At 73.1% G+C, this 100593-nt stretch carries 85 protein-coding genes, 5 tRNA genes and 1 pseudogene (1 of these 91 cut by a window edge); 43 read left to right on the top strand and 48 right to left on the bottom strand.

From position 1 onward, the window contains the following. Positions 1-400: 400 nt before the first annotated feature. The 5 genes from PUR61_RS40830 to PUR61_RS40810 all read left to right on the top strand — a co-directional run bounded on the left by PUR61_RS40830 (position 401) and on the right by PUR61_RS40810 (position 6339). A complete protein-coding gene (locus PUR61_RS40830; protein ID WP_329884986.1) occupies positions 401-1714 on the top strand; it encodes a helix-turn-helix domain-containing protein in 1314 nt (437 codons plus the stop codon). A 368-nt stretch (positions 1715-2082) separates the two neighbouring features. Then, positions 2083-2823, top strand: coding sequence for a hypothetical protein (locus PUR61_RS40825; RefSeq protein WP_329884985.1), 741 nt, complete (start codon positions 2083-2085; stop codon positions 2821-2823). Between the two features lie 2 nt (positions 2824-2825). Then, positions 2826-4136: a UDP-N-acetylglucosamine 1-carboxyvinyltransferase gene (locus PUR61_RS40820; protein ID WP_329884984.1), complete on the top strand. Its 1311-nt coding sequence runs from the start codon at positions 2826-2828 to the stop codon at positions 4134-4136. Then, positions 4133-5176, top strand: coding sequence for a serine hydrolase domain-containing protein (locus PUR61_RS40815; protein WP_329884983.1), 1044 nt, complete (start codon positions 4133-4135; stop codon positions 5174-5176). The genes PUR61_RS40820 and PUR61_RS40815 overlap by 4 nt, the downstream gene beginning before the upstream one ends. Before the next feature lie 8 nt (positions 5177-5184). Then, positions 5185-6339 (top strand): UDP-N-acetylmuramate dehydrogenase, encoded by a 1155-nt coding sequence (locus tag PUR61_RS40810; RefSeq protein WP_329884982.1) that lies wholly within the window; start codon positions 5185-5187, stop codon positions 6337-6339. Here the strand turns inward: PUR61_RS40810 and PUR61_RS45665 are convergent. The 8 genes from PUR61_RS45665 to PUR61_RS40775 form a co-directional block, all read right to left on the bottom strand. Further along, a complete protein-coding gene (locus tag PUR61_RS45665; RefSeq protein ID WP_443035327.1) occupies positions 6267-6863 on the bottom strand; it encodes an endonuclease domain-containing protein in 597 nt (198 codons plus the stop codon). The genes PUR61_RS40810 and PUR61_RS45665 overlap by 73 nt on opposite strands. 516 nt (positions 6864-7379) lie before the next feature. Further along, positions 7380-8495, bottom strand: a complete 1116-nt coding sequence (locus PUR61_RS40805) for a hypothetical protein (protein ID WP_329884981.1) — start codon at positions 8493-8495, stop codon at positions 7380-7382. Then, positions 8492-8800 (bottom strand): helix-turn-helix domain-containing protein, encoded by a 309-nt coding sequence (locus PUR61_RS40800; RefSeq protein ID WP_329884980.1) that lies wholly within the window; start codon positions 8798-8800, stop codon positions 8492-8494. Before PUR61_RS40800 ends, PUR61_RS40805 begins: the two co-directional genes overlap by 4 nt. After that, positions 8797-9543, bottom strand: coding sequence for a hypothetical protein (locus PUR61_RS40795; RefSeq protein WP_329884979.1), 747 nt, complete (start codon positions 9541-9543; stop codon positions 8797-8799). Before PUR61_RS40795 ends, PUR61_RS40800 begins: the two co-directional genes overlap by 4 nt. After that, positions 9534-9830, bottom strand: coding sequence for a hypothetical protein (locus PUR61_RS40790; protein WP_329884978.1), 297 nt, complete (start codon positions 9828-9830; stop codon positions 9534-9536). Before PUR61_RS40790 ends, PUR61_RS40795 begins: the two co-directional genes overlap by 10 nt. Then, positions 9827-10615, bottom strand: coding sequence for a hypothetical protein (locus PUR61_RS40785; protein WP_329884977.1), 789 nt, complete (start codon positions 10613-10615; stop codon positions 9827-9829). Before PUR61_RS40785 ends, PUR61_RS40790 begins: the two co-directional genes overlap by 4 nt. Positions 10616-10730: 115 nt before the next feature. Further along, a complete protein-coding gene (locus PUR61_RS40780) occupies positions 10731-11465 on the bottom strand; it encodes a Crp/Fnr family transcriptional regulator (protein ID WP_329884976.1) in 735 nt (244 codons plus the stop codon). 268 nt (positions 11466-11733) lie between these two features. Further along, on the bottom strand, positions 11734-11988 hold the full coding sequence (locus PUR61_RS40775; protein ID WP_329884975.1) for a hypothetical protein: 255 nt from the start codon (positions 11986-11988) through the stop codon (positions 11734-11736). Between the two features lie 137 nt (positions 11989-12125). On the opposite strand from PUR61_RS40775, the gene PUR61_RS40770 reads away from it, so the two are divergent. Further along, the gene (locus PUR61_RS40770; RefSeq protein WP_329884974.1) at positions 12126-12251 is read left to right on the top strand and encodes a hypothetical protein; all 126 of its coding nucleotides are present in this window, start codon (positions 12126-12128) and stop codon (positions 12249-12251) included. Between the two features lie 354 nt (positions 12252-12605). Here the strand turns inward: PUR61_RS40770 and PUR61_RS40765 are convergent, their stop codons facing one another. Together PUR61_RS40765 and PUR61_RS40760 are read right to left on the bottom strand one after the other, a co-directional pair. Continuing rightward, positions 12606-12884 carry a type II toxin-antitoxin system RelE family toxin gene (locus PUR61_RS40765; protein ID WP_329884973.1) on the bottom strand — a complete coding sequence of 93 codons (279 nt, stop codon included), beginning with the start codon at positions 12882-12884 and terminating at the stop codon, positions 12606-12608. 5 nt (positions 12885-12889) lie between these two features. Continuing rightward, positions 12890-13171 (bottom strand): type II toxin-antitoxin system Phd/YefM family antitoxin, encoded by a 282-nt coding sequence (locus tag PUR61_RS40760; RefSeq protein WP_329884972.1) that lies wholly within the window; start codon positions 13169-13171, stop codon positions 12890-12892. A gap of 755 nt (positions 13172-13926) precedes the next feature. Between PUR61_RS40760 and PUR61_RS40755 the strand changes: the two genes are divergently transcribed. Next, positions 13927-16038 (top strand): MMPL family transporter, encoded by a 2112-nt coding sequence (locus PUR61_RS40755; protein WP_329884971.1) that lies wholly within the window; start codon positions 13927-13929, stop codon positions 16036-16038. Positions 16039-16278: 240 nt separating this feature from the next. Here the strand turns inward: PUR61_RS40755 and PUR61_RS40750 are convergent, their stop codons facing one another. Together PUR61_RS40750 and sigJ are read right to left on the bottom strand one after the other, a co-directional pair. Continuing rightward, the gene (locus PUR61_RS40750) at positions 16279-17118 is read right to left on the bottom strand and encodes an NmrA family NAD(P)-binding protein (RefSeq protein WP_329884970.1); all 840 of its coding nucleotides are present in this window, start codon (positions 17116-17118) and stop codon (positions 16279-16281) included. 253 nt (positions 17119-17371) lie between these two features. Next, positions 17372-18334 carry an RNA polymerase sigma factor SigJ gene (gene sigJ / locus PUR61_RS40745; RefSeq protein ID WP_329884969.1) on the bottom strand — a complete coding sequence of 321 codons (963 nt, stop codon included), beginning with the start codon at positions 18332-18334 and terminating at the stop codon, positions 17372-17374. Positions 18335-18499: 165 nt separating this feature from the next. Between sigJ and PUR61_RS40740 the strand changes: the two genes are divergently transcribed. Beyond that, complete coding sequence (locus tag PUR61_RS40740; protein ID WP_329884968.1) at positions 18500-18907, top strand: hypothetical protein; 408 nt, start codon at positions 18500-18502, stop codon at positions 18905-18907. A gap of 105 nt (positions 18908-19012) precedes the next feature. Here PUR61_RS40740 and PUR61_RS40735 read toward each other — a convergent pair whose 3' ends face one another. The 3 genes from PUR61_RS40735 to PUR61_RS40725 form a co-directional block, all read right to left on the bottom strand. Continuing rightward, positions 19013-19477 carry a MarR family winged helix-turn-helix transcriptional regulator gene (locus PUR61_RS40735; protein ID WP_380355984.1) on the bottom strand — a complete coding sequence of 155 codons (465 nt, stop codon included), beginning with the start codon at positions 19475-19477 and terminating at the stop codon, positions 19013-19015. A 256-nt stretch (positions 19478-19733) separates the two neighbouring features. Continuing rightward, the gene (gene dacB / locus PUR61_RS40730; RefSeq protein ID WP_329884967.1) at positions 19734-21338 is read right to left on the bottom strand and encodes a D-alanyl-D-alanine carboxypeptidase/D-alanyl-D-alanine endopeptidase; all 1605 of its coding nucleotides are present in this window, start codon (positions 21336-21338) and stop codon (positions 19734-19736) included. A gap of 227 nt (positions 21339-21565) precedes the next feature. Next, the gene (locus PUR61_RS40725) at positions 21566-23809 is read right to left on the bottom strand and encodes a BTAD domain-containing putative transcriptional regulator (RefSeq protein WP_329884966.1); all 2244 of its coding nucleotides are present in this window, start codon (positions 23807-23809) and stop codon (positions 21566-21568) included. Positions 23810-23994: 185 nt separating this feature from the next. Here PUR61_RS40725 and PUR61_RS40720 point away from each other — a divergent pair, with 185 nt between their 5' ends. Continuing rightward, positions 23995-24912, top strand: coding sequence for an alpha/beta fold hydrolase (locus tag PUR61_RS40720; RefSeq protein WP_329884965.1), 918 nt, complete (start codon positions 23995-23997; stop codon positions 24910-24912). Positions 24913-25039: 127 nt separating this feature from the next. On the opposite strand, the gene PUR61_RS40715 is transcribed toward PUR61_RS40720, so the two are convergent. Further along, entirely contained in the window at positions 25040-25876 is an 837-nt protein-coding gene (locus PUR61_RS40715; RefSeq protein WP_443035323.1) for an isocitrate lyase/PEP mutase family protein, read from the bottom strand. Next, positions 25873-26982: a hypothetical protein gene (locus PUR61_RS40710; RefSeq protein WP_329884964.1), complete on the bottom strand. Its 1110-nt coding sequence runs from the start codon at positions 26980-26982 to the stop codon at positions 25873-25875. Before PUR61_RS40710 ends, PUR61_RS40715 begins: the two co-directional genes overlap by 4 nt. A 65-nt stretch (positions 26983-27047) precedes the next feature. On the opposite strand from PUR61_RS40710, the gene PUR61_RS40705 reads away from it, so the two are divergent. Next, positions 27048-27869 (top strand): ArsR/SmtB family transcription factor, encoded by an 822-nt coding sequence (locus PUR61_RS40705; RefSeq protein ID WP_329884963.1) that lies wholly within the window; start codon positions 27048-27050, stop codon positions 27867-27869. On the opposite strand, the gene PUR61_RS40700 is transcribed toward PUR61_RS40705, so the two are convergent. The 8 genes from PUR61_RS40700 to PUR61_RS40665 all read right to left on the bottom strand — a co-directional run bounded on the left by PUR61_RS40700 (position 27832) and on the right by PUR61_RS40665 (position 38715). After that, positions 27832-28326: a DinB family protein gene (locus PUR61_RS40700; protein ID WP_329884962.1), complete on the bottom strand. Its 495-nt coding sequence runs from the start codon at positions 28324-28326 to the stop codon at positions 27832-27834. The two genes, PUR61_RS40705 and PUR61_RS40700, sit on opposite strands and share 38 nt — an antisense overlap. Continuing rightward, the gene (locus PUR61_RS40695) at positions 28323-29129 is read right to left on the bottom strand and encodes a VOC family protein (RefSeq protein ID WP_329884961.1); all 807 of its coding nucleotides are present in this window, start codon (positions 29127-29129) and stop codon (positions 28323-28325) included. Before PUR61_RS40695 ends, PUR61_RS40700 begins: the two co-directional genes overlap by 4 nt. 170 nt (positions 29130-29299) lie before the next feature. Next, the gene (locus PUR61_RS40690; RefSeq protein WP_329884960.1) at positions 29300-31975 is read right to left on the bottom strand and encodes a terpene synthase family protein; all 2676 of its coding nucleotides are present in this window, start codon (positions 31973-31975) and stop codon (positions 29300-29302) included. Positions 31976-32164: 189 nt separating this feature from the next. After that, positions 32165-33499 (bottom strand): hypothetical protein, encoded by a 1335-nt coding sequence (locus PUR61_RS40685; protein ID WP_329884959.1) that lies wholly within the window; start codon positions 33497-33499, stop codon positions 32165-32167. Beyond that, the gene (locus PUR61_RS40680) at positions 33496-35454 is read right to left on the bottom strand and encodes a hypothetical protein (RefSeq protein WP_329884958.1); all 1959 of its coding nucleotides are present in this window, start codon (positions 35452-35454) and stop codon (positions 33496-33498) included. The genes PUR61_RS40685 and PUR61_RS40680 overlap by 4 nt, the downstream gene beginning before the upstream one ends. Next, positions 35451-36254, bottom strand: coding sequence for a toll/interleukin-1 receptor domain-containing protein (locus PUR61_RS40675; RefSeq protein WP_329884957.1), 804 nt, complete (start codon positions 36252-36254; stop codon positions 35451-35453). Before PUR61_RS40675 ends, PUR61_RS40680 begins: the two co-directional genes overlap by 4 nt. Before the next feature lie 92 nt (positions 36255-36346). Next, the gene (locus PUR61_RS40670) at positions 36347-37687 is read right to left on the bottom strand and encodes a helix-turn-helix domain-containing protein (protein WP_329884956.1); all 1341 of its coding nucleotides are present in this window, start codon (positions 37685-37687) and stop codon (positions 36347-36349) included. A gap of 287 nt (positions 37688-37974) precedes the next feature. Continuing rightward, a complete protein-coding gene (locus PUR61_RS40665; RefSeq protein WP_329884955.1) occupies positions 37975-38715 on the bottom strand; it encodes an NAD(P)-dependent oxidoreductase in 741 nt (246 codons plus the stop codon). Between the two features lie 73 nt (positions 38716-38788). Between PUR61_RS40665 and PUR61_RS40660 the strand changes: the two genes are divergently transcribed. From PUR61_RS40660 to PUR61_RS40650, 3 genes are all read left to right on the top strand, one after another. Next, the gene (locus tag PUR61_RS40660; protein ID WP_329884954.1) at positions 38789-39532 is read left to right on the top strand and encodes a TetR/AcrR family transcriptional regulator; all 744 of its coding nucleotides are present in this window, start codon (positions 38789-38791) and stop codon (positions 39530-39532) included. Between the two features lie 231 nt (positions 39533-39763). Then, the gene (locus tag PUR61_RS40655; RefSeq protein ID WP_329884953.1) at positions 39764-39946 is read left to right on the top strand and encodes a hypothetical protein; all 183 of its coding nucleotides are present in this window, start codon (positions 39764-39766) and stop codon (positions 39944-39946) included. 189 nt (positions 39947-40135) lie between these two features. Continuing rightward, positions 40136-40750, top strand: a complete 615-nt coding sequence (locus PUR61_RS40650; RefSeq protein WP_329884952.1) for an HhH-GPD-type base excision DNA repair protein — start codon at positions 40136-40138, stop codon at positions 40748-40750. Positions 40751-40855: 105 nt separating this feature from the next. On the opposite strand, the gene PUR61_RS40645 is transcribed toward PUR61_RS40650, so the two are convergent. After that, positions 40856-41194 carry a DoxX family protein gene (locus PUR61_RS40645; RefSeq protein ID WP_329884951.1) on the bottom strand — a complete coding sequence of 113 codons (339 nt, stop codon included), beginning with the start codon at positions 41192-41194 and terminating at the stop codon, positions 40856-40858. Between the two features lie 246 nt (positions 41195-41440). Beyond that, positions 41441-42883, bottom strand: a complete 1443-nt coding sequence (locus PUR61_RS40640) for an MFS transporter (RefSeq protein ID WP_329885015.1) — start codon at positions 42881-42883, stop codon at positions 41441-41443. 153 nt (positions 42884-43036) lie between these two features. On the opposite strand from PUR61_RS40640, the gene PUR61_RS40635 reads away from it, so the two are divergent. Continuing rightward, a complete protein-coding gene (locus PUR61_RS40635) occupies positions 43037-44005 on the top strand; it encodes a helix-turn-helix transcriptional regulator (RefSeq protein ID WP_329884950.1) in 969 nt (322 codons plus the stop codon). Positions 44006-44145: 140 nt separating this feature from the next. Here the strand turns inward: PUR61_RS40635 and PUR61_RS40630 are convergent, their stop codons facing one another. Beyond that, positions 44146-44664, bottom strand: coding sequence for a YbhB/YbcL family Raf kinase inhibitor-like protein (locus PUR61_RS40630; RefSeq protein ID WP_329884949.1), 519 nt, complete (start codon positions 44662-44664; stop codon positions 44146-44148). Between the two features lie 115 nt (positions 44665-44779). Here PUR61_RS40630 and PUR61_RS40625 point away from each other — a divergent pair, with 115 nt between their 5' ends. Further along, a complete protein-coding gene (locus PUR61_RS40625) occupies positions 44780-45445 on the top strand; it encodes a rhomboid family intramembrane serine protease (protein WP_329884948.1) in 666 nt (221 codons plus the stop codon). A gap of 90 nt (positions 45446-45535) precedes the next feature. Further along, positions 45536-46699, top strand: a complete 1164-nt coding sequence (locus PUR61_RS40620; protein ID WP_329884947.1) for a hypothetical protein — start codon at positions 45536-45538, stop codon at positions 46697-46699. A gap of 61 nt (positions 46700-46760) precedes the next feature. Here PUR61_RS40620 and PUR61_RS40615 read toward each other — a convergent pair whose 3' ends face one another. Next, entirely contained in the window at positions 46761-48443 is a 1683-nt protein-coding gene (locus tag PUR61_RS40615; protein ID WP_329884946.1) for a helicase HerA-like domain-containing protein, read from the bottom strand. A 147-nt stretch (positions 48444-48590) separates the two neighbouring features. Here PUR61_RS40615 and PUR61_RS40610 point away from each other — a divergent pair, with 147 nt between their 5' ends. Then, positions 48591-48887: a type II toxin-antitoxin system VapB family antitoxin gene (locus PUR61_RS40610; RefSeq protein ID WP_030061387.1), complete on the top strand. Its 297-nt coding sequence runs from the start codon at positions 48591-48593 to the stop codon at positions 48885-48887. 300 nt (positions 48888-49187) lie between these two features. Next, positions 49188-49859: a LytR C-terminal domain-containing protein gene (locus PUR61_RS40605; protein ID WP_329885014.1), complete on the top strand. Its 672-nt coding sequence runs from the start codon at positions 49188-49190 to the stop codon at positions 49857-49859. A gap of 92 nt (positions 49860-49951) precedes the next feature. On the opposite strand, the gene upp is transcribed toward PUR61_RS40605, so the two are convergent. Further along, positions 49952-50587, bottom strand: coding sequence for a uracil phosphoribosyltransferase (upp, locus tag PUR61_RS40600; RefSeq protein WP_329884945.1), 636 nt, complete (start codon positions 50585-50587; stop codon positions 49952-49954). A 184-nt stretch (positions 50588-50771) separates the two neighbouring features. Between upp and PUR61_RS40595 the strand changes: the two genes are divergently transcribed. From PUR61_RS40595 to PUR61_RS40560, 8 genes are all read left to right on the top strand, one after another. Then, positions 50772-51008 (top strand): hypothetical protein, encoded by a 237-nt coding sequence (locus PUR61_RS40595; protein WP_329884944.1) that lies wholly within the window; start codon positions 50772-50774, stop codon positions 51006-51008. 243 nt (positions 51009-51251) lie between these two features. Further along, positions 51252-51800 (top strand): tRNA adenosine deaminase-associated protein, encoded by a 549-nt coding sequence (locus PUR61_RS40590; protein WP_329884943.1) that lies wholly within the window; start codon positions 51252-51254, stop codon positions 51798-51800. Between the two features lie 57 nt (positions 51801-51857). Further along, positions 51858-52367, top strand: coding sequence for a tRNA adenosine(34) deaminase TadA (tadA, locus tag PUR61_RS40585; protein ID WP_329884942.1), 510 nt, complete (start codon positions 51858-51860; stop codon positions 52365-52367). A 150-nt stretch (positions 52368-52517) separates the two neighbouring features. Continuing rightward, positions 52518-52607: transfer RNA gene (locus PUR61_RS40580), tRNA-Ser, on the top strand. 460 nt (positions 52608-53067) lie between these two features. Beyond that, the gene (locus PUR61_RS40575) at positions 53068-53232 is read left to right on the top strand and encodes a hypothetical protein (protein WP_329884941.1); all 165 of its coding nucleotides are present in this window, start codon (positions 53068-53070) and stop codon (positions 53230-53232) included. Positions 53233-53294: 62 nt separating this feature from the next. Beyond that, the gene (locus PUR61_RS40570) at positions 53295-53588 is read left to right on the top strand and encodes a Dabb family protein (protein ID WP_329884940.1); all 294 of its coding nucleotides are present in this window, start codon (positions 53295-53297) and stop codon (positions 53586-53588) included. A gap of 293 nt (positions 53589-53881) precedes the next feature. Further along, the gene (locus tag PUR61_RS40565) at positions 53882-54751 is read left to right on the top strand and encodes an RNA polymerase sigma factor SigF (RefSeq protein ID WP_329884939.1); all 870 of its coding nucleotides are present in this window, start codon (positions 53882-53884) and stop codon (positions 54749-54751) included. A 191-nt stretch (positions 54752-54942) separates the two neighbouring features. Further along, a complete protein-coding gene (locus PUR61_RS40560; RefSeq protein WP_329884938.1) occupies positions 54943-55920 on the top strand; it encodes an RNA polymerase sigma factor SigF in 978 nt (325 codons plus the stop codon). A 130-nt stretch (positions 55921-56050) separates the two neighbouring features. Here PUR61_RS40560 and PUR61_RS40555 read toward each other — a convergent pair whose 3' ends face one another. Further along, entirely contained in the window at positions 56051-56959 is a 909-nt protein-coding gene (locus PUR61_RS40555) for a tyrosine-protein phosphatase (RefSeq protein ID WP_329884937.1), read from the bottom strand. A gap of 415 nt (positions 56960-57374) precedes the next feature. Between PUR61_RS40555 and PUR61_RS40550 the strand changes: the two genes are divergently transcribed. From PUR61_RS40550 to PUR61_RS40515, 8 genes and pseudogenes are all read left to right on the top strand, one after another. Then, the gene (locus PUR61_RS40550) at positions 57375-59762 is read left to right on the top strand and encodes a hypothetical protein (RefSeq protein WP_329884936.1); all 2388 of its coding nucleotides are present in this window, start codon (positions 57375-57377) and stop codon (positions 59760-59762) included. A gap of 104 nt (positions 59763-59866) precedes the next feature. Further along, on the top strand, positions 59867-61372 hold the full coding sequence (pelF, locus tag PUR61_RS40545; protein WP_329884935.1) for a GT4 family glycosyltransferase PelF: 1506 nt from the start codon (positions 59867-59869) through the stop codon (positions 61370-61372). A gap of 73 nt (positions 61373-61445) precedes the next feature. Next, positions 61446-62978, top strand: a complete 1533-nt coding sequence (locus PUR61_RS40540; RefSeq protein ID WP_329884934.1) for a hypothetical protein — start codon at positions 61446-61448, stop codon at positions 62976-62978. Positions 62979-63064: 86 nt separating this feature from the next. Beyond that, positions 63065-64057 (top strand): SDR family NAD(P)-dependent oxidoreductase, encoded by a 993-nt coding sequence (locus PUR61_RS40535; RefSeq protein ID WP_329884933.1) that lies wholly within the window; start codon positions 63065-63067, stop codon positions 64055-64057. 70 nt (positions 64058-64127) lie between these two features. Beyond that, a pseudogene (locus tag PUR61_RS40530) lies at positions 64128-64835 on the top strand (nucleotidyltransferase family protein); the annotation flags it as partial. A gap of 134 nt (positions 64836-64969) precedes the next feature. After that, complete coding sequence (locus tag PUR61_RS40525; protein WP_329884932.1) at positions 64970-65875, top strand: NAD-dependent epimerase/dehydratase family protein; 906 nt, start codon at positions 64970-64972, stop codon at positions 65873-65875. Then, a complete protein-coding gene (locus PUR61_RS40520; protein ID WP_329884931.1) occupies positions 65872-66573 on the top strand; it encodes a spherulation-specific family 4 protein in 702 nt (233 codons plus the stop codon). Before PUR61_RS40525 ends, PUR61_RS40520 begins: the two co-directional genes overlap by 4 nt. Before the next feature lie 168 nt (positions 66574-66741). After that, complete coding sequence (locus PUR61_RS40515; protein WP_329884930.1) at positions 66742-67860, top strand: endo alpha-1,4 polygalactosaminidase; 1119 nt, start codon at positions 66742-66744, stop codon at positions 67858-67860. Positions 67861-67902: 42 nt separating this feature from the next. Here PUR61_RS40515 and PUR61_RS40510 read toward each other — a convergent pair whose 3' ends face one another. Continuing rightward, a complete protein-coding gene (locus tag PUR61_RS40510; RefSeq protein ID WP_329884929.1) occupies positions 67903-68097 on the bottom strand; it encodes a hypothetical protein in 195 nt (64 codons plus the stop codon). Positions 68098-68304: 207 nt separating this feature from the next. On the opposite strand from PUR61_RS40510, the gene PUR61_RS40505 reads away from it, so the two are divergent. Then, positions 68305-69270 (top strand): aldo/keto reductase, encoded by a 966-nt coding sequence (locus PUR61_RS40505; RefSeq protein WP_329884928.1) that lies wholly within the window; start codon positions 68305-68307, stop codon positions 69268-69270. Positions 69271-69363: 93 nt separating this feature from the next. On the opposite strand, the gene PUR61_RS40500 is transcribed toward PUR61_RS40505, so the two are convergent. The 3 genes from PUR61_RS40500 to PUR61_RS40490 form a co-directional block, all read right to left on the bottom strand. Beyond that, positions 69364-70497, bottom strand: a complete 1134-nt coding sequence (locus tag PUR61_RS40500) for a C40 family peptidase (RefSeq protein WP_329884927.1) — start codon at positions 70495-70497, stop codon at positions 69364-69366. Beyond that, on the bottom strand, positions 70494-71768 hold the full coding sequence (locus tag PUR61_RS40495; protein WP_329884926.1) for an SPFH domain-containing protein: 1275 nt from the start codon (positions 71766-71768) through the stop codon (positions 70494-70496). Before PUR61_RS40495 ends, PUR61_RS40500 begins: the two co-directional genes overlap by 4 nt. A 185-nt stretch (positions 71769-71953) precedes the next feature. Continuing rightward, positions 71954-75430 carry an Ig-like domain-containing protein gene (locus PUR61_RS40490; RefSeq protein WP_329884925.1) on the bottom strand — a complete coding sequence of 1159 codons (3477 nt, stop codon included), beginning with the start codon at positions 75428-75430 and terminating at the stop codon, positions 71954-71956. 320 nt (positions 75431-75750) lie between these two features. Between PUR61_RS40490 and PUR61_RS40485 the strand changes: the two genes are divergently transcribed. Then, positions 75751-76167, top strand: a complete 417-nt coding sequence (locus PUR61_RS40485; protein ID WP_329884924.1) for a globin domain-containing protein — start codon at positions 75751-75753, stop codon at positions 76165-76167. Between the two features lie 11 nt (positions 76168-76178). Next, on the top strand, positions 76179-77387 hold the full coding sequence (locus tag PUR61_RS40480) for a globin domain-containing protein (RefSeq protein WP_329884923.1): 1209 nt from the start codon (positions 76179-76181) through the stop codon (positions 77385-77387). Between the two features lie 70 nt (positions 77388-77457). Here PUR61_RS40480 and PUR61_RS40475 read toward each other — a convergent pair. From PUR61_RS40475 to PUR61_RS40465, 3 genes are all read right to left on the bottom strand, one after another. Further along, positions 77458-77533, bottom strand: a tRNA-Arg gene (locus tag PUR61_RS40475). 31 nt (positions 77534-77564) lie between these two features. Then, positions 77565-77640 (bottom strand) — tRNA-Arg (locus tag PUR61_RS40470). A 237-nt stretch (positions 77641-77877) separates the two neighbouring features. Beyond that, a tRNA-Ser gene (locus PUR61_RS40465) sits at positions 77878-77971 on the bottom strand. A gap of 179 nt (positions 77972-78150) precedes the next feature. On the opposite strand from PUR61_RS40465, the gene PUR61_RS40460 reads away from it, so the two are divergent. Beyond that, the gene (locus tag PUR61_RS40460; RefSeq protein WP_329884922.1) at positions 78151-81987 is read left to right on the top strand and encodes a response regulator; all 3837 of its coding nucleotides are present in this window, start codon (positions 78151-78153) and stop codon (positions 81985-81987) included. A 121-nt stretch (positions 81988-82108) separates the two neighbouring features. On the opposite strand, the gene PUR61_RS40455 is transcribed toward PUR61_RS40460, so the two are convergent. After that, positions 82109-83770, bottom strand: coding sequence for a long-chain fatty acid--CoA ligase (locus PUR61_RS40455; RefSeq protein ID WP_329884921.1), 1662 nt, complete (start codon positions 83768-83770; stop codon positions 82109-82111). Positions 83771-84379: 609 nt separating this feature from the next. Further along, a complete protein-coding gene (locus PUR61_RS40450; protein ID WP_329884920.1) occupies positions 84380-85258 on the bottom strand; it encodes a DUF1906 domain-containing protein in 879 nt (292 codons plus the stop codon). A gap of 152 nt (positions 85259-85410) precedes the next feature. Between PUR61_RS40450 and PUR61_RS40445 the strand changes: the two genes are divergently transcribed. Further along, positions 85411-86484, top strand: coding sequence for an EamA family transporter (locus PUR61_RS40445; protein ID WP_329884919.1), 1074 nt, complete (start codon positions 85411-85413; stop codon positions 86482-86484). 191 nt (positions 86485-86675) lie between these two features. Here the strand turns inward: PUR61_RS40445 and PUR61_RS40440 are convergent, their stop codons facing one another. The 8 genes from PUR61_RS40440 to PUR61_RS40405 form a co-directional block, all read right to left on the bottom strand. Continuing rightward, the gene (locus PUR61_RS40440; RefSeq protein WP_329884918.1) at positions 86676-87518 is read right to left on the bottom strand and encodes a pyridoxine/pyridoxamine 5'-phosphate oxidase; all 843 of its coding nucleotides are present in this window, start codon (positions 87516-87518) and stop codon (positions 86676-86678) included. Positions 87519-87935: 417 nt separating this feature from the next. Next, positions 87936-88265, bottom strand: a complete 330-nt coding sequence (locus PUR61_RS40435) for a hypothetical protein (protein WP_329884917.1) — start codon at positions 88263-88265, stop codon at positions 87936-87938. Positions 88266-88684: 419 nt separating this feature from the next. After that, complete coding sequence (locus tag PUR61_RS40430; protein ID WP_329884916.1) at positions 88685-90049, bottom strand: FAD-binding oxidoreductase; 1365 nt, start codon at positions 90047-90049, stop codon at positions 88685-88687. A gap of 283 nt (positions 90050-90332) precedes the next feature. Beyond that, the gene (locus PUR61_RS40425; RefSeq protein ID WP_329884915.1) at positions 90333-91787 is read right to left on the bottom strand and encodes an MFS transporter; all 1455 of its coding nucleotides are present in this window, start codon (positions 91785-91787) and stop codon (positions 90333-90335) included. A 58-nt stretch (positions 91788-91845) separates the two neighbouring features. Further along, positions 91846-92676, bottom strand: a complete 831-nt coding sequence (locus PUR61_RS40420; RefSeq protein ID WP_329884914.1) for a MerR family transcriptional regulator — start codon at positions 92674-92676, stop codon at positions 91846-91848. Between the two features lie 139 nt (positions 92677-92815). Next, positions 92816-93931: a peptidoglycan-binding protein gene (locus PUR61_RS40415; RefSeq protein WP_329884913.1), complete on the bottom strand. Its 1116-nt coding sequence runs from the start codon at positions 93929-93931 to the stop codon at positions 92816-92818. A gap of 221 nt (positions 93932-94152) precedes the next feature. Further along, positions 94153-94240: transfer RNA gene (locus PUR61_RS40410), tRNA-Ser, on the bottom strand. Between the two features lie 64 nt (positions 94241-94304). Next, positions 94305-96032 (bottom strand): trypsin-like peptidase domain-containing protein, encoded by a 1728-nt coding sequence (locus PUR61_RS40405; RefSeq protein WP_329884912.1) that lies wholly within the window; start codon positions 96030-96032, stop codon positions 94305-94307. 610 nt (positions 96033-96642) lie between these two features. Here PUR61_RS40405 and PUR61_RS40400 point away from each other — a divergent pair. From PUR61_RS40400 to PUR61_RS40385, 4 genes are all read left to right on the top strand, one after another. Next, positions 96643-97995 (top strand): purine-cytosine permease family protein, encoded by a 1353-nt coding sequence (locus PUR61_RS40400; RefSeq protein ID WP_329884911.1) that lies wholly within the window; start codon positions 96643-96645, stop codon positions 97993-97995. 166 nt (positions 97996-98161) lie between these two features. Next, the gene (locus tag PUR61_RS40395) at positions 98162-98986 is read left to right on the top strand and encodes a glycerophosphodiester phosphodiesterase family protein (protein ID WP_329884910.1); all 825 of its coding nucleotides are present in this window, start codon (positions 98162-98164) and stop codon (positions 98984-98986) included. Positions 98987-99314: 328 nt separating this feature from the next. Further along, positions 99315-99944, top strand: a complete 630-nt coding sequence (locus PUR61_RS40390; RefSeq protein ID WP_329884909.1) for an ATP-binding protein — start codon at positions 99315-99317, stop codon at positions 99942-99944. A gap of 192 nt (positions 99945-100136) precedes the next feature. After that, positions 100137-100593: the 5' portion of a DUF5926 family protein gene (locus PUR61_RS40385; protein WP_329884908.1), read on the top strand. 530 nt of this gene lie beyond the right edge of the window; only the first 457 of its 987 coding nucleotides appear in the window; the start codon lies at positions 100137-100139; its stop codon lies off the right edge, out of view.

The following is a 100593-nucleotide window of genomic DNA, read 5'->3' as shown; positions in this document are numbered from 1 at the left end:
GCCACCACCGTCACGTTCCCCACCACATCCACCCGCGCAAGGAAACGCTCCCTCAACCCCGAAAGATCATCGCGTCCAACGGCCACGGTCCTCGCAACTCCCACCGATCGCGGGTGTTGCGAGGACCGCTAGAACCCAAGCAGCGGTCGGGGCCTTCGGCGTTCACCGTAGGGTTGGCAGACCTGGTGGCGGCGACCTGGTATCAGGACAGCCCGAACCGGCATGCCGAAGGTTCCGGGAAGTGTCGCCCAGCCGGGACAGGTTCACCCGTCGCAACCGACCACCGCACGAATGAGACGGACAGATTCGCCCCCGAGCACGGCTTCCGCTGCGCAGCGCCCCCGCAGCTGGGTACCGTAGCGGTCTGTAGCCGGTCGGGTACGATCCGCGGGAGTCTGCGGTGGGGGACAGCAGGACGTTCGGCGCGTTCATCTCGCTCCGGCGGTCGGTGCTGGGGTGGACCCAGCTCCGCCTGGCCACTGAGGTCGGCCGCAGTGAGGACTGGATGTCCCTGGTCGAGCGGGACATGCAGCAGGTCAAGGACTTGACGCTCCTCCAGCGCTTCGCCGAGGTGCTGGGTGTCGACCTCGCGGAGCTGATCACGTTGCCGCAACCGGCCGCCGAGCGCGCGAGACCCCGTCCGCGAAAGCCTGCCTCCGCTACGCTGACGAGCACTTCCGCTGCCGAGGAGGACGATGTGCGACGCCGCCCGTTCCTGACCCTGGCGGCTGCCGCCCTCTTCGCCCCGGCCGCCGGCCAGCAGGCCGCGCACGCCGAGGAGAAGGCCTCGCTGGCCGATCTGGAGGACCTTCTCCTGTACGGGGCCGGCCGGATTCCGTCTCCCCGCCGTGAGCCGTCCCAGGCGACGGTCGCCGCTTCGCTGGTGACGTCGCGCCGGGAGTTCAAGGCGGCCCAGTACGACGCCCTGGCCCGCGCCCTGCCCGGTCGGATCGCCGCCGCCGAAATGATCGGCTCGGCGGAGGAACGGGCCCGCAACGTCGCCCGGCTCTATAACATCGCCGTCCGGCTGTGCATCAAAGTCGGTACCAACAACCTGGTGGCCATCACCGCGGACCGCGCGCTGACCGCAGCCCGGTTGGGCGGAGACCCGCTGATCACCGCAGAGGCCCAGCGCATGGTCTCCAGTTCCTGGCGTCGCCAGGGCAGCCTGGCTCGCGCCACCGACATCGTGGTGGTCGCCGCCGAAGACCTCCTCGCCGATGCTTCCGTCCCCGAGACCGCCCGGCTGGCCACCCGCGGAGACCTGTACGCCACCGCCGCCTACACCGCCGCGAAGTCCGGCGACCGCTCCTACGCGCACGCCCTGATCCGGGAGGCCGCCGACAGCGCCGCCGCAGCGAGCCGGTCCTCCGGCCTGCTGGACGGCGTCCAGGGCGTCGCCCTGCACGAGCTGTCGGTGCACTACGAGCTCGGCGACGCCGGGCGAGCGATCGAAATGGCTGCCACCATCGACCCCGCCGCGCTGCCGACCGCTGAGCGGCAGGCCCGCTTCTTCACCGACGTGGCCCGCGCGTTCGACCAGTGGGGCAAGCCCGAGCAGTGCTACCGGGCCCTGCTCGCCGCCGAGGAGGCCGCTCCGCAAGAGGTCCGCAGGGGCGCTGTGCGCGACCTCGTCACCGGCCTGCTGCGGCACGACCGCAAGCTTCCCGGCGTTCGGAACTTCGCCGCCCGCGCGGGCGTGCAGATCATCTGACCCGTAGCCGGACTACGGCCCGTAGCCCGGCTACGGATCCGGCATCCCGCCCGGCAGTTCACTGGGGAACGTCCACCCCTCCCCCTGCTGCCGAAGGCCCTCCCATACCAACGCACAGCACCGCCACGCCCTCCGAAGGACCCCGGCACGCCGCACCGGAGAGACCGCCTCGGCACCTTCCTGACCGCCTCCTGGACCGCCCTGCACCTGCCCGTGCTCGTGCTGCTCGGCCTCGCGGTCGACCATCAGGCCGAGGCCCGCCCCCAGGCAGCGGCCACCACCCTGGACCTGCCCATCTCGTAGGGCCAGAGGTCGTCACCACGCCCCCCGCACGTCTTCCCCTCCCTCGCCCGAGAGGAGAACCAGCCATGCACCGGCTGACCGACGCGCCCCGGATCGACACCGACCTGGAGCGCATCGACTACCGCACCACGCCCGCGTACTACATCGACACCGAACAGGTCACCGACCCGGTGGTCCTGCACCTGCTGAACTGCTGCCCGACCGTGTTCGGCCTCAAGAAGGCCATGGTCGACCTGCTGGCGGGACACCTCGGCATCGCACTCCCGGAGCCCGCCGGGACCGTCGAGCCCGGCGCGACGGTCCGGGGCAACGTGGTCGTGGCGGCCGGGGCCGTCATCGCCGAGGGCGCGTTCGTCACCGGTCCCGCCCTGGTCTGCCCCGGCGCAGTCATCGAGGCCGGCGCCCGCGTGCGCGACAACACGGTCATCGGCCCCGGCTGCCGGATCGGGTTCGGCGCCGAGGTCACCCGCTCGCTGCTGACCGGCGGGGTCTTCATGAAGCACACCAGCTTCGTCGGCGACTCCGTGCTCGGCCTGGGCGTCAACATCGGCGCGTTCGTGTCCACCACCGGCCTGCGGGTGACCTCCGGCCCGGTCACCGAGCCGGCCACCGAGGAGGTGTGCGCCCACCTCGACGGCCGCCGAATCGCCACCGGCCAGACCAAGTTCGGCGCCGTGGTCGGTGACGGCGTGATCGTCCCTGCGGGCACGGTCCTGCAGCCCGCCACGCTGATCGGCGCGCACACCCTGCTCTACCCCAAGACCCAGGTCGGGGGCTTCTTCCCCGCCGGAAGCCAGGGAAGGTAGCCATGCCAACCACCGACACCTCCGCGACGACCGACGAACGCACCGTGTACATCACTGGCGGCCGACCCCTGACCGGCACGGCCACGGTGCAGGGCAGCAAGAACATCGCCCTGCACCTGTACGCCGCCGCGATACTGGCCGACGGCCCGCTGACCCTCGTCGGCACCCCCGAGATCCTCGACACCGGCGTGGTCGCCGACATCCTGCACCGCACCGGCACGCGCACCACCGTGGTCGGCACCGAGTTCACCACCCACCCGGCCGACTCCTACTTCCCAGTCGTCCCGGACGACCTCGGCAGGCGCATCCGCACCACCGCCGTGATGGCCGGTGCTCTGCTGGCCCGCGCCGGGAAGGTCACCCTCCCGCTGCCCGGCGGCGACGCATTTTGCGCTCGGTACATCGACCGGCACTTGGCCGCGATGGCGGCTGCCGGGGCCGAAGTGGAGTTGGACCGGGGCCGGGTACGGGCCCGCTTCACCGGCAAGCGGCTGCCGTTCGTCACCGACGCCGAGACCCGTGCCTGGGGCCCGAGCCTCGGGGCAACGGTCACCGCGATGCTCCTGGCCGCCCGCACCCCCGGCACCTCGACGATCCTCAACCCCAGTGTCGAACCCGAGGTTACTCACACCGCCGCCCTGCTCTCGCAGGCCGGCGTCGGCATCGAGTGGCGAGGCAGGAACGCCCTGAACATCACCGGCACCGAACGCATCCAGGGCGGGGTGTTCACTGTTCCGCCCGACCGGCTGGAGGCCGCGACGCTGGCCCTGGCCGCCGCCATCACCGGTGGCACCGTGCACCTGGACGATTTCCCCGCCGCCGCCTTCCCCGACGGCCTAGTGTCGGTGTTCGCCGACGCCGGCATCCGGCTCGACCCGGTGGACGGCGGGACCACCGTCAGCACCCCGGCCGGACCGCGGCCGGTGCAGACGGCCACCGGCCCGCACCCCGGCTTCCCGACCGACGTACAGCCCCAGCTGACCGCCTTCCTCACCCAGGCCGAGGGTGCCTCCCGGATCGAGGAGCGGGTCTACACCCAGCGCGACACCCACCTGCCCGCCCTCAACGCGTTCGGCGCCACCGTCAACGCGACCGGCTCGGTGATCACCGTCCGGGGCCGGTCCCCGCTCGCCGCCGCCGACGTGGCCGGCGAGGACATCCGTGCGGCGACCGCCCTCGTGATCGCCGCCCTGGCGGCCCAGGGCACCTCTACGATCCGAGGGATGTACCACCTGCGGCGCGGATACGGCAGCCTGCTGCCGAAGTTGGCCGCGCTCGGTGCCGACCTGACGATCAACCAGGAGCAGTCGTGACCCTCACCGTGCCGTGGAGCCCGAACGCACTCGTCGACCTGCGCGAGTGCCTGGAGCTGCTGACCGCCGACGGGACTGTTCCCGGCGGCGTCATCGCCCACGGCACGTTCGACGCCGAGCCCGGATTCCTGGCCTCCGGCATCGTCGCCCCCGAGTGCGGCGATGCCCGGCCAGGGCCGGACACGGTGTACGACGTGGCGTCCCTGACGAAGGTGCTCGCCACCTGGCCGCTGGTCGGCACCTCCATCAACGAGTCCTTCACCCTGGACACCCCGGTCCGCGAGCTGCTGCCCGACGTCCCGGCCGAGGCACCCGGCGGCCGAGTCACGGCCCGCCAGATCCTCTCCCACACCTCCGGCCTGCGCGCCGACACCCGCCTCGACCGGTACCGGGGCCGCACCGAGCCACTGGCCGAACTGATCTGTGGCGAAGACCTGATCACCGAACCCGGAGCCGGCCACCGCTATATCAACCGCGGCTTCATCCTCCTCGGACTGGCCCTCGCCCACACCCGGGGCCACCGCCTGGACGAGCTGGCAGCCGACCTGTGGCAGAGCCTCGGAATGACCGCCACCGCCTACGGGCCGCTCACCCGCTCCGCGCGGGTCGCGCCGACCGAGCAGCGGCTGCCGGGCGGCCCCCGCCTCTGGGGCTTGCCGCACGACGACAACGCCGCCCTGCTCGGCGGAGTCGCCGGCCACGCCGGGGTGTTCACCACCCCGGCTGACCTCTCCGCCTTCGCCGCCGCGCTGCTGTCCTCGCACGCGAACGGCGGGGACCTGGGCCGCTGGCTGGCCGACAGCCTCCAGCCGCTCGCCGGGATCGAACCCGGCCTCCACCGGGGCCTGGCCTGGATCCTCGCCGACGGCGGCCGGGTGGCCTACCACCACGGCTTCACCGGCACGAGCCTCTACCTCGCCCCGGCCACCGGACGTTACCTGGCCATCTGCACCAACGCCGTCTACCACCACCAGGACAACCGCACCCGCCTCGCGCCGCTGCGGGCCCTGGCACTCAAGGCGATCACCGACGAACCGTAGGAGGCTCCGTGCCCCACCTCACGCTCGCTTCCCTCACCACCCTGCGGCTCGGCGGCCCGGTCGGCGAGCCGCTCTACGTCTCCGACCACGACGACTGGCAGGAGCTGGTGCACACCGTCGGCCGCCGGGAGGAGTACAGCCCCCTCACCCTGGGCCACGGCAGCAACGTCGTCGCGTCCGACACCGGGCACCCGGGCACCGTCGCCGTCATGAACACCCGGGGCATCACCGCGAAGCGGCATGACGACAACACTGTCCTGGTATCCGTGCTGGCCGGCCACCCGCTCACCGACCTCACCGCCTGGGCCGCCGCCGAACACCTGTCCGGGATCGAGTGCCTGGCCGGCATACCCGGCACCGTCGGTGCCGCCCCGGTCCAGAACGCCGGTGCCTACGGCCAGCAGGTCGGCGACACCCTGGACCACCTGACCGCCTGGGACTGGGACATGGGCCGACTGCGGACCCTGCCCGCCCAGGCGTGCCGACTCCGCCACCGCGACAGCCGCTTCAAGCACGACCCAGGCCGCTGGACCATCCTCACCGTCACCTTCCGCCTGACCCACTCCCCGGCCGCACCCATCTCCTACCAGCCGCTCGCCGAGGAACTCGGCGTCCAGCCCGGAGCCAGGCCGCCGGTCAGCGAGGTCACCGCCGCCGTCCTCGCCAACCGGCACCGCCGCGGCCTCCTCCTCGACCCCCACGGCCCCGACGCACGCCAAGCCGGCTCCGTGTTCCTCAACCCGCTCGTCACCGCCGCCCAGGCCGCCCGCTGGTCGGCGGCGGACTGCCCCGTCCACACCGACAGCGACGGCCAGCTGCGGGCCAGCGCCGGATGGCTCCTCGAACACGTCGGCTACCGACCTGGCAAGAAGATCGCCGACGGCGTCCGATGCTCGGAACGCCGCACCCTCACCCTCACCGCCCACAACAGTGCAACCGCCATCGGCTTCGTCCAGGCCCTCACCGACCTCGTCCGGCAGGTCGAGCGAGCCACCAGCATTACGCTCCACCCCGAGCCAGTACGGGTCGGCACCTGGCCCAAGGGCCCACCTTATGTTCTGCATCGCCACACGCTTCGGGACACCGAGGATCAGCACCACCGTGGCCGCCGCCTCCCGAGCCCGAGGCTCAGGTGGCAAGACCTACGGTCTGAAGCTACGTGAGCGCCGCCGCCCGCCCGCAGGCATATCCACGCCTGCAGATTCAGGGACTCATGCGTGGTCTGCAGGGGCTGATTAGAGCGCCACCCCGCGAGAGAACCATCGCGAGACCGTACGCCTTCAAGATCGCCGTAGAACAGCACTTCCGCCTCTGGTCTGCGAGCTGGAGGATCGGCCAGGTAGACGTTGACGTGATCCAAGGTTTGCAGCTCGACAGGGAGAGACTCGTACCAGGTCAGGCCGCGGACATTGCAGCTCGCGCACAGTAGCCCTCGTACACATCGCCCGCACGAAGACCGCCCGGAGCAGCAGTTGTGATCATGATCGATGTGCCACCAGGACGGACCTTCCGTCGAAGGGTCACCACCCAGGCTGTGGCACAGCGGGCAAGTGTCATCCTGCGCTCTGAGGATCGCATTGATGCTCGCAAGCGTCAGCTTGTGTCGGCGTGCCTGCCGGATTGCGTTGCGGCACCGCGGGCACGTCTTTCCCCTGGAGCCAGCATCGATTCGCCATAACGTATCCATGCACACTACGCAGGGAGCGCCCAGGGTTTCGACCCATGCGTAGAACTCTTCGTCCGTTTCCCAGTCCACAGCCGCAGGCTAGAGGGCGTCACCGACAACCAACGGAGCGTAACGCTCATCGTCCCATCTGCCGGTTACGGGTGTTCCATCCGCGACCGCCACACCTTCGCCGACCAAGCGCAGGAACAGCAAGCGCCATGTTCTGGTCTCAGTTCTGGTCTCATTCACCGCCGTCCGGCCAAGTTCAAGCGCCGTCCGACGGTTCACTCCGCCACAGATCGGGACATGTGCGAGCCCCAGCGGACGCCGTTCGGGAGAATTGGAAAACGTGTTGGGTTCACCCCCTCACGAGTTCGAATCTCGCATCCTCTGTCTCTGCCAGCCATGGCAGCTCGAAGGCCCCGACCGGGAACCGGTCGGGGCCTTCTGCGCTTCGGTGGCGGTGCTCGCAGAGACCGTGCACTCCTGATCAGCAGGTTGGCCACGGTGGAGCAGGTGGGGCCGCCCACCGTGTGGTCAAATGAGCGCGCGGGCCCTGCGCTCCCAGTCCGCGATCCGGGTCATGACGCCGCTGACCTGCTTGACCGCGGCCGAGATGTCCCGGCCGGGCGGGCGCAGTGCCCGGCTCATCTTCGCCATCCATCGCATTCCGACCTCGACCTCGCCGAGCACACCGACCACCTCTTGGGTGGACTCGGCGGTGCTGACCATCTGCTTTAGGAACCCGGTCGGCGAACCGGCGCGCTGCTCGGGCGGCATCGCCGCGATGACGTCGAACGCCGTCTGGACCGCCGCGTCCATCTCCACCATCTGCCCGGTGAAACGGGTGCACGCCTCCCGGAGACCAGAGGCCGGCTCGGCCAGCGCTGCCCCCAACTCGGTCATCGCTGGCAGCCACGCACTCATCGGCGTCCCAGGCTGGGAGACCCGCTCCATCACGGGACCGATCTGCAGGACGACTTCGCCGATCGCCGTCATGAACCCGGTGATCGCCTCCGTGGTCTCGCCCATAGCCTCCATCTGCTCCTCCACCCGGGCGAACCGGTCGAACAGCCCAGGGGCCTCCGGATCGTCCCGCTCCGCCTCGACCACGGCTGGCAGCGCCAGTGCTGGTGGCAGCCCGAACAGGATCCGGGCTGGGGTCAACGGCTCGAACCCGTTGTGTAGGGCACCCTCCAGCGCGCTCTCCAGGTCGCGCCGAGCCCTGACCAGCCCGCTCCGGCTGCGCTTGAACTTGATCGTCCGAATCAGCGACAGGTTGAACGGCAGCTGACCATGCTCGCCGATGTGGATGACGGGTTTGCCGGTCAGGTGCCGAATCCCGAGCTCGTAGGCAACATTGGCGTTGCCTCCGGTGAGATCGGCGATCACGATGTCGTCCTGCAGCACGTGGCGGCAGATCTGCTCGGCGATCTCACCCGTGTCGGCGATCCCGTCCGCCCGGACCGGCACGATGCCGTGCTTGGCGCAGGCAGGCAGGATCACGTTCTCATAGATCTCCAGGTTCTCCTCGAAGGCCCGGAGTTCCGGACTCCCGTCCGGAGCATGCTCGTTGCCGATGGGCGCGACGACGAAGCAGGTCGTCATCGAGGCCTCCTCGGGCTCCGCACCGGCGACGGTCACGATGCTCATACGTAGTCCTCCATTTCGAACTCCGATGCACGATCGCGCTGTTGCGCAAAGTCGACGCCAACCCTCAGATCGGCTGGATAGACAGGGCGCTCCTCGATCCCGAGTGCCCGGAGTAGATTGGCGGTGGGTATCCGGTATTGCCGCCCGAGACGCAGGACCAGGCAGGGGAAGCCACCGTGGCGAATGAGCTTGTAGGCGGTGGCAGGACAGAGCCCAAGTGCCCGGGCGGCGGTGCGCACGTCGATGGTCAGAGGCAGGTCGAACGCTTCGCCGAACGACAGCCGGGTACGGGAGCGCGGGGTCATCGCTGTCCTCCGGCCGGACGCAGCGACAGGGTGCCGATCCGGCTGCCCTCGCTTGGGCGCCGCGCCCGGTGCACGATCTCTCCGAGGCCCAAGTGGCTTGCCAGTTCGCCCAGCCTGAAGCTCTCCAACCGCTCCGGTGTGACGCTGAACCGCACAGTCGCCGACAAGCCGTCGGACCGGGCGGGCGGCGACACACACAGCTCCCAACCGTCCCGCCAGCTGCTGACCGGCGACTCCGCTGGCGACTCCACGGAGAGGTGGGAGGCGGCCAGCGCCGCGATATCCGCCACCGGCCGCTCCCGAATGCTGGCCCGGGCAAACGCCCAGACCCGACCGACGGCGGGGCGCAGCAGTGCGCGGCCGGCGTCCTGAACCTGCGGTTCCACCTCCGCAAGCGTCACCAACAGGGCGAGCAGCGCCTCGGATTCGAGATCCCGCCGGTCGATCGACCAGCGGATCGCGATCCGGTAGAGGGTGCACCGCATCGCGGGCAGGGCCAGCCAGATCGCCAGCAACCGGTCGGGCCCGGCCGCGCTGGTGTCACGCTGAGCCGCGCCGACGGCCTCGCGCCAGATCTCCTCGCGGAGCCGCAGGTCCACTGACCTGCCGTACAGCGACCACCGGGCCGCCAAGGCGGAAAGCCGGGCTGGGCCGTCGACGGTGGTGACCGGGAAGGGCAGCTCGGCGGGCCGGAACCGATGCTCCAGCACGTCAAACACCCGGGTGTAGGGGATCAGTCCCATGCAGTACCTCCCGACTCGTCGGTGTCATCACGCAGGTCATCCACGATGCGCGAGCAGACCCGAACGATCCGGTGCAAATCCTCGCGCAACGTCTCGTAGGGGACCGGCGAGAAGCCGGAAGTGTGCCGCGCGCCCGCAGCGGCACACTGGTGGTCGCAGGGGGCCGCGTAGTAGTGGACGTCGCGGGCCCGGCCCTGGACGGAGAGGCCCAAGGTGCCGTGCTGGTGGTTGCCGCCCGCCGTGATCCCACAGGACGTGAAGTTTCCGGCGGAAAAATCGTCGCTCACCGGCTCGCCCCGCCGGGTGCAGCCCCGTAGACGGACCCGTGGATCACGCCCTGGACAGCGGTGCCGTGGACACCGTGCTGCACAAAGCTCGACTGCTCCCGCTCCGCGGCTCGCTCCGGGGGGCGTGGTCCGTCCTGCGGCGCGAGCGGCCAGGATTCCCGCACGACCTCCGGCTCCGTACCGGGCAACTGGACCCAGCCGTACCCGGCGAACCCGTTCTGCCGCACGTGGATACGGCGGTACTGCTCCGGGTCAAGTCCGTGGGGCCGCGAGCGCACCACGTCCTGGTAGAGACGGTCGGAGATCACGACGACCAGGCTCGCCGACCCGGCGGCCGCCAGGGCCTGCTTCACCTCGGGTGCGTTGAGGTAGCGGGCCACCGCGACCGGGGCGGGGCCGGAGAAGCCCAGGGCCGCCGTGGCAGCCACGCCGGTATCGATGGCCAGCCGAAGCCGCAGCCGCCCGGCGGGCCGGCGGGTGGCGTTGTAGCCGCCGAGTTCGGCCGCTAGGTGCGTGACGTACCTACCCAGCACCACCGGCTCGGGAGTGCCGGGCGGGAGCACCGCGAACTCCATGTCGCCCTGCGGCTGGCTGGACCACCTGCCGTGGTCCAGACCGCTGCGTTCGGCTGCCACCCGCAACACCCGGGCGAGTCGGGCCTGTACGACCCGCTGGTCCGGGGTGTCGAAACGGCTGTACTGCTCGATGTCTGCCGCCAGGCAGAGGCGGCGGATGACTTCCGGCTGGGGATTGTCCCAGGGCCGGACGATCGGGTGCGACGTCATGTGAACCATCACCTGCTCGATGAGGCCGGACAGTTGGTCGTGCTGGACGCCAACTGTGCGGCCGGCGGACCGGCATCTCCGAGCGAGCCGCAGAAGTGCGGGTTCTCGGGTCCTGTCAGCGACCGATCGGCGGCAGGCATCCGATCTCCCGGAGGCGGTCCAGCTTTTTCACCGCTTTCTGGCGGTAACCAGTCGTGATGATCCCCTCGTCACGGAAACCCTCCAACGCCTTCTCCACCGCCCTTTGCTTCGACCCGATGAACGCCGCGAGTTCGGCCTGCGTAAGGTCGATGCAGATCAGGGTGTGCGAGCCGGCGGGTCGGCCGTAGTCCTCGGCAAGTTTGGCGAGAACCCGGGCCAGCCGTACTCGAACCGGGAACTCACCGAAATCGATACGCCAGGAATTCGCGGTGCGAAGGCGACGGTTGCCAAGCCGCACGATTTGAGTGGCGGCCTCGGGACGCTTGTCGAGGAAGCTCCGCATCGCCCGGCCTTGGACGACATGTGCATCGATGTCGTCGCACGCCGTCACCGTGGCCGACCTGGGCACGTCGTCGAACACAGCCATCTCCCCGACCACGTCTCCGCCGACCCGGATGGCGATCAGGGCTTCACGCCCGTTGGCGAGCTTGCCGGTGACCTTCACGCAGCCGCTCTTCAGAAGCACCAGGTAGTCGCCCAGTGAACCTTCCACCAGGATCTTCTCCCCCGGCGGATACTGCTGCGGGGAGCCGATGCTCAGCAGTTCCTCCCGGACCGGCACCGACAGGCTGCCGAGAAAGCCGGCGGGCCGCCGCCCGCCGATGTCATACGAGCCGCGCTGTACTGCCTTCTGGACCGATCGTTCCATACCCCACCTCGTGGTCGAACCCGAGTCTTCCCGGTCAGGAAATCAGGCCCGGATTCGAACAGAAAAGAGCGCGCGAGGAGAATCTGATGCGGTACGTGGTGCACGGGGCGCGCATCGAATCCCTCGCACGCAATATGCCGGAGTCGCGGGACGGGCGCGAGCCCCGGTGAACAGATTTCAGGAGAATTGGAAAGCACGTTTGAGGCAATACCTCGTGAGTTCGAATTTCGCATCCTCCGCCTTCGGTTGTTCCGCGGAACCCCTTCTGTCAGGCCGGGCGGCGGCGGATTCGGCAGAGGGCGAAGGCGGCGAATAGGGTCGTAAGGGCGGCGACGAGGGTGGCCTCCAGGAGTTGGAAGGTCAAGTAGCGACCTGCGGGCTGTTCAGCGATCTCGACATGGGTGTTGCCCTTGGCGAGGCAGATGGGCAGTTCGGAGAGCGAGGTGTGATCCACGCGGTCCTGGAACCAGGGGGTGCGGCCGACCTCCTTGCCGGAGGAGCCGAGGATCGCGCCGGTCTCCACGCCCAAGGGCCTTCAGGGATGCGCAAGCTTCCGATGCCGCCGTAGGCGGCGATTTTGGTTCGGCGGGTGACCAGTTCGGCGGCGAGGGGGGTGGAGGTGAATCACACCAATCAGGAGATCGCCGCCCCCTCCTCATCATGCTGAGCACCGCCAAGAGCCACCTGGCGACCGTCCGGAACAAAGTCGGTGTCCGCAACCGCGTCGAGGGCGCAGCCTGGGCCGAGGAGAGCCATCTCATGGACTCCGTCTGGGGCGGCTACTGAGGCCATCCCGTGGTCTCAGTTCTGGTCTCGTTCAGCCCCGTCCGGCCGGGTTCGGCTGCGATCCAGCGGTTCGCTCCGTCGCAGATCAGGACGTGTGTGAACCCCGGCGAACATGCTTCGGGAGAATTGGAAAGCGTGTTGGGGGCAACCCCTCACGAGTCCGAATCTCGTGCCCTCCGCCTCTGCCGGCCATGGCAGCACGAAGGCCCCGACCGCCCAGCGGTCCGGGCCTTCGGCGTTCACAGGCTCATCTGCAGTCTCAACGGCCAACTCTCATGCCTTGGAGCGGAGGAGGCGCCACTGGCAGTGGCGCCCCACCGGCCCGAGCGTCGTGGATGATCGGAGCCACAGCACCTACAGGCCGCGGTACACGTCGCGGCGGTTTCCGGCAGCCATCACCCACACGATCAGCTGGCCGTCCTCGATCGTGTACACGACGCGGTAGTCGCCGACCCTGAGACGCCACCGCGAGCTGTGCCCCTGAAGGGCCTTGATGTCGAAGGCCGTTGTGTCGCCCTCGTCCAACCCCTTCTGGAGCTCGGTCAGGCGGTAGAGGATCCGCAGAGCATCGGGGCGCGGGATCTTGAGCATGTCCCGTTGCGCGTGCGGGGTGAACCGCGTCACGTAGCCCATGGAGATCAGGCGTGGTGGGCACGGAGCAGGGCGGCCATCTCTTCGAGCGAGACCGAACCTTCGGTGCCTTCGGATTCCGCCTCGTCGGCCAACTGGTTCAGCCAGGACTCCTCGGCCTGCTCAGCCAACCGGCTCAGCCGCCGGTACTCAAGGATGTCGATCACGACGGCTTCCTGCTTGCCGCGCCGAGTAATGATCGTCGGGGTCTCGTCCCGACGGGCCCGGTCGAGGACGTCCGCCAAGTGACTGCGAACCTCGGCCATGGATGCGATCACCGGTTCACTCATGTCACAAATGTAGCAGATGTACATATGCCCCTCCGAGGCTTCTGTCCACCCGCCTCCGAGCTCCGCCGTCCGAGCCCGTTTGGACATGGGGCGCCCACTGCCCTGGCTGCAGCTCTGGTTGCGTTCACCCCCCGAACAGCCGGACAAACATTGGGAAAGCGTGTTGGGGGCAACCCCTCACGAGTTCGAATCTCGTGTCCTCCGCCTCTGCCGGCCATGGCAGCACGAAGGCCCGGACCGCCCAACGGTCGGGGCCTTCGGCGTTCTCCTGTTGCAGCTTTGGTTTGCACTCGCCTCCGTACAGCACCGCCCGGAGTCTCTTGGTCGGCGCCGCACCGCCGCCCCGCCGCGCGGATCGCGGCGGTGGGTCGGCGGTGCCCTCGGTGGGCCGGGCGCGTAGTGCGCGACAAGTGGGGCGAGGCGCCGACCTCACACTCCGGTGCGCTGTTTCGTCGAAGTTCTGACAGCGAAAGCGGACGAAGAGAAGACCCGGGGGCGCCGCGGCCATGATCACCTCATCCGAGCCGGGGCTCGCCCCGTCCACGGCCGGGACAAGGTCGCCCGTCTGCTCGCGGCTCTCGCCCCGACTCCGGCCGAGGCCTCACCATCACCCGACGCAGGGCCGACGGCGACCCGTCGGCGCCGGCCGGTCCTCGTCCTCGGCCTCGCTCCGGACGGCAGCCAGGTGTGCCGAACCTGCACCGTCGCCGAGCCCGACAAGCTCTCCCACGCCAACTGAACACTGAGGAATCAACGTGATACGAAGAATGGCGTCCCTGCCCGGTGGAAGGGTGGGGAAGTGGGTCGTCCTCGCACTCTGGGCGGTCGTCCTGGTGCCGGCCCTGATGCTGGCCGGCCGGCTCGGCGACGTCGAGAAGAACGACAACTCGGCCTGGCTGCCCGGTAACGCGGAGTCCACCAAGGTCGTCGAGCGGGCCGAGAGCTTCCAACTCGGCGACACACTGCCCGCGATTGTGATCTACGATCGGCCCGAGGGCATCACCCCTGCTGACATGGCCAAGGCCGAAGCCGACGCCGAAGCCTTCAAGGGCATCGACAACGTCGTGGGTCAGCCGCACGGGCCGTTGAAGGCCCAGGACGGCAAAGCCGTCCAGACCGTGGTCCAGCTCCACAAGGACCAGAAGGGCTGGGAGGGGATCGGCGAGATCGTTGCCGCGATGAACAAGGTCGGCGGGGAGAACGCCGACGGTCTCGGCTTCCACGTCACCGGGCCGGCCGGTTACGCGTCCGACTCGATCGAGGCGTTCAGTGGGGGAGGCGCCCTGACGACGATCACCGCACTGGTGGTGGTCGTGATCCTGCTGCTCACCTACCGGAGCCCGTTGCTTCCGGTGTTGCCGCTGCTGACCGTGGGCGTCGCCCTGGTCACCTCGGAAGCGGTGATCTACCTGTTGGCGAAGGATGCCGGACTCGTCGTCAACAAGCAGACCAGCTTCATCCTCACCGTGCTGGTGTTCGGCGCCGCGACCGACTACGCGCTCCTGCTCATCTCGCGGTACCGGGAGGAGTTGCTGCGGCACGAGGACCGGCACGAGGCGATGGCCGAGGCCCTGTACCGCTCCAGTCCCGCGATCGTCGCCAGCGCCGCGACCGTCGCGGTCAGCCTGATGCTGCTGATGCTGGCCACTCTCAACTCCACCCAGGGGCTCGGACCGGCCTGTGCTGTCGGCGTGCTCGTCGGACTGGTCGCCATGGTCACCCTGATGCCGGCCCTGCTGGTCGTCTGCGGCCGCTGGATCTTCTGGCCGGTGAAGCCGTCGCACGGGTCGGCCGAGGCGGCCGGGGAAGGCATCTGGACCCGGGTCGGCACCGCTGTCTCCCGCCGGCCGCGGATCGTGTGGATCGGCACCACGCTCGCCCTCGCCGTCATGGCGATCGGGGCGTTCGGGCTCAAGGCCGACGGGCTCTCCAACAAGGACCAGTTCACCAACACACCACAGATGGCGGTCGGCGAGGAGATTCGGTCCGGGCACTTCCCGGCCGGGTCGGGCGACCCCGTCCTCGTCGTGGCCAAGGCCGCCTCGGCGGAGCGGGTGAGGACCACGCTGTCCGGCGTACCGGGAGTCGGCGACGTCTCGACGCCCATGGTCAAGGGCGGCGAGGCCGTCCTGCTGGCGGAACTCAAGGACGATCCCAGCAGTACGACCGCGATGCGCACTGTGGAGCAGGCAAGAATCGCGGTCCACAAGATCGAGGATGCGGATGCCCATGTCGGCGGCAGCACGGCGATCATGCTCGACACGCAGGAGGCGGCCGCTCGCGACTCCAAGGTGATCATCCCCATCGTCCTGGTGGTGGTGCTCCTCATCCTCGCGCTGCTGCTGCGGGCGATCGTCGCGCCGCTGTTGCTCATGGCCACGGTGGTGCTGTCGTTCGGAGCGGCCCTCGGCGTGAGCAGCCTGCTGTTCAACCACGTGTTCCACTTCGCCGGCGCGGAAGCCTCCTTCCCGCTGCTGACGTTCGTGTTCCTGGTCGCCCTGGGCATCGACTACAACATCTTCCTGGTCACCCGGGTGCGCGAAGTGGCGCTGCTGCACGGCACCCGGCGCGGCGCGCTGACGGGTCTGTCCACCACCGGGGGTGTGATCACCTCAGCGGGTCTGGTGCTGGCCGGCACCTTCGCGGCGATGGCCTCGCTGCCGCTGGTGTTCGCGGCCGAGCTCGGGTTCGCGGTGGCGTTCGGCGTGCTGCTGGACACCATGATCGTCCGCTCGGTGCTGGTCACCGCGCTGACCCTGGACGTGGGTCGATGGATGTGGTGGCCGGGCAAGCTGTTCAGGCACCATGACGACCCCCGGCCGCGGGCGGACAAGGCCGACTTCGAACCCGCACTCGTGGGCAGGTGACGGCCGACTCGCGGAGCTGATCGCGTCGCCGCAGCCGGGCGGCACGCCCGCCTTTTCGCCGACTGGCCCGCGCGATTCACCGGCTGGGCAGCCCGAAGGCCCCGACCGCCCAGCGGTCGGGGCCTTCGGGCTGCCGCGGGCCGGGCGGAGACGGTCCGGCGGCGATCCGGTGCGCCCGGTGTTCCTCCCGCTCCCGCGCGCCCACGGCCGATTCCACGACCTCGGGCGGAGCGGCGGGGGTCAGCGGAAGTCCGCCAGGTGATCCGCGACCCACTGCGCGTACGGGCGTGCCGGGTGGCCGGTCAGCTTCTCGACGGTGTCGCCCACCGGTGCCGGCCCGCCCACCGTGTTCGCCATCAAGTCCAGGAGGGCACCTGCGAAGTCGGCGTCCATGAACCGGCCGAGTTGCTGCCGGACCACGTGATCCGCCACCTCCTCGAAGCGGAGCTCACGGCCCAGGGCCCGGCCGAGCACCTCGACCTGCTCGGTCTGGGTGAGCGACTGCGGCCCGGTCAGTTCGTGGACCCGGCCGTGGTGTTCGACGGCGCCGAGCACGGCGGCGGCTGCCTCGGCGACGTCGCGCTCGTGCACCACCGAGGCGGCGGCCGCGGCGTGCGGTCCGCGGACGGTGTCCCCGCCCTGCACCTGCGTCGCCCAGGCCAGCGAGTTGATCGCCGGGAAGAACAACCGCAGGAACGTCCAGTCGACGCCCGTCGCCCTGATCTCCTGCTCCACCTTCGCGTGGTAGGCGGCGATCACATCGGGCTGCGGGTCCGCGCCGTCGACGACGGCCCCCGAGGACAGGAACACGATCTGTCGCACCCCTGCCTGCCGCACCTGGTCCAGCAGCGGCCGTGCATCCGCACCGTAGGGAAGCACCAGGAACAGCTCGGTGACGCCGTCCAACGCAGGCCCCAACGTCTCCGGCCGGGCCAGGTCGCCCCCCACCACCTCCACGCCCTCGGGCAGTCCCGCCCGTTCAGGGGTGCGCGACAGGGCCCGGACCTGCCGCCCGGCGCCCGCCAGCGCCTCCACCGTCTGCCGCCCGAAGTGCGCGGTCGCGCCGATCACAAGAATCATGACGGATCCCTCCGAATCACCGTTCCGATCAGTTCCTTCCCGACAGACGGTAGAGAGCATCTAGGACGGATTCCGTCCTAGGAAGAGCCCGTCGGGCGGACCGCGGAGTAACCGGCGGGCAGGGGCGCCCGGGCATGGCGGCCCGGGGACGAACGGGGCCCGCGCGCCGTGCGGGCTCACCGGGGCCGGCGAGCCGATCGGCGCGCGCGAGGAGCAGCGGATCCAGACCGAGCCCGGACCGAGCCCGCACGGGTCAGCCGTCGGTCCTGTCGCCGTTCCGGTGCCAGGGGCGGAGCTTCTCCGGGTTGCGGACCGCCCAGATGCGGGTGACGCGGCCGTCGGCGAGGCCGAACGCCGCCACGGTCACGGTGACGCCGCCGAACTGGGCGACCAGGCCGGGGCTGCCGTTGACCGTCCGTTCCAGGAGCGTCAGCCCGGGGGCCCTGTCGGCGATGTGGATCAGGTACTGGGCGATGCGCTCGCTGCCCTCGACCGGGCGGAGGGCGGCGCCGACCAGCCCGCCGCCGTCGGCGACCATCGTGGCGTCGGGGTCGAGGAGGTCGACGAGGGACTTGATGTCCCTGGCCTCCCACGCCTCCTTGAAGCTCCGCACGAGCCCGGCCTGACCGGCCGCCGGGACGGCCGTGGCCCCTGCGGCGCGCACACGCCGGCGGGCCGAGGAGGCCAGCTGACGGCAGGCCGCCGGCGTCCGGCCGACGATCTCGGCGACCTCCGCGAACGAGTACCGGAACACGTCGTGCAGGACGAACGCCACGCGTTCGGCCGGCGTCATCGTCTCCAGTACGACGAGGAATGCCATGCTGACCGACTCGTCCAGCGTCACCCGGTCGGCCGGGTCGGCCGGCTCGGTCCCGCCACCGCCCACCGGCCCGCCGATCCACTCCGCGCGGTCGGGCAGCGGCTCGGGGACCCACTCACCGACGTAGCGCTCGCGCCGGACCCGCGCCGAGCCCAGCAGGTCGAGGCAGATGCGGCCGGCCACCGTCGTCAGCCAGGCACCGGGCGACTCGACGGCCTCCTGGCTCCGGCGCGGCATCGCGTACCAGCGGGCGTACGTCTCCTGCACGGCGTCCTCGGCCTCGGCCAGCGAACCGAGCAGCCGGTAGGCGACGTTGGTCAGGTGCCGCCGCTCGCCGACGATCTCGCGCAGGCCCGGCTCGGACCCGTCATGCCCTGGCTCGGACGGAGTGCTCATGGCCGGGGCCGCTCCCTGGTTCTTCTCGTCCGCCTCCGCAGCCGTCACGTCGACGAACCCCCGGGCCGGACATCGACGCTCCACCTCACATTTCGCGGGCCCACGTCGTCGGACTACCGAGACAGTACCGATCAACCGCCGCGAGGCGGAAGAGGGGACCGCACCATGGCCACACCGATGACGGCAGGACACCGCAGCTTCACGTTCGCGCAGGTCGCGATCGCCCTGCAGACCCTGGCCATCCTCTTCCAGGCGGTCACCGCCGGGCTGCTCCTGACCTCCCACAGCGGCGAGGTCCTGCACAGCGTCGGAGCGCGCGTGATGTACGGCGCGTCGATGTTGTACCTGCTCGCCGCGATCCTCGCGTGGCGGCCGGGCGGCGGATCGCCCCGCCCCGTCCTGTACGCGTCCGGCTTCCTGGTGCTCGCCTCGGTCCAGGTCGTGCTGGGCGTCGCGCACGTCCCGTCGTTCCACGTCCCCCTGGGCGTGCTGATGTTCGGTCTGAGCCTGCTGGTGCTGGGGCAGACGCTGTCCGCCCGCCGGTCGGAGCACTCCGGCACCCGGTGGTCGTGACCGATCGCGCGAACCCCGTCGCCGGGTGGACGCCGCCCCCGCTCTTCGGGCCGGGGCCTGACCCGGACTCGGACCCGGACTCGGGGCCGGGGCCCGGGGCCCGGGTCAGACGTCGGCGGGACCGGTGCGGAGGTGGTCAGCGGCCTCCCGGTAGGCGTCGGCGGCGCGGGCGAAGTAGTCGAAGAGGACGTCGAGCTGCTCCGGCGCGTACCCGGCGAGGATCTCGCCGACCCGCTCCCGGGCCGGGGCCATCACCCGGTCGAGATCGGCGGGCCCGCCGACCGGTTCGACGATGACCTTGCGCCGGTCGCCGGGATCGGCCGCCCGGCGCACGTAGCCCGCCTGCTCCAGCCGGTCGACGAGGCGGGTGGTCGGACCGGTGGTCAGCCCGGTGCGGGTGGCCAGTTCGCCGGGGGTCATCGCCCCGGACAGCTGGAGGATGTTCAGCGCGTACAGGTCGGTCGCGCCGAGCTCGCAGGCCTTGGCACTCGCGTGGCCGTGGAGCAGCACGGCGCTCAGGTACCGGCGGTAGACCTCGCTCGCGTCGGGCCGCATGGCGGGCGTGGACACGGGCTCCCCCTCTCCGTACTCCCTTCCCCGGGGAGGAGGGAGATGTCTCGTCTCTGCGGTGGCTGCGGGACGGCGGTCCGGTCGGAACCCCGTCGGGCCGCGCGTCGGGTCCCAGTCCTACACGCCCGGTGGCCGGTCGCGAAAACGCCCGAAGGCCCCGGCCGCGCACGGGGGCGGAGCGGCGAGGGCCTTCGGAGCCGGAGGGAGCACCGGAGCAAACGGAGCTGACAGAGCTGACGGAGCGAGCGGGGTGGGGTCAGGAGCGGGCTTCGGCCTGCTCCTGGAGGAGGCCGGAGATGAGCGAGAGGTCGCCGATCATCTCGATGACGCCCTCGATGTCCGGCGTGGAAGCCCCGTTGACGGCCAGGTAGTAGGTGTGGAGGCGGCCGTGGCCCGCGTCGAGGTACCCGCCCAGGGTCTGGGCGCCGACGGCGATGCGGTTGTTGACGGCGTCGAAGCCCGCGACGGTGCCGGGCTTGGACCAGACCTTGCCCTTCCCCGGGCAGGTGGGACAGCCCTCGCAGACGGACGCGAGGCTGCCGTCGACGCCGAGGATCGGGAGGGCCTCACGGAACCGGGTCGCCTCGGGGGTGCCCTGCCAGTAGTGGAGGATCTGGTTCTCGACGCGCGGGGTGACCCGGTCGACGGGGTTGCCGCCGCGCCCGTCGAGGAGCTGGACCTGGGTGGGGTCGATGCCGGCCTGGCGGAGGAAGGCGGTGAGCACGGGGAACCCGTCCTCGCACTGGTGGCTGCCCGCCGTCACGGCCATCAGGCAGATGCCGAGGTTGGCGCCGAGGTTGTGGCTGACCTTCAGGATCAGCCGGGTGTACTCGGCGAAGACCGGGGAGACGTAGGCGGCGACGCGCTGGGTACCGTCGTAGGAGTCCGGCAGCGTGCCGGACGGGTTCGGCCCGGTCGGCGGGGCGGTGACGGTGACACCCGCCCGGGCGAGCGCCTCGATCAGGGCGGTACGACCGAAGGACGCCGGGTCCTGCACGTTCGAGATCCGGAGCGTCGGGGGCGCGTCGGCGGCGATCGTCCCGGAGAGGGTGATGCGGGTGCCGTCGGGTGAGGCGGAGACGGTGAGCTCGGTCGGGCCGCCCACCGCGACCGTCTGCACCGTCGACTCGACCTGGTACGGCGCGACCTGCGGGCGCCAGCTGAGCTGAGCGGCCTGGCCGGGGGCGGTCGGGGTGGTGAGCAGGTCGATGACGTTGTCGTTGATGATCAACGGGGTGGGGCTCGGGTCCAGGTCGGGGAAGGAGGTGAAGAGGCGGGAGTCGACGGCGACGTCCCCGTGGACCTCGGTGATGCCGGCCTGCCGCACCTGCCCGGCGATCTCGTCGAGGCCCGCGAGCGGGTTCTCGGGGGTGAGGGTCGCACCGGGGACATCGTTCGCGTAGGTGTGGTCGATCGGGGTGAAGGAGACGGAGCCGTCGGGCGCGGTCCGGCCGCCCATCGTGAGGTCGCCCTGGGCGACCAGGACGAGCGAGCCGTTCAGGACCTCCCCGTCCCGGCTGCCGACGGCCTGCACGGGCGTGGTGAAGCGGTGCTCGCCGCCGAGGGCGTGCCAGGCGCCGGACACGCTGACCAGCTTGGCCGTCGAACCGGGGATGAAGAACTGGTCCGGGTAGATCGAGTGGATGACCTCACCGGTCGTGTCGTCGATCTCCAGCAGGCCCCACTGGGCGTGCTGGTAGGCCGGTTTGGCCATGATCGCCCGGATGTCGGGGCTGAGGGAGCCGAGGATGCCGTCTTCGGGCGCCCCGGACGCGGGCGCGGCCGTGCCGAGGGTCACGGCGGCGAGGAGGACGGCCAGGGCGCCCGCCCGGATGCGTCTCTGACTGACGGTCGAACTCATGGATCCACCTGTCCCGGGCCGTGCTTCGGCGCCGATCCGACGGTTGCGCAGGTCCCGGGCAGGGATACCTCGCAGGAGTCCGTGATCGAACCTTCCGCGGCGCAGTTCACTCGCTCGACCGTCAACCGGAACGGCGGCCGAGGGCGGGCACAGGGGCGAGGCGGAGGCGGACGGAGGCAGGCGCACCCGGCGGGCGGAGGCGGACGACGCGGGCCCCGGACCGGCCGTCAGCCGGCGTGACCCAGCGCCCGGGCGACGGCCGCGAGGTGGCCGGCGACCGGGCCGAAGGAGAGCAACCCCGATGCTGCGCCCGCGAGTTCGCCGACGGCGGGGAGCAGGCGGGCATGGGCGCGGCGGAGCGCCGGGCGGTCGTGGAGCAGGCGGGCGGCGGCGGCCTCCAGGCAGCAGCAGACCTCGTAGAGGGGATCGGCCGGGGGCTCGGGGAGGGCGTGCAGGGCGGCGCGGGCCTCGGTGTCCCGGCCTGCGGCGGCGAGCACGAGCGGTTCGGCCCACGGGCGGTACGGACCCCAGTCCCGGTCCGGTCCGACGGCGCGTGCCCAGTCCGGGTCGCGGTCCGCACCGCGGTCCGTACCGCGGTCCGTACCGCGGTCCGCGTCGCCGTCCATGGCCCTGTTCTCGGAGCCGCCCTCGGCCCCGCTCTCGATCTCGTCCGGCCGCCGGGCCTCGGCCCGGGCTCGTTCGGCGGCGGGCAGCGACAACAGCGCAAGCGCGCGGAGTCCCGGGGCCATGCCGGGCATCCCGGCCGCGTCGAGCCGGTCGGCCACGGCCCGGTAGGCGGCCTCGGCCCGTCCACGCCCGACGGGGGCCCTCCCGACGGGGGCCGGGTGGTCCTCGGCGGCCAGCCGCAGCGCGCGGTACCCGTCGGTGAACACCCCCACCGACGGAAGCTCGTGCCGCTCGGCGAGCCGGTCCGCAGCGGCGGCGTGCCCGTCGGCGGTCGGCCAGTCCGCGAACGCGCTGCGGGACTGCATCCGGATCAGGTGGCCGAGCACCTCGTACGTGGTCAGACCGTGGCGGGCGGCCAGCGCGACCAGTTCCGCCCCGATCGCATCCCGCCGCCCGGCGAGGCCGGCTCCGGCGAAGGACTGCATGAACACACCGTTGAGGGCGAAGGCGAGCAGCGCCGGGTCGTCCAGCCGCCGGGCGATCGTCTCCGCCTCGTGCGCCGCCCGCAGCGCACGGGCCGACCGGGCACCGCGCGTCTCGACGGCGACCGTCGCCAGCAACCGGCAGCGCGCCGGATCGTGGACGCCGCCGTCCGGAAGGGCGGCGAGGGTGCGTTCGGCGGCGGCGACCAGCCGGGCCGCGAGCGCCGGATCGTCGCTGCGCGGCCAGATCGCGGGGACGTCGAAGGCCCCGAGCACCCGGGCGGTGAGCTCGGGATCGCCGAACTCCTCCGCCGCCTCGACCGCGGCCCACCGGTGCTGTCGGGCAGCCGCCAGGCCGTCGGGGCCGGTGACCGCCAGGCTGCGGAGCAGGCCGACGGTGGACTCCAGCCGGGCCCGGGCCCCGGCGGCCACGCTCCGGTCGTACGCCGCGGCGGCGGACGTCCAGAGCCGGGCGGTGGCGTCGACGGGCCCGCCGTCCACGGCACCGAGGCCCGGGCCGGGGCCCCGGCCCCGGTCGCGGTCGCGGTCGCGGTCGCCGTCGAGGGCGGGCGACTGCGCGAGGATGTCCGCCTCCAGGACACGCAGCCGCGGGGCCGGGTCCAGTCCCAGCTGCTCGACCAGCGTCGTCCGGGCCCGGCGCAGCACGGCGAGCGCCTCGCCCTGGCGGCCCTGCCGGTAGAGCGCGAGCGCCAGCAGCCGCCAGGCGTCCTCGCGCCAGGGGTGGTCGACGAGGTGCGCGTCGAGGTCGGGGACGGCGTCGGCGGCCCGGCCGAGCGCCAGCCTCGCCTCGGCCCGCCGTTCCACGGCCAGCAGTCGCAGCTCGGCGAGGCGGGCCCGCTCCGCGCGGGCCCAGTCCTCCTCGACGTACTCGGTGTAGGCGGGGCCGCGCCAGAGAGCGAGCGCCTCGTCCAACCGCAGCAGGGCCGCCTCCGCGCCCTCACCCCATGCCGTTCCTTCCCCGTGCACCGCGTCGGCGACCGCGGCCTCGAAGCGCCAGGCGTCGACCTCGTCCGGTCCGGCGCGCAGCGCGTAGCCCCGCCCCTCCGTGACCAGCAGCCTCGCCGGGGAACGCGGCGGACGATCCGGTTCCAGGACGCGGCGCAGCGCGGAGACGAAGGTCTGTACGGCCCCGACGGCGCCCGGCGGCGGCTCCGTCCAGAGGTCCTCGACCAGACGGGTGACGGGAACGACCCGCCGGCGGGCCACGATCAGCCGCGCCAGCACCGCCCGGTGCCGCGGCCCTTTCAGTGCGAGCACCCCGCCGGCCCGCTCGGCCACCACCGGCCCGAGGACCCCGAACACGGTCCCCGTCCGCCCCGCTTCTCCGGACACCCTCGTCACCCCGCCACCGTACGGCGTCCGCCGCACCGGCCCGGTACGGCGACCCCGGCGATCCCGGCGACCCCGGCGCTCCTGGCGACCCCTCCGGCCGCACCGACACCGGCCGCTGACGCTGACCGGATGCTGATTCGCGTCGGCGAGGCTCGTGGTGCAGCGAAGAACCACCCACCGAGAAAGGCCGCCCCGTGCCCCTCCCCACCCCCCGACCGACCCCCGTCCCCGCGCCCTCCCCCGCCGTCCCCGGCTTCGAGTACCTGCGCGTCCCCGTCGCGGACGGCGTGGCGCTCCACACCGCCGTCGCCGGCAGCGGAAGCCCGGTCGTCCTCCTGCACGGCTTCCCGCAGACCCACCTGATGTGGCGGCACGTGGCCGCGGACCTCGCCGCCGACCACACCGTCATCTGTCCCGACCTGCGCGGCTACGGCGCCAGCGACAAGCCCACCGACCCCGGGGGCACCGCGTACAGCAAGCGCACCATGGCCGCCGACGTCGTAGCCCTCGCCCGGGCGCTGGGTCACGACCGCTTCGCGCTGGCCGGGCACGACCGCGGCGCGCTGGTCGCGGTCCGGGCCGGGCTGGACCACCCGGACACCGTCACCCACCTCGCCGCGCTGGACGTGCTCCCGACCCTCGACACGTGGGAGGTCATGCACGGCACCACCGCCGCCGTCGGGTTCCACCTCTACCTGATGGCTCAGCCGCCGGGACTGCCCGAAACCATGATCGGCGCGAGCGCGGACGCCTTCTTCGGCCACTTCCTCGACCTCTGGGCACGCGACCCGGAGGCCCTGCCGGACGAGGTCCGCGCCGCCTACCTGTCCGCCTGCCGCGCCGCCGTCCCGTCGATCGTCGCCGACTACCGCGCCTCGGCCGGTACGGACGTCGACCACGACCGCGCCGACCGAGAGGCCGGCCGACGGCTGCGTATGCCGGTCACCGTCCTCCAGCAGGACTGGGGCGCCGCCCTGGGCTTCGACGCCGCCGCCCGCTGGCGCGCCTGGGCTCCCGACCTGCACCACGCGACCGTCCCCTACGGCCACTTCATGGCCGAGGAGGCCCCGGCCGAGGTGGCGTCCGCCCTCCGCGCCCTCCTCACCCGCTGACCCTCCGCACCCGCTGACCCTCCGCACCTGCCGGCCTCCGATTCCCCGTCCCGCCGCCTCCCGCAGGACGACGGCGGGACGCCGGGGTGCGACGGGACGCCGGGCGGCGGAGCACCGGCGTCGGCGGTCAGCGGGGCGGCGGCCCGGCCGGGGGGACCGGTCCGGGCCGGTCGTGGTGGAGGGCCTGCACCGCGGCGTAGCCGGGCGTCCCGGTGCCGGGATCCGGGGCAGGGGCGCCGGCACGGATCGCGACGGCGGTGGCCGTGGCGGCGGCCAGGGCAGTGCGGTAGAGGAGCGAGCCGAGGCTGACGCGGGAGACGCCGAGGGCGGCGAGATCGGGGACGGTCGGTCCGGTCGGGCTGTAGAGGATGTTCAACGGGACGTCGAGGGTGGCGCAGAGTTCCGCGATGGCCGCCGGATCGGCGAGGCCCGGGACGAACACCCCGTCCGCGCCGGCCTGCCGGTAGGCGGCGAGCCGGCGGTCGGTCTCCCGGCCGGCGTCCGGCACGGCGAGCCAGTGGGTGTCGGTACGGGCGTTGACGAAGAGACCGGGAGCGGCGGACCTGACGGCGGCGATCTTGGCGGCGTGCAGGGCGGCGGGGGTGAGCGTGCCGTCCGCACGACCGTCCTCCAGGTTGATGCCGACGGCCCCGGCATCGGCCAACTCGGCTGCGAGGGAGCCGACTTCTCCGGGGTCGTCGCTGAATCCGTTCTCCACGTCGACGGAGAGCAGGTAACGGCCGGTGCGGCCGAGGCGGCGCGCCAGCCGGAGGGTCTCCGCGCGGGTGGCGGCGACGCCGTCGGGCAGCCCGGCGGCTGCGGCGACGCCCAGGCTGGTGGTGCCGACGGCGGAGAAGCCCTGCTCGGCCAGGAGGGCGGCGGAGGCGTGGTCCCAGGCGTTGGGGAGCAGCAACGGCTCGCCCGCCCGGTGGTGCAGGGCGGCGAACGGGGTGGGCGCGCTCATCGGGCGGTCCTCTCGTGCGGGCGGAGGTCGCCGCCCGGGGCGGGGGCGTCGGGGCCGGGGACGAGCCCGTCGGGGTCGGGGTCGGGGGCGTCGGGCGAGGATCCGGCCGGGTCCGCGGCGCCGTGCAGGATGCCGGACGCGATCGCCAGGGCGTGGATGCGGCCGGGGCAGAGCCGGGGCGGAGCGCCGAAGGTCAGCGGGGGCAGTCCGGGGCGGCCCGCCTGGGCGGCGGCGACGTCGAGCACCACCTGGGCCCCGGCGGGGACCGGCACCCCGCCGACCTCGGTGTCCCGAACGGCGTGGCGGCGCATCGTCCGGACGGGCGGGTCGTGGCGCAGCGCCGCGTCGATCGGGTCGGCGCCGCTGCCGACGGCCCGGCGGGCGTGGTCGACGAGGGTTGCGGTGGCGTCGAAGGACTGGACGAGCAGGCCGATCCGGTTGGCGGCCCGTTCCTCGGCCGCGCGGACGGCAGCCGCGCCGTGCTCCGCCGGACGGCGCTCCGCCTCCGCCCCCGCCCCGCCGCGCCCCACCGGCTCCTCGTCGGGCAGCATCCGGGGCAGCAGCCAGGCCACGGCGGCGTCGGCCTCCGGGTCGTCCGGCCGCTCGACGAAGTAGACGCGCGCCACCGCGGCGACCGCCCGCCCGACCGCGTCCGGCTCGGCCAGGCCCAACGCCTGCGCAAGGACCCGCACCGCCCGCAGACCGGCATCCGGCTCGGAGCCGGCGGCGGCCGACGCCCGCAGCGCGTCCGGGTCGAGGCGGGCCAGGTCGGCCTCGACGCCTGCCCGGCGCACGGCGTGCCGCTCGCCCGCGCCGAACCGCGCCACCGTGGCGCGCAGCCAGGCCGCGCCGCCGACCGGCCCGGGGGCGGCAGGCACCGGCACGAGGGCGGGATCGGCGAGCGCGGCCGTGACGTGCTCGTACCGGTCGAACCGGACCGGTACGGGCGCGTCGGCGCCCCTGGCCGCACCGGTCACCGGCTCGGGGTCGGGCTCGGGGTCGGGCTCGGGGACCGCATCCGGGCCCAGGGCAGGAACGGACGCACGAACGGGAGCCGGAACGGGAGCGGACGAGGAGGAGGCGACACGAACGACCGGAGTACGCATGGCCCTCACGCTAGGGACGGAACACTTCGGTGTCCGCCGAAGCGTCCACGCGGCACCATGGAGCCATGTCGCTCGCCCAGCTCGCCGGACTGCTCGCCGACCCGACCCGCGCCGCGTTCTGCACCGCTCTGCTCGACGGCCGGGCCTGGACCGCCGGCGAGCTGGCCCGGTACGCGGGCGTGGCCCCGTCCACGGCGAGTGAGCACCTGTCCCGTCTGATCGCCGGCGGCCTGCTGGCCGAGGAGCGGCAGGGCCGGCACCGGTACGTCCGGCTGGCCGGCCCGGCGGTGGCCACACTGATCGAGGACCTGTCGTCGTTCTCGCCCGCGACCCCGGCGTCCGGCGTCACGCTGGCCGCCACCCCGCCGGCCCCGACCCCGCTGTCCGCGACCGGGAGGTCCGCGCCCCCGCGGTCCGCCCCCGGGCCGCGTTCCCTGCGCGAATCCACCCGGATGAGAGCCGAGGCCCGCGCCCGGACCTGCTACGACCACCTCGCGGGCCGGCTCGGCGTGGCGGTCTGCGACGCCGTCCTGGCGCGCGGGCTGGTCGCCGAGGACTCCGGTCCGGCCCTCACCGAGCGGGGGCGGGCGTGGTTGGCCGAGCTGGGTGTGGAGCTGCCGGCCCGGTCCGGGCGCGGGGGCGGGCGCCCGGTGGTCCGCAGCTGCCTGGACTGGACGGAGCGGCGCGGGCACCTGGGCGGCGCGTTCGGGGCGGCACTGTGCCGGACGGCGCTGGACCGGGCCTGGGTGGAGCGCATCGGCTCCGGACGGGCGCTGCGGGTGACGGCGGAGGGCGACCGGGCGCTGCGCGAGCTGCTCGGGGTGGAGTTCGAGGCGCGGGAGGACCCGCTCAGCCCATCGTCTTCGCGCCGTCCAGCGACTCCCTGATGATGTCGGCGTGCCCGGCGTGCTGCGCGGTCTCGGCGATGACGTGCAGCAGCACCCGCCGGGCCGACCAGGAGGCACCCGGTTCGAACCACGGCGCCTGGGGCAGCGGGTGGGTCAGGTCGAGGTCGGGGAGGGTCGCGACCAGTTCGTCGGTCTCGGCCGCCACCCGCTCGTACGCGGCGAGCAGTCCGGCCAGGGTCTCGCCGTCGGTCATCAGGAACTGCCCTGCCCAGTCGACCGGTTCGTCCTCCATCGCGGCCGCGCCGCCGACCGCGAACCGCAGCCAGCGGGACTCCACCCCGGAGACGTGCTTGATCAGGCCGCCCAGGCACAGCTCGCTGGCCGTCGTGCGGCGGGCGGCCTGCTCGTCGGTGAGGTCGCGGACGGTGTAGCGCAGGAAGCCCCGGTGCTTGTCCAGGGTCTGGAGCAGGTCCGCACGCTCGGAGTTGCCGCTCATTCGGCCACCATCCCGGGCATGTCGCCGACGGTCGCGCCGAGGGCGATCACGCCGAACGCCGCGCCTCCGGGGTCGCCGACCGCCGCGAACCTGCCGAACGGGCTGTCCATCGGGCCGAAGTAGAGCTGCCCGCCGTGCAGGGTGATCTTGGCGACGGTCGCGTCGCAGTCCTCCACCGCGAAGTAGACGCTCACGTAGTTCGGCGCCTCGGGCGGCAGGTCGTCCGGACCGGCCTTCATCCGGCCGAGCACCGGGGCCCCGCCGATCTCGAAGACCTTGTAGTCGACCTCTTCGACGTCCATCCGCTTGACCGTGTAGGGGAAGACGGCGGGGAAGAACGCGTCGGCCCGGCCGGGCTCGCGGGTGACGACCTCGGCCCAGGTGTAGGCACCGGGGACCCCCTGCACCTCGAACCCCTCGTGGGTGCCGGCCTGCCAGACGCCGAAGACGACGCCTCCCGGGTCCTTGGCGATCACCATCGAACCGAACTCGCCGACCTGCATCGGGCCCATCAGGACCTCGCCGCCGTTGCCGCGGATCTTCTCCGCGGTGGCGGCGGCGTCCGGCGAGGCGAGGTAGAGGCACCACGCCGACTTGATCGATTCGATCGGCTGGCCGGGCATGGGCGGGACGATCGCGGCGACGGCCTTGCCGTCCACGTAGGCCTGCGTGTAGTTGCCGTACTCGGACGAGGACTCGCCGAAGGTCCAGCCCAGTACTTCTCCGTAGAAGACCTTCGCGCCCTCCAGGTCGGTGAACATCGCGTCGGCCCAACAGGGCGTTCCCTCGGGTTGCACGGTCATGGCCCAGCCCTCTCCGTGTGGCATTTCGTCCCGATTTGCCACACTAGCCAGTCCCCCGGGCGCCCGCGCGTCCACCCGGCCACGACCACCCGCGAGGCCCGCCCCGCCCGGGGCGCGACGGCGGTCCGCCGGGACACTCCCCGGCGGACCGCCGCGCACCGTCGTGACCGCTACCCGACCTGCGACACACCCGCGACCGGAACCGGCTGCGCACCCAGCGTGCCGAACCCGGTCGGCCCGGCCGGCACCGCACCCGGACGCGGCGCCGACTCCGCGGCGCCGCCGACCGCCCCCGCCTCCGCACGCACCACCGACGCCGACACCGCCGCCGCCGCCGGGCGGACCGCGGACGTCCCCAGCCCGGTCGGGACGAACCACGCGAACCCGGCCCGGGCGGGCTCCGGCACCACATCACCGTCGGCCGCACCCGCCGTCACCGCCGTACCCGGCGCCGCGACACCCGAGGCCGCGGCATCCGGAGCCACCGACGCCACGTCTCCCGCCCCCACTTCGTCCGGGACCGGGCCTGCCTCGCTCCCGAAGTGCCGCAGCAGGTCCTCCTCCCGGTACCGGCGGCAGTCCCGGTGCCAGATCAAAATTCCGGCCAGCCAGTTCTCCAACTCGCCGACGTACCCGTCGAGCATCGCCCGCGCGGCGGGATCCAGCGCGAAGTCGTCGTACAGCACAGGGAATTCGTTCGCCGCCACGTGCTGGAACTGGGCCAGCCGCGAGTGCATCAGATCGTCGACGATCCGGACCGCCGCCGGGTAGTCGCAGTTGAAGAAGTTCTGCACCACCAGCACCATGTTGTGCACCTCGCCCTCGAACTGCACCTCCTTCTGGTACGAGTGGAGGTCGTTCATCATGCAGGCGTAGTCGGCAGCCGCCTTCTCCAGCGAACCCATCGGGCCGCTCTCGTAGACGGCGGGAGGGACGATCTGTCCGTGGGCCAGCCGGCAGAGGCTCATGGTGAGGTCGGACCCGAAGGTGGCCCGACGCATCTCCAGGTAGTCGACCGGGTCCGGGATCCGGTTCTGTGCCTGGTTGTTGAGCTCCCAGATCCAGCTCAGCGTCATCTCCTCGACGGCCTCGCGGAGCCGCCGCCGGGCCTCGACGGTCATCGGCCGGGCGGTCCGCGCCCAGGCGTCGGCCAGCCCGCGCTCCAGGGCGTTCCCCGGCACCGGGGCGGGCCCGCCGTCGACCGGCATGAAGTCCGAGAGTCGGGCGTTGACCGCCTTGGCGCCGGCGAGGTCCCGGGTCTGGCCGAACACCGCCGGGAAGTAGTCGTCCGCGTACGTGCCCCAGGTCAACCAGGCCGAGGTGAGGTCGAGTTGAGCGGCGCTGGCGTCCGGGTGGATGCCGGCCGAGCAGAGCGGGAAGTCGTAGTCGGCGAGCTTCTCGGCGGTCCAGATGTGCGAGGCGGGGACGCCCGGTTGGGGCTCCAGCATGCCCATCCGGCGACCCCACTCGACCGTGTTGAGCCGTGCCGCGTCCAGGTACGGGCTCAGCTCGACGGTGAACGGCAGCCTGAACTCGGGGAGCCGGGAGGGTCCGACCTCCTGGAACGGCACGTGGGTGTGCGAGCGCGCCCGCCGCACGCCGGGCTCGGCGTCGCCGTGCGAACCGCCGATCAGCCCCGTCCCCGGAGACTCCAGCGAGGCCGGCGACAGGCCCGCGATCACGGCGGCACCGGGCCCGGCGGCGGCGGCGCGCGAAGCCGGCCCGGACCGGCTCAACGACCCCAGCTCGTCGGCGAGGTCACGCAGCGCGCCGGAGCGCAGAACGTCCAGCGCCGAGGTCCCGACGCCGCCGATCGCGAACGGGTCCCACCAGGTGGCCTTGCCCGCGGCCGCGCCGCCGCCGTTCATGTACCGGCTGGACCGCATGTGCCACTCGTGCCCGCCGGACTGCCAGTCCTGCAGACCCTTGACGTAGGCCAGCACCTTGGCGCAGCCTGCCGGGTCGAGCCCGGAGTCGGCGAACAGCTGCGGGAGTTCGGTGAACACGGTGTTCTCGAACTGCTGGAGCCGTGAGGTGAGGAGGTCGTTGACGGCCTCGGCGGCCTCCTGCGTGGTGCAGTCCAGGAACCTCTCCAGCACCAGCACGCCGTTGCTGAGTTCGCCCTCGTCCTCGACCTCCCGTTGGTACGAGAAGAGGTCGTTGCGCAGGTGGACCCCGTCCGAGAAGGCGTCCATCAGCACCCGCAGCGGACGCGAACCGGACACCTCCGCCGGTACCTCGGCGTGGGCCGCGTACTCGATCAGCCCGGCCGACCAGGGCGCGCCACCGACCTTGCGGCGCATCTCGATGTACTCGACCGGGTTGCTGACCCGGCCGGCGTTGATGTTGGCCAGCTCCCAGAGGGACTCGTTGAGGAGGTTCCGGGTGCTCTCCGCGAACCGGACCCGCCAGTCCTCGCCCATCGACGGCACGGTGCGACGCCAGAGGTCGGCCAGGCCGGCCTCGACCGGGTTGGTCGGCTCGGGCAGCGGGACACCCGGGTCGGCCGGCATGAAGAGCGGCAGCCGGTCCAGGTACGCCTTGCCGCCCTTCCGGTCGTTGGTGCGCTTGTAGATCTCCAGGAAGTGGTCGTCGAAGAAGAACACCCAGACGTACCAGTCCGTGACCAGTGACAACGCCTCGGCGGAGGCATCGGGGTGGGTGTAGGCGCAGAGCAGTCCGTAGTCGTGGGCGTCCAGGTCGACCTGGGTCCAGATGCCCGATCCCTCCAGCATGCCCATCTCCCGGGCCCACTCGCGGGAGTGGACCCGGGCCTGTTCGAGATGGGGGCTGAGACGCGCCGGGTGCGGCACGTAGAAGGACGGCAGTTCGAACGGCTGTGTCACCGGGCGAGCCTTTCTGGACGCGTCGACGGGGCCGACCGGCACGACGAAACGGAGCTCCGTTGCACGGCACCGCCACCCGGTCGGCTCAGCATTACCCGTCACCGACGATCTCGACCGACGAACAGGAACAGTCATATGAGATAACCCGACCGGTTCGAACACCCGCCCAAAAACCACCCCCACACTGGATCACCTGTACGACTGATCGGCCCCACCCCAGTCATGTGCCACCGGCCCCGACGCCCCCGGTCCCGCTTCCCAGACGGCGGTCACCAAGTCCTCGCCGTCCTCACCGTCCTCACCGTCGTCGTCCTCGCCGTCGTCGCCGTCGGCCTCGACAGGACGGATCCGCCCCGGGGCGAAGCCCGCCGCCGAGTCCGGTGCCGGATCCGGCGCCGCCGGGCCGGGCCCGCCGAGACTCTCCAGGATCAACGCCGCCGCCTCCGGCCGGCCCACCGCCTCGGCCAACCGGGCCACCCGGTGCGTGAAGACGAGGCGTTCGGCCTCGTCGGCCAAGGCGACGTCGTTCATCAACTCGCTCAACGGCCCGATCACCGACGGCCCCCGCCCCGGCCCGCCCGGGCCCGCAGGCCCGGACGGCGACACACCTCCGCCGCTCTCCTCCGGCCCCTCACCACGCCCGTCACCGGTCCGGGGGGCGACATCGTCCAGGAACGGGATCGCCTGCGACCCCGGCCGAGGCACCAGATGCTCGTACAGCGCCTCGACGGCCTGGTCGTTGGCCGCCGCCGCCAGCTGAGCCAGCGGCCCGATCATGTCGACCGCTCCGCGGACCTCCTCGTCGTGCCGGGCCAGCCACCACACCACCGCGCTGCCCGGTGAACTGAGCACGTCCTCCCCGAGGTACGCCCGCTTGCTCCGCTCGTACCGCCGCTCGTGCTCCCAGACCTCCTCGGCCTTCCGGACCTCCGCGAGCTTCCCCAGCCGGTCCCGGTCCGCTTCGGACAGACCCAACCCGACCCGTCCGGCCATCGCCACCACCAACCCCGAGGTGTCGGGGCTCTGCGTGCCGAGCACGCCGTCCAGCCGGTGGCGGACGAGGTCCAGCCGACCGGGGTGCTCCCGTTCGGTCACGGCCCGCGCGCGAGCCAGGACCGTCTCGATCGCCAGGCTTCCCGGCGCGGCGTGCACCAGCCCACCCCCGTTCGGCACCGGACGCCACCAGACCGTGGCCGAGAAGACGAAGTCGTAGTCCGGCACGGCGCTCGGCAGCGCCACACCCACCACCGAGGTCTCCTGGTAGGGCAGTTCGGCGGGAGCCGCCGTGGCCGGCGGCGGCACCGCCGCCGACACGTCCGAGGGAACGTACGGTGGGACGTACGGCGGGACACCCACTGACGGCCGGACCCGCGTCGCCGTCGTCAGCAGCACCGGCAGCGCGATCCCGACGGCCAGCGCCACCCAGAGCCAGACGGGCCACCCGGCCCACGACCCGAGGGCGACGGGCACCACCGCAGCCGCGACGACGAGCGCCGCTGTCCGACCCTTTTCCATGGAGTTCACCGGGTCCTCTCCCCACTCTGCCGCGCCCGCACGGAACCCACCGGCTCGATGCCCTGCGCGATATCGATCTTCTGCCACAGCCGCGACGCCATCTCCGCCCGCTGAATCCGGACCTCCGCCGGCTGCACGGCGGCGGTCCAGGCGTAGGCCCCCAGGTAGAGCCGGCCGAGCAGTTCGGCCCGGCCCTCTGCAACGCCCACCAAGGTGTCCAGCAGACGTTCGTCCTCCCCCGGTGGTGCCACTACGGCCGCCGCCAGCCACTGCTCCACTCCGGCACGCGACCGCGAGGACAGGTCAGACCCCACCACCCCGCGCAGACAGCGGGCCTCCACGTCGGGCTCGGTGCCGAACTCCATCGGCGTGATCAACCTCAGGAACAGTTCCGCGTCCGGCCCGCCGTCCCGGCCCGCCTCCAGCTGATCGGCCACCCGCGCCAGCAGCTTCCGGTAGAGCCGCCGGTCACGCCGGACCAGTGCGAACAGCGTGTCCCGGGCCTCGGTGACGCCGCTGCCGACGGTTCCCCTCGCAAGATGGTGCAGCCGGACCAGCGCCTGGTCCGGGTGAGTCCGGGCGAGCACCTCGGCGCAGACCCGGGCGAGCACCCGGACCGCGCTCGGCTGCAGCCCGCCCTTGGTCGACTGGTCGTAGAGCCACCCGCGGAACCCGGCGCCGTACCGTTCGTCCTCCAGCCCCAGCCGGATGACGACGTACGCCTCCTCGCCGTGCCGGGGATCGTCGGCCCACGTTCCGGCCAGCCGCTGGAGCAACGCCCACTCCCCCGTGCGCAGGCTCTGTTCCGTGAAGCGGCCGACCAGCCTGGTCCGATCGTCGACGTTCGGCATGGCCACCGGCTTCTCGACCGTCCCGGCCACCCACGTGCCGAACTGCTCTCGCAGGCCCGGAAAGTACGTCCAGAAGTGAGCTCGCACCGCGCCGTCGTAGGCCAGCGCCGTGAACCGGATCCGGCCGTCGACGACCTTCAACGGCAACTTGCCGAGCCGCTCGGCGAGATCCGCGCGCTCCAGCGGGGGCCTGCCGTCCGGAGTGTGCTCGACCATCGCGAGCAGCCGGTCGGTGTGGTGGAACACCGCATCCGCGGGCGCGCCCTCCAGCATCGCCGCCGACAGCAGCAGTGCCCGCTGTGCACCCGAGTCGAGCGCCGCCACCTGGACGGCCACGTCGTCGCTGCGGTCGCTCAGGGCGGAGAGCGTGTCCCGGAGCCACCCACGAATGCCCCGGCCGTGGCGGTCGGCCGACCGGGCCTGCCCCACCAGGACGGTCAGTCTCCGCATGTCCCGCATGGCAAGGCCACCGAGCCGCCCGGGCGGCGTCTCCGCCCGGAGGTCATCGAGGTCGAACGGTACGGCCGCACTGACCAGATGCCGGCGGAGCACCGCCTGCTCCCTCGGCCTGCCGATCTCCAGCAGCAGCGGGTGGAGTGCGGAGTCCACCAGGGCCTCGTCGGTCGAGGGCAGCACGGCGACCATCCTGGCCCCGGCCTCCGCGATCTTGCCCCGCCACCGGAGCAGGAATCCGGCCGCACGCGCGTACTCCGCCTCGGCCAGCCCGGACAGGTTCAGCAACAGCCGCTCGCCCGGTTCCGGGTCGGGAAGCCGCTCCCGGTCGCCCGGGAGCGACGACTCCCGGAACAACCTGTCGTCGCCGCCGACCCGGTGCAGGGCCATGAGCCCGGCCGTCCGGCGTCCGTCCCCCGGCGAACCGGCCAACAGCACGGTGGCACCGGCCGACCCGAGCCTCTCGACCACCGCCCCGTAGCCGGGCGGCGGCACGAAGCACTCGGCGAGGTTCAGCCGCTGATCCAGCGCCACCTGCCAAGGCTCGGCCGTTGTCCTGCGCTCCCGATAGACGTCGGCACCGATGAAGATGTTCCCCGAGCCGCTGTGAACCGGTCCGTTCGCCGTCTCGAACCGGACGTCTCCTCCTTCCTCGCTCACCGCCCGCGGTCCTCGCGGTCGCCGTCACGACCGCCGAACCGCTGCTGTGCCGTGCCCCGCTCGATGTAGTTGCCGCCGTCGCCGTTGAACGTGACACGGCTGCCGTGCCGGATCTCGTTGTTCTGATCACCGCTGCCCGTGTGCAAGGGACCGTTGGCAGTGTTGATGAACGTCCCGGAGTTGCTGACGTTGCTCACTCCGCCGTCCTGCAGGTGGTGGTACTCCCGGGCCCGGACGACACCGCCGTCCGACCCGCCGGGCCCGTTGCCGGTCCCGATGCCGGTACCGGCGCCCGCCTCCCCGTCGGTCCGCGAGATCTGGCGCTCCGCCTCGGCCAGTTGGGGCAGCGCCTCGGCCAGATCGTCGCCGATCCGGGCGAGGTCGGCCTCCGCGTTGCGGGTGTCCAGTCGGAGGTACTGGCAATCGGCCAACTCGGCCAGTTCGGGCGGGAGATCCCGCCGATTGAGCCGGGTGGCCCGACCGATCAGCACGGGCACGACCAAGGCTCCGCTCTCGAATGCCTCGACGATCTCCCGACGGGTCCAGTCCTCCGGGTCGTCCAGCGCGCGGAGGCCGTCGGCACTCCGGGCGTCGGCCCAGCGGTCACCGATGACGGCGACCAGCACGCTGCTGCGCCGGACGGCGGTGAGCAGTTCCTGCGGGAAGCGCCGGCCGGCCTTGATCGACTTGCTGGCGCGAAACACCCGCTCGCTGCCGAACCGCCGGGACAGTTCGCGCTCGATCAGGGCGGCGCCGGTGTCCTCGTCGATGGTGCGGTAGTTCACGAAGATGTCGGGCATGACGGATCACCTCTCCGGTGAGTGAGGGTTCGGTTCCGGCCGATGAGGCACGGAGGACGGCGGACAGCGGCCCTGTCCGAGGCGCGGCAGCCCTACGGCTGTCGCGGGTGGAGCGCCCCGGCGAGCGCGGGTTGCAGGTCGAGCACAGCCCGGTTGGCACGGAACCGGGTCAGCTCACGAGCCAGTCGAGCCACGTCGGTGGTGATCGTCGCCGACCTCAGCACCGTGACACTCGGGAGCAGTTCGGCCGCCAGCGCGCAGGCGTGCTCGACTTCCCCCGCAGCCGCGTGCGCGAGGGACCGCCGCAGGCCGTACCGGGCGCGACTGCGGACGGCGTGCGGGGGAATCCGCGGGCATTCGCGGTCGAGTACCTCGGCGGCCTGTGCGGGATGACCGAGGTCGTGGAGACACCACCCGGTGACCATCGCTGCCGGATCGGCCAGATTGCCGGTGCCGAGCACGGGCTCACCCGTGCCGTCGTCGGCCGCCGCCCGTGCCAGCAACTCGCGTGCGCGGTCGAGGCTCCGGAAGCTGGCAGTGCGGTCGCCGGCCAAGGCGTGACCCTGGGCCTCACGTTGGGCGGCGAGGCCGCGGATACGCGGCGGCAGGCGGCCGTCCTGGGCGGCGGCGACGAGTTCGACGGTCTGGGACGCGTCGCCCGCGTAGAACGTGACAAGGGCCCTTCGAACGAGCGCGTACGAGGCGAGATGGCGGTCACCGCCGGCCTCGGCCAGCTCTACCGCACGGGCCGTCCACCAGAGCGCCGACTGGTTGTCGCCGGACTCCTGAGCCATCCAGCCCGCGTACTCCGCGTACCGGGCAGCCAGTGTCAGCAGTTCCGTCCGCTCCGCCGTGGCGGCCTGGACCGCGAGTTCACGCAGCGTGTGGGTCTGGACCGTGAGCATGGGCAGCAGCAGCACGGGATCGACGCTCTGGCCGAGCAGTCGCATCTGGTCGAACTGCGCCCGGAAGATCCCGACCGGTGCCAGGTCCGTCGGCGCTCCGGCCGGCGTCGCCCCGGCCGCGACCGCGCTGTCGTCCGGTCTCGGCGCGCCGATTCCGGCCACGCCGAGCCCCAGCACCGACGTCGCCCCGGCCGCGAGCAGTTGGCGCCGCCCGAGGCCCCCGGGCCAGCGGACGCCGTCCCGGTCGACTCGGAGCAGAAGGGACTCGTCACCGCTCGGGCCGCCGTCCACCCCCGTCTCGCGCCCGGAGGCCGTGCCGGACGGCGCCAGTACCTCCAACTCGCCACCGGCGCCGAGGCAGGCGTCGCAGCGGCGGGCCAGGTCGGGCGGCGGAACCTTGCGCCCGCATTCGATCTTGCTGAGGTGGCCCTTGCTGTAGTTGAGCAACTCGGCGAGCCGAGTGAGCGTCAGTCCGGCGGCGAGCCGCCGCCTCCGTAACTCTGGCCCGAACTCAATGGATGCGTTCATGCCAACCCCCATTCAGAAAGCGTCCGACCGGCGACTCCACCTTGGTCCGGAAGCGGCCCCATCCCCTGCCTCCGCATGAATATTGGCACGCGAAGGCAGGGGCGAGCAGGGGTTGGCGGTGTTTCCCGTTTCCTCTTTCCGAAGCGCCCACCATTGCCGATTCGACGATTATCCGGCCTGCCGACAAAGGGAATTGACGACAAGTCACTTCATGCGACCGGCCCATGCGGGGCGCCGGCCATCCGCCCCCGCCCCGGTCGAGGGTTCGGTGGGCGGGGGGCTCGGGGTCAGTAGCCGATCGTGAAGCGCCGCTGGACGAAGCGGGGCAGTTCGGCCTCGTCGACGAGGGCGACCGCGGCGTCCTCCGCGGAGATGCGACTGCGCCCGTCGGCGTCGAGGACGGGCTGGTCGCCACCGATCCGGAACCGGCCGGTGCGCTCGCCGGGGGCGATGGACTCCGCCGGACTGAAGTACGTCCAGAGCCGGTTGGAGGTGCGCAGGACGTTCAGCGCGTCCCGGTGGCCGCGCACCGCGGCGGCGTACTCCCGGGGCAGGCCGACCCCGTCGAGGGTGTCATACAGGAGTTCGTCCGAGTCGGCCCGGACGAGGCCCGGCTCGGCCTCCAGACTGCCGGCGCCGCCGATCACGATGAGCCGGGTGCGGGGGTGGGACTCCAGCGCCTTCAGCAGCGCCCGGGCGGCGGTGGCGTAGACGGTGGGATCGGCGATCGACCGGCGCAGGGTGTCGGCCATGTCCTGGGCGGCGTTGCCGGGCTGGTAGCCGCTGATCAGCACGTCCAACCCGGGCAGGACGGCCGCGATGCTGCCGGCGTCGAGGACGTCGACGCTCCTCCAGTCGATATTCTCCCGCCCCTCGCGGATCCGGGCGGCGTCCCTGCTGAACGCGGCCACCCGGTGCCCGCGCGCGAGGGCTTCGGTGACGACGCGGCTGCCGATGCTCCCGGCCGCTCCGATGACTCCGATGTGCATGGCTCTCCCCTGTTCCGGCACGTCCGACATGATTGCCATACGGCGTTGCAAAACTATACGGCGTGAAGTTTTGATACGGCAATCAGAATCGAGGCACTGTACAGTGACCGGCGTGGAGAGCGCGACGACGAGAAGCACCCGGGGACGCCGCGAACGACTGCGGGCCGAGACGACGGCGGAGATCAAGGACGTCGCGCTGGCCCTGATGGCCTCGGGCGGACCGGACGCCATCACCTTGCGGGCCATCGCCCGGGAGATGGGCATGACCGCCAACGCCATCTACGGCTACTTCGCCACCCGCGACGACCTCGTCACCGCACTGATCGACGACGTCTACACCGCACTGGCCGATGCCGTCGACGCCGCATGGGCCGCCACGCCCGCCGATCCACCGGCCACCCGGATCCGCGCCTGGGCGCGCGCCTTCCGGGACTGGGCACTGGACAATCCGGAGGGCTTCCGGCTCATCTACGGCGACCCCGTGCCCGGCTACCGCGCCCCCGAGGGCGGCGCCGCACCAGACGCGGCGCACCGCGTCTGCACCGGGCTCGCCGGCCTGGCCGACGCCGCCTGGCCGCACGCCGGCCCGCGCCACGCGGACCACGCGGACCACGGGCCGGAGTCGCCCGGCTTCGACTGGTCCGACTTCGACCCCGGCCTCCTGGCCAAGGTCCGCCCGGCGTATCCCGACCTGCCGCCGGCCGGCGTGGCACTCGCCCTTCGCATCTGGGGTTCCCTGCACGGCACGGTCTCCCTGGAGGTCTACGGGCACCTGCGCCGGCAGACCGTCAGCCCCGGAAAGCTCTTCGACCAGGAACTCGGCGCGCTCGTAAGCTCCTTGGGCCTGAACGGCTGAACGAGCGAACGGCTGAACGAGCGAACCGCTGAACGGGCGACTGGCTGACTGGCCTACGAGTCGACCGACCGGCGCCGCCGACCGGCACCGGAGGGGAGAGTGACGGGTGACCGATCACCCGGGCGGCGCCGGCGCTCCGCCCACCGGAGCCCGAACCGCACCCTGGGGGTACCCGTCGTGCAGTACACCGAGATCGAGCAGAAGTTCTGACTCCCCTGCCCTCCCGAGGAGTTGAAGGAGCTCCTCCTCGCCCGCGGCGCCACCCCCGGCCGTCCGAGCCGCCAGGTCGACACGTACTACAACGCCCCGCACCGGGACTTCCTCGACAACCGGGCGGTCTCCGAATGGCTCCGCATCCCCCTGGGTCCCCGCGTCCACCTCGGCTACCCCCACCTGGCCCTCGGCCTGGCGTGAACGACGCCGCGCGGCGGCCCCCCACCGGGGCGCCGCTGCCCCGCTCATCGACACCGAAACAATTCCGCTGACGAACCATCCCCTTGCGCCAAGCAATCCATCCCTTCTGGCGTGTTGACGCCGTCGCCTCCTCCCCCGTCCAGCAGACTGGGCGGCGACCCGAGTCCATGCTCCGAGGAGGTCATCCCCATGAACGTCACCGTGCGGCTGGCGCAACAGCCCGAGGCCGACGAACTGCTCGGGCGGAGCCCGCTCGCCGCGCTCGTCGGAATGCTGCTGGACCAGCAGGTGCCCATGGAGTGGGCGTTCGCCGGGCCGCTCACCATCGCACAGCGGCTCGGACACAAGGACCTCGACGCGCAGGAGATCGCCGCGTACAACCCGGAGGCGTTCGTCGCGCTGCTCTCCGACAAGCCGGCCGTGCACCGCTACCCGGCGGCGATGGCCAAACGGGTGCAGCAGCTCTGCCAGTTCCTGGTGGCCCAGTACGACGGGGACGCCGCCGCCCTCTGGCGGAGCGCCACGACCGGAAAGGAACTGCTCAGCCGGCTCAACGCCCTTCCCGGGTTCGGGAAGCAGAAGTCGCAGATCTTCCTGGCCCTCCTCGGCAAGCAGTACGGCGTGCAGCCGGACGGCTGGCGCGAGGCGGCGGGGACGTACGGCGAGGAGGGCGCCTTCCACTCGGTCGCCGACATCACCGGCCCGGAGTCCCTGGAGCAGGTCCGCGCCCACAAGCAGGAGGTGAAGCGGGTCGCCAAGGAGGCCAAGGTGGCGGCCGACGCGAAGGCCAAGGTCCGGGCCTGAACACCCGTACGTACCGGTAGTTCTGAACGTCCGTCACTACCGGTGCCCGGCACTCCGATGCGAGTGCCGGGCACCGGCAGTGACGGACTTCCTCCGCCGCACCGCTCAGATCAGCAGCAGTGAGGCCGCCGCCGGCGCCATGTAGACGAGCGGGAAGGCGACGTGGGCGTAGGAGCGGGCGCGGACCACCGTGATGACGGCGCCGCCGAAGTAGAGCACCAGGCCGATTGCCGCCAGCACCCCGACGACCGGTGCGAACAGGCCGACCAGCAGCCCCAGCGCCCCGGCGGCCTTGGCCGCGCCGAGCCAGTTCCACCACGAGCGCGGCACGCCGTACTCGGTCAGCGGTTCCACCACGAAGGCGGCGCGGGCGAAGACCGATCCGCCCGAGAAGCCCGCCATGACGGCGGCGAGGACGGTGGCGACGATGAAGGCGGTGGACATCGGAGGGCTCCTCGTGCGGTGGGTGTTCGTTGCGTTCTCGCTTCCCTGACCCGCAGCACCGCGCGTGTGTGACAGCCGCGCCCAAGAACTTTTCCGGGGCCCCACCGTCGCGCCCCACCGTCGCGCCCCACCCGCCGATCCGGCCGACCCGCCCCGGACGGAACGCACCACCGACGGGCGCACCGGCGGACATGCCGACGGACCCCGGCCGCACCGCGCGACCGGGGTCCGCCCTCCTGCCGGCGCTCAGACCAGCACCGGCTCCCGGGCCACCGGAACCGCACCCCCACCCGCACCGGTGTCCGCACCGGCATCCCCACCCGACGCCTTTCGCGCCGGCAGCGCGAACATCAGCAGAAACGCCACCACCAGCACGCCCAGCACCCACCACATCGCGTGGACGAACGCCGCCCCGAACGCGTCCCCGACCGAGGGGGCCGCAGCGGGCATCGCCCCGAAGAACGCCACCGAGACCAGTCCGAGCCCCAGGGCCAGCCCGACCTGATTCACCGTGTTGATCAGCCCGGACGCCGACCCGGCGTGCTCGCGGGGCACCTCCGCCAGGACCGCGTCCGTGATCGGCGCGACGATCAGGCCCATCCCCGCGCCCATCACCACCAGCGGCAGGGCCATCTGCCAGGGCGTGACCTCCGTGCCGTACCGCTCGGCCTCACCGATGTAGAGCAGCACGCCGGCCGCCATCACCAGCGCCCCCGCCTGGAGCACCTTCCGCCCGAACCGCGGCACCAGCTGCTGCACCGAGATCCCGGCCGCGGTCGACACGGCGAGCGAGAACGGGATGCCCGTCGCGCCGGCCTTCAGCGGGCTCCAGCCGAGCCCCAGCTGCATGTAGAGCGTCCAGACCAGGAAGAAGATCCCGGAGACCACCCCGAAGGTCAGCTGCACGCCGATCCCGGCGGCGAAGCTCTTGACCCGGAACAGCGACAGCTCCACCAGCGGGGAGCCGTCCCGCCGCGCCTTCACCCGCTCGTAGGCGACGAACAGGGCGAACACCGGCAGGCTGCCGGCCATCGTCAGGTACCCCCAGAGCGGCCAGCCGGCCTCCCGGCCGTGGGTCAGCGGGTAGATCAGCATCAGCAGTCCGGCGCTGGCCAGCGCCACACCGACCAGGTCGAGCTTCAGGGCCCGTTCGGCCTTCGACTCGCCGATGAAGGCCCGGCCGAGCAGCAGTCCGGCCACGCCGACCGGCAGGTTGATCAGGAAGATCGGCCGCCAGCCCAGCCCGAACAGGTCCCACTCCGTCAGCACCGCACCGATCATCGGACCGGTGACCGCGCCCAGCCCGATCACCGCGCCGTACAGGCCGAACACCTTGCCGCGTTCCTCCGCCGGGAAGGTCGCATGAACGATCGACAGCACCTGCGGCACCATCAGCGCCGCCGTCCCGCCTTGCAGGATCCTCATCGCGACCAGCATCTCGGCCCCGCCGGCCAGGCCGCACAGTGCCGAGGCAAGCGTGAACCCACCCATCCCGATCAGGAACAGCCGCTTCCGACCGTAGATGTCACCAAGTCGACCGCCGGTGATCAGGCCGATCGCGAAGGCCAGCGCGTATCCGCCGGTCACCCACTGCACGGCGGAGAACGACGCTCCCGTCGACTCCTGGATGCTCGGGATCGCGATGTTCACGATCGTGACGTCCACCAGGTCCATGAACGAGGCCGTCATCACGATCGCCAACGCGATCCACCTCCGCCGGTCCGCCGCCCGGTCCGAAACCGTTCCCACTGCCTGCTCCTCGTCGCCGTTCCTCCACACGTCGACGACATTAGGAGGCATCTAGGCCAGATCCTGTCCTGGACTTCCGGCACCCTGGATGCCATGACCGACACTCCGGCACGACTCCTGAGCCTGCTCTCCCTCCTCCAGACCCCCCGTGAGTGGCCCGGCAGCGAACTGGCCGGGCGCCTCGACGTCAGCCCCCGCACCATCCGCCGCGACATCGACCGGCTCCGGGAGCTCGGCTACCCGGTCGAGGCCACCATGGGCCCGATCGGCGGCTACCGGCTGGTCGCCGGCACCGCGATGCCGCCGCTACTGCTGGACGACGAGGAGGCGGTGGCCATCGCCGTCGGTCTGCGGGCGGCGGCCGGACACGCCGTGGTCGGCATCGAGGAGGCCTCGGTCCGCGCCCTCGGCAAGCTGCTCCAGGTGCTGCCGTCGCGCCTGCGCCACCGGGTCGCCGCCCTCGACAAGGCCACCCTCCCGTTGCTCAGCGGCGACGGGCCGACCGTCGACCCCGAGGACCTCACCGTGCTCGCCAACGCCGTCGCCAACCGCGAACGCCTCCGCTTCGGCTACCGGGCGGGCGACGGCGCCGAGACCCGGCGCCAGGTGGAGCCGGACCGGCTGGTCTCGGCCGGCCGCCGCTGGTACCTGGTCGGCTTCGACCTCGACCGCGACGACTGGCGGATCTTCCGGGTCGACCGGCTCGCCGACCCCTTCGCCACCGGCGCCCGGTTCACCCCGCGTCCGCTCCCCGCCGAGGACGCGGCCGCCTACGTGGCGGAGAAGCTGCGCCGCCTCGCCCCGGTCTACACCCTGGACGCCACCCTGCACGTGCCCGCCGCCGAGGTCGAACGCTGGCTGAGCCACAACGGCGACTCCGAGGTCGAGGCCGTCGACGACCGGACCTGCCGGCTGCGTTCCCGCGCCGACTCCCTGGAGTGGCTGGCGATGCGCCTGCTGATGCTGGGCTGCGAGTTCGAGGTGCACGAGCCCCCCGAGATGCACGCCCACCTCCGCGCCCTCGCCGGCCGGGCCGCCCGCGCGGCCGACGCCGGCCACTGACCCCGAACCCACCCGGGCCCCGGGCACCGACGCACCCGGAGCCGCCGGAACGCGGAACGCCGCCGCCCGCAGACGAGCGGACGGCGGCGACAGCGCAGCAACAGCAACAGCAGGGAGAACAGGACGGAACGGAAGACCGCTCAGATCCCGTACTCGGCGGTGAGCACCGCGCGGGCCAGGGTGTGGAAGGTGATGTTGAAGCCGATCTGGGCCGGCGGGAGGTCGGCGGCGACGTCCAGGGCGTCCACGTCCAGCGCGTGCACCGCGAAGGCGTAGCGGTGGGCCGGGCCGGGCGGCGGGGCGGCACCGTCGTACTTGTTGCCGGGGAAGTCGTTGCGGCCGTGGAAGGAGTTCCCGCCCGGCAGGTCGGCGTCCGAGGAGCCGGCGCCGCGCGGCAGGCCGGTCGTGTCGGCGGGCAGGCCGAGGGCCAGCCAGTGCCACCAGCCGGAGCCGGTCGGCGCGTCCGGGTCGTAGCAGGTGACGGCGATCGACCGGGTGCCCTCGGGCAGGCCGGACCACGCCAGCTGCGGCGAGAGGTTGCCCCCGGCGTGGATGAACTCCTCGGCCAGCGTGCCGCCTTCGGTGATGTCCTCGCTGGTCAGCTCGAAGGACGGGACCTGCGGAAGGAACTCGTACGGGAGCGGGGGACGAACACTCATGGGGCGGGTCACCTCTCGACGAGCCGGGAACGGCCCCGACCGGGGCGCGGGTTGATCGACGCGATTCACCTTAGTGGGGTGACCGCGGCGGTGGCCCGGCCCTACAGTCGGAGTCATGGCCCCGCGATTCGCCCGTCTGCTCCGCGACTCCCGCCTCGCACTGTTCACGATGCTCGGCGTACTGGCCGTCATCTGGGCCGTCCAGGTGGCGAACTGGCTCGACGACTACCGGCTCTCCTACGAGTACGGCATGAGCTCCGGACGGCTGGACGAGCTGCCGGACATGTTCACCATGCCGCTGCTGCACTTCGGCTGGGACCACATCCAGGCGAACTCCTGGCCGCTGTTCGCCTTCGGCTTCCTCTCCGCGTACCGGGGGGTCAAGCGGTTCCTGCTCGCGACGCTGCTGATCGTGGTCGCCGGCGGGCTCACCGTCTGGCTCTTCGAGCGCCCGGACGCCGTGACGGCCGGGGCCAGCGGCCTGGTCTACGGGTACTTCGGCTACGTGGTGCTGCGCGGGATCTTCGACCGCAACCTGGTGGACACCGCCATCGGCGTGGTCGTCGGCGCGCTGTACTCGTACCTCCTGCTGGGTGTCCTGCCGAGCGCCCAGGGAGTCAGCTGGCTCGGCCACCTCGGCGGGCTGATCGGCGGGCTCGCCGGCGCCTGGCTGCTGCGCGACCGGGCCCCGAAGGCGGCTGCCGCCCCCACGCCCGCACCCGCCGGACCCGCCGGACCCGGCTCCGCCCTGCTCAGGGAACTCGACGACCTGGGCATCTAGCCGTACCGGCCGGTCACGTCAGGTATAGACCATTCCCCTCACTGCGGTTAGCGTGAGCAGGCACCTTGCCCCCTGCTCCGGAGCCGCACCGTGGAGTCGTCCGTCCTCGCCTTCGCCACCGACCTGATCGACGAGGGGGCCGACACCTTCTTCGGCAACCTCACCGACCGGGCCGGGGTCGGCGGCGTCACCCTCGCGTCGGTCTACCACGAGGCCCGCGACGTCTTCCCGCACAACCCGCGCCGGGTGATCCGCTACCTGGAGCCGGGCGCCGCCTACTTCCGCCCCGACCCGGCCCTCTGGTCCGGACGGCGGCTGCGGCCCGTCGCGTCCACCGCGATCGGCGACCGCGACCCGTTCGCCGAGGCCGCCGCCGAGGCCGGCCGCCGGGGCATGAAGCTCCACGCCTGGACGGTCTTCTGCCACAACGACCGGCTCGGCTTCGAGCACCCGGACTGCGCCCCGGCCAACGCCTTCGGCGACCGGCACCTCACCGAGCTCTGTCCGGCCAATCCGGAGGTCCGCGAGTACGCCGTCTCCCTGGTCGCCGAGCTGGCCCGGTACGGCGTGGACGCGATCCGGGCCGAGTCGCTGCACTTCCACGGCCTGCGCCACGGTTACCACCACGAGCGTTACTTCGAGGAGCTGGGCCCGGCCGCCGAGGCGCTGCTCGGCCTCTGCTTCTGCGACCACTGCCGCGCTGCCGCCGTCCGCGCGGGCGTACCGGCGGACGAGGTGGCCGGGGCGGTCCGGACCGAGCTGCGCCGCCGGCTGGCCGACGACGCGGCCGCCGCCGAGCCCGCGGCGCTGGACGAGCTGGCCGGTGGCGCCGTCGCCGCCTACGTGGACGCCTCCGCCGCGACCGTGACCTCGCTGGCCGCCGAGGTCGCCGGGGCGGCGGAGCAGCACGGCATGCGGCTGAGCTTCATGGACGGCGGCGGTCCGGGCACCGGCTGGCTCTCCGGCATCGACCTGCCGGGCCTGGCCGGGGCCGCGCACCAGATCGAGACGCTCGGCTACGCGCGCACCCCGGAGGCGGTCCGCGAGAAGATCGCCGCCTTCGCCCTGCACGGAGTGCGCCCGCAGGACATGGCGGTGATCCTGCGGCCGATGGCCTCGGACTGCGACGGCCCGGCGAATCTCGCGGCCAAGATCGCCGTCCTCCGCGACCTGGGGGTGCCGGAGGTCGAGTTCTACAACTACGGCCTGATGCGGCTCTCCTCGCTCGACCGGATCGGCGCCGCGCTCGCCTGATCTTCCCCTCCCCCTCCCCTTCCTCCCTCCGGCTCCCGGAGAGGCCACTGCCGCGGTCGGCTCACCTCCGCCGCCGGGACGTCCCGAACAGGCTCCGTGAGATCTCCCGCCCGAGCTGCGTCCCGGCGGACCGGGCGAAGGACTTGAGCGCCGGGTTGCTCAGCAACGACCCGAGCAGCCCGCCGCTCTCCTTCTCTCCCGGCGCACGGCCCCGCGTCGTACCGCCCCGCACCGCACCGCCGTCCGACGGCCCGGTGCGTGACTCCTCCCGGTCGGGTTCCCCCGGCGGCGCCGGTTCCGCCTCCGGCCGGGCCGCCCGCGCCGCCAGCTTCTCGTACGCCGACTCCCGGTCGACGGCGTCCCGGTACTTCGCCACGATCGCCGACCCGTCCACCACCGCCTGCAGTGCCGCCGGCTCGATCGGGCCCATCAGCGACTGGGGCGCCCGCAGCCTGGTCGCCGCGACCGGCGTCGGCGCGCCCTTCTCGGAGAGCACCGTGACCACCGCCTCCCCCGTACCGAGCGAGGTCAGCACCTCCCCCAGGTCGTACGCGGGCGACTTCGGGAAGGTCGAGACGGTCGCCCGGAGCGCCTTCGCGTCGTCCGGCGTGAAGGCGCGCAGCGCGTGCTGCACCCGGTTGCCCAGCTGCGCCAGCACGTCGGCCGGGACGTCCTTCGGCGTCTGGGTGACGAAGAAGATCCCGACCCCCTTCGACCGGATCAGCCGGACGGTCTGGGTGATCGCCTCCAGGAAGGCCTTGGACGCGCCCCTGAACAACAGGTGCGCCTCGTCGAAGAAGAAGACCAGCTTGGGCCGGTCGAGGTCGCCCACCTCGGGCAGCTCCTGGTAGAGGTCGGCCAGCAGCCACATCAGGAAGGTGGAGAACAGCCGGGGCCGGTCCTGCACCGCCGGCAGTTCCAGCACCGACACCATGCCCCGGCCTCCTCCGCCCTCCGGGCCGGAGCCGCCCCCGTCCACGGTCCGCAGCAGCTCGGCGGTGTCGAACTCCGGTTCGCCGAAGAACGCGCCGGCGCCCTCGTTCTCCAGCGTGGTCAGCGAACGCAGGATCACCCCGGCGGTGGCGGCGGAGAGACCGCCGATGCCCTTCAGCTCCTCCTTGCCCTCGGGCGAGGCGAGGAAGGTGATCACCGCGGTGAGGTCCTTGAGGTCGTACAGCTCCAGGCCGTTCCGGTCGGCGTAGTGGAAGACCAGCCCGAGCGAGGACTCCTGGGTCTCGTTCAGGTCCAGCACCTTGGAGAGCAGCAGCGGGCCGAAGCTGGTCACCGTCGCCCGGATCGGGATGCCGGCGCCCAGGCCGCCGAGTGCGTAGAACTCGGCCGGACAGCCCCGGGCCCGCCAGTCCTGCCCGACCTCGGCGGCCCGGGCGGCGGTCCGCTCGCCGGGCGTGCCGGGGGCGGCCACGCCGGAGACGTCGCCCTTGACGTCGGCCAGGAAGACCGGCACTCCCTGGGCGGAGAGCTGTTCGGCGATCAGCTGGAGGGTCTTGGTCTTGCCGGTGCCGGTGGCGCCCGCCACCAGCCCGTGCCGGTTGAGCACCCCGAGCGGCACCCGCACCTGGGCGGCCGGGTAGGCGGTGCCGTCCAGCAGCACCGCACCCAGGTCGAGGGCCGGGCCGGTGAAGGCGTAGCCGTCGGCGATCTCCCGGACGGCGGCCGGGACGACGTCTCCGGGGGACACGCCGGAGGAGGAAAGAGAAGGGGACGGCGGCTCGGCAGCGGACATCGGGCACACTCCTGGGCAGAACTACAGATAGACCTTCGCGACATTTCCCATGAAACAGCCCCAATCCGCCGCCCGCAGCTCGCACCCGAGCGCGTGGCGGCGCCGCGGCTGCTGCGCCATCCGCCGCCCAAACGGTAGGCTTTCCGTGTGATCTTCAAGCGCATCGGCAATGGGCGGCCGTACCCGGATCACGGCCGTACCAGCACCCGCCAGTGGGCGGACGTCGCCCCGCGCCCGGTGCGACTCGACCAGTTGGTGACCACCAAGGGCCAGCTGGATCTGGAAACCCTCCTGGCGGAGGACTCCACCTTCTACGGGGACCTCTTCGCGCACGTCGTGAAGTGGCACGGGGACCTGTACCTGGAGGACGGGCTGCACCGCGCGGTCCGCGCCGCGCTGCAGCAGCGCCAGGTGCTGCACGCCCGTGTCCTCGAAATGGAATGACGGACCGGCCACCGGCGGAGAAGTCGACGGGGTCGACCGGAACGCCGGCGGAGATGTCGGGGCAGCCGGCCCCTCACGCGACGTCGGACCGCCCTCCGGTCACCACCCGGAGGGCGGTCCGTTCGCACCCGGATACCCCCTTTCGGGTGCCGGGATACTCCAGATGATGATCGTTTAGTACCTTCGCAGCCGTACGGCACTAATCTGCTGACTACGGCCGCGGCCCCGTTCCGACACCGCGCCCCGGCCGGCCCGTCACCCGATCCCCGCCCCGGCACGAGGGGGAGACAAACCGTGAGCATGTTGACTCCCCAAGGCCTGAAGGGGAAGCAGTACCGCATCACCGGCAACGCCTATCCGCGGCTTGGCCGACCACCGAAGAAGAGCCGCAAGGTGTTCGCCCTGATCGGCGCGCTGCTCGCGCTGGCGCTGATCGGTCTCGGCGGCGTCCAGCTCTGGGACATCTTCAGCGGCAAGGGCAAGCACGCCTCGGCCCAGGCCTGCGCCTCCCCCTCCGGCAAACCGCTGGCCGCTCCCACCCCGGACGGCGCGGCGACCGCCCCGGGAGCGCCCGGCGCCCCCGTCGACCCGCAGGCGATCCCGCAGCCGGCGTCGGTCACCGTGAACGTCTACAACGCCACCGCCAAGGCGGGGCTGGCCGCGCGGACCGCCGAGGAGCTGAAGAAGCGCGGCTTCACCATCGGCAAGGTCGGCAACGCGCCCGCCGAACTGGACAAGAAGGTGCCCGGTACCGCCCAGGTGGTCGCCGGCCCGGCCGGCGCCGGGGCGTCCACCCTGGTCGGCTCGGTGATCGCCGGTGCCACCAGCACGGCCGACGCCCGCACCGACGGCACCGTGGACTTCGTGATCGGCGACAGCTACAACGCGCTGCTCGACGAGACCCAGGCCGCCGCCGCGCTGGCCCTGGCCACCAAGCCCACGCCGGCTCCGAGCACCACCGGCAGCTGCTGAACCACCGACAGCCGGCGGTCCGCCCGCCCGGTCGACCGACGAGAGCCCCCCGGCACCGCGCCGGGGGGCTCTCGTCGCACGTACGGGGCTGCTCAGCCGGCCGTGCCGTACAGCCGGTCGCCGGCGTCGCCGAGGCCCGGAACGATGTAGCCGTTCTCGTTCAGCCGCTCGTCGACGGCGGCGGTGACGACGGTGACCGGCAGGCCGGCCAGCTCCTTCTCCATCACCGCGACGCCCTCGGGCGCGGCCAGCAGCACCACGGCGGTGACGTCGGTGGCGCCGCGCTCGATCAGCATCCGGATCGCCGCGACCAGCGTGCCGCCGGTGGCCAGCATCGGGTCGAGCACGTAGACCTGGCGGCCGGAGAGGTCGTCCGGCATCCGGGTCGCGTAGGTGGAGGCCTCCAGGGTCTCCTCGTTGCGCACCATGCCGAGGAAGCCGACCTCGGCCGTCGGCAGCAGCCGGGTCATCCCGTCCAGCATCCCGAGGCCGGCCCGGAGGATCGGCACCACCAGCGGGCGGGGGTAGGACAGCCGGGTGCCGGTGGTGACCGCCACCGGGGTGGTGATCTCCACCTCGTCGGTGCGGACGTCCCGGGTGGCCTCGTACGCGAGGAGGGTCACCAGCTCGTCGGTCAGGCGACGGAAGGTCGGCGAGTCGGTGCGCTCGTCGCGCAGGGTGGAGAGCTTGTGGGCGACCAGGGGGTGGTCGACGACGTGGGTCCGCATGCATCGAGGTTAGCCCGCGCCCGGACGCCCGTACGACACGCCGTGCCAGACCCGGGCGCGCCGCCCCCCGTCCGCCCCCCGTCCGCCTCCTGCCGGACAGTGACACGCCGTGACGCACCGCGAACGTCCGGACGGATGCGCTTCCTGTGGTATCAACCGGGCCGATCTGGGAAGGTCAGGTCTTATGACGAGCAACCCGAACACCGGGGACGGCTCGGCGGACGAGGCCGCGACCTCGTCGGACGGCCGTTTCGGCCCGCCCCCGGACCGCCCGGAGACCGAGGCGGAACGCCGCAAACGGCGTGCCGTCTTCCTTCGCGAGCTCACCGAGGCGCGCGAACTGCGCGAGCGGGTCCAGCCACGCCGGACCAAGGAACGCCGCATGCGCGAAGCAATGCGGATGCGAACCTTCCGGATCTGACAAGCCCTCCACGGCTTCTCCACATGCCTCTTCCCGCCCCGTCCCCCGTTCGCCGTCCGGCAGCCAACCCTTCCGACACGACCTGCAAAGACGCGCTGCCGAACACCCCCCGCAGAGCCGGGCTTTCTGTCACGATTCCGATGGGACGGTCCGAACGGCGGACCGCCTCTGGCGCGGGGGCGGCCAGTTCCGCGTTGCCCGAGAGCGCCGACAGCCGAGACCGAGATCTTGGGAGTGTCCCTGGTGGCGTACTTCGCTGCACTGCTTGCTCGCACCGACGACGGGTGGGATGTGAGCGAGACGGAACTCGACAACGTCGAAACCCTCGCCGATCTGGCAGACCTGGCCCGCGAGGCGACCCAGGACGACGACAGCGTCCTGGTCTTCATCGAACAGGAGGACGCCTGGTTCGCCGTCGTCCGGGTGGACGGCGAGGAGGATCCCCGCATCTTCGTGTCGGACGGCGCCGCCGCCGCCCGGAGCTCCTACGGGTCCGTCCTCACCGACGAGCTGGTCGACCAGGCCGGCGAGAGCGAGTTCGGCGACCTCGACAACCTGGTCGCCGAACTGGAGGAGGGCGGCGAGGCCGGGGAGCAGGACGACGACGAGGAGTCCGGCGACCGCGGCAGCGTCCCGGTCGGCCCGCTCGGGGACGCCCACCTGCTCACCGAGTTCGGCCTCGCCCCGGACCGGCTGCTCGCCCTCAGCGGCGAGGGCGCGGTGCCGGGCGACGCCCTGGAGGAGATCGCCGAGGCGCTCGGCTGCGGCGAGGTCCTGGAGGCGGTCCGGTAACGGTCCGTGTCCGCCGTCCGGACGGCCGGATGCCCGCCATGCCCGACACTGGATGCCATGCAGTCCGCCCGCCCGATCCCGCCGCTGCCCGCCCCCGTCCGCCCCGACCCGGTCCGTGACCGCTGGGCGGCGCCGATGCGCCTCGCCATCGCCGAGGCCGCGCTGGCGCCGGCCACCGGAGACGTCCCGGTCGGGGCGCTCGTCCTCGGTCCGGACGGCGAGGTCCTCGGCCGCGGCCACAACGAGCGCGAGGCCGTCGGCGACCCGACCGCCCACGCCGAGGTGGTCGCCATCCGCCAGGCCGCCGGGAAGATCGGGGAGTGGCGCCTCGGCGGCTGCACCCTGGTCGTCACCCTGGAGCCGTGCACCATGTGCGCGGGGGCGATCGTGCTCTCCAGGATCGACCGCGTGGTCTACGGCGCCCTCGACGAGAAGGCCGGCGCGGCCGGCTCCCTCTTCGACGTGATGCGCGACCGCCGGCTCAACCACCGCCCCGAGGTGGTCCCGGGCGTCCTCGCCGACGAGTGCGGCGAGCAGCTCCGCGCCTTCTTCGACGGCCACCGCTGACACCACCGCTGACACCACCGCGGACACCGCCGTCGGCACCACCGCCCGGCGCACCGCCGAAGGCCCCCACGCACCGCGCCGCGGACCGCCGCAGGCCCTTCCCCGACAAAGATTTCGTGACGGTGCCACCCGTCCGGTAGAGTTCCCCTCGGTAGCGTGTCCGAGCGGCCAAAGGAGCACGCCTCGAAAGCGTGTGTGGGGGCAACTTCACCGTGGGTTCGAATCCCACCGCTACCGCCAGAAAGCCCGAGGGCCCGTCCGGAAGTCCGGACGGGCCCTCGGCGTTTCCGCGCACCCTCATACACGGAAATGGGCTCCGCACTCGGGGGCCGATGACCACCAACGCCCGGTCGAGTACGGAGCCTGGAAGGGGGGAGCGGCTCGGGGGGACTGACCGCTCCCCCGACGGAGTCCCACAACCGGGGTCGCGTCGGGGGGGAAGTCGCGACACCCGGTCCCACAGCGGGGAGCTCCGGATCCACGCACCGGGGATTCCTGCCAGATCCTCGGTACGTTCCCCATCCTGCCGTCCGATCCGCGAGCGGGCACCCGGAGAAAGGCCCCTGTCACGGGGACCTTCGTCCCACCGGGTGAACGCGTCGCACACCTGATGGGCCGTCCGGGTGGATAAGCTGCCCAGTGCAGAGGACCGCTCGGGGACCGGATGGCGGCGGCCCACGGCAAGGAGGAAGGTCACCGGATGGCACAGGCGAAGAAGATCGGAATGGTCCTCCTACTCGTCTTCGTGCTCTACACGATCATCACCTCGCCGGCCCGCGCCGCCGAGCTGGTCCAGCTCGGCTTCGAAGGCATCTCGAACGCCGCCAAGGCCGTCGGCACCTTCATGACCGGGCTGGTGAAGTAGCCCGGACCCCACCGGCTACGGTGGGCCCTGACTCTCACCCCCCGTCCGCGAGGAGCGGCATCGTGATCCGGCACCTGGTCCTGTTCAAGCTCAACGAAGGCGTCAGCAAGGACGACGGGCGCGCGCTCGCCGGCGCCAAGGCCTTCGAGGAGCTCGGCCCGGTCGTTCCCGAGCTCCGCGAGTGGGAGTGCGGCTGGAACACCACCGAGCGCGACATCGCCCACGACTACGCGATCAACAGCCTCGTCGAGGACCGCGAGGCCCTGCAGGCGTACCTCACCCACCCGGCCCACCAGGCCGCGGCCGGCCAGTGGCGCGAGTTCGCCACCTGGGTGATCGCCGACATCGAGGTCTGAGCCCGGAGGACCGTCCCGACGCGCCCCCGGCGCGTCCCCCGGACGGCCGCGGCGCCCCGCCCGGAACCCGGACGGGGCGCCTTGCTCTGTCCCGGAACGATCCGCCGCCGTGCCACCGGAGGGCCCGGTGGATCCTCCGGCGCGGCACCAACACACCTCCACGCGGTGCTTGCCCGACGTGCGCCCGCCTTGTGATGCTATGACCGGTTTTGCCGGACATCGCTAGGTGGTGCACGAAACCCGACGACACCCGGTCCACAGGTCTCACCGTTGTCGACTTTGGGAGGGGTGACGTGTCCGTGCGGACACCAGGGAGCGCGCCGGACGACGAGGTGCTGGCCACCGTGATCAGCCCGGCCGGCGAACTCCGCCCGGACGGCCTGCGCGGCCCCGGAGGCCGTCCGACGGTGGACGTCCGGACCCTGACCCGGGTGCTCTTCGAGCGGCTCGCCGAGCTGCCCCCGGACGCCCCCGAGCGGGAACGGGTCCGGGCGGCACTGATCGAGGTCAACATCCCGCTGGTCCGGTACGCCGCCACGCGGTTCCGCAGCCGCAGCGAACCGATGGAGGACGTCGTCCAGGTCGGCACGATCGGCCTGATCAACGCCATCGACCGGTTCGACCCCACCCGGGGCGTGCAGTTCCCGACCTACGCACTGCCGACCATCCTCGGCGAGATCAAGCGCTACTTCCGGGACAACGTCCGCACCATGCACGTCCCGCGCCGGCTCCAGGAGCTCTGGGTCCAGGTCAGCGGAGCGATGGAGGAGCTGACGGTCACGCACGGCCGGGCCCCCAAGGTCCCCGAGATCGCCGCCAGCCTGCGCATCCCCGAGGAGGACGTCCGCGCCTGCCTGGACGCCGGCCGGGCGTACAACGCGGCGTCACTGGAGGCCGCGCAGGAGCACGAGGGCGGGCTGGCCCTCCTCGACCGGCTCGGCTACGAGGACTCCGCGCTGGCCGAGGTGGAGCACCGGGACATGGTCCGTCACCTCCTGGTGCAGCTGCCGGAGCGGGAACGACGGATCGTCATGCTGCGGTTCTTCGCCAACCTGACGCAGTCCCAGATCAGCACCGAGCTGGGCATGTCCCAGATGCACGTCTCCCGGCTGCTCTCCCGGATCCTGGCCAGGCTTCGGACCGGCAACTCCTGGGAAGACTGACCGTCACAATCCCCGACAAAACAGGACGGCGCTCCGCGCGACGGCGGGATCGCTCCGCGTTACCGGCGCGTGACGTCTTGCGACCCCCTGGTTTGCCGGAGACCGTGTTCCGGTATGGAGGGGGAAGGCATCGCTCGGGAACCGCCGGGCGACGGCACCCGTTCAACTGTCAGTCACAAGGGGGTGGGTGCATGTCCGGAGAGCTGGGCACTGCGGAGATCCACGCTGGTCAGGCCGAAGGAGCGACGTTCGCCGTCGACCGGATCCCGTTCCGGCGGGGCCCGGCCGCGCCACCCGGCGCCGAAGCGGGAGCACCCCCCGGGGCGGGCCCGGAGGCAGCCGGGCCGAGCACTGCGGAGGCGGGCCCCGAACCGGTACCGGAGGCCACCCCGGCGCCGTCCGGCGCCGGGCTGGACACCCGGACGCTCTCCCGCTCGCTGTTCCTGCGACTGGCCGCCCTGGCCCCCGGCAGCGCCGAACACACGTACGTCCGCGACACGCTGATCGAGCTGAACCTGCCGCTGGTCCGGTACGCCTCGGCCCGGTTCCGCAGCCGCAACGAGCCGATGGAGGACATCGTCCAGGTCGGCACGATCGGCCTGATCAAGGCGATCGACCGGTTCGACCCGGAGCGCGGGGTCGAGTTCCCGACCTTCGCGATGCCGACGGTGGTCGGGGAGATCAAGCGCTTCTTCCGGGACACCAGCTGGTCGGTCCGGGTGCCCCGGCGTCTCCAGGAGCTGCGCCTGGCACTCACCAAGGCCGGCGACGAGCTCTCCCAGCGACTGGACCGCTCCCCCACCGTCGCCGAGCTGGCCGTCTGCCTCGGCGTCAGCGAGGAGGACGTGGTCGAGGGCCTGGCGGTCGGCAACGCGTACACCGCCAGCTCGCTGGACTCCAGCCCGGGAGAGGAGGACGGCGACGGACCGCTGGCCGAGCGGCTCGGCTACGAGGACCTCGCGCTGGAGGGCGTGGAGTACCGGGAGTCGCTCAAGCCGCTGCTGGCGAAGCTGCCGCCGCGCGAGCGCCGGATCATCATGCTGCGGTTCTTCGGCAACCTCACCCAGTCGCAGATCGGCGACGAGATCGGCATCTCCCAGATGCACGTCTCCCGGCTGCTGACCAAGACCCTCACCCAGCTGCGCGAGGGCCTGATCAGCGAGGGGTGACTCCGCCGTCCCGACCGGGTGCGTGCCCGACGGCTCCCGCCGGACGCGCACCCGGCGCCGGGGCACCCGCGGATCGCCGGTCAGGCCGAACACCCGGCGGATCGCCGGGCGGGCCGGGGCCGGGCGGGCCCTACGGCTCCAGCAGGTTGGCGCGCAGACCGGCCAGCACCTCGTCGTCCAGACCGAGGCCGTCCGTCCAGAACGCCTCGAAACCGGACCATCCGGACTCGACCTCCTCGAACGCCGCCTCCAGGTAGCAGCGCTCGGCCCGGAAGACCGGCAGCAGCAGCTCCGGCTCGTGCATCAGCCCCCGGGCGCGGAAGCTCTCCACGATCGAGGCCACGATCGCGGCCGACCGCTCGTTGGTGAGCAGGTAGTCGGCGAACACGGTCTCCCGATCGACGCCGAGCGCGGTGAGCAGCACGGCCGCCGTCCAGCCGGTGCGGTCCTTTCCGGCCGAACAGTGGAAGAGCAGCGGCGCACCGCCCGGCGCGGCCAGCAGGCGCAGGACGGCCGAGAATCGTTCGCGGGCGATCCGGTCGGTGACGAACCACCGGTAGAGGCCCGTCATCATCGCGCCGGCCCGGCCGTCACCGAGCAGGGCGCGCTGCTTCTCCGGGCTACGGTCACCGAGCGCTTCCCGCAGTGCCGCGAAAATATCGAAGTCCGCCGCGAAAACGGGCAGGTGATGAAGGGTCACGCCGTCGGGCGCGGCGCGTTCCACGGTGATCGCGGTGGCGGAGTGCTCGGCGTCGGCGATCACCGCGACCGGCAGGCCGGGCACCCGGTCGGGGCCCGCCTCGCGCACTTCCTCCAGGCTGCGCAGGTCGACGACCTGCCGCAGGCCCAGCGCGGCCAGCAGGGCGAGGTCCTCGTCGGTGAGCCGGTTGAGCCCGTCGCTGCGCAGTACGGCACCGGGGCGGAGGAGCCGCCCGCCGGCCGTCCGATAGCCACCGAGGTCGCGGGCATTGACGGCACCGAACAGACCCAGGCTGCGGGCGGCCGGGAAAACGGCGGTCTCGGTCTGCTGTTCGGTCACGCGGCGGCCTCCATTGGATATTCGGACGGTGACGTGGCACAACCCTGCGCGATATTGCATGAACCTGCCCATCGAAACGGCAGGGTGTGCGAGAGTGTGAGGCGCGACGCCGCCAGTGTAGGGTCCACCTCGCCCGCCCGGACCACACGGTGGGTGAGCAGCGGTAACGCTCAGGCTTCGGGTTTTAATTTTTAATTGATTATTTGCGCAGCCGGTGCCGTTCCGGCCACAATCAGCGCTTTCATGGCCCGACCATGAACGTTGGTAACAGATTCGCTGCACTCCTGCCCATTTGGTCCCACCTGGAACGGACTCTCCACCAGGATGGGCGCCGGGCAGCATGCTGCCTGCGAACAGCGACAGGGCAGGCGAGTGCCGAGCAGCGGAGCGCCCTGCCCAGGGGAGGAAAGACAACATGGGTCGAGCGACCCGAAGAGTTGCCGCCTGCGCGGCAGCCGTTCTGCTGGCCGGTGGCCTGCAGTCGTCCCTCGCACACGGTGCCACCACCACGCCCCGGATCGACCTCACGGTCCTGGTCATCAGTGACGGCGGACCGGCGACGGCGGCGATCGCCGCCGAGCTCAAGAGCCAGGGCACCCCGTACAAGATCGTCGACCTGAACGACGCCAACCGCCCGGTGATCGACGCCGCCTTCCTCAGCGACACGCTGAACGGGCAGCCGCGCGGCAAGTACCAGGGCATCGTGCTGCCCAACGACAACCCGTTCGCGGCCGGCTCCGCCGAGATGACCGCGATCGCCACGTACGAGGCGGCGTTCAACGTCCGCCAGGTCGACGCCTACACCTACGCCCGGCCCGAGGTCGGCCTGAACTGGGCCGTCAACCCGGGCTACATGGGCACGCTGGACGGCTTCCAGGGGCAGGTCTCCACGGCCGGCCTGACGGGGCCGTTCGGGTACCTCAAGGGTTCCGTCCCGTTCGAGGACAACGACCCGAGCGTCTCCGAGAGCTACGGCTACCTGGCCACCCCGCTGGCCACACTGCCGGCCGGATCGAGCTTCACCCCGCTGGTCGAGGTGCCGATCCCCGGCAGCACCGCCAAGGGCTCGCTGGTCGGCGAGTACAGCCACGACGGCCGCAAGGAGCTGGTCGTCACCTTCGTCTACAACCAGTACCAGCAGCAGTACCGCCTGCTGGCCCGCGGCATAGTCGACTGGATAACCCAGGGTGTCCACCTCGGGTACGACCGCAACTACTTCGCTGCCCACGTCGACGACGTCTTCCTCGCCGACGACCGCTGGGACACCGTCCTCAAGTGCACCCCCGGTGACGTCACCTGCCCGCCCGGCACCCCCGAGACGGCCAACCCGATCCGGATGTCGGTCGCCGACGCGCAGTTCGCGAAGCAGTGGCAGACCACCAACAACTTCACCATGGACATGGTGTTCAACGGCGGTGGCAGCGAGGACTGGAAGGTCGACCACGAGACCACCACCGACCCGGTGGTGGACCAGATGATCGCCGACCAGACCAGCTACCGCTGGGTCAATCACACCTACACCCACCCGTACCTGGGCTGCCTCCAGGACGTCTCGGTGGTCCCGTGGAAGTGCTCCAAGGACGGCGCGGGCAACACCGTCTGGATCGACCAGGCGACCATCAGCTCGCAGATCAAGAACAACCTCGACTGGGCCACCGCCCGGGGCCTCACGCTGGACAAGACGGAGCTCGTCACCGGCGAGCACTCCGGCCTGCTGACCGCCCCGCAGGAGACCAGCGACAACCCGTTCCTGGCTCCCGCGCTGGCCGCCAACGGGGTCAAGTGGACCGCCAGCGACGCGTCCCGCGAGCCCGCCCAGCGGGCCGTCGGCTCGTCCACGCTGACCGTGCCGCGCTACCCGATGAACGTCTTCTACAACGCCGCCACGGCGAAGGAGCAGACGGACGAGTACAACTGGATCTACACCAGCGCGGCCAACGGTGGCAGCGGCGTCTGCGAGAACAACGCCAACTCCACCTGCCTGCCGACGCCGCTGGACGTGAACACCGGCTACCTCTCGTACATCGTTCCGCTGGAGGCCCGGATCGACCTCGGCCACGTGCTGAGCAACGACCCGCGGCCGCACTTCATCCACCAGTCGAACCTGGCCGAGGACCGGATCGTCTACCCGGTGCTGGAGCGGATCCTCTCGACCTACCGGTCGCTGCACGCCGACAACACCCCGATCGTGAACCTGGCGCAGAAGGACCTCGGCGTCGAGTTCCAGCGCCGCGCGGCCTGGAACACGGCGCTCTCCTCCGGCCAGGTCACCGCCTACCGGACCGGCGACACCGTCACGGTGAACGCCCCGGCCGGCGTCCAGGTCCAGGCCACCATGCCGACCGGCACCGTCCAGCAGCTCGCCATCGGCAGCACCGCGTTCGGCACCGCCTACGCCGGTTCGCTCTCCGGCTGGGTCAAGCCCGGCCAGCTGCAGAGCGGCATCCAGCTGAAGCTGCCCGCCGCGGGCACCCCGGCCGCCCCGGCCGGCACCAGCCCGAGCGTCGCCGCCAAGTCGGTCACCGCCCCGGCGCCGAGCGACACCAAGGTCGTGCCGCAGGGCACGGCGGACGCCGTCCCGGCCGGCCCGGGCGACACCGACCGCACCGACGCGCCGACCCTGGTCCCCGGAAGCGGGGCCCCGGTGGCCGGCAAGGGCGCGGTCACTGGTACCACTGCTGGTAGCACGACCGGTACCGCCGGGAAGGCCGCCGGCAAGGGCACCACCCCGCAGCACGGCAAGGCCTCCGGGGGGAAGGCCGAACCCGCCAAGAAGACCGCCGGCAAGACCGGCACCCGCTAAACGGTGACCCGGTGGCGGGCCGGTCCTCCCGGCCCGCCACCGGAACCACCCGACCCGGCCACCACGGCCGGGTGCTTGACGCAAGAACAGGAGGGGGGACAGAGATGCGCGTCACCCTGCTCACCGAGGGGACGTACCCGCACCAGCACGGTGGTGTCAGCGTCTGGTGCGACCAGCTCGTCCAGGGCATGCCGGACGTCGACTTCGACATCATCGCCGTCACCGGAACCGGCCACGAACCACTGGCCTGGGAACTGCCCGCCAACGTGCGGTCCGTCACCACCGCGCCGCTCTGGGCACCGGCCGCGGACGGCCGGGCACCGCGCGGCAAGGAGATGCGGCGCTTCCTCAACGCCTACGAGCGCTTCCTGCACTCCATCCTGGACCCGGTCTACACCACCCACTTCGGCACCGAGCTGTACGGCTTCGCCGACCTCGCCCGGCGCGGGCTCCTCAGCCCGGCGCTGCGCAGCGAGCGGGCCCTGCGCACCCTCCAGCACGTCTGGACCCGCGACTACCTCTCCACCGCCGTCTCCCGACCCACCCTGCACGACGCGCTGAACGCCACCGACCTGCTGGAGCACGCCCTCCGGCCGCTCTCGGTCGACCCGCCCCGCGACGGTGTGGCGCACGCAGCCAGCGGCGGCCTCGCCACCCTGCCCGGCCTGATCGCCTCCCAGCAGTACGGCGTACCGTTTCTCCTCACCGAGCACGGCATCTACCTGCGCGAGCGCTACCTCGGCTACCGCACCGGCCCGTACCGCTGGCCGGTCAAGGCCCTGCTGCTCGGCTTCTACCGGATGCTCGCCGAGGAGAGCTACCGGCGGGCCGCGCTGGTCACCCCCGGCAACCGGTACAACCGGCGCTGGGAGGAGCGCGGCGGCACGCCCTCCGCGCACATCCGGACCGTCTACAACGGTGTCGACCCGGCGGCCTTCCCGCCCGCCGGACCCGAGCCGGAGACCCCCACCCTCAGCTGGGCCGGCCGGGTCGACCCGATCAAGGACCTGGAGACGCTGATCCGGGCCTTCGCGATCGTCCAGCAGGAGATCCCCGAGGCACGGCTGCGGTTGTTCGGCGGCACGCCCAAGGGCGGCGAGGCGTACCGCGACGGATGCATAGCCCTGGCCGCCGAGCTCGGCGTCGCCGACTCGGTGGCCTTCGAGGGCCGCGTCGCGGACATCACCGACGCGTACGCCGCAGGGAACGTGGTGATGCTCTCCTCGATCAGCGAGGGCTTCCCGTTCACCCTGATCGAGGCCATGTCCTGCGGCCGCTCCACCGTCTCGACCGACGTCGGCGGTGTGCGCGAGGCGGTCGGCGACACCGGCCTGGTCGTTCCGCCGCGCGAGCCCGAGCCGATGGCGGCCGCCGCGATCGAGCTGCTGCGCGACCCGGAGCGCCGGGCCCGGCTCGGTGAGCAGGCCCGGCTGCGGGTGATCGAGCAGTTCACGCTCCGCCAGAACATCGACGGCTTCCGCGGCATCTACACCGAGCTGCTGGGCACCTCCCGCTGGCTGCCGGAAGGCGTGGTCGCCGTCACGGACGGCCCGCCGGACCCGGACTGGGAGCAGCCGTCCGAGCACGAGCGCAGCGAGGTCACGGCATGAGCGAGCGCAGCGAGCGAATCATCAGCAGGTGCGCGTGCCGCGAAGCGGCCGCCGAGCGCAGCGAGGTGGGCGCATGAGCGGTCCCCTCCGTCTCGTCCCCGACGAGGCCGGACCCGACTGGGCCGAGCAGACCGTGCAGCTGCGCACCCTCCCGCCGCGGGGGCGGCGCCGCCCGGTCCTGCCCGAGCAGCGCCCCGAACCGGCCGAGGACCCGCTCGACCTCTCCCCCGACCCGCTGGACGAGCTCGCCGAGCGGCTGCGCGACGTCTGCGCGGACGCCGTCCACCCGTACGAGATCGCGGCCTTCCTGGAGTCCGACGGCCTCTCCGACGAGCAGGCGGCCCTGCTGTACGGCCGCCCCGACTCCTTCACCGTCGCCGCGGAGCTGTTCGAGAAGGTCGAGCGCCGCTACCCCGGCCCGAGCGCCGAGTTCGCCAACCCCTGGCGGGCCGACCCCTGGCGCTGCGTGGTCCGGGGCCTGGTGTTCGCCCTGCCCGGCCTCGGCTACCTGCTCGGCGCCAACCTGTTCGCCGCCGACCGGATGCGGTTCGGGCTGCCCTCGGGCATGCTCGCGCTCTCCGTCGCCACCCTGGCCAGCTGGGCCTGGAACCAGGCACTGGCGCACCGCTCGTACGCCTGGCTCGGCCGGGGCCGGCGCCGGTCCGCCGCCGCCTGCCTCGCGATCGGGGCACCGCTGGGTGCGGTGGCCTCCGCCACCGCCGGGTACGTGGTCGGCGGGCCGCTGGGCGCGCTCTGCTTCGCCGCCGGGCAGTCCGGCTACCTGGCGGCGGCCACCGTGCTGCTGGTGCTCGGCCGGGAGAAGTTCCTGCTGCTCGCGCTGGCACCGTCCGCGCTCGGCGCCGGCGTGGTGCTCGCCGTCGACGTGCCGCAGGTGGTCCGCACCGCGGTGCTGCTGGCCTCCCTCGGCCTGGCCATCGGCCTGGCCGCACGGGAGCTGGTGCGCTGTCGTCGCAGCGAGCCGGAGCCGGTGCCGCTGCGGCTGCCGCTCGTCAAGGAGGTGCCGCACCTGCTGTTCGGCCTGGCGGTCGGCACCCTGACCATGATCGCCGGCCTCGGCGTCACCGTGCACGAGGCGGTGCGCACCGGAGCCGCCGAGGGCGCCTCGGCCAGCCCGACGGGGCCGGCCATGATCGCCCTGACGCTCAGTCTCGGCCTCGCCGAGTGGCTGCTCTTCCGGTACCGGGCGATGGCGGTGGCCGCGCTGCGGACCAGCCACACGCCGATCGAGTTCGTCCGCCGCACCGGCGGCGTGCTGCTCGGATGCCTGTTCATCTACCTCACCACCGTGGCCGCCCTCGACGCCGCCGCCACCGTGCTCTGGCCCGGCGCCCCGGCGCTGGGCGTCCCGGAGCTCGGCGCGCTGCTGCTGCTGGGCGGCTCGCTCTGGCTGGCGCTGCTGCTGAACGCCTTCGGGCTCAGCTGGAGCACCGCCCTCATCTGTCTGGCCGCCGCGGGTGCCGAGTGCGCCGGGCTGCTGACCGGTGTGGACCCGACCCTCCTGCAGCTGATCGGCTGCGGGGCCTCGGCCGCGCTCCTCACCGCCATCGCCGGGCCCGTGCTCGGCCGCACCACCAAACACCGCTGAACCACCACCGGCCGGGTCACCACCGTTCACACACCCGGCCCGGTCCCAGAAAGCCAGTCCCCAGAGAGAAGAAAGCGAATCACCGTATGAGCAGCGTCGCCATCACCGGAGCCGAGGGCTTCATCGGCTCCCACCTCGTCGAGGCCCTGGTGGCCGACGGCCACCACGTCCGCGCGATGGTCCAGTACAACTCCTTCTCGTCGTTCGGCTGGCTGGAGACCCTCTCCAAGGAGGTGCTGGACTCGGTCGAGATCGTCCTCGGCGACGTCCGCGACCCGGGGTCGGTCAACGGCCTGGTCAAGGGCACCGAGGCGGTCTACCACCTGGCCGCCCTGATCGCGATCCCGTACTCCTACCAGGCACCGCACTCGTACATCGAGACCAACGTGACCGGCACCCTCAACGTGCTGGAGGCGGTGCGTCACCTGGACATCCCCCGCCTGGTGCACACCTCCACCAGCGAGACCTACGGCACCGCGCAGACCGTGCCGATCAGCGAGGACCACCCGATCAACACGCAGTCCCCGTACGCCGCCTCCAAGGCCGGCGGGGACCGGCTGGCCGACAGCTACCACGCGAGCTTCGAGACGCCGGTCGTCACGCTGCGCCCGTTCAACACCTTCGGCCCGCGCCAGTCGATGCGCGCCGTCATCTCGACCGTGATCGCCCAGCTGGCCGCCGGCGAGACCGAGATCACCCTCGGCGACCTGCGTCCGACCCGCGACTTCATGTTCGTCAAGGACACCGCGCTGGCCTTCCGCACGGTCGGCACCGCCCCCGCCGAGACCGTGGTCGGCCGGACCTTCAACGCCGGCACCGGCGGCGAGATCTCGGTCGGCGACCTGGTGATCCTGGTCGGCAAGCTGATGGGCGTCGACGTCACGGTGAAGGAGGACGAGCAGCGCATCCGTCCGGCCAACTCCGAGGTCATGCGCCTGGTGGCCGACGCCACCCGGCTGCGCACCGCCACCGGCTGGGCTCCGCAGTACTCCCTCGAAGAGGGCCTGGAGCAGACCATCGAGTTCTTCCGCGACCCGGCCAACCTGGCCCGCTACAAGACCGACATCTACAACGTCTGACCCAGCCCGCCTTCCGTCCGCTCCCGGCATCGAAGGCCCCTGTCGCACCGACTTCCGTGGGGGAAACACCATGCACGCAGTGATCCTGGCCGGCGGTAAGGGCGTCCGCCTCCGCCCGTACACCACCGCCCTTCCCAAGCCGCTCGTCCCGATCGGCGACCAGCACGCGATCCTGGAGATCGTGATGCGTCAGCTCGCCGCCGCGGGCTTCAAGACCGTCACCCTGGCCATCGGCCACCTCGGCCACATCATCCGCGCCTACGTCGGCAACGGCTCCCAGTGGGGCCTGCGGGTCGGCTACGCCGTCGAGGACAGCCCGCTCGGCACCCTCGGCCCGCTGCTCACCCTGCAGGACCGGCTGCCCGAGCACTTCCTGGTGATGAACGGCGACGTCCTCACCGACCTGGACTTCGCCGGTGTGCTCAAGCACCACGAGGCGTCCGGGTCGCCGCTGACCATCGCCACCTACGCCCGCCAGGTGAGGATCGACTTCGGCGTCCTGACCACCGAGTCCGGCTCGATCACCGGCTTCCAGGAGAAGCCGACCATCGACTACCGGGTCTCGATGGGCGTGTACGGCGTCTCGCGCTCGGCGCTGGCCACGTACACCCCGGGCCTGCCCCTCGGCTTCGACGAACTGGTCCTGGACCTGCTCGCCGCCAAGACGCCGCCGGCCGCCTACGAGTTCGACGGCTACTGGCTCGACATCGGCCGCCCGGACGACTACGACCGGGCCAACGCCGAGTTCGCGCTCAACCGGTCGCTGCTGCTCCCGGGCGAGGCCGCGGAGGGCCTGTACGCCGTGCCGAGCGAGCAGGAGCTGCCGATCCCGGCCGCCCGTACCGCACCGGACGTCGCCGACCAGCCCGCCGCGGTGGGCCAGGCCGGTTCAGAGAACGACGGACGGGCCGCGTGAGAATCCTTCTGCTCGGTGCCGACGGCTTTCTCGGCCGGCACGCCGCCGTCGTCCTGCGGTCCCTGCCCGGGGCCACCGTGCTGACCGCCGGACGGCGGCCCGACCACGACCTGCGCCTCGACCTGGCAGCCGCCGGGTCGGGCCCGCTCGGCGAGGAGCTGGCCGCGCTCGCCCCCGACGCGGTGGTCAACTTCGCCGGTGCGGTGGCCGGCAGCGCCGTCAAGCTCGCCGAGGTCAACGCCCGCGGCCCGGCCGTGCTCTGCGAGGCGCTCGAACAGGGTGCCCCGAAGGCCCGGCTGGTGCACATCGGCTCGGCCGGCGAGTACGGCGTCTGCCCGCCCGGCAGCTCGCTCGACGAGGACGCCGACGCCCGCCCGGTCGGCGTCTACGGCGCCACCAAGCTGGCCGGCTCCCTCGCGGTGGCCGGCTCGCCGCTGGACGCCGTGGTGCTGCGGGTGTTCAACCCGGTCGGCCCGGGTGCCCCGGCGGGCTCGCTGCCCGGGCGGCTCGCCGCCGAACTGCGCCGGGCCTCCCCGGACGGCGCCGAGGGCGTGGTGAAGGTCGGGGACCTCTCGGCCCACCGCGACTTCGTCGACGCCCGGGACATCGCCCGCGCGGTCGGCCTGGCCGTCACCGCGCAGGGCCCGCTGCCCAGGGTGCTCAACCTCGCCTCCGGAACGGCCAGGCCGGTCCGGGCGATCGCCGACGGCCTGGTCACGGCGGCCGGATTCACCGGCCGGATCGACGAGAGCGGCGCCGGTTCCGAGCGGTCCGCGGCCGTCTCCTGGCAGCAGGCCGACGTGTCGGCCGCCGCCCGGACGCTCGGCTGGCGGCCGGAGACGGGGCTCGACGAGACGCTGCGCGACCTCTGGCTCTCCACCGAACCGCTGGTCGCCGCATGACCGGCGCAAGCCACCACGACGGCCGCCTGCTGGTGCCGCTGTACGTCCACCCCGCGGTGGACCCGGCGGCCTGGCAGGCGGTCGCCGCCGCCGACCCGAAGCGGATCGCCGCCGTCGTGCTCAACCTCGCCGACGGCCCCGGCGATCCGGACCACGTCTTCACCGACGCCGCCGAGCAGCTCCGTGCCGCCGGTCTGCCGCTGCTCGGCTACGCCGACACCGACTACGGTCGGCGGTCGCACGCCGCCGTGGTGAACGACGTCCTGACCTACCGCCAGCGGCACGGCATCACCGGCGTCTACCTCGACCAGGTGTCCACCCAGCCGGGTGCCCTGCCGCACTACCGCCGCCTCGCCACCGCGGCCCGGGCCGCCGGGTGCTCCACGGTGGTGTTCGGACACGGCGACCACCCCGACCCGGGGTACGCCGAGGTGGGGCTCGCCGACCTGCTGGTCACCTTCGAAGGGGACTGGACGGCCTACCAGTCGCTCACCCTGCCGCTCTGGACCGGCCGGCACGCCGCCGCCCGGTTCTGCCACCTGGTCTACGACGTGCCCGCCGAGCGGGCCCGCGAGGCCACCGCGCTGATCGCCGCCCGCCGGGCCGGCGCGGGCTGCGCGGTCCCGGGCGCCGGGGACAACCCCTGGAGCACTCTGCCGCACGACCTGACCGCCCCCGACCTGGCGTCGCCGGCGTGACGGTCCCGGCCGCGCACGGCCGACCCGGCACCACCGGACCGGCCGCCCGACCGACCACCGGACCGGCAGTCAGCGGATCGCCGACTGCCGCCCGGCCCGCACACCCACCGATCGCCACCGACCCGCCCGTTGCCGAACGGACCTGACCAGACCCGGAGTTCGAGCACCGTGACCCGTCGTACCCGGCCACTCCTGGCCGCCCTCGCCCTCGCCACGGCCCTGCTGGCGACCTCGTGCAGCAGCTCCGGCCCGGATGACGAGGACACCTCCTCGGCCGACGCCACCGGCGCCCAGCCCCCGGCGGCCACCGCCGACCCGGTCCCGGGCACCCCGACCGCCCCGGACAGCTCGTCGTCGGCCCCCGCCGCCACGGCGGCCACCACCCCGCCCGCGCCCGGGACCGCCACCACCGCACCGGGCACCCCGACCGGCACCACCCCGGGCACGCCGGGCACCCCGACGGGCAAGCCCGGCACCACACCGGGCACCGCACCGGGGACGCCGCCCGGCCCGGGTACGGGCACCGGAACCGGCACGGGTACGGGCGGCACCGGCGGCACCGGCACGCCGAACGGCACCTCGAACGGCACCCGTTGGCAGCCCACCCCCGGCCTCGCCTGGCAGTGGCAGCTCGGCGGCGGCGTCGACCAGTCCGTCGACGTCCCCGTCTACGACATCGACGGCTTCGAGACCGACGCCTCGGTGGTCGCCGCACTGCACGCCAAGGGCCGCAAGGTGATCTGCTACATCAACGCCGGTTCCTGGGAGGACTTCCGCCCCGACGCCGCCGCCTTCACCAAGGCCCTGCAGGGCGCCGGCAACGGGTGGAAGGGCGAGAAGTGGTTCGACATCCGCAAGCTCGACCAGCTGAAGCCGCTGATGGCGGCCCGCTTCGACATGTGCAAGCAGAAGGGCTTCGACGCCGTCGAACCCGACACCATCGAGGCGTACAACCAGAACAGCGGATTCCCGCTGACCGCCGAGGACCAGCTCCGCTACAACCGCATGCTGGCCTCGCTCGCCCACGAGCGCGGCCTCGCGATCGGTCTGAAGAACGACCTGGATCAGATCCCCGCCCTGCTGGCCGACTTCGACTTCGCCGTGAACGAGGAGTGCGCCGAGTTCGACGAGTGCGCCCGCCTCTCCCCCTTCATCCAGGCGGGCAAGGCGGTGTTCCACGTCGAGTACAAGCTCGGCACCGACCGGTTCTGCGCCCAGTCCAAGTCGCTGGGTCTCAGCTCGATGCAGAAGAAGCTCGAACTGGACGCCTGGCGGAAGCCCTGCTGAGGCAGGAGGGCCGCCGAGCCGCCAGGCGTTCCGGCGCGAGGGTTACTTGACAGCCAGCCAGATGACGGCGCCCACAACGACCAGGGCAACGACGGCGACCAGCGCGATCACACCGGTGCGGTTGCTGTTGGTGCTGTAGGTGTTGACGGATCCCGGCGCCTGGGGTGCCGGGGTCTCGTCGACGAAGGCCCGGAACATCTGGGTGCTGCCGGCGGGGTCGTAGTCGTTGTCAGCCATGGCACGGACTCTAACGAATCCCGGCACCGCGCCGACACCCCGGTGCACCCTCCCCGGCTCACGCCGGGAGGGGCACCGGGCCGGCCCCGGCCCCCGACCGGCCCGTACCGGACTCCCGCCGAACCCAGCGCTACGGGCGTGCGAAAAGCCTGTGAAGTCTGCCCGGACCGCGGAATTCCGGCCCGGCCGATCCGGTTGACTCGGATCATGACCGGAATCCACAGTGACGCCCCCCGTTATGTGCAGCTCGGCACGTCCGACCTCTCGGTGTTCCCGATCTCCCTCGGCGGCAACGTCTTCGGCTGGACCGCCGACGAGGCGCAGTCCTTCGCCGTCCTCGACGTCTACGCGGCGGCCGGCGGCAACTTCGTCGACACCGCCGACACCTACTCCTCCTGGGTGCCCGGCAACGCCGGCGGCGAGTCGGAGACGATCCTCGGCAACTGGCTGCGCAAGCGGGGCAACCGTGACTCCGTGGTCATCGCCACCAAGGTCGGTCTCCACCCCGAGGCCCGCGGCCTGAGCGCGGCCAACATCAAGGCGTCCGCCGAGGGTTCGCTGCGCCGCCTCGGCGTCGACCACATCGACCTCTACTACACCCACCAGGACGACCACACCCCGGTCGAGGAGTTCGTCACCGCGCTGGACGAGCTGGTGCGCGAGGGCAAGGTGCGCGCCGTCGCCGCCTCGAACATCGGCGCCGAGCGGCTGGCCGAGGCGCTCACCTTCGCCGAGGGCGAGGGCCTGGCCGCGTACGTCGCCGTCCAGCCGCACTACAACCTGGTCTCGCGCGGCACCTTCGAGGGCCCGCTGGCCGACCTGGTCGCCGAGCGCGGCCTGGCCACCGTGCCGTACTACGCGCTCGCCTCGGGCTTCCTCACCGGCAAGTACCGCCCGGGCGGCGAGGGTGTGGACAGCGCCCGCGCCGAGGGCGCCAGCCGCTACCTGGCCGACCCGCGCGGACCCAAGGTGCTGGAGGCGCTGGACACGGTCGCCGCGGAGCAGGACGCCGAGCTCGCCTCCGTCGCCCTGGCCTGGCTCGCCGCCCGCCCCACCGTCGCCGCCCCGATCGTCAGCGCCCGCACCGTCGAGCAGCTCCCGCCGCTGCTGGCCGCCGCCTCACTGGAGCTCACCCCGGCGCAGACCGCCCTGCTGGACGCCGCCTCCGCCTGAGCGCCGCGCTCTCCCGGCAGCACGGAGGCCGTGGACGGACCCGCGCGGGGGCGGCGGGTCCGTCCACAGCCTGTGGACAACGAGGAGGGATTTCTAGGCCCCGGGTCGCCCGAAGTGGGTCGGGTAGAAGCCGCTGGTGATCGTCGACACCCGGACCGGCTTGCCCGGCCTCGGTGCCTCGGCGAACTTGCCGCCGCCCAGGTAGATCCCCACGTGGTGGATGCCCGAGGCCCGGCCGCTGTCCGACCAGAACAGCAGGTCACCGCGGCGCAGCTGCCCCGCCGTGATCGGCGTGGTCGCCGCGTACTGGTCGTCGGCCACCCGCGGCAGGCTGATGCCCGCCCGCCGGTAGGCCTGCTGCACCAGCCCCGAGCAGTCGTACCCGGACGGCCCGTTGCCGCCCCAGACGTACGGCTTGCCGAGCTGGGCGAGCGCGTAGTCGATCGCCGTCTCCAGGCGCCCCGAGGCCGGACCGGCGTCCTGGACGGGCCGGGTGACCGGCGGCGCGGACGCCTGCGCCTGACTACCACCGGACTGGCCGGTGCGGCTCAGGTAGACGTCGTAGTGGCTCGTGTACCGCCACTCGCCACTGCCGTTCTTGAACCAGTACTTCGAGCCGTCCCAGCCCTGCCGCGTCCCGGAGGAGCCGGCTGCGGAACCGTTGGAGACGACCGCCTTGCCACCGGCACCGGAGGCCGGGCCGGAACCGGACCCCGCCCCGGTCCGGGCCGCCCCGGTCTGCACCGCCCCGGTCTGCGCCGCCCCTCCGGAGCCGCCCGTCTGGCGGGTGCGGCTGAGGTAGACGTCGTAGTGGCTCGTGTACCGCCACTCGCCGCCGCTGCCCTTGAACCAGTACTTCGAGCCGTCCCAGCCCTGCTGGCCGGGCGCCGCCTGTGCGGACCCGGCACCGGCGGTCAGTCCGACCACCCCGGCACCGGCCAGCACGCTGGTCGCCAGGCAGGTGCTCCGGACCGCGCGGTGTATTCGCCCGCCACCGGACGGCCCCGCCGGTCGGACGGTGCGCCGCGCGGCCGCGCAGTCGGGACAGGAGCAGGCCGCGATCGAGGTGGTGCTGCCGAGTCCCTCCTCGAAACCGATCAGCGCCGTGTCCGGGTCGAACGCGAACTCGGCCGCGCCCGCGAACTCCTGCCCGGGCGCGAACTCCTGGCCTGGCTCGAACGAGGAGTCGAACGCGAGTCCGGTGTCCGGGCCGGTGGCTATCCTCATGCCGGTCGTCCTTCCTTTCGCCCGGCCCGGGCGGCCGGGGACGGTACCGAGGCGGCCACTCCGGCCGGGGCGACGAAGGCGACCAGCAGTTGCTCCATCAGCGCGCTGCGGGCGGCCTCGTCCAGCTCGTGCGCGGTGGCCCGCTCCAGCCGGCGGACGGCGAGTGCCGCCGCCTCCACCGCGTCGTCCACCAGCACCGTGCGCAGGCCCGCGTCCAGATCGGCCAGCCTCCGGCGGCGCATCGACTCGGCCACCTCGGGCGCGTAGTCCAGCGCCAGCGGCTGCGCCGAGTAGACCTCCAGCCCGGCCGGGGCGACCTCGGCGGCCAGCGCCCGGGTCAGCTCGTCGGCGAACCACTGGCCGTCGCGCAGCGCGGGCCCGGGGCCCGCGTTGCTGTCGCACGGCAGGATGGAGGCGGTCCGGGTGAGCACCGCCTGGACCTGCTCCCGCAGGTAGCTCTCGTGGTCCTCGATCGACAGCATCGCGCGGGCGGTGTCCTTCACCCGCCAGACGATCAGCAGCCGGACGACGATCGGGGTGCCGGTGCGGTCGACCACCTTGACCGGCTCGCTGCGCCAGTGCCGCAGCCGGACGTCCACCCGGCGGCGGCGCAGCAACGGGTTGACCCAGACCAGGCCGGTGCGGCGGACGGTGCCCCGGTAGCGGCCCCAGCGGGTGAGCACCCGGGTCTCGCCGCCCGCGTTGACCAGCAGTCCGGCGAGCGCGAGGACCACCAGCAGTCCGGCGGCGGTGACGGCGGACACCGAACGGGCGGTCACCTCGGCCGTGCCGGCGGCCCGGACGGCCGCGGTGCGCAGGTCGGGCAGCGTGCCCCAGTGCGGGATGACGCCGTCGCGCAGGAGCACCAGCAGGACGGCCGCCGTACCGGCCAGGAGCCCGAAGAGGGCGACCCAGCCGGGCAACGCGGCGGCGCTGTGCTCGCGCAGCGCCTGGTCGGCGCGCGGGGGCCGGCGCGCGGTGGCGGTGGTGAGCGCGCTCACCGGGACCGTCTCCGTCTCCGGCGGGCCGCCCGGTCCCGCCGGTTCGGCGGCCTCCAGCGGATCGCGCAGGTCGACCGGGGCGCCGACCGGTCCGGGGACCACCGCCAGCGGGGTGGTGGCCGGACCGTTGTCGGCCGGCCTGGCGGGCTTGGGCGGCTTCGGTGCCCTGACCAGCGGGCTGGAGCCGGAGGCGGAACGTTCCGCCAGCACCGGCGGAAGCGTCTTGGGCGGGTTGTCGGGTCGCTGCGAAGAATCGCGGGTGACGTCCATGCACGGATCCTCAGGTTCAGTGTGTCGCGCAACGGGCGGCCCGGATCTGACGGGCAGTGCCAGAGTCAGGCTAAGTTCATACGTCATCAAATGCGACATTTGAGCTAGTGCGTGTCGACATTTACTGACGAATCATCTAAAGCCGGACCTGACGCGCAGGCACATGAGCGGATGGTGTGAGCGGTTCAGCGGCGCCGGGTACCCGAACCCCGGACGAGCACCCGGCGAGTGATCAGTCCGATGCCGGTGAGCACCAGCAGGACGCCGGCGAGCGCACCGCGCCAGCCGTCCGACCGGTGCCGGTCGGACGCCACGGGCGACCCACCTGCCTCGGCCGACGGCTGCTGCTCCGGCGCGGGCGGCGCGGGCGGCGCGGCCAGTGCGCGGCCGGCCTCGGCGGTGGTGTCGGCCCCGGTGGCCGCCTGCCCGGCGGACCGTGCCACCGCAGCCCCGGCGGCCGGAGCCGACGCGGTGGCAGGTGCGGACGGGGTGTCGGCGGGCGCCGGGATGACGTCCGGGATCGGGGACGACGGCGAGGACGGGCCCGGGGACGGGGCCTGCGACGCGACCTGCGACGGGGACGGGAGCGGAGAGGAGAGCGAGGACGGCGACGGGGACGGGACCTGCGACAGGGACAGGGACGGGGACGGGGACAGGCCGGCGGACGGCGAGGTCGGGGAGGTCGGAGAGGCCGGAGAGGAGGACGGGCGGGGCGCGGTCGGGGACGGACCGGCGGTCGGGCTCGTCCTCGCCGTTCCGGTGGCACCGGCGGCCGTCGGCGGCACCGCCGTCGCGGGGGCCGTCGGGGACGGCGTCACCGGCCTGACGGCCACACCGGTGACCGGCGGCACGACGATCGGCAGCAGGCCCGGCGGGACGGGGTCGAAGACGAGGTCCGGGACGGGTTCGGGCGAGGCCGCCGACGGGGCAGCCGGAGGCGATCCGGCCGGCCCCGACGGGGCGGGGGCCGAAGGCGAAGGAACACCCGGGGACGCGACCGCCGAAGCGGACCCGACGGGAGTGGAGGGGGCAGCGGGAGCGGAGGGGGACGGAACGGCGACCGAGGGCGAGGCCGCGGCCGACCGGGAAGCGCTCGGCGTGCCGGACGCGGGAGTCCCGACGGTCGGCACGGCCGCCGACGCGGTACCCGAGGCCGTGGACACCACGGGCGTCGGTGACACCGGTGCGGCCACCGCCGTGGACGCGGCGGCCGAGGGCACGACGGCCGGGACCGCCGCCGACGGCGAGGCCGAGGCCGATGTCTCCGCGCCGGGGGAGACGGCCGGGACGGCCGGGACGGCCGGGACCTGCGGGGGAACCGTTGTCGGCCCGCCGGCGGGCACCGCCGTCGACCCGACGGTGGGCGCGACGGTTGGCGTGGCGGTCGCCGCGCCGGTCGGCGCAGCGGTCGGTGCGACCGTCGCCGTCGGTGTCGCCGTCGGGACGGGCACCGTCGGCGGCTGTACGGCCGCCGCCTCCACCCGCACCGCCACCGCGTCGCCCGCCGTCCCGTTCCCCGCCCGGTCGGTCGCCGTGACGACCAGCCACTGGTCCCCGTCCGGCAGGTCGCGGTTGGCCGTGCAGATCCAGCTGCCGTCGATGGCGGCCGTGGCCCCGCAGGCGACGATCCGCTCCGTCGAGGCCTCGCTGCCCGCACGCGCGGTGACGATCACCCGTGCCTCGGGCTCCGCCTTCCCGGCGAGCCGGGGGCGGGCGGTCCGGAGGGTCTCCCCGGTGGAGGGCTCGGTGAGCACCGGGCGGTCCGGCGAGACGGTGTCGACGACCAGCGTGACGGCCTTCCCGGCGGTCCGGTTCCCGGCGAGGTCGGCGGCGGCCGGGGTGAGCCGGTGCCGCCCGTCGGCGAGGTTCTCCACCGGCAGGCAGGACCAGCCGCCGTCGGAGCGGACGGCCGTGCTGCACAGGTCGGCCGCGTCGGCGGCGTGCCCGTCGGCCGGCTGGTCGGTGATCGTCACGGTGCTGCCCGGCTCGCCGGTGCCGGTCAGTTGGAGTCCCGGGTCGTTGGTGAACTCGGGAAGGGAGAGGAGAGGGACGGCGGGCGGCGCGGACCTCACGGTGATCCGGACCGGCTCGCCCCGCAGCACCAGGCCGCCGCCGGTGGTCTCCACCGGGGTGAGGCTGTGCGCGCCGCCGGACAGGGCCGTGTCCGGGCGGCAGGACCAGCCGCCGCCGCGGGCCACCTTCGTCCGGCAGATCACCGTGTCGCCCTCGCGGATCTCCACCGTGGCGCCGGCCACCGCGCCGTCGCCGGAGATCCGGGGGCGGGTCTCGGTGACCGCCGTGCCGTCGACCGGTTCGGCGATCTCCGGGCGGGAGGCCCCGACGGTCAGCCGGATCCGCTGGTCGGCGACCTGCCCGGAGTCGGCGAACCCGCCGGGCTCGACGAGCTGGGTGGCGTCCCGGCCGATCCGCAGCCGGGCCCAGGTCTCCCCGGACGCGGCCTTGCCGGGGACGGTCCACTCCAGGGTGACGCTGCGCTCCCCGGCGGCGGCCTCGGCCTGCACGCGCTCGACCGGGTCGAACCGCCCGTTGCGGTCGAAGTCGATCCAGCCCGCCAGGGTGGCGGGGGCGTCCCCGACCGCGACCGGGACGGCGAGCCGGTAGTACCGGCCGATCGCCGCTTCGGCCGGGTAGCTGACCGCCGGGTCGGCGCCCTGGTACTCGCCCCGCCCGGGCTGGAGTTGGGGCGGCGGCGGGCTGGACCGGACGCTGCGGTCCTCCTCGCCGCGGCCGGTGCGGACCTGCGACTCGCCGGCCGGGGCCGTCGGCTCCCCCGTCGGCTCCCCCGCGCGGCCCGCGTCGGGCCGTCGGAACAGCCGGGCCGGCTGCCGGTCGGCGCGGGCCGCCTGGGCGGCGTCGCCGCCGAGGTAGAGGTCGGAGAGCAGGTGGGAGGCGTTGCCGTAGCCCTGCGGGGCGGTGCCGACGCCCTCGTCCAGGGTGACGGTGGACGCCAGGGTGAGCGGGAGGGGTGCGGTGGTGGAACCGGCCCGGGCGGTGGTGCGCTGTTCGACCCGGAAGACCGCCGAGGTGAAGGTGCCGGCCAGCTCCAGGCTGCCCTCCGCGGCGGACCCGGCCGTGCCGTCCGACGTGCCGTCCGCACCGGCGGGGGCCAGGACGTTGCCGTCGGCCGTCCAGCCGGGCCAGTCCGTGCGGTTGACCAGGGTGGGCCCGCCGGGCGAGCCGCCGGTGAGGGTCAGCCGGGCCGCGGTACTGGTGGAGCCGGATTTCCCGGTGGCGACGACGGCGAGTCCGCTGACGTGCAGCCGGGGATTGCGGACGGCCCGGGAGAATGTCAGCCGGAGCGTCCCGACGGTTCTCCAGGAACCGTCCGTCTGCGGACGGTTCTCGGAGATCCGGAAGGTCTGGGCGGGATCTCCGGGCCGAACTCCGTCCGTGTAGAGCGCGGCGGACCGGCCGCCGCCGGCGCGGTCCGCCAATTCCCCGGGCTCGGCGATCACGGCCGCCCCGGGGGAGGCCGCGAAATCGAGGTGGACGGAGAGTCCGGAGGGCAGCACCGCGCGCTGTTCCCCCGACCAGGTACCGGGGGACTGCTGGGCGGCCGAGGGCGGTGGGTTCCAGCCGATCAGCAGCCCGGCGGCGAGGACCGCTGCGGTGCCGGCCACGGCCGGGAACTGTCGGCTCATCCGGCTCTCCTTCGGTATCGGCTGCCGGCATCGCCGGGTTCACCGGGATCTCCGGGCAGTCTGGACACAAGATCTGACAAAACGGAATCACGATCCTGGGCCGGTCATACTGCGACACCTGCGCTATTGGCCGCATGACACCCGATTGGCGGCCCTCCGACCGGCAGGACGGGATGTACCCGAAAGGGCTGCATTTCATCCATTAGGCGGCGTATCGCGGGGAATCCCGGCGAATCCGACCCGTTCCCACGGACCAGTATCTGACCATTCATCAGACAACTCTGTTCGAATTACCGGCCCGCTCAGTAGAGTCGGGGCCCGTGACCATCAACCCCGTTCTCATCACGAGCAGTTTCGCGGTCGTCGAACCGCACGGCGCCGTCGTCGCCGAGTACTTCTACCAGCACCTGTTCGAGCACCACCCCGGGGTCCGGGGCCTGTTCGCCGAGCACATCGACGAGCAGCGGGACCGGCTCTGGGCGGCGCTCGGCACGGTGGTCTCCCATCTGGAGGAGACCGACACGCTGGTCGGCGTCCTCCGCGACCTCGGTGCCCGGCACGCCCGGTACGGGGCGCTCGTCGAGCACTTCCCCGCCGTCGGCGCCAGCCTGCTCGCCACGCTGGCGCACTTCGCCGGCGAGGCGTGGACCGAGGAGACCGAGGCGTCCTGGACCGCGGTCTACGGCGTGATCAGCGACACCATGGGCCAGGCGCTCACCACCGCGCAGCACTCCTAGGGCGCGCCGCGGTGCCCTTCGACCCCGCGGTCATCCGCGCCAGCTTCGCCGTCGTCGAGCGCCGTGCCGACCACATGGCCAAGTACTTCTACGCCCACCTGTTCGCCCGCAACCCCGGGGTGCGGGCGTTCTTCCCCGCCCGGATGACCGAGCAGCGGGACCGGTTCTTCTCCGCACTCACCCAGATCGTCCTGCGCATGGAGAACCCCGAGCAGCTCACCGGGTACCTGCGGGCGCTCGGGCGCGACCACCGCAAGTTCCAGGCCGCGCCCGAGCACTACCCCGCCGTCGGGGCCAGTCTGATCGCCGCCCTGCGGCACTTCTCCGGACACTCCTGGACGCCCGAGATCGAGAAGGCCTGGACCGAGGCCTACACCGTGATCGCCCGGACGATGACCGGGGCGGCCGCCGGGGTCCGGCCCGAGGTCCCCGCGTGGTGGGAGGCCGAGGTGGCCACCCGCCGGCGGGCCGCAGCCGACATCGTCGTCCTCACCCTGATGCCGATGCGCCCGTACCCCTTCGTCCCCGGCCAGTACCTCACGCTCAGCAGTCCCCGGGTGCCGAAGGTCTGGCGCCCCTACTCGATCGCCAACGCGCCGCGCTCCGACGGCACCCTGGACGTGCACGTCCGCCGGGTGCCCGGCGGGCTGCTCAGCACCGCACTCGTCGACGACGCCGCCCCCGGCGAACTGCTGCGGCTCGGCCCCCCGCTCGGCGACGCCGTGCTCGACCCGCACTCACGCCGCCCGCTGCTGGCGGTGGCCGCCGGCACCGGTTGGGGACAGACCCGGGCGCTGCTGGAGCAACTCGCCGCCGGCCCCGCCGACCGCGACGTCACCGTGGTGCTGGCCGCCCGTTCGCAGGCCGAGCAGTACGACCTGCCGGCGGTGGAACGGCTGCTCGCCCGGTGCGCCCGGCTGCGGGTGCTGCCGACCGCCCCGGCACGGGGGGAGGGGCGCGACGACGCCGACGCCGACGCCCCGGTCCGCGACGCACTCGCCCGGTACGGCCACTGGTCCGGCTGGGACGTCCACCTCAGCGGCCCGCCGGGCCTCGCCCCCTCGCTGACCGCGCTCCTCACCGAACTGGGCGCCGATCCCGCGCTGATCCGGCACGACCCGGCACCGGTGACCTTCAACCGGGCCCGACCGCTGACCTCCTCGGAGTGGTTCCTGGATCAGCGGGACGTCCCCTGGATCAACCGGACCGACCTGGGGTGAGCGCCCCTGCCGACCGCCCGGCCCGCCGTGAACGGGAGAAGCCCCCGGCCTGGGGCCGGGGGCTTCTCTCTGGTGCGCTCAGCAGGATTCGAACCTGCAACCTCTTGATCCGTAGTCAAGTGCTCTATCCGTTGAGCTATGAGCGCAAGTGCCGGGCGGGCCCGGTCTTGCGGGGTTTGGTGCGCTCAGCAGGATTCGAACCTGCAACCTCTTGATCCGTAGTCAAGTGCTCTATCCGTTGAGCTATGAGCGCTCGCCCTGGTGAACGTGCCAGCGGGGCGGTGCGGGGACAACATTACATGACCTGCGACGCGGGGCGAAATCGATTGATCCGGGCGCCGTAGCGGGGCACCGGGCACCGGGGTACGGGCACGTCGGGGCCCTCCCCCGAGCGCGGCCGGGGGCCGGACGGGTCCGGACGGACCGGACCGACCCGGACCGGGAGACGCGAAGAGCCCCGCCGACGGAATCGTCGGCGGGGCTCTTCGTCTGGCGGAGGCTGAGGGATTTGAACCCTCGATCAGGAATAACCCCGAAACCGCATTAGCAGTGCGGCGCCATAGACCGGACTAGGCGAAGCCTCCTCCACATGGACCAAGCCCGCGTGCGCGGACCCGTTCCCTGTGCCTGTGATGATGCCACAACCCGGGGGCCCGGCACCAACCGCCGACCACGTTACTAGGCGGGTCGTCCCCGCCGCAAAGAAGAATGAGATACTGCCTTCTCCGGAGAGAGCTGCCCTGAGCCGAGGAGACCTGTCGACGTGAGCAGCAGGCCGATCCGAGGCGCTGCTCGCCTCGCCGCCATACTCGACGCCCTGCCCGACGCACTGCTCCTGGTGAACAGCAACGGCACGGTCGTCGACGCCAACAACGCCGCCGTGCACGCGCTCCAGACGCCCGGCACGTCGTTGGTGGGGATGGGAGTGCTGGACCTCCTGCCCGAGTTCGACCCGAGCCGGATCCCCGGCTCGATGCGCCCGGCCGCCCGCGAGGACGACGCACTCGACCGGCCGGTCCGGATGACCGCGCGGCGCACCGACGGAAGCACCTTCCCCGTCGAGGTCTCCGGCAACGACTTCGCCGACGACGGCACCGGCGACAGCCGCGGCTACGCGCTCTCCCCGCTCGCGCCCTACGACCCCTACCGCGAGGGCTCGCGCTCCTCCGACCTGCTCCTGCTGCTGGTCCGCGACCTCTCCAGCCGGCTCGGCGTCGAGGCGGAGCTGCGCCGCCAGCACAAGCAGACCGAGATGATCCTGCGGGCCGCCGCCGAGGGCGTGCTCGGAGTCGACCTCGAAGGCCGTTGCGTCCTGGTCAACCCGGCCGCCGCGCACATCCTGGAGTACCGGGCCAGCGAGCTGGGCGGGCGCGAACTGCACCCGCTGATCCAGCACTCCCGGGCCGACGGCACCCCGCTGGCGCTGGAGGAGTCCGCGCTGCTGGACACCCTGACCTCCGGCCGCAAGCACCGGGTGCGCGGCACCGTGCTCTGGCGCAAGGACGGCCGGCCGGTCACCGTCGACCTCACCACCGCCCCCGTCCGGGACGGCGACCAGCTGGTCGGCGCGGTGATGACCTTCACCGACCGCAGCCGCGAACTCGCCCTGGTCGCGCGCAACGAACACCTCACCGCCGTCCTGGAGAGCGAACTGGGCGGCGCGCTGACCGCGCTGCACCGCCGGATCGACACGCTCGCCGCCGACCCTGCGGGCCAGCTCTGGCCGGAGGCGAACTGGACCCTGCGCCGACTGGCCGACGAGTGCCGCCGATTCGGCAAACTGATCGACGGTGTGCTCGCCCACCAGCGCTCCGAGGCCGGCGAGTGGTCCACGGGCGCCGGCGCCGCGGGCAACGGCCCGCCGGGCTTCGACGGCCCGGGCTCGTCCACCGAGGGCAAGCCGGACGACAAGGCGGGGAAGAAGGCCGCCGAGCGCGTCCCGGTCGCCCTGGACAAGGTGGTCCGCCGGGCGGTCGAGCACGCCGGCGAACTGGTCGGTGCCGGCCGGGTGCGGTTCTCCGTGCACGCCGCCGCCGTCGAGGTGATCGCCGACGAGCAGCGGCTCGCCCAGGCCCTGGCCCACCTGGTCGCCGACGTCAGCGGCGTCGGCCTCTCGCTGGACGCCGAACCCGCCCTCCCCTCCCCCGGCCTGACCGCGCCCGGACTCAACCCGGCCAGCGGGACCGCGCTGCCCGCCGGCGGCGGGGACGCGCCGATGGTCGTGCTCGCGGCCGCCCAGCGCGGCGAGGTCGCCCGGGTGGAGATCCGCGGCCCCGGCCGCGGCGGCAGCCCCGTCCACCTGCCGATAGCCCGCGCGGTGGTCGAGCGCCACGGCGGGGTGCTCCAGCCCCACGAGCTTCCGGGCCGCGCCGGCACCACGTACGTCGTCGAGCTTCCGCTGGACCCGGCCGCGGCGAAGGCCGCCGCCGAGCGCGCGGGTGCCGAGGGCCGCTCGGACCGGCCCAAGGAGAGCGACAGCGCCGTCCTGCCGGACCTGCCGGGCATCCCGGAACTGCCCACCGCGCGCAGTGAGGAGCCGACCGGGGCGCCGGCGGCCGAGCCGGCCGCCGGGTCCGAGGGCGGGCCCGCCGGTCCGGCCGGGGCGACCGGGCCTTCCGACCCTTCCACCGCTTCCGTCCCCTCCGGGAGCACCGGGCCCGCCGGACCTGCCGGACTCTCCGGACCTGAGCGGGCCGCCGCCGAAGGTGTCCCGGCCGAGGAGCCGACCGCCGAACGCCGTGGCCGCCGCGGCCGACCCGCGGTCGAGGAGGCTCCGCTGGACCCGGCCGCGGACCGGCCGTCCCCCGGACACGCCTCCGGGCCGTCCGACCGGTCCGCCGACCCGTCGGCCGACCCGTCCGTGAACCACGGCGCCGCGCCCGGCGGACCCCAGGCCGCCCCCGGCCCCGTCGATCCGGCCGTACCCGCCGACCAGTGGCCGAACGCCCCGGCACGAATCGAGCGGGCCGTCCCCGAGCAGTGGAACGGCACCGGCAACGACCCCGCGTACGGGCGGCAGGGCCTCGGCGGCCCGGCCGGCCCCGAGAGCGACCCGTGGGGCAAGGACGACGGCCGATCCGGCACGGCGTACGCGGTACCGGTCGAGGCCGGGCACCTCGACCAGCGCGCCGAACACAACGCCGAACACAACGCCGGACAGCACCCCGAGCGGCAGGACGGCCCGCGGGGCGACGGCGGCCCGGTCCGGGACACCGGCGGCGACGCCGGCCACCGCGGCCCCTTCGCCCTCGGCCCGGGCACCGGTGCGGCCGAGGCCGGCGCCGACGGCGCACCCACCGCCGCCACCGCCCCGGAGGGCGACACCGGCCAGGAGCCCAAGCCGTCCCGTCGGCGCCGGGCGCTGCCGGGCGCCGAGGACTCCTCCGGCGGATTCGCCCTGCCCGGCGTCACCGACTCCCCTCTCTACCCGGGCCTGGAGCACGCCCTGCCCGCCGGCCCCGCGCCCGCACAGCCCGAGCCGGCCGCCGCGCCCACCGGCCGGCGCCGCCGCCTGGCCGTCCCGCCCGGCCCCGGCGCCGAGACGCCCGGCACGCCGGACGGCGCCCCGCCGGCACCGTCCGCGCTGCCCGCGCTCCCCTCCGCGTCCCCGTCCGGCCCGTCCGCCCCCGGCGACCAGCGGGAGGACAGCCCCCTCCCGGTCGGCACCGGACTCGGCGAGCTGACCCCGCCGCGCCCGCTCGGCGCGCCCGGCGCCACTCCGCTCGGCCCGGTCGCCATCGCCCCTGACGCACCGCAACCCGTCGCCGCGAACCGGCCGGCCCCACGGGTGATGGCCGAACTGCCCGCCGCACCGACCGCACAGGACGAGGCCGCGTACACGTCGATGCCCGCCCCGGGCGCCGACGGCGGGCCGCGCCGCCTACTCGTCTGGCCCGAACCCGACCCGGCCACCCGCCAGGCGCTCCAGGACCGCGGCTACCGACCGGTGATCGTCCGCTCCCGCGAGGAGGTCGACGCCCAGGTCTCCGGCTTCCCCGCCGCGCTCTTCGTCGACCCGCTGACCGGCCCGATCACCCGCACCGCGCTGCAGTCGCTGCGCACGGCGGCGCTCAACAGCCGGGTCCCGGTCGTGGTCACCGCCGGCCTCGGCCAGGCCACCCGCGACGCCGCGTACGGCGCCGACCCGGCCGTCCTGCTGCGCGCCCTCGCCCCGCGCGACGGCGAGAACCACGCCCCCCGCGTCCTGCTGGTCGAGGGCGACCCGGACATCGCCGCCGCCATGATCGGCAGCCTGGAACGGCGCGGCATGCACGTCGAGCACGCGGTGGACGAGAACGACGCCGTCGCCCGGGCCAGCAGCGTGCAGCCCAACCTGGTGGTGATGGACCTGTTCCAGATCCGCCGCCGCCGGGTCGGCCTGCTCGACTGGCTGCGCACCAACGACCGGCTGCACCGGACCCCGCTGGTCGTCTACACCTCGGTCGACCTCGACCCCCGCGAGCTGCCCCGGCTGCGCACCGGTGAGACGGTGCTGTTCCTCGCCGAGCGCTCCACCAGCGACGACGTCCAGTCCCGGATCGTCGACCTGCTCGGACGGATCGGCGCCATGGGCGAGGCGGGCGTCGCGGCCGCGGGCTGACCCCCGCGGGCCCGCTCGTCAGAGCCGCTCGCCGGGTCCGCTCGCCGCCGGGAACGGCGAGGGCCGGCCACCCCGTTCCCGTGAGTGGCCGGCCCTCGCCGTTCGTCGCGCCCGCCGTCCCCTACTCCTTGCCGAGCAGGGTGACGTCCAGCCGCTCCGCCGCGTAGTGGGCGCGGATCACCTTCTTGTCGAACTTGCCGACCGAGGTCTTCGGCACCGTCTCGACGATCGCCCAGCGCTCGGGCAACTGCCAGGAGGCGATCCGCCCGGCCAGGAACGCCCGCAGCTCCCGGAGCCCTGCCGTGGCACCCGGGCGGAGGACCACCGTCGCCAGCGGCCGCTCGCCCCACTTCTCGTCCGGGACTGCCACCACGGCGGCCTCGGCGACCTCGGGGTGGGCCATCAGGTGGTTCTCCAGGTCCACCGAGGAGATCCACTCGCCGCCGGACTTGATCACGTCCTTGGCCCGGTCCGTGAGCGTGAGGTAGCCGTCGGGGGTGATGGTGCCGACGTCACCGGTGCGCAGCCAGCCGTCCTCGGAGAACTTGTCGTCCGGGCGCTCCGGGTCACTGTCCGCGCCCCCGTAGTACGCCCCCGCGATCCACGGGCCGCGCACCTCCAGCTCGCCCGCCGAGGCGCCGTCGTGCGGCATCCGCTCTCCGCCGGGACCGATCAGCCGCGCCTCGACGGAGGCCGGGAAGACGCCCTGGGTGACCCGGTACGGCCACTCCTCCTCCGGCGTGAGGCCGCCGGGCGGCTGGGCGAAGGAGCCGAGCGGCGACGTCTCGGTCATGCCCCAGGCATGCACGACCCGGATGCCGTGGCGCTCCTCGTAGCCCTCCATCAGCGCCGGAGGACAGGCCGAGCCGCCGATGACCACCATGCGCAGGCTGGAGGTGTCGTAGTCCCCCGCGTCCAGTTCGTCCAGCAGGCCGCTCCAGATGGTGGGCACGGCGGCGCTGACGGTGGGTCGCACCGCGGCGATCATCTCGGCCATCGGCCGGGGCTGGAGGAACCGGTCCGGCATGAGCAGGCTCGCGCCGGACATGAAGGCGGCGTGCGGGATACCCCACGCGTTGACGTGGAACATCGGGACCACCGGCAGCGCGACGTCGCGGGGGGTGAAGGCGAAGTTGTCCCCGGTGTTCACCTGGAGACAGTGCAGGTAGACCGAGCGGTGGCTGTAGAGCACGCCCTTCGGGTCACCCGTGGTGCCGGAGGTGTAGCAGAGCACGGCAGCCCGGCGCTCGTCGATGTCCGTCAGCCAGGGGTAGGAGGACGGCCGGTCCGCGATCAGGTCCTCGTACTCGTGCACGGTGCCCGCGAAGCCGTCCAGCACGGACCGGTCGCCGGGCCCGCTGACCACGATGTGCCTGAGCGTCGGGTTGAGGTCCGGGAGGACCGCGGCCAGCAGCGGCAGGACGGTGCCGTTGACGAGGACGACCCGGTCGGCGGCGTGGTTGATGATGAACGACAGCTGGTTCGCCGGCAGCCGCAGGTTGAGCGTGTGCAGCACCGCGCCCATCGCCGGCACCGCCAGGTAGGCCTCCAGGTGCTCCGCGTTGTTCCACATCAGCGTCGCGACCCGGTCGTCCGCCGTCACGCCGAGCTCGTCCCGCAGCGCGCACGCCAGCTGCGCGGCCCGCGCCCCCACCTCCACGTACGTCCGGACCACCGGACCGGTCCCGTCCCAGGTGGTGACGGTCGAACGCCCGTGGATGGTCGACCCGTGCTCAAGAATCCTGGCGACGGTGAGCGGTACGTCCTGCATCGTGCTGAACACGGGTCCTCCTCGACCTGGGCGGCACTGCGGCGGCTGCTGCCCCTGAGAACCGCCCCCGGCCACCGGGCCGGCTACTGAGCGGTAACGCGGGCAGCCGAGCCCGATTGTGCCCCGCCGCCTGCCCGATGTCAGTATCCCGACCCCGTTGCCCCGATCACGACTTCGTCCCGGTCCCGCCCGGGCGCTCGCCGCGCCGCCCGGGCGGTCGGCCCGGTACCACAGTCCGGAAGGCCCGGTGGCGCGCGCGGGGCGGGCGGGATACTGGGGGCATGGGTGACGGACGTGGCGAACGACGGGTGGGGCGGGGGCCGGCGGAATTTCGGGTGCCGTGCCCGTGCTGCTCGGGCGGGGTGCGGACGCAGGCGCGAGTCGGGGTCCGGGCGGACCGGACCGGGACGGGGTACATCCCGGAGACCTGCCGCTACTGCCACGGGCAGGGGTGGTTGGCGCTCACGCTGCGGGAGTGAGCGGGGGCGGTCCGGAGACCGCCGACCGCCGACGGGCCTTGCCGGGCGACGGCACGGGTCGGACCGTTGCGTCGTGCCGTTGCCGCCGGGCCGTTGCCGCCGGACCGCTGTCCGACCCGGGCGCGGCGCGACTGCCGGCCGGTCAGCCGGCCAACGGGGCGTCGACCTGGTTGCGGTCGACGGTGAGCGCCGCGCCGCCGTACGTCTCCTCGACGTTGCCGCGGTACTGGTGGACGCGCTGGTGGTCGGCCCAGAGGTCGGGGGTGAGCGGTCCGCCGCCGACGGTGTCGGCGTGGTCGTCCCAGCGCGCGTACCAGAGGGTGTCGGGCAGCGGGGAGCTACCGGCGCGGGCGGCCGCCGCGAGATCGGCGATGCCGGAGTCGAGGCTGGAATAGAAGCCGGACCGGAACCCCGCGGAGTGCAGGCCCTCGGTCCAGCCGAGGGTGAAGTCGACGACGCCCTGACCGCAGGCCGGGTCGCGCATCGGGTACGCCTCGATGTCCAGGAAGACCGGGCTGCCCTCGCCGATCCCGACCGCCCGGAGTCCCGCGACCGCCTCGGCCGCCTCCTCCCGGCCCTGCTGGACGGCCCGGGCCGGGTCGATCCGCTTCGGCTTGCGCTTGAGCTCGCTGCACGGCGCCTGCAGGCCGACGTGCACGGGCAGGAACCGCCAGCCCATCTCACGGGCCTGCCGGACCCAGTCGGCGGTGAGCCTCGGCTGGGTGCAGCCGCGCTGCCCGCCGCTGGTGTAGATGCCGAGCGCGCCGTACGGCGAGCTGTCGCGCCAGGCCCGCAGGGTCTCCAGCGGCGGCGCGGTGCAGGCGTCGAAGGCGGCACCGGCGTAGAGGTCCCGGGTGCGGAGGGCCGGCGGCCCGAACCGGTCGGGGAGGACGGTGGGGCGGATGCGGGGGACGGCGGCGGCCGCCGGAGCGGCCACGTCGGCGCTCGCGCCCGGCCCGCCGGCGGCCAGCAGGAGGACGAGGGAGGCGGCGGCGATGGCCGCAGGGCGGAGATAGCGCACGCCGCCTTGATACTGACGGACCGTCGGGCACGGGCGGCTGCCGCGCCGCACGCGCCCTGAAAGCTCACCCTTTCGGACGCACCCGTCCGCATCCGTCCCGATTTTTGTAACGAGCTTGCTGCCCAGTGGCTCCTTACGGCAAACTCGCCAGCATGCCCACGCCCAACCCCACCGGAACCGCCGCCCCGCCGTCGGCCGCAGCCGTCGCCGAGGTCCTTGCCATGCCGCCCGCCCCCGTGGGCGATCCCGCCGGCGAGAGCGGTGGCCGGCGACGAGGCGACGCCCCCGGAGACGGGCTGCCGCCGGACGCACGACCCGGCCGACCGTCCGGCCGACGGTTCCCGAACTTCCTGCGGCGCCCGGAGCGGATCCCGGCGCCGCTCCTCTGTCTGACCGCGATGTTCCTGGTGCAGACCGGGATCGCACTCTCCAAGCCGCTCTTCGGTCCGCTCGGGGTGAGCGGTACGACCTTCCTCCGGCTCAGCTTCGCGGCGGTCGTCCTGCTCGCCGTCACCCGGCCGCAGCTGCGCGGGCGCCACCCGCGCGACCTGGCCGCCGCCGGACTGCTCGGCATGGCCTCCGCAGGGATGACCCTGCTGTTCGCCGGGGCGATCGACCGCCTGCCCATGGGCACCGCCGCGACGATCGAGTTCCTCGGCCCGCTCGCGGTGGCGCTGTTCTTCGCCCGCCGTGCCAGTCACCTGCTCTGGGCGCTGCTCGCGGCCGGCGGGGTGGCGCTGCTGACCCTGCTCGGCGAGGGCGGGGACGGGAGCGGGTCGGGGCTCGACCCGGTCGGTCTGATGTACGCGTTCGGCGCGGCCGCCTGCTACGCCGCGTACATCCTGTTCACCGACAAGGTCGGGGCCGCGTTCCAGGGGTTCCAGGGACTGGCCGTCTCGATGACGGTCGGCGCGCTGGTGGTGGCGCCGTTCGGGCTCGGCGAGGCCTGGGACGGTCTGACCGAACCGGGGGCATCGCCGCTGATGCTGCTGCTCGCGGTCGCCGGGGTGTCGCTGCTCCTGCCGGTGATCCCGTACGCGCTGGAGATGACGGCACTGCGGAGGATGCCGCAGCGGGTGTTCAGCGTGCTGGTGAGCCTGGAGCCGGCGGTCAGCGCGCTGGTCGGGCTGGTGGTGCTGGGGCAGCTGCTGGGTGCGTCGCAGCTGGCCGGGATCGGTTGTGTGGTGGCCGCGAGCGTCGGGGCCACACTGACCGGCCGGCGCTGAACCGGCCTGCTTGGACCGGCTTGGTCGGACCTGTCGACGACGGACCTGTCGACGACGGAACGGCCGGGGGGAGACGGCCGGCGGGCCCGGGGCGCGTACCACTCGGTGCGCGCCCCGGCCCGTTCTCCTACGGCCTTACGGCGTTGCGGCCCTGAGGCATCGCGGCGCCACGGCCTTACGGCGACGGGGGGCTACGGCCAGAGCAGGGTGCGGGACCACTCCGGTGTCCGCACCGGCCCGGTCCGCGTGTAGCGGAGGCGGACGTGGTGGCGCTCCGCGTGGCCCTGCCAGAACTCCACCTCGTGCGCCCAGAGCGTGTAGACCGTGTGCCCCGCGGCGACCGCGTCCGGGGTGGCCTCCAGCCGGCGACGGGCGACCGCCACCGCCTCCTCGTACTCGGCCGGCGAGGCCAGCGGCTCGCTCTGCCGACCGACCAGCGCGCCGATCCGGGCGGCCGGGGACCGCGTCGCGAACTCGGCTGCCGCGACCTGGTCGGCAGCCCGCTCGACGGTGCCGCGGACCCGCACCTGGCGGCCCAGCTGCGGCCAGTAGACGGTGATCGCGGCGGCCGGGTGGTCGCCGAGCTGGCGGCCCTTCGGGCTGTCCGCGGCGGCGGAGAAGACCCAGCCGGTGCCGGCGGCGTCGATGTCGCGCAGCACCAGGACCCGGGCGTCCGGCATGCCGTCGGCGTCCACGGTGGAGAGCGTGACCACCTGCGGGTCCAGCACCCCCGCGTCGAGCGCGGTCGCGAGCCAGTCGACGAACAGCGGGCCGGGCTCGGCCGGGGCCGCCTCGGCGTCGAAGGTCGGCAGCGGGCGGGTCATCGGCGGACGGCCGAGCAGCAGCTCGGGCACGGACCTGGGCTCGGGGCGGTGTTCCGTCCCCGGCGCCGCGGCCGGGCCCTGGACCGACTGCGAGGCCGACTGCGAGGCCGCCTCCGGGGCCGGCTGCGGGTTCTGCCCGCGGCCCGACTCCGGGCCCGGTACCGGCCTGGTCCCGCCCGGACCGGTCAGGCCCTCCTCCTCCGCTGCCATCGCGCCCTTCCTTCCGGTTGCCGCTGCCGCAGTCCCGCAACGGGCGGGCCACCGGGGCCCGGGCGCGCGGGGTGCGCTGTCGGAGCGCAACCGTACCGCCGCACGGTGACGAACCCGGGCGCGGGCCCTGGAATGAGGGCTCCCTCCGGGACACCGTCCCGGGCACAGGGGGCGGGCCGAGCGCTCGACGCACCGGTCCGGACGCGCCCGTGGGCGGCACCGACGTGCGGTGCCGCCCACAGGACCGGTTCGCGGTGACCCTTTCCGCTACCCGGTTACGCATCTCGCGATCTTTTCCGACCGCTTCGCTTCGATTCACTTCACTGTCAGCCTCGAACCCCGCCGCGGATGCTCAGCTCACCCACGACCACCCACCTCCGGCGCCCCCGCCGGCGATGGTTCACGGTCCATCGGCGCTCAGTTGAAGATCGGGGCGAAGACGACGTTGAAGTTCTTGTTGGACTGGCCGGCCAGGACGGCCCCCGAGTTGTCCTTCACCGCGAGGGTGTTGGCCTGGTTCGAGGCCCCGGCCCCGGTGGCCGTCTGCTGGTTCGAAACGTAGTTGCCGTCGACCGAGCCGAAGATGTTGCCGGTCCCGATGTTGGACACCACCCCGCTGTTGGACCCGTCGTTGGCGAGCGCGCCGTTGTCGGCGGCGGCGGCACCGGCCCCGGCGAGGAGCAGTCCCGCCGCGAGCGGGGCCGCCACCAGAAGACCGGCCACCTTGCGGGTACGGATGCGAGCCATGAGAGCCTCCAAGAAACGGTAAATCGTGCAATGTGTGCGGGAGTTCGCCGGCCAGACGAACACCTGCGGGCTGCGACGCCGAGGGAAAGACTTCCGCAACAAATCGACAAAGCACTACCTCCCGGCAGGCTTTTCGCCCTTTAGCGTGATATCCAGCAGCCCGGTGCATAACCCGGGCCCAAACGGAAAGCGCGCCGACACACTGCCACCGACCTGCCGCATCGCCCGAACAGTCGGACACGATCGAAGCTCCGGGGGTGGCGCGAAGAGCAGCACACGGAGAACCCGGCGCACAACCCTGGCGCGGAACATCCATGAACGCGCCCCCTGAAAGTTCGGTCGCGCTACCGTGTCGACATAGTGAGCCATTCTGCGACAGTCTGACAATCCGGTGATTCACCGATCGGCCGGGAATCCGATCAGATCGCTTTACCGGGGTTGAGAATGCCCAACGGGTCGAAGACCGCCTTCAGCTGCCGCTGCAGCTCCCACGCCACCGGACCGAGCTCCCGCGCCAGCCACTCGCGCTTGAGCAGCCCGACCCCGTGCTCCCCGGTGATCGTGCCGCCCAGCTCCAGCCCGAGCGCCATGATCTCGTCGAAGGACCGCTGCGCCCGCGCCGTCTGCTCGGCGTCCGCCGCGTCGAAGATGACGATCGGGTGGGTGTTCCCGTCCCCCGCGTGGCTCACCACCCCGATAGTCAGCCCGTGCCGCTCGGCGATCACCGCGACGCCGGCCAGCATCTCGGCCAACCGTGAACGCGGCACCGCCACGTCGTCGATCATCGTGGTGCCCAGCCGGTCCAGGGCGGGCAGCGCAAGGCGGCGGGCCTCCAGCAGCATCTCCGACTCCGCCTGGTCGTCGGCCGGCACCACCTCGGTCGCCCCCGCGGCCCGGCAGAGATCCCCCACGGCGGCCAGGCGCTCCACCCGGTCCGGACCGTCGAAGGCCACCAGCAGCAGCGCCCGGGTCGACTCCGGAAGTCCCATCTGCCCCAGCTCGTTGACCGCCCGGACCGACACCGCGTCCATCAGCTCCATCAGCGACGGCGTGAAACCGCGCGCCATCACCTCGCAGACCGCGTCGCACGCCGCGGCCGCGCTCGGGAACTCCGCCGCCAACGCCAACTGCGGCTCGGGCGCCGGCCGCAGCGCCACCACCGCCCGGACCACCACGCCCAGCGTGCCCTCCGAGCCGACCAGCAGCCGGGTCAGGTCGTAGCCGGCGACGCCCTTGGCCGTCCGGCGCCCCGTGGTCAGCAACCGCCCGTCCGCCAGCACCACGTCCAGCCCGAGCACGTACTCGCTCGTCACGCCGTACTTCACGCAGCACAGCCCGCCCGCGCCGGTGCCGATGTTGCCGCCGATCGTGCAGGACTCCCAGCTCGACGGGTCGGGCGGATAGGCGAGCCCCGACTCGGCCGCCGCCCGGGAGAGCTCGGCGTTCACCACACCGGGCTCGACCACCGCGATCCGGTTCACGGGATCGAGCTCCAGGATCCGGTTCATCCTCACCATCGACAGCACGATGCAGCCGTCCACGGCGTTGGCCGCACCGGAGAGCCCCGTCCGCGCCCCCTGCGGGACCACCGGGACACGAAGGGCCGTGGCGGTCCGCATGACGTGCTGCACCTGCTCGATCGTCTCCGGGAAGACCACCACGGCCGGGACACCGGCCTCGCAGAACCCCGCCATGTCGCGGCTGTAGGCGGCCGTCACATCCGGGTCCACCGCCAGCGCTCCGGGAGGGAGACCCTCTGCCAGCCGGTCCGTCAGATCACTCATCGCCGCCTCCGCCCGCGCGGCCCGGGCCTGCCGCACCGGTGCCGCCGCTGTGTCGCTCCGTCAACGTGCCGGCGCCCCGGTCTCCCTCGCCGCCGTCGTGCTGGTGCCGTGCGGGGCAGGGGCAGCACCACGGGCCACCGCTCCGAACCGGCCCTCCGACCGCGTCCGGCTCTCGCACTCTGCCCGGCGCCCGGCCACCCGGCAAGTACGCAGCTCCGCGCCCCACCCGCACGCACCCAAGCGCCCGGCTACCGGCTACCGGCTACCGGCTACCGATTACCTGCTACCGCTCAGGACGGCCGGACGGCCGCAGCGCCCTGGAGCCCAGTGCGGCGAGCCCTGCCGCGGCGGTGGCCGACGCACAGAGCACCGTCGGAACCCGGGCGCCGGCCGCGTCGGCGAGCAGGCCGAGAAGACCGGTCGAGACCACCAGCGCCGCGCTCTGCACGAGCGTCAGCAGTGCCTGCACCCTGGACAGGTGGCCGACCGGCGCGGCGGCCAGGACGAGCGGGCCGAGCCGGCCGGCGAACAGTCCCGACCCCACCCCCGTCACCACCCCGCCCAGCGCGGCCACCCCGGGGTCCGGCGCCCAGGCCAGCACCGCGACACCCAGAGCCGCCGCACCGAGCCCGGCCCCCGCCACTGCCCCCGGCCCGACCCCGGACCTCGCCCCGGACGCGGCCCTCCCCGGCCTCCGACGCGAACCGTCCCGGCCCCGACCGCCGCCACCGCGCAGCGAGAGCAGGACCGCCACGGCGAGCACCCCCGCGCCCTGCCCGCCCGCCACCAGGCCGGCCGCACCGGCATCCCACCCGCGCTCCCGCGCCAGCAGCGGCACGAGCAGCGAGCCCACCGGCAACAGGACCCCCGCCGCCGCCCCGGTGAGCAGCAGCGCCGCCCGCAGCAGCCGGTCCCCCGCCGCCGACCGCACCCCTGCGGCCGTCTCACGCAGCAGCCCGGGCACGACGACGGCTGCCCCCGCCACACGCTCCCCCGCCCCGCCCTTGGCCGGGGCCGCCTCCGAGGTCGCCGGAGCCACCTCCGCGTCCCCCCTGACCCGCACCCGCAACAGCACCAGCAGGAGGACCGCGAAGCTCACCGCGTCCGCCAGCGCCGCCACCGGCAGCCCGCCCACCGCGACCAACGCCCCGCCGATCGGCGCCCCGAGCAACGCGGCCACCTGACCACCGGCCTGACGCAACGCCAGAGCGCGGGGCAGTTGCCCGGGCTCCACCAGCCGGCGCGGCATCGACCCGCTCGCCGGGAGGTAGAACGCGTCGACCACCCCGACCACCACGGCCGCCGCGACCAGCAGCCGGAGCGGTGTGCCCCGACCGTCCGCCGCCACGGCCAGGGTGAGCGTCGCGGCCAGCATCACCGCGTCCCCGGTGAGCATCACCCGACGTGCGCCCCACCGGTCGGCGACCGCACCGCCCAGCAGGACCAGGACCGTGCGCGACACGGTGATCGCCGTGAGCACCAGGCCGGCCGCGCCGCCGCCGTGCGCGGCCGCGGCCCAGCCCAGGGCGAAGTACAGGGCGGCGTCGCCCAACGCCCCGACCTGGGTACCGGCCAGCCAGAGCAGGTAGGACCCCGGCAGGCCCGGACGGCTCGTGTCGTCGGATCCGCCGCGGTCGTCGGATCCGCCGCGGTCGTCGGATCCACCCCGGTCGGCGGATCCGCTCGGGCTACCCGGGCTGCCGGCTCCGTCGGGCGCGGTCGCACCGGTGGTCGTCATGCCGGCCGACGCTAGGACCCTCGACCGGCTTGAGGGCAAGCTCCGACCGGTGCGGCGCCTACGCCCGGCCCACCGGCTCCTGGAGCTCGGTCACCCAACCGGCCGGGTCGTCCGGGCACTCCAGGTAGAGCTCCCGCGCGTACCCGGCCGAGCGGTACCCGTTCTCGTCGATGAACCGCGCCAGCGCCTGGAAGGAACCCAGCGTGTCGTCCATCGAACCGCGGTGCACCACGGTCACCGCCTCCTCGATCTCGGGCAGGTCGACCACCGCGAAGCCGTGCTCCCCACCCGGCTCCACCGAGGCCCCGACCGGCACGGCCACCCGTACCAACACCGCCCCGTCCCCGTCCGGGAGGTCCTCGTAGCAGGCGACGGCCGGTCCCGTCTCCGCCGCTCCGGCCGCCGCCAGCCTGCCGCAGAGCTCCGCGAACAGCGGCCCGACCACCGGCCCGACGTCCTCCGGCTCGTAGCTCGCCGCGACCGCCGTCAACTCGGCCACCCGCACCGACGGCACGCGCTTCACCACGACATCGTGCGTGGACATGGTCCCCTCGCTCTCGATCGTCCGGAGCCTCGCCTCGACCCGGGTCAGCCGCTCCGCGTCCGCCGCCATCGCTGCGGCGAGCTCGGCCCGCCGCAGCCGCAGCATCCCGCGCAGCTCGGCCGCGCCGACCTCCTCGTCCAGGACGGCCCGCACCTGCAGCAGCGTGAAGCCGAGGTCCTTGAGGGCGATGACGCGGTTGAGCCGGGCGAGTTGGGCCGCCTCGTAACAGCGGTAGCCACTGACCGGGTCGACCCGGGCCGGGCGTAGCAGCCCGATCGCGTCGTAGTGGCGCAGCATGCGGACCGACACCCGGCCGTGCTTGGCGAAGTCTCCGATGTTGAACATGATGCCTCCAGTGCAGACCCTCACACCGTGTCATGGTCAAGCAGCGGGACTCCGCCCTCCCTGCACTCCTCCCGCCTTCCTCCCCGCACTCCTCCCGGTCGCCCTCTCGCCGTCGTCGTGGCCGGACCGTCCCCGCCGCTCAGTCCGTGACGTCGAACCCCCGCCGGTCCCCCAGTGCCTGCAGGCTCCGCTGCCCGGGGATCCCGTTCGCGTCGCCGCCCGAGTAGCCGAGGCTGCGCTGGAACGCCGCGTACGCCTGCACCGACCGGGTGCCGAGCGAGCCGTCCACCCAGCGCTGCTCCAGGAACCCCTCGTCGGCCAGAGCCTGTTCGACGATCCGGACCTCGCCGCCGTACGTCTGGTGGCCCTGCTCGGCCCCCGGATCGGTACGCGCCGCCGCCACGACGTGGGCCAGCGAGACGCGCCGCGGCGAGGGCAGCCGGCCGAGCAGCCTGCGCAGTGACCCCTCGCCCGGGACCCCGTCCGCGTCGGCCCCCGACAGGCCCAGACTGCGCTGGAAATCCTGGTAGTTGAGGGTGTCGGCGTCTCGCCAGTCCTGGTCCGGCCCGGACTGGTAGTGCCGTCCGAAGCCCTGCCGGACCAGCGCCTGGCCCACCTCCAGGACGTGCGGCCCGTGCGCCCCGTAGCCGTACTCCAGGCCGTTGAGGGTCACCCGGTACCGGGCCGGGCCGGCGGAATCGGCCCGCGGCGGGGGCACCGGCGCCCCGCCGCCCGCCTCCGCCACGATGCCGGGCAGCACGACCTCGCGGAACTGTCGCGCCCGGACCTCCCCCGGGCAGGCCGTCCCACCGTCCGACCACTCCGGGAACATCCGGTGCACCCCGAACCCGGCGGCGTCCGAGGACGGGCAGGCCCGCAGCGGAATGTCGTGCCGCTGGTGCAGCCAGACCCCGAGCGCGATCAGCGCCCTCACCTGCGCGTCCGTCCACGGGTCGGTGCTCCGGTCGTCGCTCGCCGATTCGATGCTCACCGCCCCGGTGCCGTCGGCCCGGCGGTTGGCGCGCATGTTGGCGTCGGCGCGGGTCTCGGTGCCGACGAACTGACCGACCGAGCCGTCGTACCCCACCCCGAAGTGCGACTCCAGGTTGGTCGAGTCCCGCCAGTACTCGTACATCCGCCGCGGCGTCCACGGCGCCGCCACACTGTGGAAGATCACCTGCGTCGGCGTGATCGCCGCCTGCTCGTCCGACTCGGGCTGGAGCTCCATCTTCTCCGCACCGGGGTACCAGGCCATCCGTCTCTCCTCGCCAGGCCCAGGGCAGTCCGCCCCTTGCATCCGGCTAAACGAGACGCACACCCCCACACGAGGACACCTCGGCCCCAAACCCCCCGTTCAGGTGAAACCGGGACAACTCCGCTCCCCCGGGCCCCACCTCCCGCCACCCCCGAAAACACCGAAGGCGGGTGCCGGAAGCTTCCGGCACCCGCCTTGAGCAGGTGGTTTTCTCCAACCAGCGGAGAGCGTGGGATTCGAACCCACGGTACGGGGTCACCGCACGACAGTTTTCAAGACTGTTCCCTTAGGCCGCTCGGGCAGCTCTCCAGGCGGAGGTCAGCCTAACGGGTCCGGCGGGCTTCGGTGCACCGGGTTTCGGGGCGGGGTGGGGTCAGTTGTCGCCGACGCGCTCGGCGAGGGTGACCTTGGTGTTCAGGGTCTGGCCGTTGCGGGTGTACTCGACGTCGACGGTCTCGCCCGGCTTGTGCGTCCAGATCTTGCTGACCAGGGCGGGGCCGTTCTCGATCGGGCTGCCGCCGAGCTTGGTGATGACGTCGCCCGGCTTGAGGCCGGCCTTGTCGGCGGCGCCGCCGGGGGTGACGGCCGGGGTGCCCTGGATGTCGCGGGTCTGGATCTGGGCGCCGTCGCCCTTGTAGTCGTCGTTGCGCAGGACGTCGAGCTTCGCGTACACCGGCTTGCCGGTCTTGATCAGGGTCTCGGCGACCCACTTGGCCTGGTTGACCGGGATCGCGAAGCCCAGGCCGATGGAGCCGGCCCGGCCGTTGCTGGAGGCGTTGGACTGGATCGCCGAGTTGATGCCGATCACCGCGCCGCCGGAGTCGAGCAGCGGACCGCCGGAGTTGCCGGGGTTGATGGAGGCGTCGGTCTGCAGGGCGTTCATGTAGGAGGACTGGGCGCCGGTCTCGTCGCCGGAGGCGACCGGGCGGTCCTTGGCGCTGATGATGCCGGTGGTGACCGTGGACTCCAGGCCGTACGGGGCACCGATGGCGATGGTGGAGTCGCCGACGTTGACCTTGTCGGAGTCGGCCAGCGGAAGCGGCGTCAGCTTGCCCTTGGGCGGGCTGTCGAGCTTGATGACGGCGACGTCGTAGCCCTCGGCGCGGCCGAGCACGGACGCGTTGTAGGACGAGCCGTCGGCGAACTTGACGGTCAGTTTGCCGCCGCTGGACGCGGGCGCGACCACGTGGTTGTTGGTGAGGATGTGGCCCTCGGTGTCGAAGACGAAGCCGGTGCCGGTGCCCGACTCGCCGTTACCCTGCGCCTTGATGGTGACGACGCTGGGCAGCGCCTTCTGCGCGATGCCGGCCACCGAACCCGGGGCGGCCTCGTTCTTCTGGGAGTTGTTGGCCTGGACGGTGGTGCTGGTGCGGTCGGCCGCGGCGCTGACGCTCTTGTCGTCACGGTCCGCGACGACGACGCCGACCGCGCCGCCGGCGATGCCCGCGACCAGGGCGACGGCCGCGACCAGGGCGATCAGGCCGCCGCGCTTCTTGCGCGGGCCGCCGGGCGTGGGGGCGCCGGGGTACTCGGACGGGTAGCCGAGCGGGCCGCCGGGGCCACCGGGCGCGCCCGGGCCGCCCGGGGTGATGTCGTGCGCGGCCCAGCCGCCGAGCGGCTGGCCGGCGCCGAACGGGTGGTGCTGGCCGGTCGCGCCGTGACCCTGGGGCGCGGCCGGGGCGCCGTACGGGTCGTGGGCGGCGAGGGCGGCCGGCGGGACCGGCGTGCCGGGAGCCGGCGTGGCGTACGGGTTGCCGACCGGCGCGGCCGGTGCCACCGGGGCGGCCGGCGCGGGCGGCAGAACCGGCGGCGGGGCGTCGAGGTACCCCGCGTCGGCGGCCGGCGCCGGGGCGGCGGGCGCCGGCTCCGGGGCACTGACCTTGCTGAACGCCAGCGTGGGCGTGAACCCGCCGTTGCCGCCGTCGGCGGCCGGAGCGGCCTGATCGGACGGGGACCGTTCGGCAGCGGGCGTCGCTACGGGGGAGGGGACGGCCGCAGACTGCTGCGCCGGACCGTCAGGACCGGGAACCACCACCCCCTGGCCGCCGGAGGGCTGCTCCCCCTGCGGCCCGGTGGACCCAACCTCGCGCTCGGTGCTCACGGACGACCTCCATAGCTGACAGGACCAACAACCATAGTTTTTCGCACACTCGATTCGATTGCCGTAAGGAGGCTTCTGAAGAAGTCATAAGAATCCTTAGGCCGGCCAGACAAACCCCGGAACATCCGGCCCCGCGGGCCCCCTGCGCGCCGGGTCCGCGCCCGGGCCACAGCCCCTTCGTACCCCCACCGCACTCCCGCCACGTTCCTGCCGCACCCCTGCCGCACTCCGTCGGCCCCGGCCCCCGGGCCCCCTGGCCTTGGCGTTCTCCGCCGTGCCGGTTAGCCTGTCGCTCAAAACTGACACGCGGGAGCTTGGACCCACCAGGCTGAGAGTGCGCCGGTCGACCGTACGCCACGGAATCCGCGGGCGGGCGTCGAGGGGGCGCAGACCGCCGGAACCTGTCCGGGTAATGCCGGCGTAGGGAGTATCGGCCATGCCGCCTGCTTCGCCATCCTCGTCCTCGGGTACGCCCGCGTCCAAGGGTCTGCCCCCCTCCGGGGACGCCGGGGGCACCGTCCCCGGTTCCCGGGCGGCCGATTCCGGCCGTCCCGCCGGTCCCGCCGGTGCCGCCGTCCTGGACCGCCCCGCGGCACCGGCCGGAGCCCGTGTGGAGGCGCCGCTGGTGCTGGACACCGAGCCGCCGCGCACGCTCCGCTTCCGCGACCACTTCGCGCTCTGGATGAACCTCGGCGTCTCGCTCATCGGCTTCACCACCGCCGCCACCGTGCTCGGGGCGCCGGGCAGCGAGCTGTCGCTGGCCGCCGCCGTGACGGCGATCGTGGCCGGCACCGTGGTCGGCACCGCGATGCTCGGGGTGGCCGCGTTGATCGGCGCCCGCACCGGCGCGCCCGCCATGGCGAACCTGCGCGGGCTGTTCGGGACCCGGCTCTCGTACGTGCCGACGGTGCTCAACATCGTCCAGTGCATCGGCTGGGGCGTGTACGAGCTGCTGGTGATCGCGATGGGCGCGCAGACCGTCGTCGGTACCGGCGGCTACCGCTGGGTCTTCGTCGTGCTGGCCGGTGCCGTCACCACCGCGCTGACCATCTGGCCGCTCGGCGCGATCGCGGTGCTGCGCCGCTTCGTCGCCGCGGCGGTGGCGGTCGCGATGGTGTACTTCACCGTCCAGCTGGGCCGCAACGGCGTGTCCGACCCGGGCGCGGGCAACTGGCACGGCTTCCTGAAGGCGACCGACGCGATGATCGCGGTGTCGATCTCCTTCGTGCCGCTGGCCGCCGACTACACCCGGCACTCGCGCACCCCGCGCTCGGCGTTCTGGGGCAGCTTCTCCGGCTACACCGTGGCGCAGGTCTGGTGCTACGTGCTCGGTCTGTTCGCGCTGCTCCAGGCGGACGGGGACGCCACCCGGATCTTCGACTCCTTCCTCGGCGTCTGGGCCGGCTGGCTGTTCCTGCTGGTGCTGGTGCTCCGCGAGACCGACCAGTCGTTCGCCAACGTGTACTCGACCGCGATGTCGATCCACAACCTGCTGCCGAAGGTCGACCGCCGGGTGCTGACCGGGGGCACCGGGGTGCTCATCACCGTGCTGGCCCTGCAGATCACCGAGTTCACCGACTCGTACTACGCCTTCCTGGGCCTGATCGGCTCGATCTTCGTGCCGATGTTCGCGGTGCTCGTGGTCGACTACTTCCTCGGGGCCGGCCGGCGCGGCTGGAACCTCTCCGCCGACGCGCCGTCCCGCTGGCTGATGCTGCTGCCGTGGGCCCTCGGCTTCGCCACCTACCAGGTGATCGCACCGACCGCGATCGCCACCTGGTGGACCGACTTCTGGACCTCCGTCCAGGAGGCGCTGCACTTCACCCCGCAGGAGTGGACCTCAGCCTCGCTGCTCGGCTTCCTGGTGCCGGCCCTGGTCACCTGGGCGCTCACCCCGCTCTCCCGGAGCAGCGCCCCGGGCACGACGGGCGGCGCGGGCGCCCCCGGCACCGTCGAGCGCTGACCCGCACCATCGAGCGCTGACCCGCACCGTCGGGCGCTGACCCGCGCCGGGGCTCGCGCACCCGGAACGGCGCGCTCGCCCGCGCTCACCTCCACACCCGAAGACGGCCCCGCAGGTTGGGGCCGTCTTCGCTTTCGTGTCACTTCCGCGGCCTATCGTGGACGGTGTGACCAGCCCAGACCTCTCGCCCGCGACGGCGCGCACCGCGCCGCCCGTCCAGGTGATCGCCCACCGCGGTTCCTCGCACGCCCTGCCCGAGCACACGCTCGCCGCCTACCGCCGGGCGCTCTCCGAGGGCGCGGACGCGCTCGAGTGCGACGTCCGGGTGACCGCCGACGGGCAGCTGGTCTGCGTGCACGACCGCCGGATCGGCCGGGTCTCGGACGGCCGGGGCACCGTCTCCGCGATGACGCTGGCCGAGCTGGAGGCGCACGACTTCGGCGCGTGGAAGACCGGCCGCCCCAGCGACGACCCGGAGCTGCGCGGCGTGCTGCGGCTGGAGAGCCTGCTGGAGCTGGTGACCGACTGCGGGCGCCCGGTGGACCTCGCGATCGAGACCAAGCACCCGGTCCGGTTCCGCGGCCGGGTGGAGTCCGAGCTGCTGCGGACGCTGGACCGCTTCGGAATCGGCGGCGCCGGGGAGAACGGCCGGTCCCGGGCCCGGATCATGAGCTTCTCCTCGTTGGCGCTGGCCCGGGTGGGCGCGGCCGCACCGGAGTACCCGCGGGTGTTCCTGTTCGAACGCGGTCTGGCACTGCGCGGACGGCTTCGCCCGGGTGCGCCGCTGCCGGGCGGCGCGCGGATCGCCGGGCCGGGCATCGAGCTGGTGCGGGCCCGGCCGGGGCTGGTGACCAGGCTGCGTGAGCTGGGCCACCAGGTGCACGTCTGGACCGTGGACGAACCGGCCGACGTCGAGCTCTGCCTGGAACTCGGGGTGTCCGCGATCATCACCAACCGCCCGGCGGAGGTGCTGGCCCAGCTCGGTCGGTGACGTGCCCGACCGCCCGCGGAAATACCCGGCCCCACCCCGACCGGACGGTGCGGTGAACCGTTCAACCACCTGGACCGGTTGATCGTCTTGGTAGGGGCTCAAACCTTCCGACGGCGATTTCTGACGCAATTACGGCACTTTCACGACGCAGCGTGAGCATCGAATCACCTGCCGCGTACCGTCCGTCGCCCGGCTTGAAATGTCCGTGCAGGATCGCCGTCCGGTCGTTTCCGACGTATTGCCAAGGGGCATCCATCCCTCGGCATACGCTGAAGGAGGTCCGGGGGTGGCGTTGATGGTGGCGCGTGAAGTGCCGACTTCATCGACCATGGCAGTGCCGCACGGCCCAGCGAGCGTCGGGGCCGCGCGGCGCCGGCTGCGTCGAGATCTGGGTGACCGGCAGATACCGGAACCGGTCATCGATGATGCTGTTCTGATCCTTTCGGAACTGCTGAGCAACGCGTGTCGTTACGCGCGACCGCTCGGCCCGCTGCCCGCCCTCGGGCGCGGCGCCCGGGCCGAGATCGTCGAGCCGCGCCTGGTCGGCGTACCGTCCCGGACCGCCGGGTCGGGCGAGGACCGCTCCCCCGCACCGGGCGGCCACGGCGGCGGCGCCGGGCCCACCGGCGGAGCCGCCGGGCACGGCATCGTCGGGCACGGCAACGTCGGGCACGCAGGCACGGGCGGCGGAGAGGAGGGCGGCGGCGTCCTGGTCCGCTGGCAGATGCACGCCGACGGTGTGCTCACGCTGGAGGTCACCGACGGCGGGGCACAGACCCGTCCGTCGCCGGCCAGCCCCTCACTCACCTCGCACGGCGGCCGCGGGCTGGGCATCGTGGACCAGCTGGCCAGCGACTGGGGCGTGCGCGACGCGCCCGGCGAGGTGACGGTGTGGGCGGCCCTGCCGGCCCGGGCCCGCCACGCCAGGCGGACCGGCGGTACACCCCGCAGCGCCTGAGCTCCGTCCCGCGCGGCGCGTGAGCATCGTCCCGCGCGGCGCGTGAACACAGTCCCGCGCACCGCCCGGACGCCGGGCACGGCCCCGGACCGGGCGGACGGGCGCCCCCGCACCCCGGCGTGCGCCCACGCGCCCGGAGAACGTCAGTAGGCTGCCCGGAGCACATCACCACCTCCCCGGGAGAGCCGCACCATGGGCAAGAAGGCCGCCAAGAAGGCGCCGCAGCGCAGCCAGTCCACCCCCGCCGTCACGGGCGAGATCCCCGTGGTCGGGGCCCGCGAGAACTGCCCCTGCGGTTCGGGCCGCCGCTACAAGGCCTGTCACGGCCGCGAGGCCTCGCACGCGGTGCAGGAGCTGGTGCACCGCCCGTTCGAGGGCCTGTCGGGCGAGGCCGACTGGGTGGCGCTGCGCGAGCTGGTACCGGCCGCGACCGTCCCGCTGACGCTCGCCGCCGGCGTGGCCGCCACCGCCAACGGCGAGGTGCCGTCGGTGACGCTGGCGACCGTCCTGCCGCTGGCCTGGCCGGCCCTACGGCGCCAGGACGGCTCGATCCTGCTGGGCCTGCAGACCCAGTCGGGCTCCGGCGACCTGAGCCGTGACCTGGCCGACGCGCTGGAGCTGGCGCTCGCCGCCGAGCCCGGCACCCCCG

This window comes from Streptomyces sp. BE20 (assembly GCF_036322525.1).
Taxonomy (GTDB): domain Bacteria; phylum Actinomycetota; class Actinomycetes; order Streptomycetales; family Streptomycetaceae; genus Kitasatospora.
This window is presented reverse-complemented; position numbering and strand designations above follow the sequence as displayed.

Excerpts from the sequence above, each read along its gene's own strand:
- PUR61_RS40705 (WP_329884963.1), top strand. The coding sequence starts at position 27,048 with ATGTCGCTCGCCCAGCTCGCCGGACTGCTCGCCGACCCGACCCGCGCC.
- PUR61_RS40740 (WP_329884968.1), top strand. The coding sequence starts at position 18,500 with ATGGCCACACCGATGACGGCAGGACACCGCAGCTTCACGTTCGCGCAG.
- PUR61_RS40770 (WP_329884974.1), top strand. The coding sequence starts at position 12,126 with ATGCTGAGCACCGCCAAGAGCCACCTGGCGACCGTCCGGAACAAAGTC.
- PUR61_RS40630 (WP_329884949.1), bottom strand. The coding sequence starts at position 44,664 with ATGAGTGTTCGTCCCCCGCTCCCGTACGAGTTCCTTCCGCAGGTCCCG.
- PUR61_RS40435 (WP_329884917.1), bottom strand. The coding sequence starts at position 88,265 with ATGGCTCGCATCCGTACCCGCAAGGTGGCCGGTCTTCTGGTGGCGGCC.
- PUR61_RS40510 (WP_329884929.1), bottom strand. The coding sequence starts at position 68,097 with ATGGCTGACAACGACTACGACCCCGCCGGCAGCACCCAGATGTTCCGG.
- PUR61_RS40615 (WP_329884946.1), bottom strand. The coding sequence starts at position 48,443 with ATGTCCGCTGCCGAGCCGCCGTCCCCTTCTCTTTCCTCCTCCGGCGTG.
- PUR61_RS40780 (WP_329884976.1), bottom strand. The coding sequence starts at position 11,465 with ATGGAACGATCGGTCCAGAAGGCAGTACAGCGCGGCTCGTATGACATC.
- PUR61_RS40765 (WP_329884973.1), bottom strand. The coding sequence starts at position 12,884 with ATGGGCTACGTGACGCGGTTCACCCCGCACGCGCAACGGGACATGCTC.
- PUR61_RS40575 (WP_329884941.1), top strand. The coding sequence starts at position 53,068 with ATGGCACAGGCGAAGAAGATCGGAATGGTCCTCCTACTCGTCTTCGTG.
- PUR61_RS45665 (WP_443035327.1), bottom strand. The coding sequence starts at position 6,863 with ATGGATACGTTATGGCGAATCGATGCTGGCTCCAGGGGAAAGACGTGC.
- sigJ (WP_329884969.1), bottom strand. The coding sequence starts at position 18,334 with ATGAGCACTCCGTCCGAGCCAGGGCATGACGGGTCCGAGCCGGGCCTG.
- PUR61_RS40670 (WP_329884956.1), bottom strand. The coding sequence starts at position 37,687 with ATGAACGCATCCATTGAGTTCGGGCCAGAGTTACGGAGGCGGCGGCTC.
- PUR61_RS40715 (WP_443035323.1), bottom strand. The coding sequence starts at position 25,876 with ATGAGCGCGCCCACCCCGTTCGCCGCCCTGCACCACCGGGCGGGCGAG.
- dacB (WP_329884967.1), bottom strand. The coding sequence starts at position 21,338 with ATGAGTTCGACCGTCAGTCAGAGACGCATCCGGGCGGGCGCCCTGGCC.
- PUR61_RS40795 (WP_329884979.1), bottom strand. The coding sequence starts at position 9,543 with ATGGGACTGATCCCCTACACCCGGGTGTTTGACGTGCTGGAGCATCGG.
- PUR61_RS40625 (WP_329884948.1), top strand. The coding sequence starts at position 44,780 with ATGGCCCCGCGATTCGCCCGTCTGCTCCGCGACTCCCGCCTCGCACTG.
- PUR61_RS40665 (WP_329884955.1), bottom strand. The coding sequence starts at position 38,715 with ATGGCAATCATGTCGGACGTGCCGGAACAGGGGAGAGCCATGCACATC.
- PUR61_RS40645 (WP_329884951.1), bottom strand. The coding sequence starts at position 41,194 with ATGTCCACCGCCTTCATCGTCGCCACCGTCCTCGCCGCCGTCATGGCG.
- PUR61_RS40540 (WP_329884934.1), top strand. The coding sequence starts at position 61,446 with ATGAGCGGTCCCCTCCGTCTCGTCCCCGACGAGGCCGGACCCGACTGG.
- PUR61_RS40820 (WP_329884984.1), top strand. The coding sequence starts at position 2,826 with ATGCCAACCACCGACACCTCCGCGACGACCGACGAACGCACCGTGTAC.
- tadA (WP_329884942.1), top strand. The coding sequence starts at position 51,858 with ATGCAGTCCGCCCGCCCGATCCCGCCGCTGCCCGCCCCCGTCCGCCCC.
- PUR61_RS40695 (WP_329884961.1), bottom strand. The coding sequence starts at position 29,129 with ATGACCGTGCAACCCGAGGGAACGCCCTGTTGGGCCGACGCGATGTTC.
- PUR61_RS40550 (WP_329884936.1), top strand. The coding sequence starts at position 57,375 with ATGGGTCGAGCGACCCGAAGAGTTGCCGCCTGCGCGGCAGCCGTTCTG.
- PUR61_RS40535 (WP_329884933.1), top strand. The coding sequence starts at position 63,065 with ATGAGCAGCGTCGCCATCACCGGAGCCGAGGGCTTCATCGGCTCCCAC.
- PUR61_RS40640 (WP_329885015.1), bottom strand. The coding sequence starts at position 42,883 with ATGACGGCCTCGTTCATGGACCTGGTGGACGTCACGATCGTGAACATC.
- PUR61_RS40595 (WP_329884944.1), top strand. The coding sequence starts at position 50,772 with ATGACGAGCAACCCGAACACCGGGGACGGCTCGGCGGACGAGGCCGCG.
- PUR61_RS40445 (WP_329884919.1), top strand. The coding sequence starts at position 85,411 with ATGCCCACGCCCAACCCCACCGGAACCGCCGCCCCGCCGTCGGCCGCA.
- PUR61_RS40605 (WP_329885014.1), top strand. The coding sequence starts at position 49,188 with ATGTTGACTCCCCAAGGCCTGAAGGGGAAGCAGTACCGCATCACCGGC.
- PUR61_RS40430 (WP_329884916.1), bottom strand. The coding sequence starts at position 90,049 with ATGAGTGATCTGACGGACCGGCTGGCAGAGGGTCTCCCTCCCGGAGCG.
- PUR61_RS40785 (WP_329884977.1), bottom strand. The coding sequence starts at position 10,615 with ATGACGTCGCACCCGATCGTCCGGCCCTGGGACAATCCCCAGCCGGAA.
- PUR61_RS40710 (WP_329884964.1), bottom strand. The coding sequence starts at position 26,982 with ATGCGTACTCCGGTCGTTCGTGTCGCCTCCTCCTCGTCCGCTCCCGTT.
- PUR61_RS40440 (WP_329884918.1), bottom strand. The coding sequence starts at position 87,518 with ATGGCAGCGGAGGAGGAGGGCCTGACCGGTCCGGGCGGGACCAGGCCG.
- PUR61_RS40675 (WP_329884957.1), bottom strand. The coding sequence starts at position 36,254 with ATGCCCGACATCTTCGTGAACTACCGCACCATCGACGAGGACACCGGC.
- PUR61_RS40750 (WP_329884970.1), bottom strand. The coding sequence starts at position 17,118 with ATGATTCTTGTGATCGGCGCGACCGCGCACTTCGGGCGGCAGACGGTG.
- PUR61_RS40495 (WP_329884926.1), bottom strand. The coding sequence starts at position 71,768 with ATGGACGTCACCCGCGATTCTTCGCAGCGACCCGACAACCCGCCCAAG.
- PUR61_RS40520 (WP_329884931.1), top strand. The coding sequence starts at position 65,872 with ATGACCGGCGCAAGCCACCACGACGGCCGCCTGCTGGTGCCGCTGTAC.
- upp (WP_329884945.1), bottom strand. The coding sequence starts at position 50,587 with ATGCGGACCCACGTCGTCGACCACCCCCTGGTCGCCCACAAGCTCTCC.
- PUR61_RS40420 (WP_329884914.1), bottom strand. The coding sequence starts at position 92,676 with ATGTTCAACATCGGAGACTTCGCCAAGCACGGCCGGGTGTCGGTCCGC.
- PUR61_RS40650 (WP_329884952.1), top strand. The coding sequence starts at position 40,136 with ATGAACGTCACCGTGCGGCTGGCGCAACAGCCCGAGGCCGACGAACTG.
- PUR61_RS40490 (WP_329884925.1), bottom strand. The coding sequence starts at position 75,430 with ATGAGCCGACAGTTCCCGGCCGTGGCCGGCACCGCAGCGGTCCTCGCC.
- PUR61_RS40415 (WP_329884913.1), bottom strand. The coding sequence starts at position 93,931 with ATGGCCTGGTACCCCGGTGCGGAGAAGATGGAGCTCCAGCCCGAGTCG.
- PUR61_RS40825 (WP_329884985.1), top strand. The coding sequence starts at position 2,083 with ATGCACCGGCTGACCGACGCGCCCCGGATCGACACCGACCTGGAGCGC.
- PUR61_RS40500 (WP_329884927.1), bottom strand. The coding sequence starts at position 70,497 with ATGAGGATAGCCACCGGCCCGGACACCGGACTCGCGTTCGACTCCTCG.
- PUR61_RS40800 (WP_329884980.1), bottom strand. The coding sequence starts at position 8,800 with ATGACCCCGCGCTCCCGTACCCGGCTGTCGTTCGGCGAAGCGTTCGAC.
- PUR61_RS40425 (WP_329884915.1), bottom strand. The coding sequence starts at position 91,787 with ATGACGACCACCGGTGCGACCGCGCCCGACGGAGCCGGCAGCCCGGGT.
- PUR61_RS40560 (WP_329884938.1), top strand. The coding sequence starts at position 54,943 with ATGTCCGGAGAGCTGGGCACTGCGGAGATCCACGCTGGTCAGGCCGAA.
- PUR61_RS40505 (WP_329884928.1), top strand. The coding sequence starts at position 68,305 with ATGACCGGAATCCACAGTGACGCCCCCCGTTATGTGCAGCTCGGCACG.
- PUR61_RS40390 (WP_329884909.1), top strand. The coding sequence starts at position 99,315 with ATGGCAGTGCCGCACGGCCCAGCGAGCGTCGGGGCCGCGCGGCGCCGG.
- PUR61_RS40700 (WP_329884962.1), bottom strand. The coding sequence starts at position 28,326 with ATGAGCGGCAACTCCGAGCGTGCGGACCTGCTCCAGACCCTGGACAAG.
- PUR61_RS40635 (WP_329884950.1), top strand. The coding sequence starts at position 43,037 with ATGACCGACACTCCGGCACGACTCCTGAGCCTGCTCTCCCTCCTCCAG.
- PUR61_RS40760 (WP_329884972.1), bottom strand. The coding sequence starts at position 13,171 with ATGAGTGAACCGGTGATCGCATCCATGGCCGAGGTTCGCAGTCACTTG.
- PUR61_RS40805 (WP_329884981.1), bottom strand. The coding sequence starts at position 8,495 with ATGAGCATCGTGACCGTCGCCGGTGCGGAGCCCGAGGAGGCCTCGATG.
- pelF (WP_329884935.1), top strand. The coding sequence starts at position 59,867 with ATGCGCGTCACCCTGCTCACCGAGGGGACGTACCCGCACCAGCACGGT.